109 protein-coding genes and 4 pseudogenes (2 of these 113 running past the window's edge) are annotated in these 115,343 nt (G+C 43.7%); 33 read left to right on the forward strand and 80 right to left on the reverse strand.

Going from position 1 to position 115,343, the window contains the following annotated elements:
- The 3 genes in view from ACZ43M_RS25110 to ACZ43M_RS25120 are tightly spaced (at most 51 nt apart) and all read left to right on the forward strand, a layout consistent with a single transcriptional unit that may run on beyond the window.
- Positions 1–544, forward strand: the final stretch of a protein-coding gene (locus ACZ43M_RS25110) for a 6-phospho-beta-glucosidase (RefSeq protein WP_464505243.1). Its footprint begins 794 nt before the window's first position; only the last 544 of its 1,338 coding nucleotides appear in the window; its start codon lies off the left edge, out of view; the stop codon is at positions 542–544.
- Positions 544–1,269, forward strand: coding sequence for a glucosamine-6-phosphate deaminase (locus ACZ43M_RS25115; protein WP_464505244.1), 726 nt, complete (start codon positions 544–546; stop codon positions 1,267–1,269). The genes ACZ43M_RS25110 and ACZ43M_RS25115 overlap by 1 nt, the downstream gene beginning before the upstream one ends.
- Before the next feature lie 51 nt (positions 1,270–1,320).
- Positions 1,321–2,586, forward strand: a complete 1,266-nt coding sequence (locus tag ACZ43M_RS25120) for a PTS sugar transporter subunit IIC (RefSeq protein WP_464505245.1) — start codon at positions 1,321–1,323, stop codon at positions 2,584–2,586.
- A 153-nt stretch (positions 2,587–2,739) separates the two neighbouring features.
- Here ACZ43M_RS25120 and ACZ43M_RS25125 read toward each other — a convergent pair whose 3' ends face one another.
- Positions 2,740–3,138: a hypothetical protein gene (locus ACZ43M_RS25125; RefSeq protein ID WP_464505246.1), complete on the reverse strand. Its 399-nt coding sequence runs from the start codon at positions 3,136–3,138 to the stop codon at positions 2,740–2,742.
- Complete coding sequence (locus ACZ43M_RS25130; RefSeq protein ID WP_464505247.1) at positions 3,110–3,364, reverse strand: hypothetical protein; 255 nt, start codon at positions 3,362–3,364, stop codon at positions 3,110–3,112. The genes ACZ43M_RS25125 and ACZ43M_RS25130 overlap by 29 nt, the downstream gene beginning before the upstream one ends.
- A 390-nt stretch (positions 3,365–3,754) precedes the next feature.
- On the opposite strand from ACZ43M_RS25130, the pseudogene ACZ43M_RS25135 reads away from it, so the two are divergent.
- Positions 3,755–4,251, forward strand: a pseudogene (locus tag ACZ43M_RS25135) (DUF6609 family protein).
- 104 nt (positions 4,252–4,355) lie between these two features.
- Here ACZ43M_RS25135 and ACZ43M_RS25140 read toward each other — a convergent pair.
- The 4 genes from ACZ43M_RS25140 to ACZ43M_RS25155 form a co-directional block, all read right to left on the reverse strand.
- On the reverse strand, positions 4,356–4,994 hold the full coding sequence (locus tag ACZ43M_RS25140) for a zinc-ribbon domain-containing protein (RefSeq protein ID WP_464505248.1): 639 nt from the start codon (positions 4,992–4,994) through the stop codon (positions 4,356–4,358).
- A 16-nt stretch (positions 4,995–5,010) separates the two neighbouring features.
- A complete protein-coding gene (locus ACZ43M_RS25145; RefSeq protein WP_464505249.1) occupies positions 5,011–5,868 on the reverse strand; it encodes a zinc ribbon domain-containing protein in 858 nt (285 codons plus the stop codon).
- Between the two features lie 616 nt (positions 5,869–6,484).
- Positions 6,485–7,723: an IS110 family RNA-guided transposase gene (locus tag ACZ43M_RS25150; RefSeq protein ID WP_464505250.1), complete on the reverse strand. Its 1,239-nt coding sequence runs from the start codon at positions 7,721–7,723 to the stop codon at positions 6,485–6,487.
- Positions 7,724–8,244: 521 nt separating this feature from the next.
- Positions 8,245–9,483 (reverse strand): IS110 family RNA-guided transposase, encoded by a 1,239-nt coding sequence (locus ACZ43M_RS25155; protein WP_464505251.1) that lies wholly within the window; start codon positions 9,481–9,483, stop codon positions 8,245–8,247.
- 892 nt (positions 9,484–10,375) lie between these two features.
- On the opposite strand from ACZ43M_RS25155, the gene ACZ43M_RS25160 reads away from it, so the two are divergent.
- The 7 genes and pseudogenes from ACZ43M_RS25160 to ACZ43M_RS25190 form a co-directional block, all read left to right on the forward strand.
- On the forward strand, positions 10,376–10,945 hold the full coding sequence (locus ACZ43M_RS25160; RefSeq protein WP_464505252.1) for a competence protein ComK: 570 nt from the start codon (positions 10,376–10,378) through the stop codon (positions 10,943–10,945).
- Positions 10,946–10,992: 47 nt separating this feature from the next.
- A complete protein-coding gene (locus tag ACZ43M_RS25165) occupies positions 10,993–11,214 on the forward strand; it encodes a helix-turn-helix domain-containing protein (RefSeq protein ID WP_464505253.1) in 222 nt (73 codons plus the stop codon).
- Positions 11,215–11,485: 271 nt separating this feature from the next.
- A complete protein-coding gene (locus ACZ43M_RS25170) occupies positions 11,486–12,298 on the forward strand; it encodes a conserved phage C-terminal domain-containing protein (RefSeq protein ID WP_464505254.1) in 813 nt (270 codons plus the stop codon).
- The gene (locus ACZ43M_RS25175; RefSeq protein WP_464505255.1) at positions 12,291–12,620 is read left to right on the forward strand and encodes a hypothetical protein; all 330 of its coding nucleotides are present in this window, start codon (positions 12,291–12,293) and stop codon (positions 12,618–12,620) included. Before ACZ43M_RS25170 ends, ACZ43M_RS25175 begins: the two co-directional genes overlap by 8 nt.
- A gap of 39 nt (positions 12,621–12,659) precedes the next feature.
- Positions 12,660–12,902, forward strand: coding sequence for a DnaB-like helicase N-terminal domain-containing protein (locus ACZ43M_RS25180; RefSeq protein ID WP_464505256.1), 243 nt, complete (start codon positions 12,660–12,662; stop codon positions 12,900–12,902).
- 17 nt (positions 12,903–12,919) lie between these two features.
- On the forward strand, positions 12,920–13,897 hold the full coding sequence (locus ACZ43M_RS25185; RefSeq protein WP_464505257.1) for a replicative DNA helicase: 978 nt from the start codon (positions 12,920–12,922) through the stop codon (positions 13,895–13,897).
- Between the two features lie 340 nt (positions 13,898–14,237).
- Positions 14,238–14,438: pseudogene (locus ACZ43M_RS25190) on the forward strand (helix-turn-helix domain-containing protein); the annotation flags it as partial.
- An 894-nt stretch (positions 14,439–15,332) separates the two neighbouring features.
- Here ACZ43M_RS25190 and ACZ43M_RS25195 read toward each other — a convergent pair.
- From ACZ43M_RS25195 to ACZ43M_RS25220, 6 genes are all read right to left on the reverse strand, one after another.
- Complete coding sequence (locus tag ACZ43M_RS25195; RefSeq protein WP_464505258.1) at positions 15,333–15,542, reverse strand: hypothetical protein; 210 nt, start codon at positions 15,540–15,542, stop codon at positions 15,333–15,335.
- 13 nt (positions 15,543–15,555) lie between these two features.
- Positions 15,556–16,518, reverse strand: a complete 963-nt coding sequence (locus ACZ43M_RS25200; RefSeq protein ID WP_464505259.1) for an MvdC/MvdD family ATP grasp protein — start codon at positions 16,516–16,518, stop codon at positions 15,556–15,558.
- A gap of 694 nt (positions 16,519–17,212) precedes the next feature.
- On the reverse strand, positions 17,213–18,622 hold the full coding sequence (locus ACZ43M_RS25205) for an IS110 family RNA-guided transposase (RefSeq protein ID WP_464508113.1): 1,410 nt from the start codon (positions 18,620–18,622) through the stop codon (positions 17,213–17,215).
- A gap of 149 nt (positions 18,623–18,771) precedes the next feature.
- The gene (locus ACZ43M_RS25210; RefSeq protein WP_464505260.1) at positions 18,772–19,326 is read right to left on the reverse strand and encodes a transposase; all 555 of its coding nucleotides are present in this window, start codon (positions 19,324–19,326) and stop codon (positions 18,772–18,774) included.
- Between the two features lie 13 nt (positions 19,327–19,339).
- Positions 19,340–20,884 (reverse strand): YifB family Mg chelatase-like AAA ATPase, encoded by a 1,545-nt coding sequence (locus tag ACZ43M_RS25215; protein ID WP_464505261.1) that lies wholly within the window; start codon positions 20,882–20,884, stop codon positions 19,340–19,342.
- 103 nt (positions 20,885–20,987) lie between these two features.
- The gene (locus tag ACZ43M_RS25220; protein ID WP_464505262.1) at positions 20,988–21,620 is read right to left on the reverse strand and encodes a magnesium chelatase domain-containing protein; all 633 of its coding nucleotides are present in this window, start codon (positions 21,618–21,620) and stop codon (positions 20,988–20,990) included.
- A gap of 125 nt (positions 21,621–21,745) precedes the next feature.
- Here ACZ43M_RS25220 and ACZ43M_RS25225 point away from each other — a divergent pair, with 125 nt between their 5' ends.
- Complete coding sequence (locus tag ACZ43M_RS25225; protein ID WP_464505263.1) at positions 21,746–22,324, forward strand: hypothetical protein; 579 nt, start codon at positions 21,746–21,748, stop codon at positions 22,322–22,324.
- A gap of 243 nt (positions 22,325–22,567) precedes the next feature.
- Here ACZ43M_RS25225 and rfbB read toward each other — a convergent pair whose 3' ends face one another.
- The 19 genes and pseudogenes from rfbB to ACZ43M_RS25320 all read right to left on the reverse strand — a co-directional run bounded on the left by rfbB (position 22,568) and on the right by ACZ43M_RS25320 (position 42,729).
- Positions 22,568–23,587, reverse strand: a complete 1,020-nt coding sequence (rfbB, locus tag ACZ43M_RS25230; RefSeq protein WP_464505264.1) for a dTDP-glucose 4,6-dehydratase — start codon at positions 23,585–23,587, stop codon at positions 22,568–22,570.
- Positions 23,588–24,442: a dTDP-4-dehydrorhamnose reductase gene (gene rfbD, locus ACZ43M_RS25235; protein ID WP_464505265.1), complete on the reverse strand. Its 855-nt coding sequence runs from the start codon at positions 24,440–24,442 to the stop codon at positions 23,588–23,590.
- Positions 24,443–24,446: 4 nt separating this feature from the next.
- On the reverse strand, positions 24,447–25,007 hold the full coding sequence (gene rfbC, locus ACZ43M_RS25240) for a dTDP-4-dehydrorhamnose 3,5-epimerase (protein WP_464505266.1): 561 nt from the start codon (positions 25,005–25,007) through the stop codon (positions 24,447–24,449).
- 15 nt (positions 25,008–25,022) lie between these two features.
- Complete coding sequence (gene rfbA, locus ACZ43M_RS25245; RefSeq protein WP_464505267.1) at positions 25,023–25,907, reverse strand: glucose-1-phosphate thymidylyltransferase RfbA; 885 nt, start codon at positions 25,905–25,907, stop codon at positions 25,023–25,025.
- A gap of 121 nt (positions 25,908–26,028) precedes the next feature.
- Complete coding sequence (locus ACZ43M_RS25250; RefSeq protein WP_464505268.1) at positions 26,029–27,447, reverse strand: oligosaccharide flippase family protein; 1,419 nt, start codon at positions 27,445–27,447, stop codon at positions 26,029–26,031.
- A gap of 171 nt (positions 27,448–27,618) precedes the next feature.
- A complete protein-coding gene (locus tag ACZ43M_RS25255) occupies positions 27,619–28,938 on the reverse strand; it encodes a nucleotide sugar dehydrogenase (RefSeq protein ID WP_464505269.1) in 1,320 nt (439 codons plus the stop codon).
- A 68-nt stretch (positions 28,939–29,006) separates the two neighbouring features.
- Positions 29,007–30,011 (reverse strand): glycosyltransferase family 2 protein, encoded by a 1,005-nt coding sequence (locus ACZ43M_RS25260; protein WP_464505270.1) that lies wholly within the window; start codon positions 30,009–30,011, stop codon positions 29,007–29,009.
- A complete protein-coding gene (locus tag ACZ43M_RS25265) occupies positions 29,998–31,170 on the reverse strand; it encodes a glycosyltransferase family 4 protein (protein ID WP_464505271.1) in 1,173 nt (390 codons plus the stop codon). The genes ACZ43M_RS25260 and ACZ43M_RS25265 overlap by 14 nt, the downstream gene beginning before the upstream one ends.
- 107 nt (positions 31,171–31,277) lie before the next feature.
- The gene (locus ACZ43M_RS25270) at positions 31,278–32,363 is read right to left on the reverse strand and encodes an EpsG family protein (RefSeq protein ID WP_464505272.1); all 1,086 of its coding nucleotides are present in this window, start codon (positions 32,361–32,363) and stop codon (positions 31,278–31,280) included.
- A 17-nt stretch (positions 32,364–32,380) separates the two neighbouring features.
- Positions 32,381–33,232 carry a glycosyltransferase family 2 protein gene (locus ACZ43M_RS25275; RefSeq protein WP_464505273.1) on the reverse strand — a complete coding sequence of 284 codons (852 nt, stop codon included), beginning with the start codon at positions 33,230–33,232 and terminating at the stop codon, positions 32,381–32,383.
- 86 nt (positions 33,233–33,318) lie between these two features.
- Positions 33,319–34,431, reverse strand: coding sequence for a glycosyltransferase (locus ACZ43M_RS25280; protein WP_464505274.1), 1,113 nt, complete (start codon positions 34,429–34,431; stop codon positions 33,319–33,321).
- 45 nt (positions 34,432–34,476) lie between these two features.
- Positions 34,477–35,358 (reverse strand): NAD-dependent epimerase/dehydratase family protein, encoded by an 882-nt coding sequence (locus ACZ43M_RS25285; RefSeq protein WP_464505275.1) that lies wholly within the window; start codon positions 35,356–35,358, stop codon positions 34,477–34,479.
- Positions 35,355–35,984: a sugar transferase gene (locus tag ACZ43M_RS25290; protein WP_464505276.1), complete on the reverse strand. Its 630-nt coding sequence runs from the start codon at positions 35,982–35,984 to the stop codon at positions 35,355–35,357. The genes ACZ43M_RS25285 and ACZ43M_RS25290 overlap by 4 nt, the downstream gene beginning before the upstream one ends.
- Before the next feature lie 915 nt (positions 35,985–36,899).
- Positions 36,900–37,259, reverse strand: coding sequence for a type II secretion system protein (locus ACZ43M_RS25295; protein WP_464505277.1), 360 nt, complete (start codon positions 37,257–37,259; stop codon positions 36,900–36,902).
- Between the two features lie 157 nt (positions 37,260–37,416).
- Positions 37,417–38,295: pseudogene (gene galU / locus ACZ43M_RS25300) on the reverse strand (UTP--glucose-1-phosphate uridylyltransferase GalU).
- 56 nt (positions 38,296–38,351) lie between these two features.
- Positions 38,352–40,178 (reverse strand): polysaccharide biosynthesis protein, encoded by a 1,827-nt coding sequence (locus ACZ43M_RS25305; protein WP_464505278.1) that lies wholly within the window; start codon positions 40,176–40,178, stop codon positions 38,352–38,354.
- 318 nt (positions 40,179–40,496) lie between these two features.
- Entirely contained in the window at positions 40,497–41,258 is a 762-nt protein-coding gene (locus ACZ43M_RS25310; protein WP_464505279.1) for a tyrosine-protein phosphatase, read from the reverse strand.
- 30 nt (positions 41,259–41,288) lie between these two features.
- Complete coding sequence (locus ACZ43M_RS25315; protein WP_464505280.1) at positions 41,289–41,990, reverse strand: CpsD/CapB family tyrosine-protein kinase; 702 nt, start codon at positions 41,988–41,990, stop codon at positions 41,289–41,291.
- Positions 41,980–42,729 (reverse strand): YveK family protein, encoded by a 750-nt coding sequence (locus ACZ43M_RS25320; protein ID WP_464505281.1) that lies wholly within the window; start codon positions 42,727–42,729, stop codon positions 41,980–41,982. Before ACZ43M_RS25320 ends, ACZ43M_RS25315 begins: the two co-directional genes overlap by 11 nt.
- Positions 42,730–42,940: 211 nt before the next feature.
- Between ACZ43M_RS25320 and ACZ43M_RS25325 the strand changes: the two genes are divergently transcribed.
- Positions 42,941–43,738 (forward strand): SGNH/GDSL hydrolase family protein, encoded by a 798-nt coding sequence (locus tag ACZ43M_RS25325; RefSeq protein ID WP_464505282.1) that lies wholly within the window; start codon positions 42,941–42,943, stop codon positions 43,736–43,738.
- A 71-nt stretch (positions 43,739–43,809) separates the two neighbouring features.
- Here ACZ43M_RS25325 and ACZ43M_RS25330 read toward each other — a convergent pair whose 3' ends face one another.
- Positions 43,810–43,962, reverse strand: coding sequence for a hypothetical protein (locus tag ACZ43M_RS25330; protein ID WP_464505283.1), 153 nt, complete (start codon positions 43,960–43,962; stop codon positions 43,810–43,812).
- A gap of 260 nt (positions 43,963–44,222) precedes the next feature.
- On the opposite strand from ACZ43M_RS25330, the gene ACZ43M_RS25335 reads away from it, so the two are divergent.
- Positions 44,223–45,296 (forward strand): C40 family peptidase, encoded by a 1,074-nt coding sequence (locus ACZ43M_RS25335; protein WP_464505284.1) that lies wholly within the window; start codon positions 44,223–44,225, stop codon positions 45,294–45,296.
- A 246-nt stretch (positions 45,297–45,542) separates the two neighbouring features.
- Here the strand turns inward: ACZ43M_RS25335 and ACZ43M_RS25340 are convergent, their stop codons facing one another.
- Together ACZ43M_RS25340 and ACZ43M_RS25345 are read right to left on the reverse strand one after the other, a co-directional pair.
- Complete coding sequence (locus ACZ43M_RS25340) at positions 45,543–46,073, reverse strand: hypothetical protein (protein ID WP_464505285.1); 531 nt, start codon at positions 46,071–46,073, stop codon at positions 45,543–45,545.
- Positions 46,074–46,703: 630 nt separating this feature from the next.
- The gene (locus ACZ43M_RS25345; protein ID WP_464505286.1) at positions 46,704–48,875 is read right to left on the reverse strand and encodes an EAL domain-containing protein; all 2,172 of its coding nucleotides are present in this window, start codon (positions 48,873–48,875) and stop codon (positions 46,704–46,706) included.
- Between the two features lie 755 nt (positions 48,876–49,630).
- On the opposite strand from ACZ43M_RS25345, the gene ACZ43M_RS25350 reads away from it, so the two are divergent.
- The 3 genes from ACZ43M_RS25350 (at position 49,631) to ACZ43M_RS25360 (ending at position 54,988) form a co-directional block, all read left to right on the forward strand.
- Positions 49,631–50,863 carry an SWIM zinc finger family protein gene (locus ACZ43M_RS25350; protein WP_464508128.1) on the forward strand — a complete coding sequence of 411 codons (1,233 nt, stop codon included), beginning with the start codon at positions 49,631–49,633 and terminating at the stop codon, positions 50,861–50,863.
- Positions 50,864–51,296: 433 nt separating this feature from the next.
- Complete coding sequence (locus tag ACZ43M_RS25355) at positions 51,297–54,536, forward strand: DEAD/DEAH box helicase (RefSeq protein WP_464505287.1); 3,240 nt, start codon at positions 51,297–51,299, stop codon at positions 54,534–54,536.
- A 269-nt stretch (positions 54,537–54,805) separates the two neighbouring features.
- Positions 54,806–54,988 (forward strand): hypothetical protein, encoded by a 183-nt coding sequence (locus ACZ43M_RS25360; RefSeq protein ID WP_464505288.1) that lies wholly within the window; start codon positions 54,806–54,808, stop codon positions 54,986–54,988.
- Between the two features lie 92 nt (positions 54,989–55,080).
- Here the strand turns inward: ACZ43M_RS25360 and ACZ43M_RS25365 are convergent, their stop codons facing one another.
- Positions 55,081–56,178 (reverse strand): 3D domain-containing protein, encoded by a 1,098-nt coding sequence (locus ACZ43M_RS25365; RefSeq protein WP_464505289.1) that lies wholly within the window; start codon positions 56,176–56,178, stop codon positions 55,081–55,083.
- 365 nt (positions 56,179–56,543) lie between these two features.
- Positions 56,544–56,993: a hypothetical protein gene (locus ACZ43M_RS25370; protein WP_464505290.1), complete on the reverse strand. Its 450-nt coding sequence runs from the start codon at positions 56,991–56,993 to the stop codon at positions 56,544–56,546.
- 215 nt (positions 56,994–57,208) lie between these two features.
- On the opposite strand from ACZ43M_RS25370, the gene ACZ43M_RS25375 reads away from it, so the two are divergent.
- The 4 genes from ACZ43M_RS25375 to ACZ43M_RS25390 all read left to right on the forward strand — a co-directional run bounded on the left by ACZ43M_RS25375 (position 57,209) and on the right by ACZ43M_RS25390 (position 59,984).
- Positions 57,209–57,613 carry a helix-turn-helix domain-containing protein gene (locus tag ACZ43M_RS25375; protein WP_464505291.1) on the forward strand — a complete coding sequence of 135 codons (405 nt, stop codon included), beginning with the start codon at positions 57,209–57,211 and terminating at the stop codon, positions 57,611–57,613.
- 134 nt (positions 57,614–57,747) lie between these two features.
- Complete coding sequence (locus tag ACZ43M_RS25380) at positions 57,748–58,533, forward strand: transporter substrate-binding domain-containing protein (protein ID WP_464505292.1); 786 nt, start codon at positions 57,748–57,750, stop codon at positions 58,531–58,533.
- Positions 58,534–58,592: 59 nt separating this feature from the next.
- The gene (locus ACZ43M_RS25385) at positions 58,593–59,240 is read left to right on the forward strand and encodes an amino acid ABC transporter permease (protein WP_464505293.1); all 648 of its coding nucleotides are present in this window, start codon (positions 58,593–58,595) and stop codon (positions 59,238–59,240) included.
- Between the two features lie 21 nt (positions 59,241–59,261).
- On the forward strand, positions 59,262–59,984 hold the full coding sequence (locus ACZ43M_RS25390) for an amino acid ABC transporter ATP-binding protein (RefSeq protein ID WP_464505294.1): 723 nt from the start codon (positions 59,262–59,264) through the stop codon (positions 59,982–59,984).
- 524 nt (positions 59,985–60,508) lie between these two features.
- On the opposite strand, the gene ACZ43M_RS25395 is transcribed toward ACZ43M_RS25390, so the two are convergent.
- Both ACZ43M_RS25395 and ssb read right to left on the reverse strand, forming a co-directional pair.
- On the reverse strand, positions 60,509–60,691 hold the full coding sequence (locus ACZ43M_RS25395) for a hypothetical protein (protein ID WP_464505295.1): 183 nt from the start codon (positions 60,689–60,691) through the stop codon (positions 60,509–60,511).
- 247 nt (positions 60,692–60,938) lie between these two features.
- A pseudogene (gene ssb / locus ACZ43M_RS25400) lies at positions 60,939–61,292 on the reverse strand (single-stranded DNA-binding protein); the annotation flags it as partial.
- A 378-nt stretch (positions 61,293–61,670) separates the two neighbouring features.
- On the opposite strand from ssb, the gene ACZ43M_RS25405 reads away from it, so the two are divergent.
- Both ACZ43M_RS25405 and ACZ43M_RS25410 read left to right on the forward strand, forming a co-directional pair.
- Entirely contained in the window at positions 61,671–62,102 is a 432-nt protein-coding gene (locus tag ACZ43M_RS25405; RefSeq protein ID WP_464505296.1) for a YwpF-like family protein, read from the forward strand.
- A 98-nt stretch (positions 62,103–62,200) separates the two neighbouring features.
- The gene (locus tag ACZ43M_RS25410) at positions 62,201–62,464 is read left to right on the forward strand and encodes a hypothetical protein (protein WP_464505297.1); all 264 of its coding nucleotides are present in this window, start codon (positions 62,201–62,203) and stop codon (positions 62,462–62,464) included.
- Between the two features lie 35 nt (positions 62,465–62,499).
- On the opposite strand, the gene ACZ43M_RS25415 is transcribed toward ACZ43M_RS25410, so the two are convergent.
- The 6 genes from ACZ43M_RS25415 to ACZ43M_RS25440 all read right to left on the reverse strand — a co-directional run bounded on the left by ACZ43M_RS25415 (position 62,500) and on the right by ACZ43M_RS25440 (position 67,176).
- Complete coding sequence (locus ACZ43M_RS25415; protein ID WP_464505298.1) at positions 62,500–62,841, reverse strand: hypothetical protein; 342 nt, start codon at positions 62,839–62,841, stop codon at positions 62,500–62,502.
- A gap of 133 nt (positions 62,842–62,974) precedes the next feature.
- Positions 62,975–63,409, reverse strand: a complete 435-nt coding sequence (gene fabZ, locus ACZ43M_RS25420) for a 3-hydroxyacyl-ACP dehydratase FabZ (protein ID WP_464505299.1) — start codon at positions 63,407–63,409, stop codon at positions 62,975–62,977.
- Positions 63,410–63,498: 89 nt separating this feature from the next.
- Positions 63,499–63,816 (reverse strand): DNA-directed RNA polymerase subunit beta, encoded by a 318-nt coding sequence (locus tag ACZ43M_RS25425; protein ID WP_464505300.1) that lies wholly within the window; start codon positions 63,814–63,816, stop codon positions 63,499–63,501.
- Between the two features lie 345 nt (positions 63,817–64,161).
- Positions 64,162–65,163 (reverse strand): rod shape-determining protein MreB, encoded by a 1,002-nt coding sequence (gene mreB, locus ACZ43M_RS25430; RefSeq protein WP_464505301.1) that lies wholly within the window; start codon positions 65,161–65,163, stop codon positions 64,162–64,164.
- Positions 65,164–65,626: 463 nt separating this feature from the next.
- The gene (gene spoIIID, locus ACZ43M_RS25435; RefSeq protein WP_066309827.1) at positions 65,627–65,902 is read right to left on the reverse strand and encodes a sporulation transcriptional regulator SpoIIID; all 276 of its coding nucleotides are present in this window, start codon (positions 65,900–65,902) and stop codon (positions 65,627–65,629) included.
- 662 nt (positions 65,903–66,564) lie between these two features.
- Positions 66,565–67,176: a pyroglutamyl-peptidase I gene (locus tag ACZ43M_RS25440; RefSeq protein ID WP_464505302.1), complete on the reverse strand. Its 612-nt coding sequence runs from the start codon at positions 67,174–67,176 to the stop codon at positions 66,565–66,567.
- An 89-nt stretch (positions 67,177–67,265) separates the two neighbouring features.
- Here ACZ43M_RS25440 and ACZ43M_RS25445 point away from each other — a divergent pair, with 89 nt between their 5' ends.
- Positions 67,266–67,604, forward strand: a complete 339-nt coding sequence (locus ACZ43M_RS25445) for an MGMT family protein (RefSeq protein WP_464505303.1) — start codon at positions 67,266–67,268, stop codon at positions 67,602–67,604.
- Positions 67,605–67,648: 44 nt separating this feature from the next.
- On the opposite strand, the gene ACZ43M_RS25450 is transcribed toward ACZ43M_RS25445, so the two are convergent.
- Together ACZ43M_RS25450 and ACZ43M_RS25455 are read right to left on the reverse strand one after the other, a co-directional pair.
- A complete protein-coding gene (locus tag ACZ43M_RS25450) occupies positions 67,649–69,709 on the reverse strand; it encodes a penicillin-binding transpeptidase domain-containing protein (protein ID WP_464505304.1) in 2,061 nt (686 codons plus the stop codon).
- 527 nt (positions 69,710–70,236) lie between these two features.
- Positions 70,237–71,103 carry a peptidoglycan DD-metalloendopeptidase family protein gene (locus ACZ43M_RS25455; protein WP_464508114.1) on the reverse strand — a complete coding sequence of 289 codons (867 nt, stop codon included), beginning with the start codon at positions 71,101–71,103 and terminating at the stop codon, positions 70,237–70,239.
- Positions 71,104–71,245: 142 nt separating this feature from the next.
- On the opposite strand from ACZ43M_RS25455, the gene ACZ43M_RS25460 reads away from it, so the two are divergent.
- Entirely contained in the window at positions 71,246–71,674 is a 429-nt protein-coding gene (locus ACZ43M_RS25460; protein WP_464505305.1) for a VanZ family protein, read from the forward strand.
- Between the two features lies 1 nt (position 71,675).
- Here ACZ43M_RS25460 and ACZ43M_RS25465 read toward each other — a convergent pair whose 3' ends face one another.
- The 7 genes from ACZ43M_RS25465 to ACZ43M_RS25495 form a co-directional block, all read right to left on the reverse strand.
- Positions 71,676–72,650, reverse strand: coding sequence for a nuclease-related domain-containing protein (locus tag ACZ43M_RS25465; RefSeq protein WP_464505306.1), 975 nt, complete (start codon positions 72,648–72,650; stop codon positions 71,676–71,678).
- A gap of 578 nt (positions 72,651–73,228) precedes the next feature.
- Positions 73,229–74,278: a stage II sporulation protein D gene (spoIID, locus tag ACZ43M_RS25470; protein ID WP_464505307.1), complete on the reverse strand. Its 1,050-nt coding sequence runs from the start codon at positions 74,276–74,278 to the stop codon at positions 73,229–73,231.
- Positions 74,279–74,641: 363 nt separating this feature from the next.
- Positions 74,642–75,955: a UDP-N-acetylglucosamine 1-carboxyvinyltransferase gene (gene murA, locus ACZ43M_RS25475; protein WP_464505308.1), complete on the reverse strand. Its 1,314-nt coding sequence runs from the start codon at positions 75,953–75,955 to the stop codon at positions 74,642–74,644.
- A 32-nt stretch (positions 75,956–75,987) separates the two neighbouring features.
- Positions 75,988–76,800 (reverse strand): YwmB family TATA-box binding protein, encoded by an 813-nt coding sequence (locus ACZ43M_RS25480; protein WP_464505309.1) that lies wholly within the window; start codon positions 76,798–76,800, stop codon positions 75,988–75,990.
- 209 nt (positions 76,801–77,009) lie between these two features.
- Entirely contained in the window at positions 77,010–77,243 is a 234-nt protein-coding gene (locus tag ACZ43M_RS25485; protein ID WP_464505310.1) for a DUF1146 family protein, read from the reverse strand.
- 164 nt (positions 77,244–77,407) lie between these two features.
- Positions 77,408–77,578, reverse strand: coding sequence for a hypothetical protein (locus tag ACZ43M_RS25490; RefSeq protein ID WP_464505311.1), 171 nt, complete (start codon positions 77,576–77,578; stop codon positions 77,408–77,410).
- A gap of 46 nt (positions 77,579–77,624) precedes the next feature.
- Positions 77,625–77,951 carry a YflT domain-containing protein gene (locus tag ACZ43M_RS25495; protein ID WP_464505312.1) on the reverse strand — a complete coding sequence of 109 codons (327 nt, stop codon included), beginning with the start codon at positions 77,949–77,951 and terminating at the stop codon, positions 77,625–77,627.
- Between the two features lie 204 nt (positions 77,952–78,155).
- Between ACZ43M_RS25495 and ACZ43M_RS25500 the strand changes: the two genes are divergently transcribed.
- On the forward strand, positions 78,156–78,410 hold the full coding sequence (locus tag ACZ43M_RS25500) for a GlsB/YeaQ/YmgE family stress response membrane protein (RefSeq protein ID WP_464505313.1): 255 nt from the start codon (positions 78,156–78,158) through the stop codon (positions 78,408–78,410).
- Positions 78,411–79,249: 839 nt separating this feature from the next.
- Here the strand turns inward: ACZ43M_RS25500 and ACZ43M_RS25505 are convergent.
- Both ACZ43M_RS25505 and ACZ43M_RS25510 read right to left on the reverse strand, forming a co-directional pair.
- A complete protein-coding gene (locus tag ACZ43M_RS25505; RefSeq protein ID WP_464508115.1) occupies positions 79,250–80,125 on the reverse strand; it encodes a CheR family methyltransferase in 876 nt (291 codons plus the stop codon).
- A gap of 56 nt (positions 80,126–80,181) precedes the next feature.
- Positions 80,182–83,010, reverse strand: coding sequence for a CHASE3 domain-containing protein (locus tag ACZ43M_RS25510; RefSeq protein WP_464505314.1), 2,829 nt, complete (start codon positions 83,008–83,010; stop codon positions 80,182–80,184).
- Positions 83,011–83,187: 177 nt separating this feature from the next.
- Between ACZ43M_RS25510 and ACZ43M_RS25515 the strand changes: the two genes are divergently transcribed.
- Positions 83,188–83,652 (forward strand): Dps family protein, encoded by a 465-nt coding sequence (locus ACZ43M_RS25515; RefSeq protein WP_464505315.1) that lies wholly within the window; start codon positions 83,188–83,190, stop codon positions 83,650–83,652.
- A gap of 425 nt (positions 83,653–84,077) precedes the next feature.
- Here the strand turns inward: ACZ43M_RS25515 and ACZ43M_RS25520 are convergent, their stop codons facing one another.
- From ACZ43M_RS25520 to ACZ43M_RS25540, 5 genes are all read right to left on the reverse strand, one after another.
- Positions 84,078–85,211 carry a PP2C family protein-serine/threonine phosphatase gene (locus tag ACZ43M_RS25520; protein WP_464505316.1) on the reverse strand — a complete coding sequence of 378 codons (1,134 nt, stop codon included), beginning with the start codon at positions 85,209–85,211 and terminating at the stop codon, positions 84,078–84,080.
- Positions 85,212–85,325: 114 nt separating this feature from the next.
- Positions 85,326–86,123, reverse strand: coding sequence for an RNA polymerase sigma factor SigB (gene sigB / locus ACZ43M_RS25525; RefSeq protein ID WP_464505317.1), 798 nt, complete (start codon positions 86,121–86,123; stop codon positions 85,326–85,328).
- A complete protein-coding gene (rsbW, locus tag ACZ43M_RS25530) occupies positions 86,089–86,559 on the reverse strand; it encodes an anti-sigma B factor RsbW (protein ID WP_464508116.1) in 471 nt (156 codons plus the stop codon). The genes sigB and rsbW overlap by 35 nt, the downstream gene beginning before the upstream one ends.
- 16 nt (positions 86,560–86,575) lie before the next feature.
- A complete protein-coding gene (locus ACZ43M_RS25535) occupies positions 86,576–86,887 on the reverse strand; it encodes an anti-sigma factor antagonist (RefSeq protein WP_464505318.1) in 312 nt (103 codons plus the stop codon).
- A gap of 153 nt (positions 86,888–87,040) precedes the next feature.
- A complete protein-coding gene (locus tag ACZ43M_RS25540; RefSeq protein ID WP_464505319.1) occupies positions 87,041–87,913 on the reverse strand; it encodes a magnesium transporter CorA family protein in 873 nt (290 codons plus the stop codon).
- A gap of 183 nt (positions 87,914–88,096) precedes the next feature.
- Here ACZ43M_RS25540 and ACZ43M_RS25545 point away from each other — a divergent pair, with 183 nt between their 5' ends.
- Both ACZ43M_RS25545 and ACZ43M_RS25550 read left to right on the forward strand, forming a co-directional pair.
- Entirely contained in the window at positions 88,097–88,366 is a 270-nt protein-coding gene (locus ACZ43M_RS25545; RefSeq protein WP_464505320.1) for a hypothetical protein, read from the forward strand.
- Positions 88,367–88,466: 100 nt separating this feature from the next.
- Positions 88,467–89,153 carry a TrkA C-terminal domain-containing protein gene (locus tag ACZ43M_RS25550; protein ID WP_464505321.1) on the forward strand — a complete coding sequence of 229 codons (687 nt, stop codon included), beginning with the start codon at positions 88,467–88,469 and terminating at the stop codon, positions 89,151–89,153.
- A gap of 122 nt (positions 89,154–89,275) precedes the next feature.
- Here the strand turns inward: ACZ43M_RS25550 and ACZ43M_RS25555 are convergent, their stop codons facing one another.
- Together ACZ43M_RS25555 and ACZ43M_RS25560 are read right to left on the reverse strand one after the other, a co-directional pair.
- Positions 89,276–90,574: a hemolysin family protein gene (locus tag ACZ43M_RS25555; protein WP_464505322.1), complete on the reverse strand. Its 1,299-nt coding sequence runs from the start codon at positions 90,572–90,574 to the stop codon at positions 89,276–89,278.
- A 73-nt stretch (positions 90,575–90,647) separates the two neighbouring features.
- Positions 90,648–92,144, reverse strand: a complete 1,497-nt coding sequence (locus tag ACZ43M_RS25560) for a mechanosensitive ion channel (RefSeq protein ID WP_464505323.1) — start codon at positions 92,142–92,144, stop codon at positions 90,648–90,650.
- A 518-nt stretch (positions 92,145–92,662) separates the two neighbouring features.
- Here ACZ43M_RS25560 and ACZ43M_RS25565 point away from each other — a divergent pair.
- From ACZ43M_RS25565 to ACZ43M_RS25575, 3 genes are read left to right on the forward strand one after another with little or no spacing between them, the layout of a single operon-like run.
- A complete protein-coding gene (locus ACZ43M_RS25565) occupies positions 92,663–92,911 on the forward strand; it encodes a hypothetical protein (RefSeq protein ID WP_464505324.1) in 249 nt (82 codons plus the stop codon).
- Between the two features lie 49 nt (positions 92,912–92,960).
- Positions 92,961–93,131, forward strand: a complete 171-nt coding sequence (locus ACZ43M_RS25570) for a CsbD family protein (protein WP_464505325.1) — start codon at positions 92,961–92,963, stop codon at positions 93,129–93,131.
- A 48-nt stretch (positions 93,132–93,179) separates the two neighbouring features.
- Complete coding sequence (locus ACZ43M_RS25575) at positions 93,180–94,223, forward strand: general stress protein (protein WP_464505326.1); 1,044 nt, start codon at positions 93,180–93,182, stop codon at positions 94,221–94,223.
- Between the two features lie 208 nt (positions 94,224–94,431).
- Here ACZ43M_RS25575 and ACZ43M_RS25580 read toward each other — a convergent pair whose 3' ends face one another.
- The 3 genes from ACZ43M_RS25580 to ACZ43M_RS25590 all read right to left on the reverse strand — a co-directional run bounded on the left by ACZ43M_RS25580 (position 94,432) and on the right by ACZ43M_RS25590 (position 97,133).
- The gene (locus tag ACZ43M_RS25580) at positions 94,432–96,021 is read right to left on the reverse strand and encodes an Mbeg1-like protein (protein ID WP_464505327.1); all 1,590 of its coding nucleotides are present in this window, start codon (positions 96,019–96,021) and stop codon (positions 94,432–94,434) included.
- Between the two features lie 12 nt (positions 96,022–96,033).
- Positions 96,034–96,798 (reverse strand): hypothetical protein, encoded by a 765-nt coding sequence (locus ACZ43M_RS25585; protein WP_464505328.1) that lies wholly within the window; start codon positions 96,796–96,798, stop codon positions 96,034–96,036.
- A gap of 140 nt (positions 96,799–96,938) precedes the next feature.
- Positions 96,939–97,133 carry a hypothetical protein gene (locus ACZ43M_RS25590; protein WP_464505329.1) on the reverse strand — a complete coding sequence of 65 codons (195 nt, stop codon included), beginning with the start codon at positions 97,131–97,133 and terminating at the stop codon, positions 96,939–96,941.
- 229 nt (positions 97,134–97,362) lie between these two features.
- On the opposite strand from ACZ43M_RS25590, the gene ACZ43M_RS25595 reads away from it, so the two are divergent.
- The gene (locus ACZ43M_RS25595; RefSeq protein ID WP_464505330.1) at positions 97,363–99,225 is read left to right on the forward strand and encodes a beta/alpha barrel domain-containing protein; all 1,863 of its coding nucleotides are present in this window, start codon (positions 97,363–97,365) and stop codon (positions 99,223–99,225) included.
- A gap of 247 nt (positions 99,226–99,472) precedes the next feature.
- Here the strand turns inward: ACZ43M_RS25595 and nuoN are convergent, their stop codons facing one another.
- The 15 genes from nuoN to atpA all read right to left on the reverse strand — a co-directional run.
- Positions 99,473–100,990: an NADH-quinone oxidoreductase subunit NuoN gene (gene nuoN, locus ACZ43M_RS25600; RefSeq protein WP_464505331.1), complete on the reverse strand. Its 1,518-nt coding sequence runs from the start codon at positions 100,988–100,990 to the stop codon at positions 99,473–99,475.
- Positions 100,991–100,996: 6 nt separating this feature from the next.
- Positions 100,997–102,502, reverse strand: a complete 1,506-nt coding sequence (locus ACZ43M_RS25605) for an NADH-quinone oxidoreductase subunit M (RefSeq protein ID WP_464505332.1) — start codon at positions 102,500–102,502, stop codon at positions 100,997–100,999.
- Positions 102,499–104,367, reverse strand: a complete 1,869-nt coding sequence (gene nuoL, locus ACZ43M_RS25610; protein ID WP_464505333.1) for an NADH-quinone oxidoreductase subunit L — start codon at positions 104,365–104,367, stop codon at positions 102,499–102,501. Before nuoL ends, ACZ43M_RS25605 begins: the two co-directional genes overlap by 4 nt.
- A gap of 67 nt (positions 104,368–104,434) precedes the next feature.
- Positions 104,435–104,749: an NADH-quinone oxidoreductase subunit NuoK gene (gene nuoK, locus ACZ43M_RS25615; RefSeq protein WP_464505334.1), complete on the reverse strand. Its 315-nt coding sequence runs from the start codon at positions 104,747–104,749 to the stop codon at positions 104,435–104,437.
- Positions 104,746–105,267 carry an NADH-quinone oxidoreductase subunit J gene (locus tag ACZ43M_RS25620; RefSeq protein WP_464505335.1) on the reverse strand — a complete coding sequence of 174 codons (522 nt, stop codon included), beginning with the start codon at positions 105,265–105,267 and terminating at the stop codon, positions 104,746–104,748. The genes nuoK and ACZ43M_RS25620 overlap by 4 nt, the downstream gene beginning before the upstream one ends.
- Positions 105,264–105,683: an NADH-quinone oxidoreductase subunit NuoI gene (nuoI, locus tag ACZ43M_RS25625; protein WP_213147983.1), complete on the reverse strand. Its 420-nt coding sequence runs from the start codon at positions 105,681–105,683 to the stop codon at positions 105,264–105,266. The genes ACZ43M_RS25620 and nuoI overlap by 4 nt, the downstream gene beginning before the upstream one ends.
- A 99-nt stretch (positions 105,684–105,782) precedes the next feature.
- Entirely contained in the window at positions 105,783–106,787 is a 1,005-nt protein-coding gene (gene nuoH, locus ACZ43M_RS25630; protein ID WP_464505336.1) for an NADH-quinone oxidoreductase subunit NuoH, read from the reverse strand.
- Positions 106,787–107,887, reverse strand: a complete 1,101-nt coding sequence (locus ACZ43M_RS25635; protein ID WP_464505337.1) for an NADH-quinone oxidoreductase subunit D — start codon at positions 107,885–107,887, stop codon at positions 106,787–106,789. The genes nuoH and ACZ43M_RS25635 overlap by 1 nt, the downstream gene beginning before the upstream one ends.
- A 3-nt stretch (positions 107,888–107,890) precedes the next feature.
- The gene (locus ACZ43M_RS25640) at positions 107,891–109,396 is read right to left on the reverse strand and encodes an NADH-quinone oxidoreductase subunit C (protein ID WP_464505338.1); all 1,506 of its coding nucleotides are present in this window, start codon (positions 109,394–109,396) and stop codon (positions 107,891–107,893) included.
- A gap of 3 nt (positions 109,397–109,399) precedes the next feature.
- Positions 109,400–109,912, reverse strand: a complete 513-nt coding sequence (locus ACZ43M_RS25645; RefSeq protein WP_464505339.1) for a NuoB/complex I 20 kDa subunit family protein — start codon at positions 109,910–109,912, stop codon at positions 109,400–109,402.
- A complete protein-coding gene (locus ACZ43M_RS25650) occupies positions 109,903–110,277 on the reverse strand; it encodes an NADH-quinone oxidoreductase subunit A (protein WP_464505340.1) in 375 nt (124 codons plus the stop codon). The genes ACZ43M_RS25645 and ACZ43M_RS25650 overlap by 10 nt, the downstream gene beginning before the upstream one ends.
- Positions 110,278–111,079: 802 nt before the next feature.
- Positions 111,080–111,484: a F0F1 ATP synthase subunit epsilon gene (locus ACZ43M_RS25655; RefSeq protein ID WP_464505341.1), complete on the reverse strand. Its 405-nt coding sequence runs from the start codon at positions 111,482–111,484 to the stop codon at positions 111,080–111,082.
- A 22-nt stretch (positions 111,485–111,506) separates the two neighbouring features.
- Positions 111,507–112,928 (reverse strand): F0F1 ATP synthase subunit beta, encoded by a 1,422-nt coding sequence (gene atpD, locus ACZ43M_RS25660; protein ID WP_464505342.1) that lies wholly within the window; start codon positions 112,926–112,928, stop codon positions 111,507–111,509.
- Positions 112,929–113,004: 76 nt separating this feature from the next.
- Entirely contained in the window at positions 113,005–113,862 is an 858-nt protein-coding gene (gene atpG, locus ACZ43M_RS25665; protein ID WP_464505343.1) for an ATP synthase F1 subunit gamma, read from the reverse strand.
- 96 nt (positions 113,863–113,958) lie between these two features.
- On the reverse strand, positions 113,959–115,343 hold the 3' portion of the coding sequence (atpA, locus tag ACZ43M_RS25670) for a F0F1 ATP synthase subunit alpha (RefSeq protein WP_464505344.1). It continues 124 nt past the right edge of the window; 1,385 of the gene's 1,509 nt are visible here — the last part of the coding sequence; the start codon falls outside the window, past its right edge; it ends in the stop codon at positions 113,959–113,961.

Genomic DNA, 115,343 nt, shown 5'->3' on the forward strand with positions numbered 1-115,343 from the left:
CAAAATGCTAGCTGAACAATTACTAGCAGCAGAAAAAGAAGGAACACGGGCACAAGTGGTTCAAAAAGTAGAAAAAGAATTATTTGAACTTTACAAAAATGAGGACTTGGATATAAAACCAAAGCAATTAGAACAACGCGGTGGTGCTTTTTACAGTGAAGCTGCCTGTAATTTAATTAGTTCCATTTACAATGATAAACGCGATATTCAAACCGTGAACACAAAGAATAACGGTGCCATTTTGGATATAGATCCGAATTCAGCAGTGGAAGTAAACTGCGTGATCACCAAACACGGCCCGATTCCGATTGTAACCGGGGAACTTCCGATGGAGATTAAAGGCCTCGTCCAGCAGATTAAATCCTTTGAAGTGATGGCCGCAAAAGCGGCTGTGACAGGCGATTACAATACGGCACTGGTTGCGATGACGATCAATCCATTGGTGTCTAGTGATACCGAAGCCAAGCAGATGCTCGACGAATTATTGGAAGCCCATAAAGCGTATTTACCGCAATTTTTTCAACATGAGGAAGTGAATGTTTAATGAAACAAATTCATTATAGCGTTTCTAAGAATTATGAAGAAATGAGTACTGCCGCGGCAGAGCTTATCATTGAACAATTCAAGAAGGCTCCGGAGGGACTGTACTGCTTCGCCGCAGGGGATACGCCAACCCGCACACTCCAATTAGTGGTCGCTGCCCACTTACGCGGTGAAATTGATGTAACCAAAGCCTATTACATCCAGTTAGATGAATGGGTTGGCTTGGATTCCACTAATGAAGGCAGCTGCCTTTCCTTTTTAAATCGGGAGCTTTTCCAGCCGGCCGCTATACCGGAAGAGCGCATTCATACATTCAATGCGCTTTCTGATGACTTGGCACAGGAGTGCAGGAAAGCAAATCAATTCATCCAACGGCATGGCGGTATTTCTTTAAGCCTACTTGGGGTCGGTGTGAATGGCCATCTCGGCTTCAATGAACCGGGAGTTGATTTTGAAAAAGAAGCACATGTCATTGATTTGCAAGCCATTACCCAAGAGGTCGGGAAAAAGTATTTTAAAGAAGATACAAACAGGAGCCAAGGAATCACACTTGGGATTAAACAATTATTGGCTTCAGAATTGCTGATCATTGAAGCAAATGGAACACGCAAAAATGAGGCCATTGCTAAAGTGTTGAATGGAAAAGTAGATCCCTCTTGGCCCGTCACGGCCATTTGGAAGCATAGTAACGCCTACCTGCTATTGGATGAAGCGGCCGTTAACTAATTTCATTTTTTAAAAATAATAGAAATTTATAAATCATATAGGGGGTTAACGATGGACAAATTTATGAATTTTATCCAGGACAAATTAGTACCGCCATTAGTAAAGCTAGGAAATCAACGACATCTTATGGCCGTAAGGAACGGCTTAGCGATTACGATTCCCTTTATCATCATCGGGAGTTTGTTTCTCATTATTGGGAATTTACCTTTTGAATGGTGGGGGAAATTTATTGGAGATTTCGGCCCCAAGCTGAATGCTCCTGTTAATGTTACCTTCGGTGCGTTGTCACTGATCGCCTCTGCCGGGATTGGCTATAGTTTAGCCAAGGAGTATAAATTGGATCCAATCAGCGGTGGAATCATCGCTCTTATCGGGTTCCTGCTCACTCAAGTGAATGATAAGTATGAATTAATGATTGATAACTTTGGATCAACAGGTTTGTTTACCGCTATTATCGTTTCCCTCATTGCAATTGAAATTTTAAAACTATTTGTAAAGAAAAACCTTGTGATCAAGTTACCAGATGGTGTGCCGCCGGCGATTGCCAATTCGTTTGCAGCCTTACTTCCAGGCGGGGCCGTTTTATTAGTGGTTTGGTTAATCAGGGTGGTACTCGGGTTTGATATTACGGCCTTTCTAGCTTTAGTCTTCAGCCCATTGGTATTTGCCTTGAATACGTTACCTGGTATGTTAATTTTAGTTCTCTTCATCTGTTTATTATGGACCGTCGGTGTCCATGGTGATGCTGTCCTTGGAAGTATCGCCGGACCGATATTCCTTCAATATTTAACAGCAAACACAGAAGCGTATATCAATCATCAACCCATCCCCTATATTACAGCAGAAGGTTTTAACACGATGTTTGTATGTATGGGTGGTACCGGGGTTACAATGGCATTAGTATTATTATGTCTCAGATCAAAAAGTAAAGTGTATAAATCCTTTGGAAAGCTGGCGTTTCCATCTTCCGTATTTGAAATAAGTGAGCCGGTTGTGTTTGGTTTTCCAATCGTATTCAACCCATTAATGTTTATCCCATTTATCGTGACGCCGCTCGTATTAACGACGATCACCTATTTCTTAATGTATTTTGATATTATCGGAAGACCCGTTGCCATGGTTCCGTGGACCATGCCCCCTATCATCGGCCCATTCTTATTAACTGGCGGAGACTGGAAAGCAGCCGTATGGTCCGTTTTGGCATTACTGATAGCAGTCGTCATCTACTATCCGTTCTTCAAAGCAGCCGAAAAACAACAACTGCAGCTCGAAAAAAAAGAAGAACTATCCGCAGGCAACCAAGAAATATCCATGTAAGAAAACCATGATCAAAGGGCGCCAGGGGGTCACATCATTCTGGTGGGGACAGCCCCCACCAGAACCGTCCCCCTGGTCCACTCTCTACCAGCTCCACTTCCAAATTCCGGGCGGTGACACATCAGATGAAGAATCACGAAAAAAAGCCCACTACTAAATAGTGAGTTTCTGTCTGCTTTGTTTCAAGGCCTTTCGTAATACACTATTTGCTTTGCTCTGTCCATTATCAATGAAAATAAGAGATGGAATAACATCATCCCCCTTGTATTCTTTTTTCTGTCCAATTTGTTTTGCCAAACCGAATTTCTTTAGAACAGAGAAGAACTTTGGTTCAAGAAGGGCTAATCCATGAACAGAGTGTTTTGTCTTTAAATACGAGAAGATTAAAACTAACATTCTATTTAGGTTATGTATGCTATGGTGTTCCGGGAAGATAGCCACCTTATCTATTTCAATGACATTTTTCCCCAATATTGATAGCTCCTGTTCATCAAAATAGTGAACCTTTGTTTTATCCTTATAGTCAAAGTAATTGACCTCCCAAGGTACCAATCTTGCCCCCTTCTGTGTTAAGTAGAAAATATTGATCTGCATCGGGTTTCAACTCTTCTTTTTCAAATCCCATCATCTTACATACATGATCCCATCTCTTTTTAAACTCCTCCTTTTGGAATCCCGTCATAACTTTTTCTCCAACTAAATTGATAAACTCATAGTAAGATGTTTGGGAATTACCCCATTCGGTTCCTGTTTCTTTTTCCTTCATTTGCTCGTTCACACTAAAGATCTCCTTTAAAATTAAGTAACGCAGTTATGCTAGAATAGAACCCGATATCCGGGGCACACGAAAGACTTCCCTTTTCAATATAAAAAGGGTAAATATAGTATAAAAAGACTATTATTATAGTACTATAAATATTTCGTATCTGGAATATATTCGATTCGAGGTAATTAGAACTACAAATGAGAAAACGTGGGATTACCGAATGCAGTATTTCGTAATCAGAAATTCACGGAGAACAAACAAATGCGATATAATCAAATGTAGTAAATAATTACCACATAAGGGGATGAATGCAATTTCTACTTTGCTTACGAAATTAGGATATGCAAAGGTCAGCCATTAACCTTCTTATCCAAGAGAGTTTGTGGAATCTGGCTGATCTGGATTTCAGCAGTCATACTGATCGGAACTATATTTGGGGGCAGCCAAAAGATTAACATGCCAATCTTTGATGTTGGGTATTTTCTCGGATTTGCCCTCATCTTACTGAACAAGCGGGTTTATAACAAACTTGCATTCGTTCTCAAAGTAAGTTTCAAAAAAATATGACCAATGTCTCCATTATTCTAATGTTTATTTTATTGGTCGGTTTCGGTGGTCCCTACTTTGCTACCCAAAATTATCGAATGATATGGCTGGGAGCCTTTTTAGCTGTTGGCCTTCACTTCTTTCCTTTTGCGGCTGTTCATGGAAAAATGATGCTGCCACTTGCTCTTTTAATCTCTGGAAACGCCATAATGGGGATGTTTTTCCAAACTATTCATTTTGCTTTGTTCGCTTATGTGGATGTAGGCATTAAAGTGTTATTCGGGATCATATTATTATCCTCCAAAAATCCGTTATCGCTGAACAATAGTGAATCCCGAACTCAATCGATTTAAAGATGATGCACTAATAATATATCAGGATGAGTTTTCAATACATCACAACCCAAACGTTATCGAAAAGCAGAGAGAATCCATACTATGGATTCTCTCTGCTTTTCTTAATTACTATACATTTTTGGTGCATTATCACCACGAGGGTCTTTTACGGTCCATTCGCCGTCCCTGTATTGAACATAATAAGAGAAACGTCTACTCTTTTTATCTATTCTAGGCGTATTTGCCCAAGTTAATTGATAATCTACATATCCCGTAACACTATAATACTTTTCTCCGTAAGCTGTTTCTTCGGCATTAGTATCCCTAAATGAAATGGACTTAACATATTTTTTACCATACTCGTCTTCAAGACTGTATGTAATTTGTTTTTTTACTTCTTCAATGGCAGATTTACTACTGCCTGATGAACTTAATGCACTCACTGAATTAGTTGAACTTGGACCGCCGACTAGTACTGATACCAAAATGGCTGTAATTGCAACAGTAACCAATATAGCAACAATCGGGTTTTTTCTGACCATTATCTTTAGTTTATTTATAGCATTCGATAAACCGCTACTACTGACTATTGGAGCACTATTAGTAGTATAGGATTCTACTTCTATACTATTTTTAGCTAAGGCTTTACCACAGTTAATACAAAAGTTAGCCTCGCTCACCAGTTTATGTCCACAATCAGAACAATAGTTTAATGTCACCTGAGAATAGCTCCTCTCTGATTTTCCCTTTTTATTTGTCATTTTGAGCAATTCTAAATTAATTCGCTGACTTAAGTACCATATTGGAACCATCATCCTTCAATATCGTTAAGTCATCACTGTTTCTAGTTAATCTCCAAATCTCATCGCTTTCGAACTTAATTTCAAGTTCACCAGTTTCAAAGTTATAATCGGTCACTTGAAAAGGGACATCTTTTGAAGTGCCTTGTGATGTAATTTTTATCGTACCATTGAAATCATCGATAAAGCTTATATCGTATACCTGATTCATATCTGAGTAGTTCCATACGCCTTCAATCGTACCTGAATCAGCATCACTTTCTGGTTCAGCAGCTTCTGAAAGAGTTTCATTGTTTTCTGTTTCATTTATATTTTCATTGTCTTGGATAGAAACATCTTCAAAGGTACTTTGTGCATTTTCCTCCTTAGCAAGCTCATCCTCATATCCGTTTTCCTTTATAAATTCCTGCGCTTGATTATATGCCTTATAATTTTCCAAAGCTTCCTTTTCCTTGGCACTCAACTTTGGCTTATGATGATTTACTATTAGGATGGAAGAGGATATACCTATTAATACCACCAGCACAAGACTGAATAAAAGGAGCTTTTTCCTTTTAAAAGTGTTCCCTTGTTTGAAAGGTTTTTGTGAGTTCTCCTTCTTAATCAAACTTGATTGAACTGTATTGTGTTTCTCTAGAGTCATTCTAACCGGGTCTGTAACTGCTTTCTTAATTCCTTCTTTTTTATTTGGAGGTGCATGATGCTGACCACCATTTGTATCCTCTATGCCGTCATTTTTTTGGTCTTCATCAATAACTGGCTTCTTAAATCCACAATGAGCACAAAATTTGGCCCCATTAACCCATTGGTTTCCGCATGACGGACAATATTTCATATTCCATAACCACCCCTATTAAAAATCAATCAACTAGCAGAACTATGTAATTAGTCAGAAAGTATGACACATAAGTAATATTTTACTATATTAAGAGAATTTGTCATCTAAAAATCTTTGCAAGAACCATGGGGACGGTTCTACTGGGGTCTCCCCACTGGAACCGTCCCCGTGGTTCCAATTTTCGAGGATTTACGATTAATAGTTGGTTGCGGGCAACCTAATCAAACAATTGATTAACAGGCTTCCACTCCTTGCCCCCGGAGGATTTCTATTTCTATTATCCTATAATAGCTTGTCAACTAGACAAACGTTTAAGTAAAGTCAGTAGAATCGCTGAAAAATGAATGTTCCTTGCATCGGTCCCGCAAAAACTTTGATAAATTCTGTCGAGTAATTGCAGGCCACCCCCATCATTCTTCATACTGACACCACTCTTCACCAAATTCCGGCACTACCCCCTACTGTATCACTCAATCAAAACCAGCTAATAGTTTGTCAACATTTTTCAGTAAAAAGTTAAAAATACACGTGTTATACTAAAAATAAGCATGCCAAATAACCTTCCCTCACTACTATACTGGAAGGTTTTGTTTTATTTAGTTATATATAGGATTTAATCCATATCATGGAAATTTGTTTTGCTTTTTAGTAAGGCATAAATCCAATGTAATAACTTATTAACACAGGCAATGACAGCTACTCTATAAGGTTTTCCTTCGTCTCGCTTTTTGTCATAAAAAGCTCTTAACCTTTTGTTACGTGGGATGATTTCTTCTGTTGTTTTCTTCCTACGAGAATCACGTATCCCACTTTGAACTGCCAGATATAAAGCATGTCTGAGCCTGATAGAACCTCGTTTAGTGATACGGTTTTTCGAGGCGGTAAATTTACCTGAGGAATAAACACTTGGATCGACTCCTGCGAATGCTATCAGCTTTTTTGCGTGATTAAACCGATCTATCTCTCCAATTTCGGAAATAATCGTGGCGGCGATTTTTTCTCCGATCCCAGGGATAGACTGGATAATCTTATATTCTTCAAATTCTTTAGCTAGGGCATCTATTTCTGCTTGTAACTTCGATAGATGCTCTTGGTATTGAAGAATTATATTTGCCAGTATTTCGATATTGATAATATGACTCTGATATAAGTTTTTTTGAAACGGGTTACGAAGGGCCGCATTTCTTAATGCTTGGGCCTTTTCTTTTGCCCATTTTTTCGAGCGACTATGGCACAGTGAGGTAATCTTAGCTGCTATTTCACACTCGCTTGCACTTAACACCGCTTCAGAAGTTGGAAAAGCTAGAAGAGTAAGCAATGAAACCTTTGAAAATAAACTCCCGAATACACCTTTAAACTCAGGAAAAACCTGATCCAAAATAGCGTGAAATTGTAACTTTGTTTGAGCTGCTACTTCAGCTAAAGACTCTTGTTGCCTTGTAAGATTTCGAAGGTTTAAAAGTTGTATTCCACGCTTTTTGTGGGGCTCTAATTCCTCTTTATAATACAATTCACATAAATGGTAAGCATCAATCGCATCCGTTTTTACCTTTCTAAGACTTGAACTTTTAGCTCTATGAGAAATAAGTGGGTTCACAATAATATAGACATAGTTCTGTTCCTCCAAAAAATGAACAACAGGAGTATGATAATGACCTGTCAATTCCAACACAACCGAAGGTTGATGACCACCTGTTATTTTTTCAAGTTCTTTAAGGAATCTCAATAACTTCCCCAGGCCATCAAGATTATGTTTAAAACTAAATCCCTTACGATACGGTTTCCCCTTATCTAAAAAGCCCTGAACTTGGCTTTCCCCATTTGCTACATCCAGACCTACGACTGGATTCATGACTTAATCTCCCCCTCCAAAATATAGTATTAGTCGGTAACCCCTAAAGCTCCTTGTAATGTCATAGGTTCGCTTGTTAAACGGGATCTGCGTCCCAACCAGCCCGAAACATGTTCATACAAGTAGGGGGTGAACAGTTTTGATTTCGGGATCAAGTCCCACGTTTGAGCCGTTCTACCCCGACTACCGCTATAATAAGACTAATAAGAAAAAGGTCAACCAGAAAAATCTGGCTAACCTTATATTACGAACGTTTGGATAGATAGCAGAAAGCCCTATATCATAACGTTTTTCGGTAAAGTCCTAAAAAGTTTGTCATTTACTGAAAAAAGGCATTACATGATTCTCTAAGACTAGGGAAATTTCGGGCAATTTTCATTAATCAAAACCAGCTAATAGTTTGTCAACATTTTTCAGTAAAAAGTTAAAAATACACGTGTTATACTAAAAATAAGCATGCCAAATAACCTTCCCTCACTACTATACTGGAAGGTTTTGTTTTATTTAGTTATATATAGGATTTAATCCATATCATGGAAATTTGTTTTGCTTTTTAGTAAGGCATAAATCCAATGTAATAACTTATTAACACAGGCAATGACAGCTACTCTATAAGGTTTTCCTTCGTCTCGCTTTTTGTCATAAAAAGCTCTTAACCTTTTGTTACGTGGGATGATTTCTTCTGTTGTTTTCTTCCTACGAGAATCACGTATCCCACTTTGAACTGCCAGATATAAAGCATGTCTGAGCCTGATAGAACCTCGTTTAGTGATACGGTTTTTCGAGGCGGTAAATTTACCTGAGGAATAAACACTTGGATCGACTCCTGCGAATGCTATCAGCTTTTTTGCGTGATTAAACCGATCTATCTCTCCAATTTCGGAAATAATCGTGGCGGCGATTTTTTCTCCGATCCCAGGGATAGACTGGATAATCTTATATTCTTCAAATTCTTTAGCTAGGGCATCTATTTCTGCTTGTAACTTCGATAGATGCTCTTGGTATTGAAGAATTATATTTGCCAGTATTTCGATATTGATAATATGACTCTGATATAAGTTTTTTTGAAACGGGTTACGAAGGGCCGCATTTCTTAATGCTTGGGCCTTTTCTTTTGCCCATTTTTTCGAGCGACTATGGCACAGTGAGGTAATCTTAGCTGCTATTTCACACTCGCTTGCACTTAACACCGCTTCAGAAGTTGGAAAAGCTAGAAGAGTAAGCAATGAAACCTTTGAAAATAAACTCCCGAATACACCTTTAAACTCAGGAAAAACCTGATCCAAAATAGCGTGAAATTGTAACTTTGTTTGAGCTGCTACTTCAGCTAAAGACTCTTGTTGCCTTGTAAGATTTCGAAGGTTTAAAAGTTGTATTCCACGCTTTTTGTGGGGCTCTAATTCCTCTTTATAATACAATTCACATAAATGGTAAGCATCAATCGCATCCGTTTTTACCTTTCTAAGACTTGAACTTTTAGCTCTATGAGAAATAAGTGGGTTCACAATAATATAGACATAGTTCTGTTCCTCCAAAAAATGAACAACAGGAGTATGATAATGACCTGTCGATTCCAACACAACCGAAGGTTGATGACCACCTGTTATTTTTTCAAGTTCTTTAAGGAATCTCAATAACTTCCCCAGGCCATCAAGATTATGTTTAAAACTAAATCCCTTACGATACGGTTTCCCCTTATCTAAAAAGCCCTGAACTTGGCTTTCCCCATTTGCTACATCCAGACCTACGACTGGATTCATGACTTAATCTCCCCCTCCAAAATATAGTATTAGTCGGTAACCCCTAAAGCTCCTTGTAATGTCATAGGTTCGCTTGTTAAACGGGATCTGCGTCCCAACCAGCCCGAAACATGTTCATACAAGTAGGGGGTGAACAGTTTTGATTTCGGGATCAAGTCCCACGTTTGAGCCGTTCTACCCCGACTAACGCTATAATAAGACTAATAAGAAAAAGGTCAACCAGAAAAATCTGGCTAACCTTATATTACGAACGTTTGAATAAAAACAGCAAAAATCTTGGTTTAGCGCTGTTTTTCAGGCAACAGTGGTAAAATCTTTGTCTTTCAACTAATCGTTTGTTTCACTTGATCCCAAACAGTACCTACAACTAGATCTACCGCTAAATTAGCAGCAGATATCTGTCGAAATTCTGTATCTAAGAAACATAGAACCTAATTCAATTGCTGCTTTTTCCTTCGTCGCGTGCACCAAACACAATCACCTATCAGCAGCCCTATAGCGTAAGATCCCCCCAATCCAGAACCGTCTTTCCCCTCCTTTCAGTTCCCCACTAGAAGCAGGAAATTTGACTATGGATGTCGAATTACTTGTACAAAAACTTTAAAACTTCCTGCTTACTCAGGCAATCAAAAATTTTGCGATAATTCCTTAGAAGTAATTCCTTTAGATTAAAATTCCGTTTACTTATAAAGTGCTTCGAAACTTGAGCAAAACTTCCGATTGCCTAAATTAGAACCGTCCCCTTGGTCCTCCTCTTCTTTCACAAATTTGTCGAATTTTGCTATATTTTGCCCACTGCGGCAGGTAGTCAATTAGTCCTATTTATTATTTAATGATGGTGGGTGGTGTGAACCCATAATATACGATTCACTTTTAAGGAGAGGATGACCACTTGCAGATTCGAAAGCGCTATATGATTGAGAAGAAGATGATTTTGATGATGGGAGAATATAACTCATTCGGGAAGCTTTGTACCCGGGTCGTGGCAGATGCCGCCACGTTTCTGGTAGACAAGACACCGCTACAGGTATTGGATGAAACGCTGACCTTCATTGGCTTTGATTTACGTGGCGCCAGGGCGGGGGCCATTTCGGTTATCCACAAGAAGTTCAAATGTCCCATTATCGTGAATCCCTATCTAGGCATATGCCTGTTTCCAACCAAGTCACCTAAACAGGCTGATTGCATTTGGTTTAACCCTGAACATATTGTGAAAACCCAAGCCCATGGCAACTCCACGATTGTAGAGTTAAGCAATGGCTTTTCGATTTCGATTGATGATAAATTATCCTTCTTTAATGACAAAATTCAAAAAGCACAGCAGCTCATGAGACTATCCTTTGAAAGAGGCAGCCATCCTAGTACAGCCTTTTTCCAGCTCGAACCGAAGGAACGGATTCAACTAACCAAAGAGAAATCCGGTAAATACAATTTTGATGCTTTGAAAAAAGATCATGACTAATCCCCTTCATGCGTTTACACGACAATTTCAGGAAAGAGGAATAGCTATTGGAAAATAAACATCAAATCCCCATCGGAGTTATCGTAAGAAGATCAAGACAGTTAAGGAATTGGTCCCAAAGAAAGCTGGCAGACGAATCAAACCTATCCCTCAACTGCATTGGGACACTGGAACGAAACGAGAAAAAGCCTACCTGTGAGACTGTTAAGGCACTGGCCGCTGCACTTGGAATAACGGTTTCGGAATTGTTTGGAGAAACAATAGATTAACAGGGAAATCGCCAATTCCCTTTCAATCATGAATAAAGCCCCTTAAACCATTATCCTGCACTACTATTTCTTTATTTTATTTTTACCTAAGGGGCTTACCCTTCAATAAGTTTGTATCATATCACCTAAAAGATTCCATCAAGATCATTACTACATAAACCTCTATTATGAAAAAAATGGCTTACTACTAACATGGATGAAAGAAGGCGGGCTTGTCCTCGATTGGACCAAGCCCTCTATTAAAAATGATTCTATTTTGGAGGAAAAAAGCATGAGTAAACTATTAATCAACGAAGCTCCTATCATGATCATCCCTTCCCTTGCCGTAAAAATCGGCCTGAACGAAACGATTGTGCTACAGCAAATTCATTACTGGCTTCAATCTAGTTCCCACGTGATTGAAGGACGAAAGTGGATTTACAATACTTATCAGGATTGGCAGGAGCAGATGCCGTTCTGGTCAAAGGACACCATTTGCCGCGCGATTCGTTCCCTTGAAAAACAAGGACTGCTACTAACAGGAAATTGGAATAAGAAGAAAAGTGACAATACAAAATGGTATTCCGTTAATTATCAAAATCTCGATGCCCTAGAAGCATTTGATTCTGAAGAACATGACCAACCATCACAGCATGTGGAGTCACATGGCAATTTGCCGTCATCCACTCAGCAAATTGCCATGTCCGACCTTGCAGATTGCCAGCTTGAGGACAGCAATTTGCCCCAACCATTACCAGAGATTACAACAGAGACTTCAACAGAGACTAACCCTATTGTCGACATCGTCGACTACCTGAACAGTAAAACCAACGCCCACTACAAACCTTCAACAAAGAAAACGAAAAAGCTGATACAAGCCAGATTAAAAGAAGGCTTTACCGTAGAAGACTTCAAGAAAGTCATCGACCTAAAGACAAAAGCATGGCTTCAAGACCCAAATATGAACCAGTTCCTAAGACCGGAGACCTTGTTCGGAACTAAGTTTGAATCGTATCACAATCAAAAAACCACAGGCGATTCATCTCGACGATTCCCTGTCTCCATCACAACCTACAACGAGGAGGATTTCGACCTCCATGTTTAAGCGTGAGACGTTCGAGTTATTAAAGAATATCAGCACGTTTTATGACCAATTTAGTGTCAGTCAGGAAAAAGTGAACCTATGGCATGAAGTACTGAAAGCCTATGCACCTGACGTAGTCCAAGGAAACCTATTATCGTTCGTCAAAGAATCACCATACCCGCCGAAAATTGCCGACCTGCTGCCAAAACCGTCCGGGGCCATGTCCGTCCCAAGTGCGGGAGAAACCAGATTCATCATCACCGCTCGACATAAACCTGCTTGTGAAGCCGTGATCCAAAAGGAACTGGCCAACATGAGGGCCATCCCAGGGATTAGGAGGTAGCTCAAATGACAAAGAAAGATAAAGCCGGAGGTGGCGCATTTGACTGAATTTGAACCCTATAACCAGGAAGCTGAGGAAGCCTTTATCGGGTCGTTCTTCTTGGACGGCGGATTGGTGAGAGAGTCTACGATTAAGCCAGAACAACTGTATTCACCCAAACTAAGGCTGATGTACACAGCGATTCGCAGCCTAGATGAAAAAGGCAAGCCGATTGACGTCATTTCCTTTATCGATGAGCTAGGCACCGACCGCCGCAATGGCTCGGCGGCCTCACCTACCTGAGTCAGCTATCCGGAAGCGTGCCATCCACTGCCAACTTTCACTTCTACGATCAAACCATCAAGGAATATGCGCAAAAACGGAAAACCATTCAAATTGCCGGCAAGCTGATCAAACAGGCAAAAGGAACAGACATCAAAAAAACGATCCACAACGGCATCCAGGAACTGATGGCGATTGAGGACCATCTGACCGACGAGGATACCGGCAGCATTACCCAGACACTGGTCGATTTGTTCCTTGACTGTGAAAAAGATCTGGGAGACATCGTCGGCATTCCTTCCGGTTTTCCCAACCTGGGCAAGACAGCCTTCGCCCTGAACCTAGCCCTGCAGGCAGCCAGGCAGGATATCAGCCTAATCTTTTCATTGGAGATGTCAAAAAAGCAGCTACTAAAGCGGATGGCTGGATTCACCGGCCTTATTGACAGCCGGAAACTGAAGAACCCGAAAAACGAATTTTATGACAAGGATTGGCAGCAGTTTACCGATACAATTGGGAGGCTATCGAAACTGAACCTGCATATCTTTGACAAAGCCGGGATGGATATCCCTTATATTTGGTCAAAGGTGCGCAAGGCCCGACGGGAATATGTCCAACAACGAAGACTGCTCGTCGTCATTGATTACCTCCAACTGATTGAAGGCGATCGAAGCTTCAAGCAAAACCGCCAGGCTGAAATCAATGAAATCTCAAGGTCTCTTAAAACCATGGCCAGAGAACTGAACGTAACGGTCATCGCCCTGTCCCAGCTAAGCCGTGGCGTCGAAAGCCGCCATGACAAGCATCCAATTCTCTCAGACTTAAGGGAAAGCGGACAAATCGAACAGGATGCCGACCTCATCGCTTTCCTGTATCGCGATGATTACTACACCAAAGATTCACACCATAAGAACAAAATCGAAGTCATCCTCGCCAAGCACAGAAATGGGCCGACCGGTACGATTGAGCTTGGGTTCCACAGGGAGTATGGGTTGTTTTCACATTTGGAAACATAGGGGTCAAGGAAGGTATTTTTTTAAAAGGATCTCAGGGTGGTGGCGGAACGATTATCGTCTGGTACGCTGATGACAGCATACGTTCAGGTTTTTCAGCGAAAAAATCAAGATAACGGAGCCAACAACGATTGAAAACTAAAATAGGGGATTCCATGTTACGCATCCCTTCGGGATTTCCCTCCATCATAAAATAAATTTCCCGATAATCCTGAAATGCTGTCTGTAGCCTGTAGAGCGTATTCTCAACTAATTATCTAATGGTATTAAAAAGGAGAATTTCCTTGACCATTTACATAGGTGAGGCACTAAAAAAGCAGCGCAAAGCTAAAAGTTAACACAGGAAGATCTCGGGTTTGAAGCCGGTTTGGATCGATCCTATATCGGGGAACTAGAACGAAATCTAAAAGCACCTTCTTTTGGGACTATTGTGAAACTGGCAGTAGCCCTGGAAATGGAGCCGCATGAATTTGTGAAGGTGATTTGTGAATCAATGGAGGATTATAAAGTATCCAAGGATGATGAAGACGAATCAACTACATAAGACAGGAGAGGGCTTACTGCTTCTTATCATCAAGCCCTCTCTATGGACGTACAACAGCTGTTTATTCGATGCTTTGCGACAAATTGTTGCGCGCAGGCAACCTAACCAAACGATTAGTTAACTGCCCTTAAAGCCTTGCCATAATCAGCTTTATATTTCCCACATTACACAAATCCTTGTCGACCAGACAAACGTTTAAGTGAGATCATTGGAAATCTTGGAAAATAAACGTTTTATATTTATTTAACTCAAGAAATTTGGTGAATCTTGCCTGATGATGTGAACTCATTTCTGGCAATCCCCATTCGAACACAATTCTTCGTCAATTTCCGGCACCATCCTACTACTGCTTTATCAATCAAACGTTTGGATAAAAGCAGTATGAATCTTGGATTAGCCGCATTCTACAGCCTATCGAGGCAAAAATATTGTCATTAAACTAAACGTTTGTTTAATATGTGCCTGAACTATACCTTCAACTAGATTTAGTTCATATAATGCACTCCAAACTCGCTCCTTCGATTCCTTCACCGAAGCACCAGGAAAGCCCACATTAAAAACGATTCCTTTTCCGTTCGTGCATTTGCTTCAACCTTTAACCTGTAACCCTCCATGCCATTCAAACAAACCATCATCACAGAGGACGCCAAACCCCTAACCTTCTTCTAAACCCTAAATCTATTGAAAATCACATATATTTTTCCCCACAAAACCCAGACCACAAAGAATTAAGCAAAGCCATTAAAAAGCAATCAGGAGACTGGAAAATCCCAGTATGATGTCTGTTACCCATTGTTTTTAACTGATGAAACAATGATTTCTCGGTTACATTACTTACTGAAAAAGAGTCTTTGAAACACTTATTCAAAGACTCTTTTTCCACCAATTTATTGTTTATGCAACTATCATTCCCTCGTTAGGTCTGTCAGAATCGGAACGATTATCTTTTTCAGCTGCATATGTAGATTCTCTCGAAGAAGTAGAATTACCTGAGGCATAGATTCTGTACACATCTTTACTATATGGTTCCCAATTCCACTCTTTTGAGGTTGCAACTTCATCTTGAGTTGGTAACTCTAAAAATCTGGATGCAAAAACTTTCATTTAATCACCTCCTTTAAAGGGAATTACTAATAAGCCATTTACCTATTGATTCTGAAATTTGAAGGCCTGTGAGATCTTCAATCCATAGCCATTGCCCCATTGAGTTGACCTCCAAGAAATACCAATCCCCATTTTCGGAAACTATAAAGTCTAAAGCCCCATATTCAAGATTCATTTCTTGCATAAATTGATGTACCATTTCCTTTATATAACTTGGGGCCTCAATTGCAAAATGTGGGGTATTTGCAATATCATACCTTCTCCAATCAACATTTGAAACTTTTGATTTTTGAGAATCTATTTTACAAACAAAATGCTTATCCCCAACTACTGTATACCTTACTTCATAATTTTTTTGTATATATTGTTGTAAAACTATTGGATTTTCTGATATTTCCTCAAATTCTAGTAAATCCTTATAAGATATTTTGTTTACGTATATTCCTTTAAAGGAATTTTCATCTGTTTGATAAAAATCTTGTGACATTAATTTTAAAACAACAGGGTTATTTATTTCAAAAAACTGCATAAGTTTTTCCTTTTCATTTGAAACTATCATCTTTGGAATATTGAACCCAATCTTTTGTGCTACCCGTGTTTGAAGATATTTATTTTCTGCCTTATGACTTTTTCTTATTGGATTTAACCACGGAACATTTACAAGGTATAAATAGAAACCAAGTAATGTTTTATTCCACTCATTTTTCCATATTTTAAAATCTGAAGAGTTATCAACTTGCTCTTCTAGAGTCATTTCCACAAATGATCGCCTATGCCATACACAAGAAACTTCATCAGAAGAAATAGCCTTTTCTTCTGTTTTGATACACCATTTTTCCCCATCGAAACTAGCAAATGTACTTTTTAATGAATTAACATCTAAGTTTAATCGAAAAAACTCTGCATTATTTACAATTAAGTAATTTATAACAGCATCAGCATGTTTATCATATTGGTCCGTTAATATAAGTATCAAAGTCTCACCTACTATTAAATTAATTATGAAAATTATGTAATTACGAGTATAATATACCATAATAGTTAGATATTTTGTACTAACCTAAGGAAAGTTCCTTTATAAACGACTTATTTGGGAGTGATAAATTTTATTGATAAAGTTATTGGCACTACCCAGTAAGGTTCTAGTGAATAAAGGCTACACATGTTATTCCTTCGCAACGAACCAGAGGGTGACAGCGTATAATGGCTAATAAGTCAAACATAATTTTTTATAAAAAAAGACCGACCTAAACTAGAACTCCCAATATCCATTTTTTTGAAGAGTCGACTATCACAGAATTATAATAGGGCCCCTCTAGAACGTGAAGGGATCTTGAATTTTCATCCTACAGAGGATACCGCCTAGTAAATCTAAACTTAGATTTCACGTATTATTCGTACTTGTAGGACAAGATCCATAACGCTGTCACTCGAGGTCTGGAGCCTCAGGCACGAAGTTCAATGTGATCTAACGTCCTAGAGGAGCCCCATTTGTAAAGGAATAATATTTCTAAGAGATTGTTCTTTCCACTTTGTTTTTAAAGCTTAATTAACAGTTAAAAAGGGTTTAGGTTATGCACAATTGTAAAGAAAAACTTAGGAACATAGCTGATTAAATGACAATATAATTTATGCAGAGCTATCCACATGTTAAAAATCTTGTTTCTGGTTTACGCTGATTTATTAACAGCTGATACGACAAACTTTTCATAAAAGCATCTTACATTTGGGCTATGAATCTTTTTTGTTATTTCATCAATTAAGACATAGTTTGGTTGATTTGTTTGATAGAGCGATTGATGCTTAATCATTGAAAAGGCTAAACGGATCATTCGGTTTCCTAAAGCAATATATGCTTGCCCCGGGTGCTTTCCACGCTCTTTAAAGGCCAAATATTTCTGTTTCATCTCAGGGTTATTAACAGCTAGGGATCTTCCAACTTGATAAGTAACGTTCCTGAAAGTTCTTCTTCCCTGTTTAGAAACGCCATAGTATGAAGGTCTTTTACCCCCTGACTGCTTCACAATTGGATTTGTCCCCGCCATTTTAATTAATTGCCCTGCATGGTCGAAATCAGATATATCGCCCATTTCCGCGTATAATTCAGCCCCCGTTACAACTCCTATTCCTGGAACGCTAAGAATGACTGCTCCTTCAGTTTGAACAAATATATCTTCGATTTTCCTCTCTAGCAATTGAATCTGCTTATCTAAAAGCTCTAATTGGTCAAGTTTTTGAATCAAAAGAAATTGTTCCATTTCCAAAAGCTCTTTAGGTTGCGAGATTGAATTCTGTGCAAATTCAAGCAGTATTTGAATCGATTTATCCCTGAGCTTCAGGTTTTCCCGTATGGAAAGTTCACGTAATCCCTTCTCTCCAAGGGTAAGGATATCACTTGGATGAAGGCAATGGCGCATAAAATATCGTGGTGCTTTTCCAAATAACTTCGAGAAAGGTTCGACATGTTCGCGCTTCCCATTTATCCACATACTTTTCCCCTGGAACTCCCGAAAAATATGGTCAATATATACCCGAATCAGGTTTTCGGTCGATGTCCTTTCCCCCACAAGCGCCCGACGGGCACGCGTTAATTTCTGCAAGTTGTGTACGGATCCTGTGGACAACTCACTGGATGTCCCTCGGCCATTAATAATAGATTGTACAATTGCCATCAGATCTAGATTATCCGTTTTGGACCAATTCAAAAGAGCTTGCCTTTCCTGTGCAGTAGTAGCTGCATTCAAGATGCGAACATGATAGCCTTCAGAATGACAACGTCGAACTAAATCCTCATAATAATGCCCTGTGGTTTCAACCCCCACCACAACCTCCTTCATCCCAAGCCGATTCTTTTCTGTTTGAATATGTTCTTTAACCTTTTCAAGTCCCGTCAGGGAAGCATCAAACTCAAATGGTTTCACCAAAACGTCCCCATAAAACGTACATATCATTGCCTTGTGAGTAAACTTCGCTGCATCAATCGCTACTATCAACATACGATCTGTTCCTGTTTCCCGTACAAATTGTGCCCATCGACTTCCGTTTTTTCCTTGAATGTGGTTCAATAATGAATAAGCCATCATTTTCATCTCCTTGGTAGGGTGAGTAATTGGAAGTTCTGTGATAGGTACTTCCATTTTACAATGAAAATGGTGGCCTTTCTTATTATTTGAACCTATTTACTATACTAGGCACTCTCCAGAAATATTCCATTTTCTGTTTGATAATATTATTCCTCCTCCACAAATCCGCAATAATGCTCAATGGTTTTCTGGGTTTGCAGGATAAAACTTTCTGGCAGGTCGTGACGGTTTAGAAACGGAAAAGGTGTCAAGTTGGCATACTTGTAAAATCTATAGCTGCTATATGGATAATCTTCCATGTGAGCTACCATTGGCTGTTTGGTACTGATTGGATTACGGTGAATGTACTTACTTACCTGAAGCAGATCCTGTGGGTAAGGAACAGGGGAGCTGTTAAATCGTTGCTGAAATACATGTCCGACATGCCGGTATCTTCCATTAAAATAGTCGGTATATCGTTTATTAAAGATTCCCATAATTTTAGAAATGGACACTTCCTCCGTTTTCAAAAGTAGGTGGTAGTGATTTGTCATGAAACAAAAAGCACAAATGGAAATGGGGGTTTCATTGTGAATCATGGTTAATAATCTGTAAGCTTCCATCATATCGGTACCATCGCAAAAGATGTTTTGCCGGTTGTTTCCCCTTGAGTAGATGTGATGATAAGCATACGGTAGCCACTCCCGTCTTTTTCTTCCCATGGCGTTCTCCTATTCAAACGCCTACCGGCTGTATCGGTTCGTTTTGGGATTGCAATTTCCATTCCACTGCTTCTTTTAGAGATCGCACAGATATTTCGCGTTCAAGTTGAAGGTCACTTATTGTGCGTGCCACACGGACAATTTTGACCTGTGTACGATTACTCCACTTATTTTCCCAGCAAACTTGATGTAAATAGTCCAATTGTTCACTCGTGAGAGGACTTTTACTCTGGATTAATTGAAACGGAACACGGTTGTTTAAGATCCTACCTCCATAACGCTCGTATTGGCTTTCCCGCGCCTTTGTTACCCTCTGTTTGATTGTATATGAGCTCTCTTCCGCTCCATGTTCATGTTTAAACGATACATTCCGTAATGTCAGACAAAAATCAAACCGATCCATAATTGGTCCTGAGATTCTCTGTTTGTAAGCCGCAATCTGTTTAGGCGTACATATACAGTAATGGTGTGAGGAGCCCTGATAACCGCATGGGCATGGGTTAGTTGCGGCAATTAAAACAAATTCTGCTGGATAGGTGACTGACTGCCTGGCCCGGTTGATCGTTATACGACCGCTTTCCATTGGCTGCCGCAACATATCGATCGTCTTCTTTGAGAACTCCCCCATCTCATCCAAAAATAAAATGCCATAATGAGCCAACGAAACTTCACCAGGTTTTGGATACGTTCCACCCCCAAGTAACGAAACGGAAGAAGCGGAATGGTGCGGATGTCTAATTGGCGGCTGTGTAACAGATGGGAGGTCCTCTCTACCTAATTGATAAATCCCATACAAATCTAATATTTCCTCAGGCGATAAGTCTGGAAATATGGTCGGAAACGCCTCTGCCAACATACTCTTGCCACAGCCCGGCGGTCCACTTAATAACACATGATGTCCACCTGCGGCAGCAATTTCCAATGCCCGTTTTGCTTGGGCATGACCAATAACCGCTTGAAAATCAATTTGCGGTTCTTCATGTATTTCAGAAGAAGGTACTTTCACAGTATTTGTATTTGGAAAAGTAAATAAATGCTCTGCCGTCGTTTGCCCACGCAAATGAGAAATGAGTCCGGATATCGAGGAAGCGGGAATTAATTCTATTCCTGGTGTTTGAGGAAATATGCGGGTATTAATGGGTGGAATAAAAACTTTCTTAAACCCAAGCTTTATAGCATTGGTAACCACTGGGATAATCCCTTCAAATGGTTCAATATCACATTCTAAAGATATAGCTCCAATGATACATATATCATCCAAGACCACACCATCCAGTTCACCAACTGCCTTTAATACAGCAATTACCATTGCGGCATCATAGCCCGGTCCAGTCTTTTTAAATTCTGGTGGAGATAAATTCACGGTAATCTTCTTCGTATGTATATCCGCATTCTGTTCATACAAAGCACTCCAGACTCGCTCCTTCGATTCCTTCACCGAAGCATCAGGCAAGCCCACAATGACAAACGACTCCTTATCCGTCCGCGCATTGGCTTCAACCTTCACCCTGTAACCGTCCATGCCATTCAAACCAACCGTCATTACAGAAGATGCCAAACTCCTAACCTCCTTCAATCTATCATTCTATTAAAAACACAACTATATTATACTCCAGATAACCCAGACCACAAAGAAATAGCCAAAGCCATTTACTATCGATCTAGGAACTGGAAAATCTCTGGATGGTGCCTGTCACCCATTGTTCTTGTTCTTCATGTATTTCGGGAGATGGTACTATCTCAGTATTTGTAATTGGAAAAGTAAATAAATGCTCTGCCGTCATTTGTCCACTCAAATGAGAAATGAGTCCGGATATCGAGGAAACTGGAATTAATTCTATTCCTGCTGTTTGAGGAAATATGTGGGTATTAATGGGAGGGATAAATATTTTCTTAAACCCGAGCTTTATCGCATTGGTCACAACCGGGATAAGCCCTTCAAATGCTTCAATATCACATTCTAAGGATATAGCTCCAATGATACATGTATCATCCAAAACCACACCATCCAGTTCGCCAACTGCCTTTAATACAGCAATTACCATCGCAGCATCATAGCCGGGACCTGTCTTTTTAAATTCCGGTGGAGATAAATTCACTGTAATCTTCTTCGTATGTATATCTGCATTCTGTTCATACAATGCACTCCAGACTCGCTCCTTCGATTCCTTCACCGAAGCATCAGGCAAACCGACAATGACAAACGACTCCTTATCCGTCCGCGCATTGGCTTCCACCTTCACCCTGTAACCGTCCATGCCATTCAAACCAACCGTCATTACAGAAGATGCCAAACTCCTAACCTCCTTCAATCTATCATTCTATTAAAAACACAACTATATTATACTCCAGATAACCCAGACCACAAAGAAATAACCAAAGCCATTTACTATCGATCTAGGAACTGGAAAATCTCTGGATGGTGCCTGTCACCCATTGTTTTATATCAAAATTTGCAGCAAAAGCTCATAATGAAGTTACATATCAAGATCTTATGGTTGCTGCAGGTCATTTAGCTCGAAAAGATGATTCAGATGGAAATAGAGAAAGCGTAGTAGATAGTGACTCTCCGATGAACTTCAGAAGTCAAATGGATGATTTGGAAAAGAAATTTATTCAGGTCATATTAGCAGACTTATATGAAAGCCCATTAAAATGGAGTGTAGAAAAGGCTGAAGACAGATTTCGATTCCCTGATATGACTATTAATATCGAGGATGAAGAGTATAACAGATGGTATTTAGAACTCAGGCCAAGCATTCCTGGTCGTCGTCATCCTTCAATCATACATGTATTTCATCTCTACGGTCGAATTGCAATGCAGGAGTTGTTAGAAACCGACAAATTAACTATTGTAGTTAATGATGAAAAGGATTTTAATATGATAATGAAGAGGCCTCCATTATCTCTTCGAGCCAATTTATATGTAATGCTTATTGATCTTGAGTGGGGAAAAATATTAAAAGAAGAAATGCTGTGCAAATATAGGAAGGATTGAATATGGAGGATTATGTTAAGACTTGCATGGTCCTCTTTGTGGTGAGAAAAGATAAAAAGTACGACAAATAAGCCCGCCGAGCCATTTGGCCCAGCGGGTAATTTACTAAATCACACTATTCCTTATAATTCTTCTCAAACCGCTAAGAATCACGGCACATTGCAATAAGATCTTGTTTTGCTGTCCAACCTAGTTCTTGCTTTGCTATTGTTGTATCGGCATGGTTCGAGGTACTAAAAGTCTTTATATCGTATACTGCTTCTCAAAGTACTTTTGATATTCCCCACTGATTATTTGCTCCCACCACTCTTTGTTATCAAGATACCATTGAATAGTCTGAGCAATTCCAGTTTCAAATGTATATGTTGGCTTCCAACCTAATTGTTCCAATTTGGTAGGATCAATCGCATAGCGTTTATCATGACCAAGACGATCTTTAACAAACTCAATTAAATCCTCTGATTTCCCTAACGTACTAATAATGGTTTTAACAACTTCTAAATTAGTACGTTCATTATGCCCACCAACATTATATACTTCTCCATCTACACCTTCATGTAATACTAAATCAATAGCAGCACAATGATCAATAACATGTAACCAATCCCGTATATTCTTTCCGTCGCCATATACAGGTACTTTCTGCTCATTTAATACTCGTGAAATTGTTAATGGAATTAACTTTTCAGGGAAATGATATGGCCCATAGTTATTTGAACAACGTGTGATATTTACTGGCAAACCATAAGTTTCGTGATATGAACGAACTAATAAATCGGACGATGCTTTACTGGCACTATATGGACTGTTGGGCTGTAATGGAGTATCTTCAGTAAAAAATGTTGTCGGATCAAAATCTAGTTCCCCATATACTTCATCAGTTGATACATGTACAAATTTTTTAATCCCTATTTGTTTTGCTGCATCTAATAATACTTGTGTTCCTAAAACATTTGTACGAACAAATACACCAGGGTCTGTTATTGAACGATCTACATGGCTCTCTGCTGCAAAATGTACAACACAATCGAATTTCTCTTTCTCAAAAAGAGTATCTATCTCTTGGCGATCTGCAATATCCGCCTTCACAAAATGGTAATTTTCCTTAGCTTCAAAATCTCGATGTTTAGTTAAATCTCCCGCATAGGTCAACAGGTCTAAATTATAAATATCATAATCAGGATACTTATTAACCAAGTACTGCACAAAGTTCCCTCCAATGAAACCTGCACCACCAGTCACAAGTACTTTCATCTTTGTCATTTATTTCACCTCTTGTGTTAATTCCTTTAAATATCTCTTAACAGCATCTTGCCAGTCTGGTAATGGGCTAAATCCGTTGTCAACTAGTTTCTGTTTTGACATACGGGAGTTTTTAGGACGTACTGCACGGGTTGGATATTCTTCTGTTTTAATTGAATTTACAATTACATCCTTATCAGCATGTCTAAATATTTCCTTAGCAAATTCGGCCCAGCTGCAGAAACCTTCATTAGAAGCATGATAAATTCCATATTTATCACTTTTAACCATATCAATTAATAAACGTGCCAAATCAAATGTATAGGTAGGAGATCCATATTGATCACCCACTACGTTTAATTCATTTTTCGTTTCAGACAATCTAAGCATCGTCTTAACAAAATTTTTCCCATTAATCCCAAAAACCCATGAAATACGAATAATAAAGAATGCATCTAATATAGACTGTACAATTTGCTCACCTTGACATTTTGTTTCTCCATAATACCCAATCGGATCTGGGGTCGAATACTCTAAAAATGGGATATCACCTTGTCCATCAAAAACATAGTCTGTACTAATATAGACAAATTTTGCATTTACTTCTTTAGCAGATGTTGCTAGATACTTTGTCCCATTGACATTCACATCATAACAGTTCTTTTTATCATCTTCAGCCTGATCAACTGCAGTATAGGCAGCACAATGAATAATCGCATCTGGTTTTAATTGATGAATATATTCCGAAACCCTATTTTCATCTGTAATATTTAAATCCCTAGAAGTTGTACCGATCATCTTTAGTCCACACTTTGTACCTTCCTTAACTACATCAAATCCAAGTTGCCCACCATATCCAGTTACTAATACTTTCATTTGTTTATTCACCACTCACGAAATTATTATCAGCGTTTTTTAATAGTGGGGCAGTCTCATCCTTTTCAGACAATACAGGTTTAACATCAATCGGCCATTTTATACCAATTTCTGGGTCGTTCCATAATATACTTCTTTCATTATCTGGAGAGTATACTTCATCTACTTTATACTGTACTTCTACATCATCCGTTAAAGTCATAAATGCATGAGCAAAGCCTTTTGGCACAAGCAATTGTTTTTTGTTTTCAGCACTTAATTCAATTCCAAACCATTCCCCGTAAGTAGGGCTTCCTTTACGAATATCCACTGCCACATCATAAATAACGCCCCTTGTACATCTTACAAGCTTCGCTTGTGCTTTTGGATTCATTTGATAATGCAATCCACGTAAAGTACCCTTCGTTGCTGAAAACGATTGATTGTCTTGAAGAAAATCTATGTCGATTCCATACTCAGCAAGAACTGATTTGCTATAGGTTTCCGTAAACCATCCACGGTGATCCCCAAATACTTTTGGTTCAATTACAACAACTTCTTTAAATTTCGTTTTAATAATATCCATGACTTTTTCACCTACTTATTTTTTTTCAATTAGTACTTGATTTGCGAGACGTAACAAATATTGACCATAACCATTTTTCTTCAATGGCTCTGCTAATTCTTTTAGTTGCGACCTTGTTATATATCCCTTCCGGTAAGCGATTTCTTCCAAGCAAGCAACTTTTAAACTTTGACGCTTCTCAATCGTTTCAATAAATGTTGAAGCTTCTAATAAAGACTCATGAGTTCCTGTATCTAACCAAGCAAAACCACGACCTAATAACTCAACATGAAGCTCGTCCAATTTTAAATATTCTTCATTCACAGCTGTAATTTCAAGTTCTCCACGCTTAGATGGCTCTATATTTTTAGCAATGTCAACGACACGATTATCATAAAAGTAAAGCCCTGTTACTGCATATGAAGACTTTGGGACATTTGGTTTTTCTTCAACTGAAATAGCTTTTCCAGCCTCATTAAACTCAACCACACCAAATCGTTCAGGATCCTTTACATTATAGCCAAAGACAGTTGCTCCCTGTGTCCTTGAAGCCACCTTTTCTAATAATCTCGTAAACCCATGGCCATAAAAAATATTGTCACCTAAGATTAGTGCAACATTGTCATCACCAATAAAGTCCTCTCCTATTATAAAAGCCTGTGCCAATCCATCCGGTGAAGGTTGAACAGCATAGCTTAAGTTTATCCCTAATTCTGAACCATCTCCTAGTAACTGTTCAAAGCGTGGAGTATCACTTGGTGTTGAAATTATTAGTATCTCTCTAATCCCTGCTAACATTAAAATGGATAATGGGTAATAAATCATTGGTTTATCATAAATGGGGATTAATTGTTTTGAAATGGATCTTGTAATTGGATAAAGCCTAGTACCGCTTCCTCCAGCTAAAATAATTCCTTTCATTTTAACACCTCTAAAAAGATTTATTTTTAAAACTAGTTAAACTCTGAGTAAATACTTCAAAATTATTGATAGCTAATTACAGTATTTATCATAGTATTAAATATACAAATTTATGGTAGTCTTAACCTTTTATTAAATATTTTATATTAATAACTGTTTCTTTAATTTCTCTTCTCTTAATTAGCAAATAAAATCCATAACCGACTAGATAGAGTGCTATACCTATCCATGAGGATATATACCAACCGGTTAAAATAAACAATATTATCATTGCCGATTCAAGAAAGATATCTTTATATACGGATACATTAAGTAACTTTGAAAGAAGAATTTCTGCCAATACACATCGGAAAGCCAAAAGCACAACAATCGTTGCAACAGCCAATGATAAATTTTCATAAACCACTGTAAAAAGAAGTGTAAGAATAATGCTTAAAATAACTGATGAAAGGTTTATAGTAAGCATTAGTTTCTCTTTTCTCAATGTTTTTAAATAAGTATTAATTAACAAAGCCATTTTACCCTCATAAACACACATTGGAAAAAGAAGTGCCATATACAATAGACTCTCTGCATATTGTGGTAACCAAGCTGTTAAAGCAATCTTCAAAGGATAGTAAGATACAAGTAACCCCAGCAGAGGTACCACTAAAAAACTTCTCATGACTTTATAAATCTTAGGAAGGTTTTCCTTATTCGTCCTTCTTAAGACTGGAAACATAATGATTCCGACTGAATTGATAAATACCATCATTAGATTAGACACACTCAATGTTAGTGATACCTTACCGAACGTGGAAACATCCCATGTACGCTCAATCCCAAACCGAACAATTCCTATAACCAGTATGCTCGCTATATTAGCAAACATTAGCTTTATTCCGACACTAATATTTTCGAATGTTTCTTTTATATCAAAATAAAGATTGCTGACTTTTTTGAATACAATTTCTCTACAACAATAAGTTGCATATATTAAAGATAAAAGTTTTCCTAATATATCAGCAAATATCAACAATTCAAATTGCCTTACGCCAACTAATAAAAATAAAATAATTAAACAGCAGTAAAGCACCTTTTCCATCATTGTTATTTGTGCAAACTCTTTAATTCTATTTGTACCTTGCAATATATAAATTAACATATATCTGACATTTACTAAAAACATACAGAATGCAGTCATGTTAAGGATAAATACACGATTATCATTTGCATTAAGTGCAGTCGAAAGTACAATAATAATAGCCCCTAACACGAGCTGAAGGACTACTAACATCCAAAACTGCGAAAAGAATAGTTTTTTATTTAATTCCTTATATTCTTTGCCACCATATCTGAGATACACCCCATCATTCCATCCAAAATGTAAAAATCCTACATAAGAAGAATAAAAAAGATATAGCTGCCAATATCCATATTCTTCTACTCCTATTAATTTTGGAACTAATAGTATGACTATTGTAGAAATCAACATTGATATTAGGTTTGAAGATAGAGTGTATGAAAAGTTTTTAATAAAAGTAATTGCCTTATTATTCAATAAGCATCCCTCAATCATAATACCTATATTTAATTGTTAGAATAGCAATATAATCCTAAATTGGTATTTAAATAAGTTCTTGTTTTCTCATCTTTGGAATATTCTACAAGTTATTACGAAAATCTCATATATAATTTAACAGCTTTTATTATTACAGGAATGCTCAGAGAATTATAATCTCCAATAACTATATCCTTTCTCTTCAATCTCATATCTATTAAAAATACTTTTTACATCAATAAAAACCTTGTCCTTATTATCAAAGTCACCGTACAATGAATCAATTTCATCCCAACTCATTTGCTTAAATACATCATGAGCAACCGCAAGCACAAGACAATCAGCATCTTTAACATCTTCCAAGTCTTTCAGATCAATTCCGTATTGGTGTTTAGCTTCACCGGCATCCGCTTCTGGATCAACCACAACTGGTTCAATACCATATTCTCTTAAGCTGTCAATAATATCTATAACTTTAGAGTTTCGTGTATCTGGTGTATTCTCTTTAAAAGTAATGCCTAGAATTACAATTTTTGATTGTGCTACTACCTTGTTGGCTAATATTAATTTTTTTATAATTGCATCAGCTACAAATTTGCCCATGTTATCATTGATTTTTCTACCTGATAAAATTATCTGGCTATGATATCCTAGCTTTTCAGCTTCATACACGAAGTAGTAAGGGTCTACACCTATACAGTGTCCTCCTACAAGTCCAGGATAGAACTTAAGTGCATTCCATTTTGTGTTCATGGCATCAATGACTTCTTTTGTGTCTATTCCCATTCGGTCAAACACCATTGCAAGCTCATTCATAAAAGCTATGTTAATGTCTCGTTGGCTATTTTCTACAACCTTAGCAGCTTCAGCTACTTTAATTGACCCTGCTCTATAAACCCCAACTTCAATTATTAATTCATATATTTTTGCTATTACTTCAAGACTCTCAGAATCCATGCCAGATACAATTTTAGTAATATTTTCTAGTTTATGGATCTTATCTCCAGGATTAATTCTTTCCGGTGAATACCCAATTTTGAAATCAATTCCACATTTAAGGCCAGACTCTTTTTCTAGAATTGGAACACATATATCTTCAGTGACACCAGGATAAACTGTTGATTCATACACCACAATGGATCCTTTAGTGAGATTCCTCCCTATTATCCTACTTGCTCCTTCAACCGGATAGAGGTCGGGTGTTTTATCTGAGTTAATGGGAGTAGGTACAGCTACGATGTGGAACTTTGCCTCTTTAAGTTTTGTTTCATCAGATGTAAATTCAACTGTAGTATTTTTAATTTCTTCATTACCAACTTCATTTGTAGGGTCAACCCCTGATTTGTATAACTCAACTTTTTGCTTATTTAGATCAAACCCTATTACATCAGCTTTTTTTGCAAAAGCAACAGCTATTGGCATTCCCACATAACCAAGCCCTATTACTGCAATTTTTTCTTGATAGTTTCGAATTTTTTCATATAAATTCACCTTTAAATTACCTCTCTTCTTTTCAATATGGCTAAAATAGATCTTCCTGTCGATTTAGGCTTAAGCGATTATGCACATATTTTTAATAGTGATTTATAAAAGGTATGCGAATACAACCAAATCACTAGAGCCCTTTTAGGCCGATAAACTAGCCCTTTTAGAAACAAAGAAAAGGAGTACGTGCAAACAAACCTTTCAAAAATACCGATTCCCTTTAAGTACTCAATTTTCTCTAGTCTTGTCATTTCATCAATATGATTTAATGTATAAGAAACCTGTATAATATAACTACTTATACTTTCTATCATCAGTTCAGGATCCCTATTTACCTTTAATTCGGTAATTAACTCATTTTCCTTTTTTGCATTTAATAAAAAAGGATTTAGTTTTTCAATAGAAAATTTACATACTGTACTATGATTGAATCTTTTAAAATGCGTGTAGTATTCATCAGGATTTATAACAAGTTTTTTTATATATTTAAATATTGATAAATTAAAATCAATATCTTCTCCACCTAATTTAAAGGCATTATCAAAGAATAAATTATTATCTAATATTATGTCTTTTCTAATAAGCGAATCCCAAACATAAACAAAGATATTATTCCTTTTTAATGTTAAATAGTCTTTTGATATTCCATTCTTGTCTAGTACCTGGAACGGAAGATCCCTAATTGGAATTTTTCGCTTTGACTTATTAGAGATTTCATAATACGAAACCCCATATTTAACTATATCCGCATCGTATTGCTTAGCAATTTTGAAATTATCTTCTAATAAATTTGCAGAAAAAATATCATCATTATCTGAAAATGCTATATACTCCCCTTTTGCTACTCTTAAACCTGCATTCCTTGCATCTGAAATCCCACCATTATCCTTATGAATAACGATTACCCTAGCATCCCTTTGGGCAAATTCGTCACAAATACTACCTGAATTATCCTTTGAGCCATCATTAATTAAAATCAATTCGAAATTTTTATAACTTTGATTAAGAATACTTTCTATTGCATCAGATAAGTATTCTTCTGAATTATATACTGGCATTATAATACTAATATCCATCATTGAGCCCCCTTTCCCTATTATTTTTCACATTTACAGTTTTATAAGCATCAATTACTTTTGCTGCTGTTTCTGTAATCGAAAATTTAGTTGTTGCAGTTGAATAAGCATTCTCAACAATCTGTTTACTTAGTTTTTTATTTTGTATAACATAAATAATTTTTCCCACTAAATCCATAAAGTCCCCTTGTTTATATAAAAAACCATTAACACCATCTTCAATAAGTTCCAACGTTCCACCGATGTTAGACCCAATCACAATTTGCTTATTAAACATAGCTTCAATGGTAACTCTTCCAAATGCTTCACTTTTTGAACATACCAAGGCGATGTCGCAACTTTTCCTAATATCTGTTACATCAGACTGATATCCGCAAAACTCAATAATATTACGAATAGAATGCACATCTATAAAATCTTCTATTTCCTCCATGTACTGGTTGTCGACAACTTGTCCTACTACTTTGAGATTTATATTATCCATTCCATGATTATATAAGTATTCAACAGCACGTACTGCCTCAAGCTGACCCTTTCCCGGATAAATTGCTCCTACAATGACAAGCGTTATCTTTTCAGGGAACGAGAAATTTCTTTCATTATTTAGGTGACTACTTGGGAATGTAAGGCCGTTATATATTACTTTTAATCTGGCTTCGTCAAATACTTTTGAGTAAACATTATAAGTTGCATTAGAAATACCAAACATTAAAGTTGAATTCCCAACAACATCATAAACCAATCTTTTATTATAAAACTTTAAATTAAGTTCTTCTGGAAACTCACGCAAATGCCATACATATGGTTTCCCATTTTTCTTCAACAATCTAGCACCAACACCATACACAATAGAATTGTAGTGTACAATATCAAAATTTTCATTTACTATATACTTATAAAACTTGTATTCTGCAAAATAATTGATCATCCGCTTATATAATTTCTTCCACTTTTTCTCCTGCCCAATCAAACCAGCCCAAGTTCCGGAATATATAACTTTATAACTAACACCATTTTGAATTAAAGCATTTTCCAATTCACCATGCCTTGGTATCACTACCGTAACACTTTGCCCCTGTCTTATTAATGCGACTGCTAAATCCAAAAGTGACCTGTTTGCACCAGATAAATCATTTAAATGTGCAACTAAACATATTTTCATTTTTAGTGATACCCCCCCTTTAAGTTTTTAAAAATTATGACCTTAATATCTATCAATTAGAAAGTAATAATTATTGGTAATTAACTCCATTTAGTAGGAGAGCGGTACTATTTAAATAGATCAAAAATGAGATTATTTTGAAAAACTGGCAACAATACACTTTCAAATGAAAATAAAATTAGAAAGAAAAACACCAAACATAAAATGAAAATCGAAACATAAATGAGTATTACTAATTTTCTTTTTGTTGTTACAAATTCAGTGTTAAAATATGTTATATTAGTTGCCATTACATAGAACATTAATAATAAATTTCGTGCCAATCTGTAAAAATCGACATCAAACAAGATTATAGGATAAAACAAAACTGTTAAAGGCATAACCTTATATACGAGTTCAGAGTACTTTGCATACTTTGGTATAGTACTTAATTTTTTTACCTCTATATCCTTAAGTGTTAATTTATACAACTTCCTAGTGATATAAATAATAATTGCAAAATAAAAAACAAATAATACTTTTGTATAAAGTTGTGTACCGCTAAAACCACTTTCTAAGTAAACAGCTGTCTTAGGAATCACTTTCGGGAGAATCGATACTAAGGTATTTGACAATACTAATACTAATTCAACCGTCAGCACTATAATTGCGATAAAGTTAATTTTTCTTTTGTCCAATTTTCCCAAGAATAATAATAAATATATAAATGCACTCGTATGAAACATCGTAGCACAAAGTATAGATAGGAAGAATTTAATGTTCCCCCTAAAATTATCATTAACTAAATACTGAGTTCCCCAAAAGGTTATTGCCATTGCCATAAAATTCCTCAAGGCACTTACCTCGTGTGCAAATGGAAACATAAAAAATAGGAATAGCACCGCTAGTGGTCTTTTTGCAACTCTTTTAAGCGTGATTGCAATCAATAATAAACCAATAAACGAATATATCATTAGAAATTGTTGATAACTCAAACCCATTCTTGCAGTTATACTCATGAACAGCGCAAAGCCATATTCAACTCCAGTAAACCATCCTCCAGAAACAAATACGTTATAAAATGCCTGATAAGAAACTGAATCGACAGTCCAAGTATTTAATCCATAAAATATCCATAAGATAAAGAAGAAAATCCAATAAAAGGACATATATGTGACTGAAAAATTTCCCCCTTGAATTTTCTTATTTATCATAATTACACCGCCATTTTTTACATAATTTGAAATTTAACACCATGTCTTATTCCCTTAAAAAAGTTTTTGAATTTCTCTATTTTATTTGTTTCAAAAAATACAATAATGAGCAAAACTTTGATTAAGCGCAAGCATTCTTTAAATAAAATTTTGTTAGTTCTGTATCGTTTAATATAAATGATAATATTCCTCGCAATATAGTATTTTCTGAATGCAGTATGATTACTAACACGAATTTTAAACGGCCATAATTTTACTATTTCGGAATCACCTAATTGGTGATTCAGTACAACACTGTTGATACGGATTATTTTATAACCAGCTGTGATTGCTTTAGCACAATAATCAAAGTCGACATAATCGATAAATAGCTCATCTCGAAAACCGCCAATTTTTTTCCATATTTCTAAGCTAGTAAATGCCGCAGAAGTAATACATCTATTAACATACTCTATCTCACTATTATCATCTGTAGCTTTTGTAAGTTGCATTCCTATATTTTCATCTATAATATTAGGGCACAGTAGTGCAACACAAAAATCATTAGTATATTTCATATATTTATCAATAATATTATCAGGACAAATAGAATCCTGATCTAAGGTTAGAACCCACTGTTCCCCTGAATCTATTGCTTCTTGGCAGATCTGATTTAAAGCTTTAGCAATTCCTAAGTTTTTTTTGTTTTGTATCCATTTTATTTTCTTTTTAAAGCCTAATTTATTAACAGCCATAAGTATTTCATTGTGATTTTTAGAGTAATTATCAACGAGGATTACTCTATCAACCTGATTAATTATTGATAAAATATTTTCCTTTAAACGATTAACATCAGGATTGTATAAAACTATCCCTGCCGAAGCCTTCATACTATCATTTCACCTCTATACTGTGTCTTAGACATTACTGGCTTGAATTAACCGTTATAATCATTTTAATAACATAACTTTTTAATTCAAAACACTGAACGTATTACACTTTCTATTGAATTATTAAAACTTTCCTCCGATAAGTAACATTCAAAGAAATTTCTAGCAGCTTTTCTTTGCTGATAATTTTGTGTTAATTTGTCAATGAAAGTTCCTTCCGTATTTATTCCAACTCCATATTTATCAATTATTTCCCATGTGTCCCCTTTTATATTATTAATTATGGGGAGCCCTCCTTCAAAGTAATCTATGCTTTTCATTGTTAAACCAACATATACACTGTCTTTCATAATATTAAGGCCATAGTGACATTGGTTGAATATCTGCTGTTTCTCATTGGGATTATACACTTTCCCGTGATAAATTACTTTTGCTCCAGCTTTTTTAGTAGCAGTAATAAGTTCTTCTCTTCTCTCACCATCACCAATAATGTGGAGTGTTATATCTGTCTTCCCTTTAATATTCTTAATGATTTTTTCAATCACCGGTATATCAATAATGTTGTTAATTGAACCTAAATAACACAATGATATTGAATTATTAGGCAGATTTAGGTTCTCATGGAATGGTTTAATCTCTTTTGCCAAATAAATAGTTTTCATTTTTTCCAAAGGCAGTCTGTTTACGAGCTTTTCTTGATAAAGATCGCACTCCGTAACCACGAAATCAGACTTATCAATATATTTATCTCGAAGGTTGCGCCAGAAGGTAAAAGGTGGTGAGCTTTTAAATTTAGAAATTGGCATAGTTTCAGGCCATAGGTCAATAACATCTAATATTAATTTTGTATTAGGATACTTACTCTTATATTTTGTAGCGGCCTTGACAATTGAATTTGGCGGTAGTAGCACCCATAACAAATCCCATTCTTCCCCAGAACTATTTTGTTCAATCTCTTTAAATATATCTTTTGCCAATTTCGCATGTGAATAAAGGCGACCAACAGAAAGATTTTTATAATAAGGTCTCGCTTTAACAAAAGTATAATTTTCCTTAATATCAGTTCTTTGAGTTTTTTCAAAGTGCTTGAAACTAGATTCAAATACTTGAACATAATCACACTTACTAGAAAAATATCGATACAACAAATCTACTCGATGCTCGTAGGTATCAAAACAATTAATAATTGCCACATTCATAACATGTCTCCATTCCAATCAATTCAGATTAAACTAAACTAGTATTCATTTACCATTCTTTCTACTTTCTATATGTTCAGTAAATTCTATTGATTTCCGAAAGTCCCTAATTCGATAATCCTCTTTATAAGTACTCATGCTTTTCTCATATACTAAATTACCAAATACTTTATTTATAATTCCTAACCTCAACCCCACAATCTCCAGTATGGGATTAAACATTTTTGTCAATGTAATCTTCTTTCCATAAACATTAGCAATCAATTTAACCATTTCACTTGTTTTAACATACTCGCTATTTTGTGGAAAGAACATTCCACTCTCTTCATTATCAATCATAAGTTTTAGGAACTCGCAAAGATTATCAATGTGAAGCATACTTCTTTGATTTTCTATATCAGGAAAAATCGGTAACTTTTGAGCAGCCTTTGCAAGCTTAGGATAATTCCCTTTAGACCCTCTCCCATAAATCATAGGTGGTCTAATAATAGCGACTTTAAAATTACTGTTTTCTAATGGTCTGATACCCTCTTCAGCTTGCAATTTGCTATTTCCATAAAAGTTACTCGGTGTAGGTATAGTATTTTTATTGATGACTCTTCTATTGCCACTACTTTCCCCATATACAATTATGCTGCTCATAAAAATAAACTGCTTAACACCTTCTGCTTTGGCTTTTTTAGCAGCCTCTATTGTAAGATCACGATTAACTTTATAGTAAATTTCCTCCATCTTAGGATCCGATGAGACATGTGCTATCCCAGCTACATGAAGCACAACATTATACCTTGAGAAGTCTTTTTCTTTCCAATCTTCACTTCTTAAACTAATAGAATCTATTGAATACTTATCAGGATAATTTCCAAGCCACTTCACCATGCTTGTACCTACATAGCTATTTTTACCAGTTATCAATATCTTTTTCATTTTGAACCGCTCTCCTTGCTACTAGCAACTTCCTTCTTTGCTCCAGTCCCACCTTCAACAACCCCGTCGCTTTTTACAACACTAACGATGGTACCGAAGAAGCACTTAACATCCATACCAAGACTAATCTTTTCAACATACTCCCCATCTAACTTAGCCTTAGCTTCAATAGGAAGTTCATCACGTCCGTTAATCTGTGCCCAACCAGTAAGCCCAGGCGGGACATCATTAGCACGATACTTATCCCGTTCAGCAATCAGATCATACTGATTCCACAATGCTGGCCTAGGCCCAATTATACTCATCTGTCCCACAAAAATATTCCAAATCTGCGGAAGCTCATCAAGAGAGGTTTTTCTCAGGAATTTACCCATCTTTGTGATATACTGTTCTGGATTACCTAATAAATGAGTTGGAGTGTCCTTAGGCGTATCTATTCTCATAGTACGGAACTTCAAGATATTAAAATGTGTCTTGTTGATTCCTACTCGCTTTTGCTTAAACAGAACTGGGCCTCTTGAATCTATCTTAATAGCAATGATTAGAATGAAAAAAATGGGCGATAAGATAATAAGACCTATTAAAGAAAGAATGATATCTATTAATCTTTTAACCTTCATATACATCCAGCTACACTCCTTAAAATTTGTTCTTTAGTAGATTAGTACTTAATTGGAAGTCACTTATTCCAACCAACTACTAAACCACTAAAATTGTTATCTACTACCGATAGCCACCTCGGATATTATATTCAATATGAGAAATAGATGAAAAAATCAATATATAGTATGCTCCGTCGTTATAAAACGAATTTTAACACTACATATTGCGTATTGTTATCATATTACGATACTCACCTCGGATATTATATTCAATATGAGAAATAGATGAAAAAATCAATATATAGTATGCTCCGTCGTTATAAAACGAATTTTAACACTACATATTGCGTATTGTTATCATATTACGATACTCACCTCGCATATTATATTCAATATGAGAAATAGATGAAAAAATCAACATATAGTATGTTTTGTTGTTGAAAATCGAATTTCAACACTACATATTGCGTTTTCTTATCAAATCCCGATACTCACCTCGTAATATCTATTCAATCTACCAAGCAACTACGAAATAGATATTCACTAGAAAACCACTCTAAATCGAGTTTCTTCCTATTATATATACCATTCAATCAATCTATAACTCTCACTAAAAACGCCCAAAACCCTTATCCCGTAAGGTTTCTAGCACTCAATCTAACTACAATACTCAGTTCCCATTTAATATTCATTCATTTTCCTAATTCTCAAAATGCCGCAAGGCCTAAAAAATCCTAAAGTAGAGATCCCTTAATTCATCATTCTATCTTCAATAAACTAACAAAAAAAACGCTCTGCTATATAGAAAATACCCATAAATCGCAACAACAACAGAAACCCGAAAGGGTTTCAACACACCATACGTAAGGATTCCCACTCTCCAAAAACGAACCAACCATTTAACAAGTCTATGAGTAATAAGGAACCCATCCTCAACACCTACAAATACGGAACATTCCCATCACCAGGCTCAGCATCGGTATCCTTATCGTCATGATCCCCAGGATGCAAACTACACTCAACCCGCCCATTCACATTCCGAATTTCCCCATCAAGCGGACAAATCTCCTGCCCGTACTCGTTTAAAAACTGCACAAAAGCAACATCGGAATGATCCATTCCTTCATACTCCAGCTGCCACTCATACAAACGTTCCAATTCCAAACGATTCACCTGACAAACATCCTCACGTGCTGTTTCGATCATCCCGGTAATCGACACAACGGCGATCCCGGCAAGGATCCCTAAGATGACAATTACTGCAAGAACCTCTACCAATATATACCCTTTAGAATTCATCGTCCTGCTCCTTTAAAAGATTTTTTTGCAACCTTTTCGGTGGACCAAAAACTTCTAAGGTGTATATCTCTTGGTTACGATAAAACTTCCTATATCTCAATGAAAAACTATCAATCAATCGGCCCATGCCAAAAATATCAAAGCAGGGTGATCAAAATTATTTTACTTTCATCCCATCCAACATCTCTTCAAGATAAGGAAGCAGTTCCGAGCGCAACTGACGATCCTGCATCGCAAACTCAATAGTAGTCTTCACAAACCCAATCTTCTCCCCAACATCATATCGCTTGCCCTGAAAATCATAGGCAAACACTCTCTGAATCTGATTCAACTTCTGAATCGCATCCGTTCATTGAATCTCCCCGCCAGCACCCGTTTCCTGCTGTTCTAGGAACATAAAAATTTCAGGCGTTAAAATATACCGTCCCATAATCGCCAAGTTAGAAGGTGCAGTTCCGGGCGCAGGTTTCTCAATAAAATTTGACACTTGGTACTGTCTTCCTTCCTGAACCGAAGGTTCAACAATCCCAAAACGATGTGTTTCATGATCAGGGACGGTCTGAACGCCAATAACAGAAGAAAGAGTTTCATCATATATATTCATAAGCTGTCTCAAACAAGGTGTATCACTATGAACGATATCATCACCAAGCAACACTGCAAACGGCTCATCCCCAATAAAATTCCGCGCACACCATACCACATGCCCTAATCCCTTCGGCTCTTTCTGCCTAATATAATGAATATCCGCTAAGTTGGTAGGATATTGGACCTTTTCAAGTAAATCAAATTTCCCTTTAGCCTTTAAATTCTGCTCAAGCTCTGGAGCAAAATCGAAGTGATCTTCGATCGATCGCTTTCCTTTACCGGTTACGATAATAATGTCTTCAATTCCAGATGCTACCGCTTCTTCAATAATATAATGAATCGTTGGCTAATCAACGATTGGCAGCATCTCTTTCGGCATTGCCTTAGTAGCCGGCAGGAAACGGGTTCCTAAACCCGCCGCAATAATCGCTTTTCTTACTTTTTTCATCAAATTTCATTCCTATCAAAAACAATAAATAGATAACCGCAAGGTTATCCTACACCTTACCTGGCAGCCGACACCAACGCTCTAGCATCAAACTTATTATTAGCCACCGCAATCAAAGTATCATGCATCTCCATCTCCGACATATGCAGCAACTTATTAATTAGCTGACTTAGTACGTCTGCATGCACCACATTCGCCTTCCCAATATGAATCTTAGGAAATATCTGCTCTGGATGAACCTCATTCGCATTTAGCAGTTCTTCATACATCTTCTCCCCAGGTCGAAGTCCGGTAAAATGAATCCCGATTTCTTCTATAGAATATCCTGACAGTTTAATAAGATTCTTCGCCAAATCAACGATTTTCACCGGTTCACCCATATCTAAGACGAAGATCTCGCCACCCTTGGCCAATGACCCAGCCTGGATAACAAGTCGTGACGCTTCCGGGATCGTCATAAAGAAACGTGTCATTTCTGGATCTGTAACCGTCACCGGTCCGCCAGCTTGTATCTGCTTTTTAAACAACGGAATCACGCTGCCGCGGCTGCCAAGGACATTACCAAACCGAACAGCTACGAACTTCGTCTGACTCTGCGCAGCCAAACTCTGAATAATCAACTCTGCAAACCTCTTTGTAGCACCCATTACGTTAGGTGGATTAACAGCTTTATCAGAAGAAATCATCACAAAAGTATTCACACCAAAGGTGTCAGCGGCTTCAGCGACATTTTTCGTACCAAAAATATTGTTTTTTACAGCTTCACGAGGATTATATTCCATTAAAGGCACATGCTTATGCGCCGCCGCATGATATACCACAAACGGTCTGTGCTGCTCCATCACTTCAAAGATCCGCTCCCGGTCTTGAATATCCCCAATCACCGGGACAATCTCAATCTGCCCTTGATACTGCCTGCGCAGCTCCATATCAATTGTATAAATGCTGTTTTCACCATGTCCCAAAAGGACAATTTTACGAGGACCAAACTTACATATCTGCCGGCAAATCTCCGAGCCGATTGAACCGCCAGCACCGGTAACCATAACGGGTTTTCCGGAAACATACTCCGAAATACTGGCAATATCCAACTCAACAGGTTCACGTCCCAGTAAGTCCTCAACCTGTACATCGGGAAATTCATTGACGGATACCTTGCCAGTCATCAAATCCTCCAGCATCGGGATAATCTGTGTTTTCGCCTTTGTCTTCGAGCATTCATCATAAATACGGTTGATTTCTTTTTTACTTAAGGAAGGAATCGCAATGATGATATTGTCGATTTTGTATTTCTCTACCATCTTAACAATATGACTGGAATTCCCCACTACAGGAATCCCCAGTACATCTAATCTGTACTTCCTTGGATCATCATCAATAAACGCGACTGGCTTTAAATCAATCTCATGATTGTGCAGCAGCTGCCGAACAACCATCGTTCCGCCTGCTCCAGCACCGATGATGAGTGTCTTCTTGATATTTTTCTGCCGGTTCATGATGTTGTCGCGGAACATCCGCCACGAAAACCGCGATCCGCCAATCAATAACACATGTAGCATCCACGTGATCATCAACGCCCTAACATAAATATTGTCGAAAATCACCGTCTGCATGATTGCAGCAGAGGCAATCGTAAATGTTACAGCCTTCACAATCGCCATCAACTCGCCGACACTCGCGTATTGCCATGCTTTGTTATATAGCTTGTAATTATAGGCAAATACATGATGGCAAGTGAAAATCGTTAGCGCTGTTACTAGGATCATCGGATTCTTGACGATGTCGATTCCCGGATTCAACGTCTCATAGCTTAAGTAAATGGCCGTGAACACAATAATCGAATCCAAAAGCGCTAGTGTAGTCAACCTCTTTCCGTATGTCACCCTTTTCTTTCCCCCGTTTCCTTTTCTCTTTCGTTTTTCTAAATAAATATTAGGACAAAAAAATAAATATCTAATGGAAAAATAAGTGTCAATGCACTCGTACTTTCATTAGATATTTATTATTTTTTGTATATTTTTAAATCGGGCATCTAACCCGTCCTCACATCATACTCCTGACGACTTGCGTCTAAGGTCTTATTTTTTCTCGAAGAAAAACCCACAGCATGACCGAGTGCCACCATGGATAACGGACAGGGTAGCCTCGCCGCAGGGAAAAATCCTGAAAACATATTTGAAAGTCCACCTAACACTTTAAAATTAAAAGAAAATAAATCTCTTTTTCTTTTTGACAGGCATCGGAATTTCTTTCATTACGTTTTTCCCATTGATTAAAAGCTCGGCATTTTCGTTGAATAGATAGATATAATCCATTCCAAATTCCATATCCACTCGTTCTAATGCCTCGTCCATCTTAAAAGTACGAGTGCTGACATTATGAGCATCGGATGCAATGAAATGCGTTAAATTTGCTTGAATTAACTGCATTGAAAATGTTTGAATCTTTTTTCCAAAATACCCGCACAGACTTGAGGCTGTAACTTGCGTTAACGCACCTTTCTCGACAAAATGGTACAACTTGTCCGGGCGTTCAATTAATTCCGAATTTCGTTCAGGATGAACGATGACAGGGATTAGCCCCTTCAGCTGGATATCGAATAGAAGCTGCTCCGTATATCTCGGAACATGACCTGAAGGGAATTCGATAAAGACATAATTCGTGCCATTTAACGTTTGAATTTCATCCTTTTCATAGTCATCCAACAGTTCTCCGTAAATCCGTGGTTCCTGCCCCGGAAGAATCGTTACATCAATATCTTCCTCTTTTATGGCTTTGTTCAGTATCTCTACTTTTTGTAAGATTAGTGGCTTTCGATTATCGTATTGTTGATTTAAATGAGGAGTGGCAATGATGGTATGGATTCCTTGCTGGGCTGCTTCCTTGACCATTAGTAAACTATCATTTATGTTTTTTGCACCGTCATCAATACCAGGCAATATATGACAATGGATATCAATCACATTTTCCACTCCTCTATGTTCATCAACTATTTATTTTGTTCCATAATAATAATAGTGATTGTTATTCTCTATTTTCTTGTTATTTAATACAACACCCAATAATTTACTTTGTGCTGAATCCAGCAGCTCTTTCGCCTTGACGATGTGGTCTTTTTCTGTTTTCTCGCTAGAAACGACTAATATTGAACCATCGCACTTATTCGACAAAACTTGTGCATCAGTTACTGCCAGGAGAGGAGGAGTGTCGAAAAGCACCATATCAAATGATTCCAATACCTCTGTAAACAATTGCTTCATTGTATACGAACCAAGCAGTTCTGCAGGATTAGGAGGAATCGGGCCGCTTGTCAACACGAACAGATTTTTTTGACTTGTCTCCGCCACTGCTTTTTCTAACGTTTCTCGTTTACTTAACACACTTGTTAAGCCAATGGTATTGGTTTGATTAAATGTATAATGAGCCGTTGGTTTTCTTAAGTCTGCATCGATCAGCAATACTTTTTTCCCTTGTTGGGCAAAGACAACCGCCAAATTAGCTGCTGTTGTTGATTTTCCGTCACCAGGTCCCGCTGAGGTGACCATTAATGTTCGCAATTCTTGATCTACGGAAGAAAATTGGATATTTGTTCTAATGGTACGAAATTGCTCAGCAATCGGTGATTTTGGATCCAACATCGTAATTAAGCTTCTCCGATTATTCAAGACGTTTTTCTTCCCTTTTTTAAGAGCCAATTGTCTCACCTCTCAATCTAGAATTTCGCTCCGCTTTTTTAATGTTGCTGCCTTTTACTTGACCATCTTCAATGGTGGCAATCGCACCAAGGACCGGAACACCAATCAGTTTTTCAATTTCCTGCTCATTTTTTATCGTTGTGTCGAGGTATTCCTGTAAGAAGGCCATACCAATACCTGCCATCAAGCCGACAACCATGGCAATAGCAATATTAAGCAAAGGTCTTGGTTTGATTGGGGATGGGTGTTCGGACACTTCCGCTTTCGCCAAGACGTTTACATTATCCACATTCATGATGTTGACAATTTCCTTCTTGAACACTTCCGCAGTCTTGTTCGCAATCTTCGCCGCCTGGGCAGCACTTGTGTCCTGAACAGATAAATTCACCACTTGAGAATTTGTTTCGTTTGCAACTGTAATTTTTTCTGTCAGTTCATTTGCTGTCATATCCAAATCCAGTTCTTTGATGACTAACTCAAGGATGGCCGGACTTTTGATGATCACATTATAGGTATTAATTAATTGAAGGTTCGTCTGCACTTCGTTATATTGATACGCAGTTTGTTCATTTTTTGCTTGATTGACTAGCAATTGTGTGGACGCCTGGTAAACAGGTGTTAAGAAGAAGTAGCTGATTATGCCACTGATTAAAATTGCGATAAAAGTTATGCTCAATATGAAACGCATATGTTTGCGCAATGTATCAAACAGTTCCTTTAATGAGATTGTCTCTTCCATGTGTTCCTCCCCATATATATCCAAAAATTAAAACATAGAATAGTATATCATAAAAACAGGTCTTTCGACATATTTCCTAATTTTTTCCCTTTTACTTAATCTATTTTACACCCTTTTGTAGTTTTTTGTAGACTAAAGTTAAAATTGGAAGTAATTTTCAAGTTTTTTTTGTTATAATGGAGGTGCACATTATATTGGAGGAATTATTTTTATGAGGTCTTTTTTTACTGTTTTATTGGGAATTGCTACTATTATCGTCCTTATCATCGGTAATATGTATTGGAATGACCGCACTAAGGCATCATCCCAAGAGGATACTGTTCCTTTAATTAAGAAGATTGCCACAAAGGATGCAGGGAAAAAGGAAGAAGTCAATCTACCTGAATCCGATTTTCTTGCTTATACAGCGAATTGGCCAGAACAAGCTGTTGAGACATTTAAGCAGGCACGTAAAGAGAAAAAACCCTTCCATATTCTTTTTCTAGGTTCTCCGGCAATCGGAACGGAATCGGAGGGTGGCTACCCGCTCGTAAAGGAGAAACTTGTCGATACCTTTGGAGAGAAGGTCGTAAAAGTGGAATTGCAAACCTTTAATAACACTTCTACTAAGTTTATTGAAGAAGGACATCTTGAGAAACTTGGGACTGAACCAGATATGGTTATTTTCGAGCCTTTTATTTTAAAAAATAATGGATTGGTTTTGGTTGAGGATACGTTAGCTGACGTGTCCAAGATCATGGATACCATCCAATCAGCAAATCCGGATGCAACTATTATCTTGCAGCCATCCTATCCTCTGTATAACGCGAAAATTTATCCGCAGCAGGTTTCTGCCTTAAAAACCTATGCGGAAGTCCAAAAAATTCCCTATCTTGACCATTGGTCAGCTTGGCCTGATTCACACTCAGAGGCCATCAAGGAATTCTTGACCCCCAACGGCAGCGGACCTAGCAAGAAGGGATATCAAGTGTGGTGTGATTACTTACTTGATTACCTTATCAGTAAGTAAGTTATCAGCATTAATAGGACATATAAAAGGCTGCCATTACATCGTATTGGCAGCTTCATTTTTATATATTTTCAGATCATCATTTTTTTTAGATCTGCTTTAAGATCATTCATTAGTTGATCGATTGTCAAATCGTCTTTTGTTAGTCCTTTTTCATAGGCTTTTTTGATAATCTCACTAATTTCGACATTGCCCGCATTTGCCTTGTTTCCCTTCAGCTCCACTTCGCACTAATGACCTCCCCGTACACATTTTTAACTATAATAATAGAAAAAGAGTGAAATGTAAATGGATTTCCAATCGAATATTGTAACAAATATGTGAAATTTGTGTATTTAGATATTCAGAACCCAAGTTTGCGACAATTTATTTGAACTTTGGCCCTTATTTTCGTTATTACTGCAAAATTTACCAATTCGTACCCCAAAATATTAGCAATCTATGGTAATATAAATAGAAAAATAGAGATATAGGGGGAACGAAATTGGATAATAAAACCGTAGTGCGCGTTTTATCGACAACCGCATTCCTGTCGCTTGCTTATGCCGGCGCAGCGCATGCCAGTACATACACTGTTCAAAAAGGCGATACCCTGTCAAAAATCGCTCTGGACTACAAGACGACTGTCAATGAGTTAAAAAGCTTGAACGGTCTTACTTCCGACTTAATCTACATCGACCAGACCCTTAAAGTTTCCGCCGATCCGGTTGCTGTTAAACAGCCGCAACAGCCAGCTGCCCAGGCACCACAGGCTGCAGCCACTTACACCGTTGTGAAAGGTGATGCTTTAATTAAGATTGCCAACCGCTTTAACGTTACGGTTGCTGAATTAAAAGAGTGGAACAACATCTCCGGCACGATTATTTATATCGGTCAACAGTTAAAGGTTTCTGCACCCGGACAAGCTGCGCCTGCCCCGGCACCAGCTCCAAGCCCTGCGCCTGCTCCAACACCGGCTCCTGCGCCAGCGAAGGCACCACCAAGCTGGCAGTCGAGTATTGAATACACGATCCAAAGCGGCGACAGCTTAAGCAAAATTGCCGTCAAATTCGGCACAACCGTCGGCGAGTTAAAGACACTCAATAACTTATCGTCAGACTTAATTTATGCAGGACGCAAGCTGTTGGTACCTGGCCCATCCGGCTCCGCAGCCCCAGCTCCGGCACCAAGCACAACACCGGCGCCAGCAGCCGACTTTGCCAGCAAAACCATTGAAGTGGCGAAAAGTTTAATGGGCATCCCATACGTCTGGGGCGGCAGCAGCCTATCCGGCTTCGACTGCAGCGGCTTCATCTATTACGTCGCCAACCAGTCCGGCAAAAAAATCGGCCGCTACTCCGCCGCCGGCTACTACGACCGTTCCTATTACGTCGACCAGCCGCAAATAGGCGACCTGGTGTTCTTCGCCAACACCTACCAAAAAGGCATCTCACACGTAGGCTTCTACATCGGCAACAACCAATTCATCCACGCCAACTCATCAAACGGCGTCATGATCTCAAGCCTGTCGAGCACCTACTACAAACAACACTTCGAAGCCTTCAAGCGCTTCTATTAAGGGTAAGGCACCATGGGGACGGTTCTACTGGTTCCGTAACATAGCCTAAGACCAGCCTGTCGGCTGGTCTTTTGTTTTGGAGGAAATCGCAAGATTTCCCTTGTTTCTATTTTTTCGTGGCTGTTCCTTTGAAGCAAAGATGCGGCTTGTTCGTCCGGGCTAGGCCCGTCTATGCGCCGGATGGGGATCAACAACGCTCCCGAAGTCAAAACGACTGGCCAAGGTTCATTTTTCCATAAGCTTCTATTATTCCTGCATCGTTTGCGGCCGTTTATTTTTTCGGTATAGGTTTTTTTCAAGGAAATGGCCGAGACAGGCGATCAGCAGGCCGAATAGGAGTCCGTTGAAGACGGGATAGTCCATGAGCGGGAAGATGCCCGCCACCCGGCTGTCATGCCAGAAGAGGCCGAAGTCCATCCCGATGGCGAGGCCCAGGAAGAATCCCGACAGATAGGTTCTGACCGCGCCGCCATCCCCCAGCTGCTGCTTATTGAAATTGATGGCGTAGTTTAATGCCTGCCACATGGCAAAGCAATAGAAGGATGGGTAGAATAGTCCCCAGCGGAGGTCGCCTATCTCATGGGCTTCGATCAGTTTGCCTCTGAAGGAATATAATAGGGCCAGATTTAAATCCGCCTTTACGTTGATTATTACTTCTAATATGATCAATGCAAATCCTGTGACAAAATCCCGGTTGTACAGCTGCCCAAAGCCCGGCAGCATAAGCGACCACAGCATGGCGGCACACGGGGAACGATATTTGCGTTTCTGCCTCATCGGGTTCTCTCCCTCACACAATATATCTCTATAATTTCAAGTCATTGCCTAAAAACTCCTTGTTATTCACAAATTTTGGTAAATTGTGCATAGCATTGATTCCTACAACATGGGTAGTAGTACCTAAGGGGTAGATGGGTTATTGATTCAGAGCAGAGAATTGGCGGGATTTTTGGTTCGCAATTAAATGGGGGATTTTCCGGGCTAAAGCAGGATGTCTCTGGGCTAAAAGCAGGATGTTACAGGTTTAAAACAAGGGCAAGGACGGCTTGAAACAAGTGTTGATCGTATTGAAACAAAAGTTGAGAGGCACACAACTGAACTTCGGAGTAATGTTAAATTTACTAACGATAAGTTGGATGAACATCGACAGGTCTTTGATGTTGTTTCTGATGGGCTTAAGGGGTTGAAAATCGATGTTGGATTTCTAAGCTCTAAATCAGGTGTACATGATATGGAAATAAACAATCTTAAGAACAAATTAAAATAATATTACCTAAGCCAGGCTGGACGCCTGGCTTTTTTATGAAAATTGAGAGTCACAAATAAAATGGTGAATTAGCGCAAATAAAAGGTTGGAAATCGCAAAAATAAACCTCCGTTTTCCGCAAATAAAGCTTTAAGAACCTCTTAGAAAGAGTTTCCCAGCAGTTTTCTCAATTCCTCCGCCGGCAGCGGCGGGCTGAACAGGTAGCCTTGAGCGCTGTCGCATTTGTAGTTGCGGAGGAGGTCCAGTTGTTCGTTGGTTTCAACACCTTCGGCGATGACGCTTAAGCCAAGGTTGTGGGCCATCAGCAGGATGGCGGTGGCGATGTTTTGGCCGCTCTTGCTATGGGCCATGTCGCTGATAAACGATTTGTCGATTTTTAACGAATCAATCGGGAAGGTTCGCAAATAGCTAAGCGAGCTGTAGCCGGTCCCGAAATCGTCGATTGAAATATTGACGCCAAGGGCTTTCAGTTCCCTGAGGACTTTGGTAGCCGCTTCGACGTCCATTGTCATACTTTCGGTAATTTCAATTGTCAGGCGCGCGGGATCGATACCCGTTTCGTTTAAGGCATCAGCAATCTTGAAGGCTAGGTTCGGCTGGTAAAACTGGCGAATCGAGATGTTGACCGCCACCGAGAGCGGTCCGAGTCCTTCCTTTTCCCACGCCTTCAGCTGGCGGCAGGCGGTATTCAGGACCCATTCGCCAATTGGGACGATCAGGCCGCTTTCCTCGGCAAGCGGGATGAACTTGTCCGGAGGCACGTTACCAAGCTTATGGTTGTTCCAGCGCAGGAGTGATTCGACGCCGATAATTTTGTTGCTGCAAAGGTTGATAATCGGCTGGTAATAAAGTTGAAATTCCCCTTTTTCCAATGCTTTACGCAGTTCCGTTTCAATTTCGTGACGGTCGTACAACTCTTTGTCGAGGACGGCGTCATAAAATTGAAAATTGTTGCGCCCCTTTCGTTTCGCCTTATACATGGCGATGTCAGCTTTCCGCAACAGGTCGATGACGGTTTCACCGTCAGTTGGGAACATCGTGATGCCGACGCTTGGGGTGACGAACAGCTCATTGCCGTTTATGATAAGCGGTTTTTCCAGCGCATCGATAATCCGCTGGGCAATGCTTGCCGCCTTCTGCTTGCTCACATTTTTCAATAACAGGGCAAACTCATCGCCCCCCTGCCTTGAAGCTAGGTCTTGCTCACGGACGATGGACTGCAATCGCTGGGCGACGTGTTTGAGCACAAGGTCGCCGATGTTGTGGCCAAGCATGTCGTTAATGATTTTAAACCTGTCCAGGTCAAGGTACATCATGGCAATCGCTTGATGAGGTTGTCCGTTGTGGCCTTCTATGGCCTCTTTGGCTCTTTCGTTAAACATCCTCCTGTTCGGCAGGTTGGTCAATTCGTCATGAAACGCCATAAAGTTTATTCTTTCCTCTGCCCGGTAACGATGGACTGCCAAGCTCGTCAAGTAGACTGCTTTTTCAATAACCTGGATTTCAGCATCGGTTGGCTCACTCGGCTTGTCATAATAGATCGAAAAAACCGCAATTACCCCCTGTTGGTTGTCAAAAACCGGTGTCGACCAGCTCGCCATGAGCTTGTTTTCGACCGCGATATCCCGGTGTTTTTTCCATAAAGGATCATTGGCGATGTCATTCACGATGATCGGATGTTTATGGTACGCGGCCGCGGATGCTGGGCTGGTATCCGGACCGATGGGAAGCTGTTTGATTACGGTTGAATAGGCAGCCGGAATCGATGGCGACGAGGCATGAACCAGGCTATTTGTGGTTTCGTCTGTTAGATAAATCGAACACACGCCATTGGAGACGCATTCAATAAGCTGGATAATTTGATCCAGCACCTCGATGTGCGCTGCCCCTTTGGCAATCAATTCGAGGATATGGTTTTGCCCGTTCAATAAGGTTTCCAGTTTGTTTTTTTCGGTGATATCGCGCACCATTCCGACGATTCCCTCGATCTTGCCGTCGACCCAAATGGGGACTGCGGTTATGTATAGATCCAGTTTTCTCCCGTTCTTGTCCTGAATCGAGACGTTAAAACGCTCGCTGCTGCCTTCGAGGACACGGGAAAAATAGTAATTGACCTGTGCTAGTTCGTTTTCGGCGATTAGCTGCGGAAACGTCATTTGGAGCATTTCCTGCTTCTCGTACCCGACGAGAGCGACTGCCGCGTCATTAATAAGCACAAACCGCCCCTCCCGGTCCACGGCATAACAGGCGTCATGATTGTAGTCAAACAGCGACTTATAGATGTCCGATCTAGGGCCAATGATAGAATTCATCTACGACTAATCCCCTCTTGTTGCATTTTTTCCTATTCTACTAAAGTTTAAAGTTGATATCAATTTGATGGATAAAGGAGGAGATTCTATTGTAGAGAACCTTCCCCTGCTTCATTCCGGGAGATTTTGGGGTATAATAGAGGAATATGGATTTTTGCGTGGAAAAGGGGCGGAGCGGCGCACATATGTATCTGTTGCTGTTAGTTTAGTGGCAGGTATCATTTTTATGGCGTTGAATTAAGCTAGCTTAGCTCTGCTCACACCACCTTTATTGGCAAGGTCTGATTGTTTGTATTAAATTATCGAACATACAGGGTACAGATACACTAGTTTATTTTTGAGTAAAGGAGGGACTTGCGATGGAGTCGTTTCCTGGGAGTGAGCAGATTCGGGAGCTGGCGGAAGAGTTGAAGTTGGATATCCTGAGTGCGATGTCGCCTGAGGATGTGCGCATGGTGCAGAGCGGGTTAATGCTGTACCGGCAGGGGCTGGTGTCGCAGCTGCGGTATGATGGCGGTGAGTTTGTCGCGACTGTGCAGGACGTGACACCAGCGAAGGTACGGCTGGACCCGGCGTTTTTGGGAATGAGTGAGTGCTCATGTCCTTCTGTTGGGCTGTGCCGGCATCAGCTGGCGGTGTTTTTTGCAGCATATTCGAAGGTCGGGAGTGTCGGCGATTGGATGTCGGAATGGCGCGAGCCGGCGCGGGAAAAGAAGTCCGCGGCAGGTTGGGGACTGCAGACGGCAAAAGACATGATGAAGGCTGGCCGGCTTCCGCAGCCGGATTATGACCGCTGGCTGCAGCTGTTTGAGGCAAGTTTTGATACGCTCGTTGGCGGCAAAAAGCATTCCAACCCGTATGTGATTCAGGAGCTGTTCGGGATTTACCAGCGCCGGGTGGCCGCGAGTGCGCCGGTTGAGCAGGAATGGCGGATGGTGTATGAGCTCGTGGCGGCGGTGGTGTCGTTTCGCAAGCTTGCGGTGTTGAGTGAAGAGCTTGGCTTTGGCGAGGAAGCGGTGCGCCGTTCGTACCTTCATTGTTTTCAAAATTTATTGGACGATGCCGATGATTTAGCCCGTCGGATTAGTGTTCAGACTTTGCCATTTGCCTTTGATACATTTATCGAGCGGTTAAAGGATGAGGTGTTTGCGGCGCTGACGTGCTGTTCCGGATTTGTTCCAGAGCGTGCGCATCTGCACCGGGTGTTATGGACGGAAGTTTTTCGAAAAAAAGAATGGCGCCAGGAAGAGGCATTGCGAATTGGGGCTGTGCTTAAGGCTTTGGACGAGTCCGAGGAGCCGCTGCCGTTTGAGGTGACGATGATTCATTTGTATTTCCTACTTGAGAATGATGAGCTGGCGTTAAAGCTGGCCGGGCGGGTTGAGGATGAATCGTTTGTGACGTATATGGTGTTTTGGATTGAATTTTTCACAGCAGCAAAGGCGTGGCGCCGGGTTGGACCGGTGATTGAGCTGTTCTTGAGTCGATTGAAGGGATACCTGGGGGCGCTCGGGTCATACCATAGCCGCTCGGCATTTGTCCGGACGGCGTTGCGGGCGATTTCGACGTATTGCACCGAAAACGGGCGGTTCGATTTGTTTGAGCGGGCGCTGCTGGCCGGGCTGCCATATAGTTATGGTGAGTATGAATTTTTGTTGTTTGAGCGCGGCGATTACGATCGGTGGGCGGAGCTTCAGGCGTTTGTTGGGATGGAGTATAGCGACTTGCCGAAGGAACGGGTGAAATTGGTCGAGAAAGAGCGGCCTGAATTGCTGCTAGGGTTGCTGCATCAAACAGCGCAGAAGGAAATTGACTTGAAAAATCGAGCCAGCTACCGGATGGCGGTACGGCACTTGAAGAAGCTGCGGACACTGTACAAAAAGCTTCGCAGAGTCGACGACTGGGAATACTTCCTGGACGGACTGATGGAGCGGACCAAACGGCTGAGAGCATTCCATGAGGAGTGCCAACGGAGTAAATTAATCTAGAGATGGTGTTTAGATTAGTTATGGTGTCAGGCACCGCCCGTGGACATTTTAGCCATTTTGTCCACGTGAGGTGGACAGTTGGGGTTTTCGGGCTGTGGTTTGGTTTGGGTTTGGCGCGCGGGCGGTGCCTGAAGTGAGGTATAACTGGGTATTAAAGGTATATTGATGGGCCCTCGTTTTGTCTGCGAGGGGACGTGCCGGTAATGTGGTTAAATTCGCCGGTAAAAAGGGAAAAGCGCTGGTAAAGTGGTTAAATTCGCCGGTAAAGTACTGCAATGTGCCGGTAAAATGCTGGGCGTAATACGGAAAAATAGAATGTGCCGGTAAAGCCGCTAAAAGCGTCGGTAAAATTCAAAATTCGCCGGTAAATCACCAGAAAACGCCGGTAAAGATAGTATGTCAACGTGGATAGAAAGAAAAGGAGCACGACGCCATGCTGAATAGCAGGTTTTTGAAACTGATCACAACTAAATTAGAGGGCGGCCGCTTTTTTCTGTCTGCTGAGGATGAGCACGGGCGCACAATGGCGCCGGTTCGCTGGAAGAATCTTGTCCTAAGCAGCCACGAAGAAAGTTTTTTCGGAACAATGCTGGAAGAGGCCACGGTAGATGATGTTGAGGGCGTCATCCTGAACGGCTGGCAGCTCGTGTCGCTTTTTGCCAAAGAGTCATTCAACCGCTTCCTTGAGTGGGACTGGAATGAAGAGTCCGAAATTTGTCTCGCAGCGGCCCTGCCGCTTTATGAAGGCATTGTCGAAAAAGATTGGCTCCCGGACTTTTCGGTGTGGGGGCCGGATGGCGAGTTTCGCTGGAAACTCCCCGAGCGGGTGAAAGATGAGTTTGGGCCTGATTTCTGGGAACAGGATGTTGAGGATTCAGTGCACCCAGGCGAGTCTGATTCAGATGCGCTGGACTCCCCTGCCCCGACCGCTCGCGAGTACATTTCTGACCTGTACAACAATGCCCTGGATTCTTTTTTAACAAGAAATTCAGCAATGAAAGAGCTGTTCGGTCCAAAGCTTGATCTGTTGAAAAAACAAAACATCTCGGGCATCGAGCTTGCGCGGTATTTTGATGAGGAAAGCTGGCTTGAGTGGGTCGGAATTAAGGAGAGCGATGCGCCGTTTACGATCGGACTACGGTTGGATGAGCCAGTGGACGGTGAAGGAGACTGGACCCTCGATGTGTTTTTGCGCGGAAAGAAAAATGATGACCAAGTGGTCGATGTCGAGGATGTGAAGCGGGTTCCAGCGAAATGGCGGCCATTTTTGGATAAGGTCGACCGTGAACAAATGCGCTGGGTGCGGTTGATTCCGTGGCTTGGTGATGCTGGTGCCGATGTGGATGAAGATGGTATTGCCCCGTTAAAAACTGAGCTGACTGAGGAAGAAGCGTGGATGTTTTTGACTGAGGCAAGTGAAACCTTGTTGGCGCTTGATGTCGAAATTCTGCTTCCTTCGTGGTGGCAGGCGATGAAAAATGCCAATTTGAAAGTGAAGGCGGCTGTGAAGGGTTCGTCGAGCCACCGGCCGTCATTTGTCGGTTTGCAGCAGATGTTGGATTTTAACTGGCGCTTTTCGATGAATGGTGTCGACCTGTCTGAAGATGAGTTCAATCAGCTTGTCGAGGAAAAGCGGCGGCTTGTCTATATTCGCGGGCGCTGGGTCAAGCTCGATCCGCAGTTTATTCGACAAATTCAGGATTTGATGAAACGGGCTGAAAAGGAAGGCTTGCATGTCCGTGATTTGTTGGAGCAGGAGTTGGTAGCGGCCGATGAGGGCGAAGAAGATGCCGAGAATCCGAAGGCGTTCGCGAAGATTCAGATTGAGCTGAACCGGCAGTGGAAGCAGATGATGAAGCAGCTGTCAGAGACGAATGAAGTGCCGCTCGTGGAGGTGCCTGAGGGTCTGAACGGCGAATTGCGGCCGTACCAACAGCTTGGCATGAGCTGGCTCTGGTTCCTGAGGCAGTACGGATTCGGCGCCGTTTTGGCCGACGACATGGGCCTTGGAAAAACCATTCAGCTTATCTCGTATTTGCTTAAGGTTAAAGAGGAAGTTGGGGGGCAGCTTGGTGCTGCGACGCGTGGCCTTGGAGATGGAAAAGACAATCGCGGTCGCAGGATAAGTACCGTTAACAGTGTGGAAAGTCAGCAAATGGTGCCTGACACCGATGGTGGTGTTGGCACTGTTTCCAAGGTGGAAAGTCATGAATTGGTGCCGGATACCGATAGCGGGGCTGGCACTGTTTCCAAGGTGGAAAGTCATACATTGTTGCCTGACACCGACAGCACTATTACTAATGTGGAAAGCGGTGAATTGATGGCAACCGAAGTGGCAGCTGGCTCAAAGGCTGAAGCTGTTTCCCCTCGCAAGAAGGCTGGCCCGCCTACCTCGGAAAAGGTACCAACAAAGTCGGCATTGATTATCTGCCCTACTTCGGTTCTCGGAAACTGGCAGAAGGAATTAGATCGGTTTGCTCCGGAAATGAAGGTGTACCTGCATTATGGGTCGAACCGTCTGAAGGAAGAAGCCTTCTCGGAAAAGGCTCAAGATGCAGATGTGGTCCTCACCTCTTACGGTTTGAGCCACCTTGACTCCACTGAGTTCGAGTCATTGCTATGGAGCTCGATTGCGATTGATGAGGCACAAAACATTAAGAATGCTCAGACGAAGCAATCCAAAGCAGTGCGCCGGCTGCGCGGCCGTCATCAAATCGCGCTCACCGGAACCCCAATGGAAAACCGCCTATCCGAGCTGTGGTCGATTTTTGATTTTACCAACCACGGCTATCTTGGCAGCTTGGGACAGTTCCAGAAACGTTTCATCGTCCCAATTGAAAAGGATGATAAAAAGGACAAAATTCAGCAGCTGCAATCATTAATCAAGCCTTTCTTATTGCGGCGTACGAAAAAGGATGAAGAGGTTGCACTCAACTTACCGGATAAACTCGAGCAAAAAGAGTATTGCCCGCTGACGACCGAGCAGGCGTCGCTATATGAACAGCTAATTCACGATACATTTGAACAGATTGAAAAGCTGACCGGCTTTGAGCGCAAGGGGCTAGTATTACAAATGCTCAGCCGATTGAAACAGCTGTGCAATCACCCTGCTCTCTATTTAAAGGAAAAGTCGGCTGGACGGCAGCTGTTGGATCGTTCGAATAAATTGGAGAAGCTTGTCGAGCTGGTTGATGCAGTTTTGGATCAGGGCGAGAGCTGTCTGATTTTTACGCAATATATCGAAATGGGCGAAATGATTCGGAGTGCGATCAAGAAGAAATTCGGCGTGGACGTTCCATTTTTGAATGGAAGTGTGGCGAAGACGCAGCGTGATAGTATGATTGAACGGTTCCAGAATGGGGAATTTCCGGTGTTCCTGCTGTCATTGAAGGCGGGTGGAACCGGCTTGAACCTGACGGCTGCCAATCACGTCATCCATTATGACCGCTGGTGGAATCCAGCTGTTGAGAATCAGGCGACCGACCGGGCCTATCGGATTGGGCAATCACGTTTCGTTCATGTCCACAAGCTCATCTGTACTGGCACGCTCGAGGAAAAAATTGACGCCATGCTTGAGAAAAAACAATTCCTCAACGACCAGATTATTCAGAGCGAAAACTGGATTACTGAGCTTTCGACAGATGAATTAAAGGATTTAGTGTATTTGGGTTAGGTGGTTGCAAGACGTTGTTGGAACTATGTCCACGATGGGAATGATGGCAATGGTAGCATTGGTGTCAGGCACCATCCGTGGACATTTGTCTTTGTAGAGAGGACAGTGGTTGTAGACCACTGCCCTTTTTTAATTTGCGTTTGTCAACGTTTAGTCTGTAATGGCTAATGAATTTACTCCAATAATCTTAATATTGAAACTTATCAGAGGTTATATCGTATTAAAGAGAGGATAAGCCATGCAAATAAAGAGTTGGGGGTATTGTCACGATGGAGAATAAAAAATGCGTTAAGTGTGGAGGCACCGATTTTGCAGAAGGTACAGATTTTATGCCCATCAAACCGAGCAAAATGGCGATGAGTGGTAGTAATAAAATTTATACATTTTGTTTAAAATGTGGAGAAGTTGATTCCATCCGCATTGAAAATACAACTATTTTCAAAAGTAAATAGAGATATTTTTATAAGCTTTGCCTCTGTCGAAATAGCAATCAAAAAAAACCCGGCAGGTAAGATCTGCCGGGTCTTTCATATTTAATAGTGAATTAGTCTAATATCACAACTTTAACTGTTTTTCTGCCCCATTTGATGGCTGCAGCGTAGTTTGGCACGAGCACGTCGATTTTGTGACCTTTGATGGCGCCGCCTGTGTCACCGGCGATGGCCACTCCGTAGCCCTCCACCCAGACTTTTTTTCCAAGCGGGATCACTCTAGGATCAACTGCAATTAGCTTCATATTAGGATTGGCATCAATATTATAGCCTAATGCTGTAATTGAACCGGACTCATCCGGACTGTAAGCGGTTGCGGTAACGTATAGCTCTTTCCCCGAAATCGCAGTTCCAGACCCACTGTTATCTGGTGCTGCTGCCGCAACCTTAGGAGCTTGTTCCGCTGCAATGGCTGCCTGGATATTGGCAATCTGTGATGACACAGCCGACTTTTCTTTTTCAGCAAGTGCGACTTGCTGCGAAATCTGATTGTATTTTTCCTGAGCTGACGCTAGCGTTTGCTGCTGTTGCTGCATGTTTTTGTCAAGCTCGTCCTGCTGGCTGGCAAGGGTCTGTTGATGCTCTTGTAGAACCTGCTCTTGTCTATCAATCTCTTTTTTATCTTCTTCAATTTGCTTCAAGTCTTGCTTTTGCGCTGTTAAAATGTCTTTGTCCGCATCCATCAGCGCTGATGCCGCACTGGCACGCTTCAAGAATTCCGTAATGCTGTCGGATTCAAAGAAAATATTGATAATCAAGTTGACATTGTCATTTTGCTGGAGCGCCACAGCCCGCTTTTTCATAATTTCGGAACGGCCGAGGATTTTATCCTCCAGTATGACAATTTCTTCTCTTTTTTGTTGAATCAGCTTGTTGACCTCGTCAATTTGTGCTTGCGTTTTGGCCATTTCTTCTTTGTTTTTCGAAATGGTATTATATAAAGATTCAAGTTGTTCCTGGATTTGCTTAATTTCTTGATTAACAGCCTGCTGTTCTGATTTTTGCTCTTCTAGCAATCTTTGTTTCTCTTGAAGCTGCCTATTAGCATTTTGCAAGGCTTCGTTATTTGTTTGTGCGTATGTAACTGTTCCAGATCCACATAACACAAGTGTAAGTACCACGAGAATAATGCGCTTAAAATGATGCTGCATATACTTCTCCCTCCTTATATTACAGTTATAACAGAATAACGCGCCTGTTATGTTACAAAGAGATTAAAATAACATCACAAATTGACGTGAAGTCTCAAAAAACTACCAAAAAATGGCGAAAATGTGGCGATTCGGGTTGATTATGGGAATATTTAGGGGATATTGCTGTCGTGTTGTATGATTGTCGCATTGATACAGTGGTAATGTCGCTTATGGTGTCAGGCACCACTCGTGGACAATTGTCCGTGTGGGGCGGACAATTATTCTGCCATTTAACAAGACGGTATAAAAAATGCCAAAGGGTGCCTGTCTATGATCGGCACCCTTTGGCGTTTGGTAATTTCTAACATGTGTAATTTAAGTACTCAACATCTCGATATTCTGCACCTAATTTTACCATATAACTTCCTGTCTTTGCTTTCTCTAATCCGCTTTGATGCTGACAGAGTGCGAAGTATGATTCCTTTTTGATGGGACATGATCTGCACGGGGAACTTTGCCAAATTCAGTACCCGCCTGCCTTGCAGGATCGCAAAATGACCCAATACTTCATAAACTTCTTCCTGCAAAACCTGGCCTTCTAATTCGATTTGTACTGAATGTTGGTAAAAAATAATCTGGATATTTTCATCACTAAAATAGATAGGATTTTTTTCAATGTCCCTGAGGGGGATAAATTGATAAGGAGAATCCTTCGATAATGGGGATGAATGATGTGAAAGAATGATGAAATCAGAAAAATTGGGCTTTCTTTGTACCCTCCACTCCTTATTCCTTGAAATGGTTCCGATAAATACTAGAAAAGTATCTTCCATTTAACACCTCCATTTATGACATTAACCTACAACAAATTTTATTATTCGACAATATTTTCTCTTTTCCTTTCCAACAAACATGACATTTTCATGTCATTTATTTCTATGTGTGCACAACATTCACACATCCAACCGTGAAAGTTGCGCACACAAAGTCCTCTGCGCTTATTTTCCCGTTAAGTTAAAATCAGGAAATGTTTATGGCGGTGATTTGTATGTCTATCGGGGAAAAATTGAAGAAGCTTCGTGATGATCAGGTTTGGTCGCAAGAAACCGTAGCCAAGCTGATGAACTTGCACCGTTCGACCATTAGCAAGTATGAAAATGACAAAGCAAAACCCAACAGGCAAACACTAATTCAGTTTGCGAAAATTTTTAAAATAGATAAAAGCTATCTAGTCGACGACTTCGGTGGGGAGGAGGACGCCACAACCCCCGAGACCGGCTTCGTCACAAAGGAAAACTTGGACGACCCCGAGCTGTCTCTGATTAATGAGCTGCTCCAACTGGAACCCGAGTTAAAGAAGGCCCTTGTCGAACTACGTTTAATGGCTCCCAAAGACAGGGCCTGGTATACCGCGCTTACTGTCAATCTATTAAGGACAAAAAAGCCGAATTAATTGAAAAAGTGTTGCACGCTGCACCGCTCCCTGGAACAACTGTCCCGGGGTATATTTTTTTTGTCATTTTTCAAAAGTGGCCGACATAGGGATACAAGGAGAGGATGTCCAAATTTTAAGGGGGAATTTTTCATATGAAGTATGTGATAAAAGGATTGCTGGTTGTTGTCTTGATGTTCACGCTTGCGGCCTGCGGCGGCGGAGGCAGCTCATCAGGTGGAATGAAACTGGTCGAAGACGGCAAGTTCACCTACGCTGCCTCCGGTGAGTTCAAGCCGTTCAGCTATGTGGCCAGCGATGGCACGATGTCCGGGTTTGACATTGATGTCGCCGAAGCTGTCGCCAAAGAGCTGGGCCTTGAGCCGGTTCAGAAAAAATTTAAGTTCGGCGGGATTGTCGAAGGCGTAAAGTCAGGCCGCTTCGATGCCGCTGTTGCCAGCCACACCATCACGGAGGAACGCTTAAAAGCGGTAAACTTCTCGATTCCCTACTACTACTCCGGTCCGCAAATTTTCGTACGTCCGGACAGCACCGTTCAAACCCTCGATGACCTGAAAGGCAAGGAAATTGCCGTTTCGAAAGGTTCCACTTATGCCGAAATGGCCCAGAAAGTCACCGATAAAATTATTTTGCTCGACAGTGACGTCGTCGCTCTTGAGGCCCTAAGCAAAGGCAAGCACGACGCGGTCATCACCGATTTTGTCACCGGTAAGGAAGCGATCGGCGCCGGCATGCAGATTGTCGGTAAGGATATGCTTGGCCGCAGTGAGCAGGCAATTGCCGTCGCTAAGGGCAACGACAAGCTGCTCGAGGAGATTAACAAAGCGATCGAAAAGCTTCGCAATAACGGCACCTTGGCCGTCATCAGCAAACGCCATATCGGCGACGACATCACCACTGACCCGGACAAGAAGGAGTAAATTATTTGTAGGGCGGATCCTGGCATTCGCTCTTTTTTTCAAAATGAAAGGAGTATGCCATGAACTGGTTACAGAAGTTTATTGATTCGTACCCTGTGTTTTTGAAGGGGATGCTGCTGACGTTCGAGCTGACAGTGGTGGCAATTTTCTTCGGAATTTTTGTAGGGTTGTTTTTTGCCTTTTTAAAAATTTCCAAGGTCAAGGCGCTTGAGTGGATTGCCGACACTTATATCTTCCTCGTCCGCGGCACGCCGCTGATTGTGCAGATTTTCGTGTTCTATTACGGCTTGACGTCGTTGAATATGTCACAGTTTCTTGCGGTTGTTTTAGGACTGGCCTTCCACAACGGAGCTTACATCGCCGAGATTTTCCGCGGGGCGATTCAATCAATTGACCCGGGGCAGATGGAGGCCGGACGCTCGCTCGGGATGAGCGTCAAGCTCACCTATCGAAGGATTGTTTTGCCGCAGGCGTTCCGGAGGGCGATGCCGCCGCTTGGGAATCAATTTATCATCGCCTTGAAGGATTCGTCACTGGCCGCATTCATCGGAATGTACGAGCTGTTCAATGTCGCGACCACCTTCGGCTCGAACACCTTTGACTATATGACCTACCTGCTCATCGTCGCCGTGTATTACCTCATCCTTGTATTTATTGTTTCGGTGTTGTCGAGCAGGGTTGAAAAACGGCTTGCGGTGAGTGAATAGAGAGGGAGTTGGGTTAGCACTATGATAAAGGTAGAAAAGTTAAATAAATCGTTTGGTGAGCTACATGTATTGCGTGACATTGATTTGAGTGTTGGTGAACGGGAAGTCGTCTGTTTGATTGGCGCGAGCGGTTCCGGAAAAAGCACGCTGCTCCGCTGCCTCAATTTTCTTGAGGTTAAGGACAGCGGCACGATTTCGATTGGCGGCGAGGTGATTGAGCCCGCCACCCATGACCTGAATGGAGTCCGCTCCCGGGTCGGGATGGTGTTCCAGCACTTTCACCTGTTTCCGCACATGACCGTGATTGAAAATATTATCGAAGCGCCGATCCATGTTAAAAAGGTGCCGCGGGATCAAGCTTTGGTCGAGGGTCGGGAACTTTTGGCGAAAGTTGGCTTGAGCGACAAGGAAAACGTCTATCCAAGCAAGCTGTCCGGCGGGCAAAAGCAGCGGGTCGCTATTGCCCGCGCGCTGGCGATGAGACCTGAGGTCATGCTGTTTGACGAACCAACCTCAGCCCTCGACCCGGAGCTTGTCGGCGAGGTACTAGCTACTATGAAAAAACTAGCCTTGGAGGGCATGACGATGATCGTCGTCACCCACGAGATGGGCTTCGCCCGCGAGGTCGCCGACAGTGTCATCTACATGCACGACGGCCGAATTGTTGAAACCGGGCCGCCGGAGAAACTGTTCGGCAGCCCGTCGGAGCAGCGGACGAAGGAGTTTTTGGATTCGATACTGTAGATGTAAATAAATGTGGGAAAGTTGTAAATAAATCCGGAAAAGTCGTAAATAAAAGCAAAAAGTTGTAAATAAGTGAGAAAGACTTGTAAATATCCCCTATATAAACACAAAGAAACCGCTGACTACTCGATCAGCGGCTTCTTTTATAAAAAAACAGGGGGGTTTTACTAGTAGTTTGTCCCCCCAGGAGGGTATTTATACCATATTTCTTTTAAAAAAGTCTCCCTCGTTGAATTTATTTGCGCGTTTTTGGTTGTTATTTGCGAATGCAGATAGTTTATTTGCGAATTTTATACAGTTATTTGCGAATATCCCCCTTTAATTTGCGAATTCATTTTTTCCCAAAAAAAAACCCGGCCGCCAAACCGGGTATTCAATGAGCTGGGGCTCAGGAGGAGAACGTTGTTTATCTTTCTCTCAACGGAGGCAGTTGCGGGGTATTGATTGTAAATGATTTGATTTGGCATTACCGAAGGCGGGGCCGCCCCACTCTATCCTTCCAGTGAGGCGGCTCCCCTAATTACCTATGAATAAATCCGGACCCGCCCGGTTTCTCTGCACTCCAAATGTTGTTCACGCAAGACCCATTCGAGCTGGGCAACCCGTTTTTGCAGATTTTCCACATTGTTATTGGCCTTTCCGACCATTTTTATTAGACTTTCTAGCAGCTGCTCAAGGTTGCCCATGTCCTTCTCATCAAAATGCATATTCAACCTCTCCCCTCTTCTCGGATGGAGCCTGCGTGGTTGAGGAGCCCGATCCCGCTTGCGATGCAGCTTGGCCAGCACTTGGTGGAGTGGCACCCTGTGCTGGCGCAGCTTGGGCCATAAATTGCCCACCAACAGCCTGCCCTCCTTGTGGTGGAGGTACGGTCACACCACCTGTATGCATAGCCGCAGCCTGATCTGCAATCGCTGCTGCTTGCGCTGTCACGGCCTGCGCGGCTGTCTGAGGCTGCTGTGTTTCTGTCGCATGAGCCGACTCCGGCACCCGGCCGCTTAAGAACCGCACTGATTCTGCAACGACTTCCGTCACATACACCTTTTTTCCGTCCCTGCCTTCATAATTCCGCGTCTGCAGCCGGCCGGTGATCCCGATAACTGCTCCTTTTCGACAATAATGATGCGTGTTTTCCGCCGCTTTTCGCCATAATGTGCACTGCACAAAATCCGTGTCAATCTCCCCATTGTGATTGCGAAAATTGCGATTCACAGCCAATGTAATGTGAGCCACATATGTTCCGTCTGTCGTCGTTCTAAGCTCCGGATCCTTCGTTAACCTGCCAACAAGTGTAACCTGATTAATCATAGCGACAACTCCCTTACCATTTGATGCCTCCATCATAATCCCTGGCCAGAATGGAAGTAAAATCGAGAAAAACCTCTTTTCGAAGCTGTTTTTTCTCGAAAAAGACTTTTTCTAGGGGGTTTTTGTCATTTACTGTGGATAATTCACGTAGAAAAAGTCTTTTTCCCCATTTCGACAATTATTTTTCGACATTTGTACATGGCGTCATCATGTCTCCACTAGAACCGTCCCCATGGTCCCTCGACCATCATGTCCCCAACGGAACCGTCCCCATGGTCCCTCGATCGTCATGTCCCCACCAGAACCGTCCCCTTGGCGCCCATTTGCTTCTCGCGTCTGTATGTTATAATAAGGAAAAACGTGAACAGGAGGCTCGGGATGAAGACGTTTAAGTTGATTTCTTTGGATGTTGTGGAAAATGGGAATAGTATTGAGGTTCCGTTGGAGGATGGTCTTATTCTTAATAAAGAGGACGAACATTCTACCTGGCTGATTGAGGCCTATACCGACCTTTCCAAGTATGAGTTTTTTCAAAAAATCTTAGAGGAAGACCGCGAGATTATTGTTGAAGCGGTCATCTCAAAGAAAGACAATGCCCCTGCTTATTTTCAGACAAAAATCAGCTCGCTTCAGAAGTTCGATCAGCATATCAGCGTGTTATTTCAAGGTCAGATGCGTCGGAATAAAAGTGACTATTCGGAGCTGCTCCTCGACAATTTGCTGCAGAAAGGCTTAGAAGGCGAAGCTCTGCTCACGGAATTTAAGGAAAAAATGAAAAGCAAACCAAAACTCAAGGTGAAAAATTCCTAACCAGCACACAGAGCTGGTTTTTTCATCTAAAAAAGGATTGCTTTTTCAACCATTCCTCGAGATACTTAAGAAATAGAGAGATAAAGGGGGACTAAGAAATGGAAGCTTCTCTTAGTTTGATTTTGAATATCATTGTTTGTGTCTATTTAGCGATAGATGCACCAAAACACGGGAAACGGCCGGTGCTTTGGGCCGTGTTGGGATTCTTTTTCGGGGCCATCGCCTTGGGGATTTATTTAATCCAAACGGACCGAAAAGTGCTCGGCTGGATCATCTTAATTGTTTCAATCATTTGGTTTATCTTTCTGGCTTTTATTATTCTAGCCTTAATTGCATTCGTTTTTGGCATGGGTGCAGCATAGGGAACAGGGACAAGCGCTCAGCTTGTCCCTGTTGTTTATTCGTCTTTGTTGTCGCGGTCGTTGCGGTCGATATCATCCTCGATGATTTCTTCCTGCTTCGTGTTGCTGTCTTTTACTGGGTCTTTATCGGTATCGGTGTTTTTATCCTCTGCCGGGCTGTAGTGGTTGTCGTTTAAATCCATGTCATTGTCATCCAAATCGTTATCACGATTCAAATTTCGGTTGTTGTCATTGTCATTCCAATCCACGTCATCGTTCAGGTTTGTATCAACGTTTGGTGGCGGTGGATTTTGATCATCGTTATCATTGTTACAGCCAACTAGCAGAACAGCCGAAAGCAAGGACCCGGTAAGCAGCGTAAAAAGCTTTTTCTTCAAACCAAAAACTCCCTTCACGTTTCAAATTGGCCTAACACACTTAGCTTTTCCGATTGTCCCGAAAATATTTTTAGAAAAAACTACCGAACGCGAAAAACGGCCGGCACCATATGGCACCAGCCGTTTCGGGAACTTATTCCTTCTTTTCTCCCAATGCAAACGTGATTTCCGCTTCACAGGCGATTTCGCCGTCAACCGTTGCGACTGCTCTGCCCCGGCCAATTGGCCCACGGAGCCTTGTCATTTCAACTTCGAGGCGAAGCTGGTCGCCCGGCTTAACCTGCTTTTTAAAGCGGCAATTGTCAATTCCTGCAAAAAATGCCAGCCGGCCGCGGTTTTCCTCTTTTTTTAGCATAGCGACTGCCCCGACCTGCGCGAGCGCTTCCACAATCAGGACCCCAGGCATAACCGGGTAATCGGGAAAATGTCCATTGAAAAATTCTTCGTTGGCGGACACATTTTTAATGCCAACCGCGCGTTTGCCTTCTTCCACCTCTAAAATCCGGTCTACCAGTAAAAATGGATAGCGGTGTGGGATAATGTCTTTAATTTCATTAATATCGAGCATTTGTTAGTACCTCCTACTAGTAATTACTCATTATTCTACTATTAAAGGTACACAAAAGGGAAGGGCTGCACTAGAACCCTTCCCGCTTTTTACTCTTTCTTGTTGACTAAATCGCGAATGTGCGTCCATGTGGACTCCTTCAATACATCTGCAGGCTTGCCGTCTCCGATGACTCCATAGCCGACTGCAGCTCCTGCCACCAAACTGACGAACGTAAACACCACTAATAAAACCAGCCGAAGCCATATCGGTATCAGCCGGATCCGAATCCGTTTGTTTGGGATGGCTGCAGCTTGGGTCTCCTGTTTTTCTGTGGCGACCGCACTGTCTCCCTTTTCTATTTGCAGCGCTTTTTTATATTCTTCGCGTGTCTGTACCCGCTGTTGGTTTAAATTATTAACATTCATGTTCATTTCCCCTTTAGCCGTATCCGCAATTCCCGCCCAACGGTCTTAGAGTTATACATATTATAACCAGTTTTAGTTTTATGCTTGAAAAATTTCATTTCCATTTATTCTATTATACAAGAATTATTCTTTTCCACATCACTTTTTTACACAAAATCGACAACTCTCTCACAAAAATTGTAAAAATTTAATAAAAAAAGTCCAATGATTAGGGCTTGACCAGCCGATTCATTAGACTTTTTTGGAAATATTGGTAAGATGTCATACCACTTGGTACATATTATTTTTATAAAATTTACTGACCGAGATCGGGTCGGAGCTAAATCCTCCAATCTGGTCGAGGGTCTAACCTAGCTTCCTGCCTGGTAAGCGATCAATGTTATCTAACATAATCCCTGTGCCGATAGCGACACAATCCATTGGATTTTCTGCCACTAATACCGGTACCTTTAATTCTTCCGCAAGCAGCATGTCAATACCGTGCAGCAAGGCGCCGCCGCCAGTTAAAATTACGCCGCGGTCGATGATGTCTGCAGAAAGCTCTGGCGGAGTCCGCTCTAGCACACTTTTAGCCGCCTGCACGATAACAGATACAGATTCCCGAAGTGAACCTTCGATTTCTTCGGAACGGACAGTAATTGTACGCGGCAATCCGCTGACCATGTCGCGCCCGCGAATTTCCATTTCTTCCGAACGTGATCCTGGAAATACGGTACCAATGTTAATCTTAATATTTTCAGCTGTACGCTCACCGATTAGTAACTTATACTCACGCTTGATGTAGTTGAGGATTTCCATGTCGAACTTGTCACCGGCCATTTTGATGGATGATGAAGTGACGATATCGCCCATGGATAGCACGGCCACATCCGTTGTTCCTCCACCGATGTCAACGACCATGTTACCGCTTGGCTGGAAAATGTCCATGCCGGCACCAATAGCCGCTACTTTTGGTTCCTCTTCAAGATAGATCTTCTTACCGCCGCTTTTTTCCGCCGCTTCACGAATCGCTTTTTGCTCGACGCTTGTAATGTTCGTCGGGCAGCAAATCAGGATGCGCGGCTTCGATAAAAAGCCCTTTACGTTTAATTTATTGATGAAATGCTTCAGCATCGCCTCGGTCACATCAAAGTCAGCAATAACGCCGTCTTTTAACGGGCGAATCGCAACAATGTTCCCAGGTGTTCGTCCCACCATGCGGCGAGCTTCCTCGCCGACCGCCAGCACTTTATTTGAATTCTTGTCAATCGCTACGACAGAAGGCTCATTCAACACAATTCCGCGGCCCTTCACGTGAATCAGCACGTTGGCCGTTCCTAAGTCAATTCCAATATCCCTTGCAAACATCTCTCTATCCTTTCCTCCTATAGACGGATTCCACATACTTTTCCTAATTGTTTATTGTATCACATTCATTAAAATAACCATAACAATTTAAAACAAACATTGTAAAAATTTGCAGAATCGTGTAGGTGGAACCATGGGGACGGTTCTAATATAGGCAATCGGAAGTTTTGCTCAAGTTTCGAAGCACTTTATAAGTAAACGGAATTTTAATCTAAAGGAATTACTTCTAAGGAATTATCGCAAAATTTTTGATTGCCTGAGTAAGCAGGAAGTTTTAAAGTTTTTGTACAAGTAATTCGACATCCATAGTCAAATTTCCTGCTTCTACTGGTTCCCACTGCAGCGGCACCACGGGGGCACCACGGGGACGTTTCCACTGGCTCCCACTGTCTCACTTGTGCCGTTTTTTAAAAAGTTGTACAAAAAAAGGCTATGGTGCCTGACACCATTCGCCCGTTTTTGGCTATTTTTGAACAGCCTCTCCTTCTTTTTCTTCTTTTTGGTACTTCATTTTTGTCGCCTCGCCGCCCCGTAAATGGCGTATGGATTTATGGTAATCTAATATCTCTTTCACTTCGTTTGCAAGTTCAGGATTAATTTCAGGAAGTCTCTCTGTTAAATCCTTATGGACTGTAGATTTGGATACGCCAAACTCCTTCGCAATGACGCGAACCGTTTTTCTCGTCTCCACGATATACTTTCCAATCTTGATAGTCCTCTCTTTGATGTAATCGTGCACACTCTCGCCCTCCCTAATATGGATGTGAGTAGTGTGAAATGAGACTCGCTTATCACTTCGACCAATTCTGCTATCCGCGTGTGTTCCAACCCGAGCTTCCGGACTGGAGAAGCCTCTGCTTCTGTGTTCTGGCATTAATAAGGACGTGCACCAGCGATTCACGCGGCAGAAAGTAATTACTTTCTGGATCATACAATGAATAAATCATATCCCCGGCTAAGTTCCCGTTAACCTCAAACGACTCCTCACCTCAAACACTCTCTTTGTAAAGGTTTGTAACCATTCTATTAGCTTGGATACGGGTTTATGCACAAAATAGCCAAACAGGACAAAGTATTTGTTTATTTTCAGATAAGTCAGATAATAGTGGTTTATTCGACAATTGGGCCTAAATCCCCAAACCCTTGCACCGCTTGAGGTTGGCAAGGAAATACTGGGGCAGACTGGAATATTTCCCGAGAAATTTGTCGGAGGAAAGTTTTGCACAGTGTTGGGGGTAAAAGTGGTGTTAGGCACCATTTGCTGTCTTTTAATAGTGGTTCCGTGGGGATTGGCGCCTGACACCATTTTCCATCTAACGACGGTGGTTAGCTATGTATTGGTGTCAGGCACCATCCGTGGACATTTGTCCTCCCCACATGGACACACACCCACAGCACTATTTACATCGTAGCAATCATGATTTTTACGGCTTCGGTCAGGTCGCGCTGGGACCAGGATGGGATTTCTTTTTTGCTTGCGGCAGCGAGTTCGTGTGATGCAGGGATGTGAACGAATCCGGCCGGGATGTCTTGGCGGTCCCCTGTCGCAGCACCCAGTCCATGCAGCACCACGTACATGACGTTGTTGCATAAATATGTACCTGCAGTGTTTGAGATGCTGGCAGGATATCCCTGTGCCGCAAGAGCCTCCACAAATTTTCGTATTGGCAGCTTTGAGAAGTAGCCTGCCGGGCCGTCCTCCACAATTGGCGCATCTTCCAGGATGACGCCATTGTTATCAGGAGCCCCGTCGCGGCAGTTGATGGCAATCCGCTCAGGGGTAATGGACGCCCGACCAGCGGCCAATCCAAGCGAAAGAACAGCATCGGGCTGCAGTTCCTTGATTGCCTTTAAAATTCTTTTCCCGGCCGCTTCATATTTCACCGGCAGCAGCAGTCCTTTTATGGTAAAATCGCCGACAATAGTCCCATCCAGTTCCGAAACAATTTTTTCAGTCGGATTGATCGGAAATTCTAAAAACGGTTCAAATCCGGTTAATAGCAGTGTTTTCATTTTTGCCAAATCCTCTCTTGTCTTTTTAAAAAATATTATATAATAAGTTGATTGGCTTGTTCAGAATTTTTAAAGAAGAGGATCTGACCATGACACCCTTTACTGAAACTGTTATCGGAATAATAAAGATCATTCCCGCTGGCAAAGTCGCTACCTATGGCCAAATTGCCGGCTTGGCTGGCAGTCCCCGAGCTGCCCGCCAAGTTGTGCGCATCCTGCACTCAATGAGCAAAAAGCACCGCCTTCCGTGGCATCGGGTCATCAATGCCAAGGGGCAGATCGCCCTGCAGGACGATGAATCCTTCAACGATCAATGGATGTCGCTCGAAGCCGAAGGTGTTGAGATCGGGCTAAATGGCCTAATCGATTTGGACAAATACCAATGGCAGCCGGCGGCAAAAGAAAAAAGCCTGGATGCCCCTTTTTAATAGCATCCAGACTTTTTCATAGGGATTTCCAAAGCTGCCACAACCTACTTCAGCTTCATATAGATATTTTTCACCAAGGTAACCGGCACCTTCGACATTCCGCGGTCCTGGACACCCTCAACCATCATCCCAATCATCAAGTTCGGGGACTCCACGGCATTCCAGCCGACAAACCATCCATTCTCCGTTCCGGTCTCGCCCTGTTTTTGCTTGATTTCCGCTGTTCCGGTTTTTCCTGCCAGCGGAAGATCGGCCATTTCCGCGGCATGAGCTGTTCCGTCCGGATCACCTACTACCTTCCGCAAATCACTGGCGATCAGCCCAGCATTCTCAGCAGAAACAACGGTTTCCTTCCACACCTGCCCCTGTTTCTCATCTGTGAGCAGAACTGGTTTGATCATATTGCCACCATTGACAAATGGCGTATAGGCAGAAAGCAGGTGAACAATACTCATTTCCACCTGACCCTGGCCGTAACCGGAGTCAGCCAGTGCTATTTCACTGCCCAGATTGCCGATGTGGGACGTCTCCAGCGGGTAGGCGTAGTCCAGCTTTTCCTCAAAGCCAAACCCCTTCAAGCCCGCCGCAAACTTCTCTTTCCCAATCTTCAATGCAGCTTGGGCAAAATAAATGTTGTCGGAGTACACTAACGCTTTTTCAAGATTGACCGGGCTGCTCTCGTGAACCCGCGTCACAAAATAGCCGCCCCACGATGGGTCCTTTTGCCACTGAGGCCCTTGAATGTCAACAGCATCCTCCGGCTTAATTGCGCCGTTTCCAAGCGCCACAGCCGCCGTCAGCGGCTTCATTACCGACCCCGGTGCATAGGTCATCTTAAACCGCGTCAGCATCGGCTGGCGTCCGTCATCTTGCATTGCCTTCCGCTCATCTGCAGAATAGCCCAGCATCGCTTGGTTCGGGTCAAATGACGGGCTGCTGACGAGGGCCAGCGTTTCCCCGGTCACCGGGTTCATTGCCGCGGCCGTGCCAACCTCGCCGGCTGTCGCTACCACACCATCAGACCCGGCTGCTGAGCCACCACTCATTTCTTTAAAAATAACACTCTGCAAATCAGCGTCAATCGTCAGCTTAACGTCTTTGCCATCGGCCACAGGTTTTTCCGCGATGACCTTCTCTCCGCCGGTCTTCTTTTTTATAAAAATCTTCACACCGCTTTCGCCCTTCAGCTGTTGGTCGAGCACCTGCTCCAAGCCGCGCTTTCCAATTACATCCCGGCTGGTGTAGCCCTTGTCCTTCAGTTTCTCCAGCTCATCGGCCGTGATCGCCCCAACATAGCCGATCAGGTGCGCCGCAGCCTCCCGATACGGATAAACCCGCGCATCGACCTTGCGCGTCTTCACGCCTTCTAGCGCTATCAGCTGCGCAATCCGGCCCTGGTCGTCCATTGGCACCTTTTTAAGCGGTACAAACATGCCAGGCTGCACCCAGCTTGCGGACAGTGCCTTTTCAATCGATTCCCGAGGCATCTTCAACAGCGCTGCCAATGGCTCCATTACTGGCGCCGCCAACGTCGAACCGGCGTCCGGGGCAGACACGCCCACTTCATACACCTGGCCATTCACAGCCAGCCCCGACCCGTTTCGATCAAGAATCTCTCCCCGTTTCGCCGGGACTGTGCTCAAACTAATTTTGTCACCCTCCTGCATTTCCGGAAAAATGAACTCAGGGTTCCAGTCGAGAAACCAGTTCGACTTATCGTCTTTTTCTTGCTTTTTCAATGTGGCTTCGTGGGTGAATTTTATCGTTCCCGCAATGCTGTTCATGTTCGCGGTAAAAGAATACTGTGCTTGTTCTTTATTAGCCTGTTTATCTTCTTTTGGCTTTTTGAAGTCAATCTTGAGGTCAGTAATCTGCAGATCTTCGTAAATTTTTTCATAGCGGCTGGTGAAATCTTCTTTGGAGATCGTCTTCTTCGCATCATTCGAAAGGTAATCATACATCTTATCAAATTTTTGCTTGTTCCATAGAGATATGTACTGTGCAAACCGCTCCTGCGGCGTTGGCTCCTTACTGCATCCAGAAGCGACACCCACCGCCGTCAGCAAAACCAAAAGCAGCAACCACAACCGTCCTCTCCTACTCATACCAAAAATCCCTCCTTTAATTCCCATTTTAACACTAAAAAGGAAGCGGGGTGCGATCCTTTGCTTCCATCCCAGGAACTTTGAGTCCCATATAAGTAGGTGTCGGGCACCCTTTCCACTATCTTTAAGCATGCAACAGTGGCAACCCATCTAATGGTGTCAGGCACCAGCCGTGGACATTTGTCCTCCCCACGTGGACAACCTTCATTTATAAACACTAATCCCCATTTTATTAATTGTTTCATGATTTATTCATAGTTTGTTCATACTTAAGGGGTAATATAGAGACATGAAAAGGACAATCTCTTTCATCTTTTTCATTAACCCCCCTTTATAATTACTTTTTATAATCCGGCCTTGTGTGCCGGATATTTTTTTGCCATTAAATGTCCAGGAAGCACGTTTTTCCTTTAGGAACCAGTAAGGGACCAGTAGAACCGTCCCCGTGGCCCGCCGTGGTCCCCCACTCCCCATAAAACAAAAAAAAGAGGAAAGCATTCCCCTTCCCCTTTGGTACAAAATCCATATTAAGAATTTTTCTTTTGTGTTGTGTTTGTTGATTGGTCGTCGCTGTCAGTGGAGTTGTCGCCGTCTGATTTTTTGTCATCAGAAGGTTTGTCGTCTGACTTCTTGTCATCGGCAGGCTGCTCGGAATCATCTTCAAACAGTTCTTCCTGCTTCTTTAATTGCTGCTCTTCCACTTTTGCTTCTTGCAACGTGCTTAACGATTTGTCAAAATACTTTGTAGGATTAACCGCGACGCCATCTTTGCGAATTTCAAAATGGACGTGTGTTCCAGCTTTTTGATTCAACATGCTTTGTCCAGCCTTGGCAAGCACATCGCCTTGCTTCACTTTTTGGCCAACTTCGACTTTAATATCTTTCACAGACTGATATTGTGTTACAATACCTTTGTCGTGTTCAACTTCAACGACGTTTCCAAGGACAGAATCTTCATCGACCCGAGTGACGGTACCGCTTAATGATGCTGTAACATCAAAGCTTTCGCCGTTTTTCATTGTTATGTCGATACCAGTACTTGGTGAGTACGTATTGTTGTAGAATACCAATGCTGCTTCTTGCTCTTCGGCTTTTGCGTCAAAATCATAGAACTTTGTCTTAATGACAGCGTCTGCGCTCTTCGCCACCGGCATTTTGAAGTTTTCTAAAGCTGTGTTAACCTCGACTGCTGGTGTGTCGTTCTTTTTACCAGTAATATCAGTAGACTTGTAGTCATATTTATCTGAGTCACTGCTGCTTGACTGATACCAAAGAACTCCTGTTAAAATGATTGCTGCACTTGCAATATAAATGGCTGGAAATACCCAACGCTTTTTGAAAAAGCGTTTTACGCTGGAACCTTGAGAAGATCGTTTGTTTTCTTCCTCTCTCATTTTCATCACCTCAGCAATCATTCTGAACAGATAACTAGAATTATATACACGAGGCAAGAAAATTTTTTGAAAAAACTTATTTTTCGTTTATGTCCGCAATTTTATGCATTATTTTTTGAAAAAATATTTGGAGGTACTCATCATGAAATGGATATTGCGCCTTTTGCCGCTCCTTTACATGGCCGCGATCTGGATCCAATCCAGCCTGCCATCGGATCATTTCGTCGAGCTGCCCGACTCGCAACTCGACCATACTATTAAAGAATCACTGCATTTAATAGAATTCGCGATTTTATATGTATTGCTAGTGCTAGCCTTGTTAACCTGGCGCGGCCGCAACTTCTCATCAGGCTGGAACCTCGCCTGCGCTCTGTTTGCCGCCTTCTACGGCATCAGCGACGAAATCCACCAATCGTTCTATCCCTACCGCTCCGCGTCGCTCTTCGATCTTGTTAAGGATTTTACCGGGATATTGGTCTGTTACTACTTTATCAGCGGGGCGCTGTTCCGGGGTAAGTTTGGCGGGCTGGCGCGGGTACTGGGACGTGTGAGTTCACATGGAGCTAGTTAAATTATTTTGGTGGGTCGGGTTGATGATAAACCCGGCCTTTTAATTTGCCGGTATGCGGAATTTTCATTGAGGTTAAAAGATAACTCGCCACACGAGGAGATCCAATATGAAGGAATTCCCGAAGTTCAGAATTGGTAATCGTTGGTTTAATGAGTAAAAAATAAACATCGATGGCCGGGATATGAGCCGTTTTAGATTTACATTGACAGTTTGGATAATACCAAACCCCATAATTATAATTCATCGGTAAATAACGACATGGGGGGCATTTTACTCCGCTGAGGATTTCGGTAGGTGACAGATTGAATTGTTTTAAAATATCAGGATTTTCCGGGGTGTGCTTTGCAAGCAGCAGTCGTCTCAGTTTTTTTAACTCTTTGGAATCTAGTTTTTCTACCTTATTCATGCTTGCAATTTGCTCTATCTTATCTACTAAAGCTTCACCATTGCAGCAAACCTGTAATACCTGCTCATTTCCTCCTTCTGTGGTGATGATCGTTTTTTCATTACTATTTACAAAAAGATAATGTACTGGAATATCCGTAATATGATGCTGCCTCAGCCACATTTTAAGCTTTCGTGCCTGGAGTCTGGTCTGCAGGACAGGATTCTTAATCCTTTCGACTTCGCCGTTCTTTTTCCAAAAAGCTTGATTCAGAGCTTTTTTAAAAATAATCTCACCGCTCATATTTTTCACTTCAAGGGCAATCGCAAATGCGGAACAGAGGATGAGAAAATCAATCTGGAAGTAGTACCGTCCTAATTTCAGCCGGATATTATGAAAAATATGATACTTTTGATCCGGAAGCATGCTTAAATGGAACTCCAACGCCTTCTCCCCACGGTAACCTGCCAGTCTCCGTTTATATTCTCCTGTTATTTCAGGTAACGCAGGGTGAAATGGTGGGAGCCGTCCGTCTAAAATAGCCTCCAGTTTCAAAATTCTTAAAGGAATTGAACAAGGTTTATCATACAAAAGGCATCATTCCTTTCTTTTTTGGTTCAATTCCTTTTTTGCTCCTCTTTTCCCTGCAAATATCGACATATATTGTGAATTTTTCATGTCATTTTTATTAAAATGTTAGTCGTTATTTTTTTTAGTTGATTTATTTACAAGTTTGATCAAATTATTTACATCTTTTTGATTTTATTTACATCTTTTCATGATTTATTTACGACTTTCCTAGTTTTATTTACATCTCACCATTCGGCCTGCTAAAACAACCAAAAACCGTAACAAAATCTCTCAATTACCATTTCCTAAGTCACTTTTCCATAGAAGAATGCCCTTATTTTTGAGATTGATATTCCATTTTTTGATTTATTTACAACTTAAATGGATTTATTTACAATTTTTGAATTATATCTACGTCTTTACGAATTTATTTACGACTTTTACTAACTTATTTACAACTTTACCTCTTTTATTTACAACAGCCCTAGTTACCTGCACAAACCAACCCAAAAAGCCAGGCATCCATGCCTGGCTCAGGTAACTTTTTCCACACCTATTCATGCTCTAAATAGGGCTAACCACAACCCCAAGCCCACACTCTATTTCTTCGCGGTAATCGTCGCCAGCATGCTATCCGCCGACGTAACCTGGACGCCCTTGTAGTAGTACTGCACGATGTCCTTGTAGGTCTTGCCTTCCTCCGCCATGCCGTTGGCACCGTACTGGCTCATCCCGACGCCATGCCCGAAGCCGCGTGTCGTAATCACGATATTGCTTCCCTTGCGCTCCCAGGAAAAATCCGACGAACGTAAATCGAGCTTCTCGCGAATCTGCTTGCCGGTCAACTTCTTGCCGTTAAAATCGACCTTGGCTACGCGTTTACCCTCAGTTCGGGCCACAATTTTTCCAATCGTACCGCTCGAGCCTACCTTCACGCCAAGTGCCGACTCAAAACTCTTAACCGACATCACCTTCTGACTGTTGAATTTCGGAGACTCCTTATCCCACGGGCTCGAAACACTTCTCAAATAAGGGATATTGCCGGACCAGTAGTCCTCCGAATTCTCGGTAAATCCATTGCTTGTTGAGAAAAACATGGCATCAATCGGTTTTCCATCATAGGTTAAAATCTGGCCGCTCGTCGTGCGTACGGCCTCAATGATCTTCTTCTTTTTCCACTCATAATCAGCGCCCCACTTCTTGCGCTGCTCATCATCACTCATGTACACCTGATGGTTTTGCGTATCGGTCACCAACGCCCCTTCGGCTAACGCACTTTTAGGAACGCCCATGGTATTTTTCGTAATCATCCGGTTCAAAATATACGTTCTCGCTGTCAGCGCCTGGGCCTTCAACGCCTCTGGATTGAATTCGGCGGGCATCTCAGCTGCGACGACACCAATCAGATAGTCCTCCATCGCCATTGTTTCAGTTGAAGACTTTGCCGAACGAAACACAGCAACCTCCACGGCCGAATCCGCTGTCGGCTCAGTAGCTTGCCCTGACCCCGGTTTCGGTTTCGCCAGGGCCTCTCCCAACTTGCCGCCCGCCTTCTCACCAGAAAAGGGCAGAACCACAACGGCTGGGATAATCAACGTCAAGGCAATGAGAATCGATACTAGTACGAAGAGTGGTTTGATCTTATTCATGAATGTGCCTCCAGAATGTAAAATTCACAGCCCACCTTATCTCGGGATGCGTTCAATAAAACATATGGAAGCGGACAAGCAATTATTACAGTTTTTTTCAATTGGCCGCAGGGGCCCCACCATCCACGGCGGCTGCACTATTTTCACGGTGGAAAGTCACATATTGGTGTCAGGCACCAATGTGGATAAGTCGAATAACACTGAATATGTGGATAACTTTTCCACAAAATAAAAACAGGACCCGTTTACCAGGCCCCGTTGCTTTGGTTTTGTTCATAGTTATTTAGTTGATGCCGAATGGCCGAATGGCGGCAGGCCCGGGCTATTATAAAATCACGCCCCTGCCCTAATACCCACATCACCTTAGGCATTCAAATCGGAAATATAATTCCCCAGTTCGATGAAGTTTTCCTCGTCTGCTTCGTTCACGCGTTCGATATCCGCTCCAAGCGACGCTAATTTATGATGGAAACCAACATAACCACGGTCCAAATGCTTCAATTCGGTTACGCGTGTTACGCCATCGGCCACAAGCCCCGTCAAAATCAACGCTGCCGCAGCGCGAAGGTCAGTCGCAGCCACTTCCGCTCCCTGTAAATTCGAAGGACCTTGCAGAATCACTGAACGGCCTTCAATCTTGATATCAGCATTCATGCGGCGGAATTCCTCCACATGCATGAAGCGGTTCTCAAATACCGTTTCCGTAATCATCGAGGTGCCTTCCGCACAAAGCAATAAGGCCATCATTTGCGATTGCATATCCGTTGGGAATCCTGGGTGCGGCATTGTCTTAATATCTACCGCCTTCAAATGATCAGGACCGATGACACGAACGCCATCTTCTTCCTCAAGGATCGTTACGCCCATTTCCTCCATTTTTGCAATTAATGAAGATAAATGTTCCGGAACAGCGCCGCGTACCAACACATTACCGCCCGTAATCGCCGCAGCCGTCATAAACGTACCTGCCTCGATTCGGTCCGGAATAATATTATGGTCCGCTCCAAACAGTACATCGACACCTTCGATACGAATCGTACCAGTGCCGGCACCTTTGACGCGTGCTCCCATTTTATTCAAGAAATTCGCCAAATCTACAATTTCCGGTTCTTTCGCCACGTTTTCGATGATTGTCGTACCCTGAGCCAGAGTCGCAGCCATCATAATATTTTCAGTGGCTCCAACACTTGGGAAATCCAAATAAATCTTTGCTCCATGCAAGCGGCCGTTTACCTCCGCCTCGATGAAGCCATTGCCCACCTTCACCGTTGCACCCATGGCTTCAAAGCCCTTTAGATGCTGGTCAATCGGGCGAGATCCAATCGCACAGCCGCCAGGTAAAGCTACCCGAGCACGGCCATTGCGCGCCAATAACGATCCCATTACAAGCACAGACGCACGCATTTTTCGAACGTATTCGAACGGCGCCTCCTCTTTCAACACTCTGGATGCATCAACAACAACAGTATTATTGTCAAAACGAACCTCCGCATTTAAAAAGCGAAGAACTTCATTAATTGTGTATACATCGGAGAGCGTAGGTACATCACGTATCACACTTTTTCCATCACTTGCTAATAATGTTGCAGCGATAACAGGCAGGACGGCGTTCTTTGCACCTTCCACTTTAACCGTTCCATACAGCCTTTGTCCGCCGCGGACGATAATCTTTTCCAAGAGTATTCCCCTCCGCGTCCATTTTCTCTATATTAATATTCAATCGTAATGATAGGGGTTCCTACTACAATGGTAGTCTGAGCGCCCAATCCTTCGGAGCGTAATCCAATTTGTAAATTCATGTGATCTTTCTTCGTAGCTAAGCTGTCTGAAAACACCGGCGACGCGGCAGAAACAGACATGAAATTCTCCTCTTTTAACGCTTCGAGCTCTTTAGCATCAAAGCCGGACAATACCTGGTCCATTTTCAATCCTAAAGCCGTATCAATCTTATCACTGTAAACGCCTTTCATACAAGAAAAAACTGTAGGATTTCCTCGAAATATGTCATTCAGCCTATTTTTAAACTTTGACCCCGAGAAAAACCGCTCCGAGGACTCGTTCCACTGCTTACCCCTGACACTATATACTATATACGCAGCCTGAGGTTGGTTTGTGCGGGTTGCCAAGAATTGAAGCACTTCTGTGTGGTGTGTAGATGCTGGAGATACTGCTGTCCATTCCCACTTCTCGCTGGTTTCGGTCACCGTCCACTCCCAGCCGGGGAATTTCTGCTTTAGCTCGTCTGCGTATTCCTTCACGTCTTTCTCACCTTCGAAACCGGTCACCTGCTCACGTGCATAAAACGACCATTCCTCGAGCAAAATATCTTCGGCTTGCAAAATCTCGCCGATTTTCCCCAAGTCACTTTTTTCTTTTTGGAAAAATATCTGGCGAACGCCGTCCCCGCTAGCACTTCCGGACATAGCCGGACCAACGCCAAACGCAGTCAAGCCGCCAAACACAACAAAAAACAAACCTGTTGCCGTAATCAGACTTATATAAAGCTTACCAATTGGTTTCATCTCTCTCATCTCTCCCTTACTACCATTGTCTCCAATGGGGAAGAGAGCATACTTGGGAATTGTCGTCACTTTCTGACAAACTTATTGGTATTACGTCTGACAATATTATGTTATAGGATTCACATATTCCCACACATAAATTAGATTGTACTCAAAATATCGCAATAAGGGAACACGTACGAAGACCTAAAATTTTTCCAAATTCCGATTTACTGCAGCAAAAGTGGCAATTGCCGGGACCATTGCAGGTAGTCTAGGAAGAAATTACTAACTGTCGAACCTAATAAAATCGCCAATAATATGTACAACAAGCGTGCTTGAAACACGTGATTGGCTTTTAGCACCTTTTCAAGCCGGATCGCCTGCAGCGCCCACCACGAAAGCGCGATAAACACAATATGAGATAGTATGCTGACTAACGCAATTTGCCCAAAATCCTCCACGCTTTGCCCTCCTTTTATACACTAATGATTATTCTATCATGGAGGCGTAAAAAGTTCGATCTTTTTCCTAATTTTGGATTATCTTTTGAATATTCCTGGGAATAGGCAATAACTGCCTAAACAACGTTCAGCGCATTAACGATGTTTAGGCAGTTATTCCGTCCTTATACCTCATTCCATACTCGTTCTAAATTAAGCGGCACAAACACCCTGTCACCCTGGATTTCACGGTGGATGATCGGATCTGCAAAACTTTCCGCAGCCAAGCCCATTTTATGCCTTACCCGTTGTCTTACCCCGATTAATTTTTCAAAACTAACCGATGAATATTTCATTTTCATTCTCCTCCCCGCCGGAGCCCAAGGGCCCCAGCTACTTTATTTATGCTAATTTCTTTGCCACAACAATGACTTTGCCGAGATCGAGGTCTTGTTCATAAAGCTCTGCATCCCTCGACTCGAACACCAACGCCTCCAGCTTGGCGCGAACTTCGTCACCCCGCGTTCGAAACACATTGGCAACCGACTCGAACACCCCCTGCTCCGAGACGCCAATGTCGTTAATATCGAGGGAATCCGTTAAATTCTCAGACCGCGAGTTGTCGTGAGCCAATAAATAGATCTCTTCTTTTGTATATCCCTGCATGATCAATTGCTCTATTTCCCGTTTCGCTTGTACACCATTTTCCACTACTTTTACTGTGTCCATGTTCATTCCTCCTTTGTATGTTGTACTGGGTGTATAACCGCTATTTTAAAAACAAAACCTTTTTTTAAAAAATTTTTTTGTCATATGCGCGGGCATATATAAAGAAGGAAATCATGTCATAAATCGTTTCGTAACAGTTTAGAGGTTTCATTTTTTCAACCAGCGGGTACGTAATCAATATCACGTTGAAAGGGGATGACATTCATGGGATTACTTTGGTCATTAATTATTGGAGGAATCATCGGCTGGCTGGCCGGACTTATTTTGGATCGTGACGTGCCTGGTGGAATTATCGGAAATATTATCGCTGGATTTATCGGTGCGTGGCTCGGCTCACTGCTGTTGGGCGGCTGGGGCCCGGTCATCGGGGGCTTCTATTTCATTCCCGCCCTCATCGGCGCCATCGCCCTCGTCTTCATCCTCAGCCTCGTCCTCCGCAGCGCCAAACGAACCAGCTAATGGAAGCAAGAGCCCGACTCTCTGCTTCAAATATAGAAAAGACTGCTATCGATGGCAGTCTTTTTTCATGACTTTTTTTAAAATTGTCACTTCGGGTTTGGGTTTCGGGGGTGGACCTGCCCTCAATGAGTATTGGCGTAGTCGGATGCTTAATTTTTTGCATTTGCTACTCCAATCAAGCCTATTGGCTTAGTCGAGGGAGGATTTTCCTGCAGTTACTGCGTCAATCAAGCCTATTGGCGTAGTCGAGGGCCATTTTTCCTGCGGTTACTGCGCCAATCAGGCCAATTGGCGTAGTCGAAGACTATTTTTCTCATGTTCACTACTCCAATAGAAGACATTGGAGAAATAGGCTCCAATCAATTTCTTGAAGACACATTTTGACTTTATTCAAGGGATTCTATCCTCAACAAGCCTCATTGAGGACACTTCCCTCCTTTTTTCAATGAGTTCTGTCCTCTATAAGCCTCATTGAGGACACTTCCCTCCTTTTTTCAACGGGTTCCGTCCTCTATAAGCCCCATTGAGGACACTTTGCTCCTTTTTTCAACGGGTTCCGTCCTCTATAAGCCTCATTGAGGACACTTCCCTCCTTTTTTCAATGAGTTCTGTCCTCTATAAGCCTCATTGAGGACACTTCCCTCCTTTTTTCAACGGGTTCCGTCCTCTATAAGCCCCATTGAGGACACTTTGCTCCTTTTTTCAACGGGTTCCGTCCTCTATAAGCCCCATTGAGGACACTTTGCTCTCTACTTCAACACATTCTGTCCTTAACAACGTCTATTGAAGTTGCTTTGCCCAGTTTTCCTGGCGGTCCGTCCTCTATCCCTTCAAAGAAATTAACGTCCCGCTCCGACACCTTTCCGGTAAATCCGTTCCTGTGCGTTGAATTCTTCATATTGAAGTTCTGTTGGCAAAAAGATAATCGATTCTTTACTCCCAAGACCAAGGAACCCGCCCACGGCCAGGCTGTCGTAGAACAGGCGGTGAACCTGCTGCTGCAGGCCGTTGGCAAAATAGATCATGACGTTGCGGCAAAGGATCACGTGGAACTCGTTAAACGAGCCGTCGGTGACCAGATTGTGCTGGGCGAAAATCAGGTTGTCGTCCAGCAGCGGCTTAAAATACGCACATTGGTGATCGGTCACGTAGTACTCGGAAAAGGCCTTTGTTCCACCGGCCTTCAAGTAATTTTTTGTGTATTGCTGCATTTTTTTGAGCGGGAACGCGCCCTTTTGCGCGGCAGACAGGGCCTTTTCGTTCATATCGGTGGCGTAAATTTTTGTCTTCTCGGCCAGCCCCTCTTCATGCATGAGAATGGCCATCGAATAGACTTCCTCACCGGTCGCACAGCCCGCATGCCAGATGCGAATCTCTGGAAGATCATTCAAGAGCGGTACCACCTCGGTGCGAAACGATGCAAAGAAACTGGGGTCGCGGTACATCTCTGTCATTCGAATCGACAGATCGTTCAACAATCGCTCCAAAACCCCGGGCTCGTGCAGCACTTTTTCCAATAACGCGGTGATCGTCGGGAGACGCTCGCTCTTCATCCGATTCAAAATCCTTCGTGTCAACGAGGTCCGGACATAGCCGCGAAAGTCGTAGCCGTACATTTGATACAGGGCCTCTAGCAGCAAATTGATTTCAATCTCCTGAACCTCGGTAAGCGCAAATGGCTCCGGCTCATTTGTAAAGTCAGCTGCAGGCGACAGCTGAGGCACCTCGGCCTCAGCAATATTCCTTATTTTTGGTTGGCTCGTTAAACTTTTCACTCCGGCTTCACCTGCTCTGTCAGCCATACCCGCATCAACGAGAAGAGCTGGTCGATATTCAAGGGCTTCGTGATGTAATCGGAGGCCCCCGCCTCCATGCATTTGTCGCGTTCGCCCTTCATTGCCTTGGCCGTCAGCGCGATAATTGGCAGATCCAAGAGCCCGAGCTCGCCGCGGATAACCGTCATCGCCTCATAGCCACCCATGACCGGCATCATGATGTCCATAAAAATCAGGTCAAAATCGGATCCTCCGTCTCGTAAAATTTCGATCGCCCGACGTCCGTTACTCGCGACCTGGACTGTGACACTCTTGCGCTCCAGCGCCGTGACCAGCGCGAACACGTTGCGGCTGTCATCCTCGACAAGCAGCACTTTCTTTCCATTAAATAACTCATCATCGGAGGTGTATTCCGCTTCAGTAACCTCTGTGGCAACCAATTCTTCTGCGAGCAATTCCTCAGTCTCTGCCTCCACCTCAACGGAACCACCGACAGCCACTTCATCGAATGCTGAAAAAATATCGTTCTCGGTATCGAGCATGCTCGGGAGATATAACGTAAACGTGCTACCCTTGCCGACCTCGCTCTCGACTTCGAGGGCACCACCCAGCAAGCGGGTGAATTCGCGGCAAATCGAAAGCCCGAGCCCTGTCCCGCCGTACTGCCGGTTCGTCGTCCCGTCGACCTGCTGAAACGCCTCAAAAATAATTTGCTGTTTTTCTTGCGGGATGCCTATGCCGGTATCTGTTACCGAAATCGCTAGTACTGGCCAAGTGTTCCGCATTTTTGCTGTTTTCTCGATCTCGTCACTCTGATACTGTTCGATTCCCCCAGCCGCTTCGACCCCTCCATCCTGACCAATTTCCCCAGCTCCCGCCATCCCAATCCGTACCGTCACCGATCCCTGTTCGGTAAACTTGAACGCGTTGGACAACAAATTTTTCAATATTTGCTGGAGGCGCTGGCCGTCCGTTGAAATCACCGGCGGCACATCATGCTCGGTAACGATCTCAAACGTTAAATTCTTCTTCGCCGCAACCGGGTCGAACAAGCTTTTCAGTGTTTGCGGCAGCTCGGTGACATTCACTTCATCTGTTAAAATTTCAATTTTTCCTGCCTCAATTTTCGATAAATCAAGAATATCGTCAATCAACCTCAGTAAGTCAGCGCCGGATGTGTGGATGACGCGGGCGTATTCGCCGACTTCTTCCTCGTCCAAATCCGTTCCGGTTTCCATCAGCATTTGCGACAAGATTAAAATACTGTTCAACGGCGTCCGCAGCTCATGCGACATATTCGCGAGAAAATCAGTCTTGTACTGCGAGCTCACCTGGAGCTTGCGCGAATAATCCTCGAGCTCATCCTTCGCTTTTTTCAGCTCGTACGCTCGCTGTTCGGCAAACTGCTTCTGTTCCTCCAAATACTCATTGGCTATTTTCAGCTGCTCCTGCTGCATTTGCAATTCCTCGGACTGGGCTTGAAGCTCTTCGGATTGTGCCTGGAGTTCCTCAGTCATGACCTGCGACTCGCCAAGCAGCCGCTCGACCTCCATCCGCCCGAGCACACTGGTAATTGACGAGCCGAACTTATCCTGCAGCAGGTCGAGCAATGTCAGGTGCTGCGACAGGAACGGCTGCATCGCCGCGAACTCGACAACTGCCTCCACCCGGCCCTCATATAAGATTGGCGCCACTAATAAATTCCGCGGTGACGACGCTCCTAAGCCGCTTGTCACTTTCATGTGCTCCTCCGGCAATGTGTCAATGAGGAAAATCCGCTGATCAAGCGCGGCCTGGCCGACCAAGCCTTCCCCGAACTGAAAACTGGCCTTAATGTCCACCTCATCAGCCGCAGCGTAACCGGCAACCTTGACGAAGTGTACCTCACCGCCATGTGTCCGGCGCAGATAGACGACCCCGTAACAGGCCTCAAGCAGCGGCGCGAGCCAGGTGATGAACTTTTGCGCCAGCTCGTTGATGTCAGTAATCCCCTGATACATCACGGATATTTCCGTCATACTTTTTTGCACCCATTGCTGTTTTTCAAGACTGCCAAGCAGGCTGTTCATTGCCTCAGCGAGCTCGCGCGTCTCATCGTTACTCTTCACGCTAATCCTCGTCGTCAAGTCCACCTTTGAATCGGTAATATTTTTAATCGTCTTCACGACCTGTTTAATCGTTTTGACAATCGAATTCGACAGGAACAACGCAGTTGCCATCGTCATCACCGTGACCAAGATGATAATCGCATATAAGATAATTTTTAAATTGGTATTGTTTTGACTAAGCTCACTTGTGCGGTCCTCGGTGAGTTTCTTCTCATTTTCCAAAAAAGAAGTCAGCTGGGTGCGGAGCTGGTCGGTTACCTTCTTGCCAGTCTGCTCCTGGAAATGCTTGGCCAGCGCTGTATCATTGCCTGCCCGCTTTTGATTGATATAATATTCCCCGGTACTCGCTACCCAGTTTTGAATAAGCGGCTTTATCTCCTCCAGATTGCGCTGCTGGCTGCTGTTATCAGCCAACAAAGAATGGAGCTTGTTGTAGTTGTCAAGCCAGCTGCGGTTGCCCTGGTGGTACGGCTCGAGATACTCCTCCTGCCCGGTCAGCACATAGCCGCGCATCCCGGTTTCCATCTCGAGGACATTTTTTTGAATCTGATTTACTAGGTCGTGAACTTCCATATCGTGCTGCGAAATGAATTCAACCTCACTCTGCAGTGCCGTCATCCTGTTAATGACAATGAGCAGCGACAACACGAGGCAAATCAGGATTGTCAAATAGGCGGTAATGATTTTGGCATGAATGCTGAAGTTGATGCCCTTCATCACGGCCACCCCCTTCTGTTTTTTCAAAAATTATCTATATCTATCATATCGTTTCTATTAAATCCACCCAATGGGGCATCTGTCCTGGGCCATTTTCCTTTTAAAAAAATTCCTTGTTTCAACTAGGGTGCGGGCGGGTATGCACTAGGTATCACCATTAAATGGAGGTTTTGAAAAATGGCTAGAACAAGTACAAAGGAAAAATCTATTTTACTATCAGAGACGCTGAACAAGCAGGTCGCAAATTTGTCAGTCCTGTATATGAAACTGCATCATTACCACTGGTATATAAAAGGAGACAACTTTTTCACCCTGCATGTAAAATTTGAAGAGTTGTACTCCGAGGCGGCCCTGCATGTTGATACGATTGCCGAGCGGCTGTTAGTCCTGGGCGGGACGCCGATTTCCACATTACAAGGCGCTTTAGAGCTGACTACAATTGAAGAAGCAACCGGCGACGAAACTTCGCAGGATATGGTTCAAACGCTGACTGATGACATCCATACCATTTGCACCGAGCTTACCGAAGGAATCACGTCGGCCGAGGACAACGATGACCAGCCGACCGCCGATCTCTTCACGTCGATTCGGGCCTCGCTTGAAAAACACCGCTGGATGCTGAAAGCATATCTCGCGGAATAATCACGGGCAACACGGGCTAGGTGCTGGCTCTTCGCTGGCACCTGTTTTTTTAATAGGATCTTCTGTTCTATTGAACACCGTTTATTTGGATCGATTTGTTTTTAAAGGTGACATTTTTCGTCGACCCCTTTTTGATTTGCCCTCATTGTGGTGAAAGACCAGAATAAGTTGAAAAATGACCAGATTATCGGAAAAATTGACCAGATTATCAAAAAAACTGACCAGATTACCTAATGAAATGACCAGATTAATTGAATTTCCGACCAGAAAACATGAAAAGGAAAGTGCATTTTACAAAAAGAGGAAATTTAAAGACGTTTATGCGGATACTTCTCACCCGTTCCATGTCATTACTAATCTCATAACCCCTTTATGAGTCACTTTGTCACTATGACCTAAACCACAGTAACCATTTTCAAAAAAAATCACCTCGTCGAAACCATCACCAAGCACATATCATCCTTCTGTGCCTGGATGGGTTCGGTGCTTGGCAGCAGTGTCTCCAGCAATGCCTCAGGATCATCCGCCGCCCGCAGGCCATCAATCAGCTTCAGCGTCGCGTCCTCGTATTCCTCCTCCAGCCACTCTGACAGCCCGTCGGTAAACAGCAGAATCCTTGCCTCTTCCTGATACGGAATCACACCTTTGGTTACTTCTATTTTTTCAAAAAAGCCAAGCGCGCAGCAGCCTTGGTCCAGCAGCTGCAATTGTCCATCGACAAGCGCGAGCCCCGCCGGGTGGCCGGCATTGACGTACTCAATTGTCTTGTTCTCGGTGTCCAAAACAAAGTAAATCGCCGTAAAATAGTAGTTTATTAGACTTTCCGGCATATGAAGCTGGTTCATGCGCCTGTTCAGCTCCTGCATTACCGCTTCCGGATCACCCAGTCCGGTAATACTATCCTTCAACGCCGAATAGATGTACATGCACACGAGTGACGATGAAATCCCGTGGCCCATCATATCAAGCAAAATAACCCCGTAAGTGTTGGGGCTGATTTGGTACCAGGTGTACAAGTCGCCGGCGAGCTCGAATGATGGCTTGTACACCGCAGAAATATTGACGTCGTTGTTCGCAAGCGGTTTGCCGAGGACACTGCGCTGGACCTGCTTGGCTAAATCCAGCTCAAATTGAATTCGTTTATCGCGCTCTTTGCGCAAATTTTTCTCGTGCTTCAGTCGCAGCACCGAGCGCATCCGGGCCAGCAGCTCGACCTTATTAATCGGTTTCATCACATAATCCAGGGCGCCGGCGTCCATCGCCTCGGCCATCTTATAAGAATCGCCCATTGCTGTGACAAAAATAATCGGCAGGTCATGAAACCGCTCGGTGGCGAGAATCGTCCGGCATGCCTCAATTCCATCGATTTCCGGCATCATTAGGTCCATTAAAATCAGGTCAACCGGTACCTCACGCGGTGTGGCCTCATCAAGCTGCAAATAGTCATACAGCTCCCGGGCTGAAGACAGTGACACAAGCTTATCGTAACCCGCCTTCTGCAGGATTTTTTCAATTATCATCAAATTCGTCAAATTATCATCCACAATTACAATATTCATAGCTGCCCCCAATCTTCTAGAAATGGTGAGATGAGTTGTTTATTGCGTTGACGCAGTGGGGGGTGAAAGCCCCATCTATTAACCAAATAGCATCCAGAAGGTGCCTCCATCTTTTCACCGCAGTACCGCATCAACTGTCTGCCCCCCGTTCCCGAGTGCCTGCTGCAATTTTTCCAGCGCTTTCTTCTGCAGCCGCGACACGTGCATTTGCGAGATTCCCAGATACTCTCCGGTCTCCCGCTGGCTTTTATTCGCAATAAACGTGCAATGAATAATCATTTTTTCCCGTTCCGACAGCACATCCAGTGCATCCTGGAGCAATAGTTTCTGCTCGACTTTTTCAAATCCGTCATCAGGAGTGCCGACAACATCGAGCACCGTGACCGCGCTGCCTTCCGAGCCCGCCTCAATCGTCTGATCAACGGAGGTTGCCTGGTAGCTCTTCCCCATCTCCATCGCTTCTAAAACTTCCTCCTCGGAAAGCTCCATATAGGCAGCGATTTCGTGAATCTTCGGTGAGCGTTGATACTGATTCGTCAGCTCGTCCACCACATTTTTCAGCTTTGGCCACACATCCTTGATTCGCCGCGGCACATGGACACTCCAGGTTTTGTCCCGTAAGAATCGCTTGATTTCGCCAATCACCGTCGGTATCATAAACGACTCAAACGGCCGGCCGACGCTGGCATCAAACCTTCGGATCGCCGACAATAGCCCAATCATCGCCACCTGTACGATATCCTCGTGGAGATTTTTCCCTTTGGAATATTTCCTGGCCAGGCTCCCGACCAAGGCTGCGTATTGCTCCACGAGCGCAGTTTGCGCCTCCGGACTTTCACTCTTCTGAAACTCCTGAATCAGCGCCTCAATTTCTTCCTTACTTCGTCCCCTGGTTTGCGATGGTTGTGTCATGAATATCACGCTCCCCACTCAGGTACTTCGCCATGAAGACCGTCACTCCGGAATTGTTCAATACTCGGACTTCATCCATCAGCGTTTCTATCAAAAATAGCCCTAACCCTCCCTCTGAAAGCTGTTCCACTGTACTATTTTCCGAATAAGGGCCAAGTTCATTTTTCTTCTCGATAAAATTAAAGCTCTTGCCGCTGTCAGCCACCGCCATTTCCAGCTTGTCTTCGTAAATTCCAAAGCCGACAATCACCTCGCCGCCCTCTTCCTTACCATACGCGTGCTGAACGGCATTGGTAATTGCCTCGCTTAAAGCAATTTTGATGTCCTCAATTTCCTCATATGTAAAGCCCATTCGGCTGGCAATTCCCGACAGTGTCAAGCGCATCACACCAACATACTCCGGCTTGGCCGGAATCTTCATTTCAATATAATCCATCACGTCGCCGATTCCCCTATCCTTTTATTTGCATCACGTGGCTTAATCCAGTTATTTCAAAAAGCCGCTGGAGCCTATCCGACAGATTCGTCAGCCTCAGCTCGCCGCCATTATTCTTCAGCTGTTTAAACAATCCAACAAACACACCAAGTCCGGTACTGTCCAAATACGTTACGTCCTGCAGGTTGACGGTTATCGTTTTATGATTCCCGTCAGCCAACGCCACCAATTCCTCCCGCAGTGTTGGCGCCGTAAACGCATCAATCTCCCCGGCTACTTTTACGGCAACATCCTTATCATTTTGGTTTTTGTCTATTGTTATATTCATCCATCCTCACCTCAACATGATTTATAGGTTACATACCCACTTTGTTAATATCCAAAACCTACTTTTTTAAAAAATTTTCTATTATTATACCAAAATATGCTAATTGATCGAATGAACCAGTTGACCTAGCACAATAGTAGGAACTTTGGGCTTCTATTGAAAAAAAGTCCCCTTCTTTTTCCCTTTTAGCAGGTCGCCGGTCCAGCCTTTCATTTTTAAATAGCCATACAGTACGCCCGTCGAGACCCCGATTAACAAGAGCGCCACCCCATACCCAAGCGGCCACTGCAGCTCCGGCATATGCTTGAAATTCATGCCCCACAAAGCACCGAATGCCATCACCGGGGTGAAAATCGTCGTCATGACTGTCAAGGTCTTCATAATTTCGTTTCCGCGATGTGACGAGATAACCTCCTCAAGGTTGATCATCGAATCAAGTGTCTGCTCATATTCCCGCAGCAAAGCCATCGCCCGCTTGATCCGTTTGCAGGTCGCGGTGAACACCCTGCTGCTGGAGTGCAAATCAAGCTCATCGATGACCATCCGCAGCTCATTCAGCGGAATCAACAGCCCCTTCGCTACCATCAATTCATGGCGCCGTTTATAGACAAGTTCGAGAATCCCCGTCTCATTCCGATTGCGCACGCACCAGACCAGCGTTTTCAGCTCCGCCTCAAACCGGTCTATCTCCACGAGCAGGTCATTTACTAACTCCCCTAGGAAAAATAAAAACCCGTCCACTGCATTTTCCATCCAATCGAGTTGTCGGTAAAACAAATCTCGATTTTGTGCCTCCCACTCCAAATCAACTGTGACCAACTCCTCCTTTGTCAAATAAAAATGGAAAATTTGATTATCGTTCTCCTTCGAAAAATTTTGCCGATAAACAAGCGAGCCCCTGACCACCTTTTCACCATTATCCAAAACGCTAACCCGCACACAATTCGTGTCATTCAAGGGCACCTCCGCCTCCTCCGGCCTCGCCTGCACCCACTTCCACTTGCCCTTCCCGAAAATCCTCTTCACTTAAACTCCCCCTCTTGGGACCATGGGGACGGTTCTCCTGGTCCCACGGCTTTAGCTGGGACCACAGGGACGGTTCTCTTGGTCCCGCGGTTTAAGCTATTACATTCCCGGAACCCTCCTCCGCAAAACATCGGTTTGACTTTTTTAAAATCGGGTATGTCTTGAGAAAAGGAGGTAATGACAATGGCAAAAGCATTAAAAATGGGAACTTTGTTGGCTGTGGGTGCTGGCGCGTCGGCTGCGTGGTGGTTATCGAATAAACCGAATCGGGTAAAAGCGGAGGTTCTGCTGCGGGACTGGAAACGAAAAATAAAGCCGAATGCATTCCAAAAATCAGAGCAGCTGCCGATAGAAAAAGGCGGCAACCCGCACCCGCATGACATCGAAGACAATAAAATGGTCGACGAAGGCGCCATGTACTCCGTGCAGTTCTATAACGAAAAAATCCAATAATAGCGGGACCACGGGGACGGTTCTACTGGTTCCGGCCATAGGGAATTGCTATGGGCAGGGCCACTGGCATCGTCCCCTGCTCTATGTGAGGTGACCCGAGATGGTAATTTTCCTACTTATCTACTTTATTATCATTTTGACGGTGATCGAAGTTTTTGTAGTATTGTTTCGGCTCACTAGGCTAAAGGTCGAGGTGTCACGGTTCCAGGTGATTTCGATGATGACGGGCACAGGCTTCACGACGGAGGAATCAGAGCTGATTTCCGGTCATCCAATCCGCCGCAGGCTGGCCACATTCCTTATCCTGTTCGGCGTCTTTTCCATGGCCGTCATCATCTCCTCGATTAGCGAATTCCTGTCAAACGGGCTGCGGCTGATGGAAATCGTCACCGTGGCGGCCGTCGTCCTCCTCATATTGGCTATTCTTAAGCTAAGCAGTGTTCAAAGGCTATTATTCTATTTGTTCAATCGAAAAATGGCACGGACTATCGAGCTCGCCGATTTTCCAATCCGGGAGATTTTTTTAAAAAATAACCAGGATACGTTGATTGGGCTTACAGTTTATCAAGATTCCCAGCTTGCTAACCAGAGTATCCGTGAGGTCGTCCCTCACATTGATGAGCTGGACCTCAGCATCTTGTTCATCCAACGCGGCAGCATCACCATCCGCAAAAACATCAACCATACCCGCCTCCAGGAAGGCGACCAACTCCTGTTGTACGGCATTAAAAAAGTGGTGTTAGGAACATTCCAGCACGACATTAAGGTGATGAAGAAACATTCCTGACCTCGTTTACCCACCCATACAAAAAAGACTGGCAGCTCTCCACTCACTGCCAGTCTTTTTTTGGGGGGATGAAGTTTCTACTCTTGCTTTTTTGGAACCAGTAGAACCGTCCCCCTGGCTCCTCATGTCTTTTGAATCTCCAGATATAAGATGTGGTAGCCGCTTGCTTCATGTATTTTGAACATCCAGCTCTCTGCTTCGACACATGCACGGGCGTCGAGTTGCGGTGCATTGTATTGCGTGAGGAACCAGCCGCCGATTGTGTCGACGTCTTCAGCGGTCAGGTTGATGTTGAGCAGCCCGTTGACGGCAGCGATTGGCACTTTGGCATCGACAATATAGTGATTTTCCTTAACCGTGCGGATTTCTGCAATTTCATCGGTATCAAATTCATCGCGCACTTCGCCAACGATTTCCTCGATGATGTCCTCGACCGTTACCAGGCCTGAGGTGCCGCCATATTCATCTAGCAATATCGCCATGTGAATCCGCTCCATCTGCATCCTTACCAGCAAATCGTGAATCGGAATAGTTTCAATTACCCGAATCACCGGCTGGATATACGATTTGATTTTCCAATTTTCATAACGCCCCTTATTCATCAATCTCGCCGTAAAAAACCTTTTTACGTTCATCACGCCAATAATATGATCCTTATCGCCTTCCACAACCGGATAGCGGGTATATCCCTCACACTTTAGCTTTTGCATGACATCACGAACCGGGTCATCAACACAGATGCAGCTCATTTCCAGCCGCGGCACCATAATTTCCTTGGCGGTGCGTTCATCGAATTCAAAAATATTGGTCACATACTGGTACTCGTACTGATTAATTTCTCCCTGCTCTAGGCTTGCCGCCAGCAGCAAGCGCAGCTCTTCCTCGGAGTGAGCCAGCTCCTGCTCCGTGGCCGATTTCAAGCCGAAGACGCCGGCAAGCGCCCGTGCCGAGTTGTTCAGCGCCCAAATAAATGGGTGCATGATTCTGTTAAACAGGATGATTGGCTTCGCGAACAGCAGCGTAATTTCCTCCGCTTTCTGAATGGCGACACTCTTTGGCGCCAATTCACCGACAACGACATGCAGATACGTGACAGAAATAAAGGCAAGAACAAAGGAACATAGCTCGGTCAGCGATTCGTTTAGATGTAAAGCCGCGAACAACGGGTGCAGCAACTTTTCCACCGTCGGTTCCCCGAGCCAGCCGAGCCCGAGCGCTGTCACTGTAATGCCCAGTTGGCAAGCAGACAGGTATTCATCGAGGTGGGTAACCACTCGCTTCGCATCACCCGCCCCCTTCTTCTTCGCCAGAATCAATTCATCAATCCGCGACGGCCGCACCTTCACAATCGCAAACTCCACCGCCACAAAAAAACCAGTAAGTAGGATGAGCAGCGCGATTAACAACAATTTCACCATCATCCGGCATCCCTCCCCTCTTTTTTAAAAAATAACAATCCGAAATCGGCTGCCGATTCGGATTGTTATTTTCTGTTTACGGTCTCATATTCTCATCGAGCTTGTTATCCAGCTTACGTAAATATTTCGCGGTGAAGTCCTTACCCCCTAGACCAAATGACAGTCCGAACGCCAAGGCCAATCCTCCCAATAAAAGAATAAATGCTGCATTGACGATGGAATGAGCGACACCCAGCTGATCAAGCGCCATAAAGACAGTAACGGTGAAAATGGCGTATTTGGCTACCACTGCAAGTGTGCGGGCATAGCTCTTCTTAACCACATTTCTGACAATCCGATCTGCCAGATTTCCGACATACAAACCGATACCCAAGATGACTAGTGCGGCAAACAGCATTGGCAGGTAGGCCAGTATGGCTGACGCCAGTGTTACCAAGAAATCCAATCGTACAATTTGCAAGGCTTCCACGGTGAACAACAGGACAATCACTATTTTAACGAGGAGCCCGACAAGCTGTGACAGGCTGTACTTCGATTGCTGGGGCGTTAATGAACCAATCCCCATGTGGTGAAATAAGTTGTCAAACCGCAGACGCCACAGCATTTGCACTACTACTTTTTCGACCCATTTCCCGAGCCAGATTCCGGCCAAAATCAGGATCACGGCGACCACAATGTTCGGAATCAGCGCGACCACTTTATGCAGCATCGCAATGGCCGGCGCGGACACACCGTCTAAGTCCAATTTTTCCAAGGCGGTGATGATGGTTGGAATCAGAATTAAGATAAACGCAATATTACCCACAATACCAGCGAGGTCAAGCTTGCCCGTGACTCCAAACCGTTCGCTCAATTTCTCCGAGCCAATGCTTTTTAAAAAATTCGTCAAGATATCGCGGACCAACTTCGCGATTAGCCAGCCGATAAACAAAATGATGGCTGCGGCAAACAGCTTCGGGATAAAGGACAGGAAGCTTGTCAGAATGCCTTCAACCGGTTCTGAAACACCGTCGATTTGTAGTGCACCCAGGACCCCTGGTAAGAACAGCAGCAGGATGAAGTAGAACTGGGCTTTGGCAATTCTGGACACTTTCTCGTGGCCATCACTTTCGGTCTTCGCCATGTTCCATTTTTTTAATTTTGTTGGCAAATGGACTGCGGCTGCGCCCTTTTCAAAAACTTTGCGCAGGAAGGTGGCAACTACCCAGGCAAATAGCAGGATTAGCGCAGCTTTTAATACGTTTGGAATCGCGCCGGTGATTGCCGATAGCATTCGCACTAGCGGTGAGGCAATAAAACTAAGGTTCAGCATATTAAAGAAGATAATTAACACAAACACCAGTAATAAGTAGTAAACCAGTTTTCCGATGATTTTTTCTGAGGAGTACCGTTTGGTGCCAAAGTTTGAAAAGAGCCGGTCGTCAAAGCTCGTTTTTCTTAGGGCAGCTTCGACCAGCTTGCCTAGCTTTTTGGCAACCAGCCAGCCGACTACTACTAGAAGAAGTGCGAAAATTAGGTTCGGCAGCCGGTCGGTGTATATGTACCATCCGGCCATCATATCTTGCAGATTCATAAAAACCTCTCCTTTTCTCTGTTTATTTGGGTTTGGTTTGTCATGCTCTGATAGGTATATAACCACGTTTTGAAAAAATGAAACTTGTTTTTCTCTCGACTACTAACGAAAAATTGGGTATTGGCGTAGTCGGCGGCCTTTTTTCGCGCCTCTACTGCTCCAATAACGCTCATTGGCGTAGTCCAAGACCTTTTTTCGTGCTTCCACTGCTCCAATAACGCTCATTGGCGTAGTCTGCGGCCTTTTTTCACCCCTCCACTACTCCAATAACACTTATTGCCGTAGCCAAAGACCTTTTTTCGTACTTCCACTACTCCAATAACTAGCATAGGCCTAGTAGTAGGAATTCCCCCTCCTTTCTATTGCTCAAATTACCTCTTTCAAAATCAATATTAGCCAGGATCCTTCAAAAAAATGTTTCAACCATTTTTCCGCTGGGAATATAAATGGTGCACGGCAAACGAGTTGGAAGCCAAATAGCTTTTGATTCTTCAAAAAATACTTGGGAGGGAAATCGAATGGATTTGAATCGCAAGAATTTAGTCGTTGCCGGTATGGCTGCGTTATTGACCTTTGGCGGGTTGGCCGGTTGCGGTGATGGCGTTGACCAGGATAATGGCCTGAGTGACGGCAAGCAAAAAGACCAACTTGACCAAGAAACAAAGGAAGAGGCCAAGGGTTCGCTGAATGAAGCAAAAGAAAATATTAAAGAAGCGATGAAAGACGTCGAAAAGGAACTTAATGAAAAGAGCAAGGAACAGCAGTAAATTTTTTCAAAAATATAAGGTTTTCACTAAAGAAAAGGAGGCAGTAACCATGAATAAGGATAAAGTAAAAGGCAGTGTTGATCAGGTAAAAGGTGAGCTGAAGGAGCAATATGGCCGGTTAACCGATGACCAGTCCAAGGTCGCCGAGGGGAAGATTGACAAGGCGAAGGGGAAATTAAAAGAAGGTTACGGCGAGGTCAAAGATAAACTAACAGATTAATAACTAGATTATTTAATAAAAATCTACTATATAAGAGGAGGAACGAAAATGGACAAGCATGAAAAGAACGTTGTTGGTGTTTTTGATAGTGAGCAGGAAGCAATTGCGGCGATTGATGAGTTGTTGGAAAGAGGCTACAGCAAAAATGAAATCTCGGTAATTGGGAAACACGTGGACCATGTTACGGGAGAAACGGGAGCAGCTGTTGAAGAATCGGCGGCGACCGGTGCGATTGCCGGCGGAGCGCTCGGCGGGGTTACCGGGTTGTTGGCCGGCGCCGGGGCATTGGCAATCCCGGGGATTGGCCCGTTAATCGCCGCCGGTCCAATTGCGGCCAGTATTGTCGGTGCTGTCACCGGTGCTGGCTTGGGCGGATTGACCGGAGCACTTGTCGGAATGGGCATTCCCGATGATGAAGCGGAGTACTATGAAAACTCAATTAAGGAAGGAAAAATCCTTGTGCTAGTGGAAAAACGGCCGGCCGATCACCCAAATGACCGGAACTATTTACATGATCATATGGAAGATCGCTCCGCTACACTAGTGGCAGGTCACCCTCAAGAGGTGCGGGACCAGGAAGATGATGAGTTTATTCCTGAAGGCCATCCGCAGCAGATTTCTGGTGATGCAATGCTGGGGATTGAGGATGAGCTTCCCCCTTCAAACCGGATAAGGTCAGATGAAGCTGGAATACAAAGGGAAGACGAGTTTATTCCGGAGCAAAGGTCATTTCCAGGTACAGACTATCATTCTCGTACAATGGGGTCGACGATTGATGAGGATATAGATATGGAGAGGGGATCTGCTTTGGACGAGGTCCCGGCTGGAAGGGAGAGCGGGGCTGCTTTGGACGAGGTGGAATCTACTCGAGAAAATACTTCACGTAACAAAAAGTTGTCCTTGAAGGATGACCCAGCTTCAGACAAAGACGGCTCCTCCTTGAAAGGCGGGTCAACCCCAATTGACAAAGCCAATAACAGCTCGATGGTCCGAGACTATGAGGAAGTTAAGCGACTGGGCAATGAAATGGAAGAAAACAAAACCGCAAAGGAACTCCGGGAGGAACACCTCAGATCCGACCCCATTCAATAGGAAACTTGGAACCTGCCTCACTAACCCGACCATGACCCTAAAATAAAACAATAGCAAAAAGGAGAGGCCCCCCTGCCTCTTCTTTTTGTATTAATACCAGAACTTTGACTGTACAAGTCGGGTGTCCACCCCACGCGGACAAATCCCCTCATTTGTCCACGCGTGGTGCCTGACACCACTTACCATTTATTTACATATTTAAATCCAACTAAAACGCGTTCGCCGCGGCAAAAATCTGCCGCTCACACTGCTCTAGCTCGTCGGCAGCCCGGTTTAGATATTGAATGCATCCCATCAGGTCGTAGTCATAGCCGACCTTATACTGCATCAGCAGCATCGGAAGTTTATCCTCCAGATCAACCAACCCAGTCAGCGCAGTTATACTGCGGTCGACACTGGTAATGCGCTGCTGCACACGTGACAGTCTGTCTGCCAGCTCCCGCAGCCTTACGATATTAACGCTAATTTCCGAATGGACGTAGCCGCCTTTTCCAGCGTTCCACCACTTTTTCATAGAATCTCCAAGAGAGCTGAAGAAGCCCTTGACCTCAGCGATGAGTTGATTTTTAAAGTCGCGGAAGCCATCTGCCATTTTACTGTAAAGTTTGCCGAGATCCAGCGTCGTTTTTACAATGAACGTCATAACCTGTGCCTGCAGTTTATCAATGAACTCTTGAACATTCTCAATGACGATATCTGCAATCGTGGCGACCAAGGTAACCGCGAGCATGACCACCACCGCCTGAATCAGCAGTTTGACCGTAACCACGGCGCCGACCGGATTGAGCAGCGCCAGGGCCGCTGCGGCTATTATCAAGTTCTTCGGCTTGATTGCACCGCTCCATACCGCAAACACAGTTTCGACAAAGCCCTTCAGCAAAGGATTCGGCAGTTTCTGCAGGCCGCGCGTCAATTTTTCAATAAACCGGCAGGAAAAATTCTTGTCCTGGGATGATGAGCGTTTCAACACGCCGTCCTCTTGTGCAAAATGGTGGAGAGCGTGGGCATCCATTAACTTGGTGAACGGATCAAGTATCCCCTTTAAGCCCCCGGAATGAACGGATGAGGTTTCGATGATAATCGGTGTGGTCAGATTGTAAAGCAGCGATGACACGAGGTCGTCTTCGTTTTGAAACTCCTTAATTCTCGGGGCCATCTCTTTGATGGCTGCTTCGTTGGTGTCCAGAAATTCCTTATTAACGCCCGGAGCGTTATATGTAAATACCCCAGTAATCCGATTGCGAATCTCTTGCTCGGCTAGTACTGAGCTGGCCAGGGTCACGTTGCCGCCCAGAGAATGACCGGTAATGGATATGGCGCCGTATTTTTCACCGTATGTGTTGACGTATTCCACCGCTTCCCGCTGCTGCCAGGTCAATTTTTCATACACGGAGGAGCCGTTGTTTTTCCAGTCATTGAGGTTGGCAGGATCAGACATGTCTTCACTGCCGCGAAAAGCGATGACAGCCTGGCCCTGTTCGGGTTCAAAGGTGTAGCCGACAAATCCGGAATTCTCATTGTGATCCACCACATTCGTGATTTTCCAATCTTGGTACTTGGATTTTCCACTACTTAGTTCATACATACTTTGCTTATAGACTTCGAACTCAGCAGGTGTTCTGAACCTTTCCCTCATTCCGTCAAAATCTTCGAGGTCGGTTTTATATTCATTGATCAGATCCCCGACAGTCAATGGCCGTTCCATACTTATATCTGCCAAATTGGCGTTGTTGGCAATATCAAAATAGACTAAATCAGAAAGGATTTTGTGATCAATCTCAGTGACTTTAGCTGACATCCCCATCCCTCCCTATGATTTAAAATGATTTATGACTTCCCCAATACTCTGCTGCTTCTTTCCATCTTTGATCTCCATCCGGGCGTTCAACACGCTGTTTTCCTGATCAGAGTAATACTTGTACATTTCCAGCAGATTGTTAAACTCGTTATATTTTTCATTTAATTCAGCAAAGGCTTCAGGCTTTAAGTAAAACACGTGGATATTCGTTTTCTTAATTCCTTCCGTAATGATCTTGTCAGCTAATTGATCGACCTTCGCTGCCTCTGCGGCCGGATCAACACCAGCACTTGCCCTAACAAAGATATCAATATTGACCGTATTTTTTGGATATTGCTCCAAATATTGTGCAACTCCCATTTTCTTATCATTTAGCTTTCGATCGGGAAAGGCTAAACCTGGTGAGGACATTTGTGTTTTCACATTTAGCTCAGATGAAAATATTGGCTTTGCGAGCTTCGAAGCTGCATCGTCCAATTTATGTGCCATCACCGCATTCATGTAGCTATCCCAAATTTCCTTGTGATCCTTTGTGATTTCCGCTTTAAATTTCAAATCTGGCTTATCTTTGGGCTGCACATTTGCCTTTAACGTGTTGGTTGTCCGGGTTCCATACCCACCGCCAATCCCTGTCACCTCAAAATCCTCACCGTACTTCTGCTCCAGATAACTTTCAATCTTAGCAACCGCCTCCTCCTTCGAAGAATTGCAGGCCGCTAAAGATAATAAAGGGAAAATCGCCATAACTGCAAACACCGCCCTCTTGAAATAATTCATTTCGTCTCTCCTCTGTCCGATCGGAACCACGGGGACGGTTCTACTGGTGCTTTCTGCCTCTCCCCTGGCCGATTCTATTTTTCTATATTGCAGAACCATGGCAGAACCATGGGGACGGTTCTACTGGTCCCAGGCTGTTTCTATTTTCCAATAGAGTATAGTTGGTTTTTGATGTTTTTATACTTGTCCGAGATTTCATGAAGCCGCTTGGTACACAGTTCGGCGCCAATTCCCTTGAACGCCGTCAATTCGCCGGCGACGCCCTCAAGCTCCCTGCTGATCACTGCCAAATCATTGATAATCTCATATTTTTCCTGCTTTGCCCGCTGTTCCATCGTTGGGGACCTCCCACCATCTTTTTTCTCTTAACATATTTTAACAATAGTTCAGGAACTCCGTGAGAGACTTTTATCCTTTTTGATGCTTTGTTTATCCGACTATTTTCTTATAAAGTTTTTAGAGAATAACTAATTTGAGTTTTCCCTCCAAACTTAGTGCACCGGATCGCCATAATATATAGTAAAATAATGGTAATGCATAACGACAAAGGAGGCGGAATCTGCAATGCCTGACTGGTCCTATCATCCCCTGTTTAAGCCGATACTCCAGAAGCTGCCTCCCACATTTAGCCGGGAGTTCATTCACAGTGGAATGAGCCTGTTAGCCTGCAATTCTGTCGGAGTGGGCTTGATTGAATTTCTTGGTCATTTGGCCCCTTCGAGCAAACTGGAGAAACAAGTTTTCGGTGTTGTCGTTCCCTCTCCCGTTGGATTGAGTGGCAAGATTGACCCACACTTATCCGGACTGACCGCCTTTCAAAATCTTGGCTTCGGTTTTATCGAACTTGGTCCAGTCAGCCTGAAGGGGTCCACGCATGAGGAAGAACTTCGTATCGACCCCGCCAGGGAACTAATATGGCAAGAACACGCCATTTCCATTAGGCTTTCTACCATTAAGGAACGGCTCCACTCTATTAAAAACAAGAAACTTCCATTTTTTATAAGAGCAGAGGGAACGTTTGAAGAAATTACCAGGATTTGCGACGAGCTGCTTCCATATAGTGATGGGTTTATCGTCAACAGCGAAGTATTTAAATCACCTACTCAATATGCTCATTTTCTTCAAAAAATGAATAAGCCTGTTATTTTGGCCTATTCGGTAGGGAATTTCAATGAGCTCGGAAACTATCATCCTAGCGGAATACTTCTTGAAGGTGAGTTGATCGATTACCTCAGCGCTATTCGGGATGTCGTTGGGGCCGACGTACCGATTATCACATCAGGCGGGATACGCGAGCCGGCAGATGGTGTGAAACTGTTGGAGGACGGGGCTTCCCTTGTTTTGTTGGACTATGAATACGTATTTGCCGGACCCGGGCTGCCAAAGCGGATTAATGAGGCCTATAGCCACCGGCACCCGGAGGAATCTGTCCCGCTGGCAGGCTGGCTTTCAGATGTGCCTGTGCCTTCGACGCCTTGGCTATCGGATGAACCTGTGCTTTCGGCAGGCTGGCTTTGGTATTGGCTGTTTGGCTTGGCGATTACGATTGCTGGATTCATTGCACTATTTTTTAGCATGACCGCCATCATCCTGCCATACGATGAATCCTTTTTAGAGATTTTGAGGGGCGATATTCTCGCATTTAATCCGGCGATTTTGTATTTTATGGCACATGACCGAATGACGCTGTCCGGCACGATGATATCGGGTGGGATTATCTATATGCAGCTTGCGAAGCATGGGGTCCGGAACGGCCTGCACTGGGCAAGGAGAGCCATTAACATCGCTGGTATTCTTGGTTTTGTTGGTATTTTACTTTTTATTGGCTACGGCTATTTTGATTGGCTTCATGGCCTGTTTTGGCTGATTCTATTACCGTTGTTTATTTTCGGATATACGAAATCCAAAAATGTGGTTGCAGCACCATCGAGCACCAACCTTTTCAATCATCGCTTCTGGAAGTGGAGCTTGATTGGCCAGTTATCGTTCGTCGTGTTAGGGTGTGCCTTAACGGTCGGAGGCGGTGTTATCTCGGTTATTGGCGCAACCGGGGTGTTTGTGCCAACGGATCTTACATACTTATGCCTGACGCCGGAAATGTTGAATGAGTTTAATGAGCGGTTAATCCCTGTCATTGCCCATGACAGGGCCGGGTTTGGCAGTGCGCTGCTCAGTGTCGGCCTGCTTGTCCTGACGCTTGCCTTATGGGGAATTCGTGAAGGGGAACGCTGGGTCTGGTGGACGCTTGCGGTTGGGGCGATTCCAGCCTTTGCAGCCGGGATCATCACTCATTTCATCATCGGTTATACCGATTTTGTCCATTTATTACCTGCTTATATTGCTTTCGGTCTCTATCTGATTGGGGTCATTTTCACTGCGCCATTTTTATTTTTGAAAAATGGCGGTAGAGATTACGATGGAGTCTAATCTTGTTTGAAAACCCCCTAAACAACCCAACTCGACAAAAAAGAAGAGGTCCCCCAACCTCTTCTTTTCCTTATAAACCCCTTTATTGACCGTTCAATCTAGTAGTGTCCACCCCACGCGGACAAATCCCCCAATTTGTCCACGGATGGTGCCTGACACCATTAACACCACTGACACCACTAACACCACTAACAACATTAACAGCATTTACAACATTAGTATCAGCGAAACTCTTACCTACCCTTACCTACTGACTAAAGAAATCAGTCAGCACGTCGAGATGGTTGTTCATGAAGTCTAACGCCAGGTTTGGCATTACTCCGAACAGTACGCTGCCAACGACAGCAATGATCAACACAACTAGGATGCCAAACGGAATGTTGAATTTGCTTTCGTCAGACGCCGGACGGAAGAACATTTGTGCCATGACGCCAAAATAGTAGAAGTAGGATACTACCGTTGCCGCAATCATGATCGATGCCAGCACGTAGTGTGGCTGCTGCACCGCGAATGTTCCCATAAAGATGTTCAGTTTGCCGATGAAGCCTGCTGTGCCCGGGAAGCCCGCCAACGAAACGAGCAGAATGCCCATCGCCACGGCCAAGACTGGAGCACGGCGGTACAGGCCGGCAAAGTCGGTGATATTTTCCGATCCGGTCTTCGCTGTTACCACCTGAATCACCGCGAACGCGCCGAGGTTCATGAATAGGTAGGCAAGCAGGTAGAACCACATTGTATAGAAAATATTCGGTGTCATCGTCGTTAACGCCACCAGCAAGTAGCCGGCGTGGGCGATCGAAGAGTAAGCAAACATCCGCTTGATGTTTGTCTGCTTCAATGCCACCACGTTACCGATGATCATCGTTGCACCCGCCAACACGGCGATGTAGTTTTGCATATCGTACATGATTGGCGCAGAACCAGGGCCATCTGTGGCCGCTGAATAGAATACAGTTAATAATATCCGTAACACAATCACGAAACCGGCTGTTTTGGAGACAACGCTCAAGAACGCGGTAACTGGTGTCGGCGCGCCTTGGTAGACGTCCGGTGCCCACATGTGGAACGGAGCGGCTGCCAGCTTAAATGCCAAGCCGACTAACACCATCAGGAACGACAATCCAAGCAGGTACGCCTGCTGGCCGTCCATCAACTGTGACAGCTGGCCGGCAATCTGCAACAGATTAGTCGTGCCGGTCAAGCCGTACACGTAGCTTAGTCCGAACAATACTACCGCGGAAGAAATACTGCCGTTGATGACATATTTCAACGCCGATTCGTTGGACTGCAGATTATTTTTACGAATACCCGCCAAGATATAAGAAGAAATCGATAATAATTCAAGACCGACGTACAGCGTAATTAAATCGCCACTCGAGGTCATAATCATTCCGCCAAGCAAGGCAGTCAGGAACAGGTAATAGAACTCGCCTTTATAAAGCTCCAGCCCTTCCTTCGCCTCGTAGCTGACAGCGAGAAACAGTACCAGACCAGCGCCGCCAAGCAAGAGCAGCTTAAACGCAATCGCAAAGCTGTCCAAGCGGAACGTATCGTCGAGAATCGACTCCACCTTACCGCCGGCAAGAGGCACCAACGACACCATCGCCGCGAACACGGCAGCAATGCCGATCCAGCCGAGGATTTTCCGGTCCAACGTTTTTGGCATAAATAAATCAAAGATTGTTAACAGAGCAATCACGCCAAGGATGATGAACTCCGGGACCATGACGCTCCAGTTGTATGATAATAATGTATCAAGACTCATCCTTCATCACCCTCCTAACCCAAGCATGAGCGTCTCAAGTGTGGCTTGAAGCGGCGAGCTAAGGACACTTGGGTAAACACCAATTAACACAATTAATAGCATTAACACGACAACCGGCACGAATTCGACGCCTTTCAAGTCGGTTACCCCAACGAACTCGCGGTGCGCTTTGCCATAGGTCATGCCGAGCACAGCCCGCAGCAGGTATGCAGCGGTCATGATGATGCCGAGTGTTCCGACAGCGGCAACCCATGGAAGCTCCTTGAACAATCCGAGGAAGGCCATGAATTCGCTGACGAATCCGGACATGCCCGGCAACCCCAGTGATGCCATCGCTCCAGCCAATAAGAAGCCTGCGGCAATCGGCATGCCCTTGGCCAGTCCGCCAAGATTGCCGATGAGCGATGTATCGGTACGCTCGTACAAGACACCGACAAGGAAGAATAATAATGCCGAAATTAAACCGTGTGAGATGACTTGAAAAATCGCTCCCTGGATTCCGGCTTCATTCATTGCCGCAAGTCCGATTAACACGATACCCATATGGGAAATTGACGAATACGCCAATACCATTTTGAAATCTGTTTGAATGAACGCCAGGAACGCCCCGTACAGCAGGTTAATCACGCCAAGAATCGCAACGGCAACGGCCAATTTTTCAAACTGCTCTGGAAAAATTCCCATCCCGAAACGGATTAAACCGTACGCACCGATTTTTAATAGAATCCCAGAGTGGATCATAACGACAGAAGGCGGTGCTTGCACGTGCACGCGCAGCATCCAGCTATGTAATGGGAAAATCGGCAGCTTGACACCGAAAGCAATTAATAATGAAATTAACAGCCCCAGCTTCAATGCACCGGACAGCGGTGCGCTTTCATCGGTCATGATATTTGCCAGCAGGTCGATGTTAGTCGTGCCTGTTTTGGCAAATAGAATCATAATCACGATTAGTAGTACCGCAGAGCCCAACCCGTTGTAGATTAAGAAGCTGTAAGCGGCTTTTTCTTTTTCAAAATAACCCCATTTTCCGATCAGGAAGAACGTTGGGATTAAGGTAATCTCAAAAAATACGAAGAATAGAATCAGGTTCTCTGCCGTGAACACGCCGAGCATGCCGATTTCAAGCAGCAGGAACAGCATGAAATAGCCTTTCCATTCCTTCTTCACGTATATAGCCGCGATGGAAGCAAGCGTCGCTACAATCGCAGTCAACACGACGAGCAGCAATTGGAAGCCGCTTAAGCCTAGCTCGTAGTATACCGAGTAAATCGGTTCGCTGACGTTCATGCCGCGGAACTGAATCCAATCGTGCGATACCGCAAAGGCTGATAATTTTTTCCCGGCAAGGAAGTGAAAATACGCGGCAAGCGCCAATGCCAATGGCGGCAGCGTTGCCAGGAACCCGATGATCTTAATTAATTTTTCCTGTGTTTTTGGTAAAAACGCCAGGACGGCAATCCCTGCTAATGGGGAGAATACGAGTGTTGTCAGTACCCATGATAGATTCATCGTAAATACCCCCCTGTTAGTGCAAAGATGACTGCGAGCAGTGCAAGTGAGACAAACGCCACCAAACCATAAGTTTGCGTTTGGCCAGTCTGCATTTTCGAACCTGTTGCCCCAAGGCCATGAACAATCCCGACTACGCCTTTGACGATGCCCTCAACAATCACCACGTCAATGAAGCGCAGGAAGTAACTGAAGCCTTTTGTAAAAGCAACCACCGTCATCCCATAGAATTCGTCGATGTAGTATTTGTTGTATAAAAGTGTGTACAGCATGCCGCCTTCGCCGCTGAGCCAGTCGCGGGCAACGGAGCGTTTGCCGTAAATGAGCCATGCCAAGTAAATTCCCGCCAAGGAAACGACTGTGGCAGCAATCATGATCCAGAATGGGCCTTCCATATGGCCGTGGCCGAGGGCTTCGTTACCGTCAACGAGCCAGTCACCAAGGAAGGAACCGAACCATGGTGTATTGACATAACCGGCGATGACTGCGAGCACGCCAAGCACGAGCATTGGCAAGGTCATCACGGATGGTGATTCGTGTACATTACTTTGCTGACTCCGCGATTCTCCGGTAAATACCATGAAGAACAAGCGGAACATATAGAATGCGGTCATAAATGCTGCAATGAGCGCTAATAGGAACAGTACCGGATGGCCGCCTTCCCATGCTGCGACTAAAATTTCGTCTTTTGAGAAGAAACCAGATAATCCAGGTACGCCGCTAATCGCCAGTGTTCCAATCAGGAACAACGGACCTGTCAGCTTTAATTTTTTCCAAAGGCCGCCCATTTCCTCGATATTCTGCGTGTGAACCGCGTGAATCACGGAACCCGCTGCTAGGAACAGTAATGCTTTGAAAAACGCATGTGTCATTAGGTGGAATACCCCGGCAACGTATCCGGCGGAACCTAATGCCAGCATCATGTAGCCAAGCTGTGAAACGGTTGAATACGCAAGGACGCGTTTAATGTCACTTTGTACTAAGCCGATGCTGGCTGCAAAAATCGCAGTAATGGCACCGACTGTCGCCACTGTCAGTAGCGCAGTTGGACTCGCGGTAAACAGCGGGAACAGGGACGCTACCAAGTATACCCCGGCGGCAACCATTGTGGCGGCGTGGATTAACGCCGAAACTGGTGTCGGACCTTCCATCGCATCTGGAAGCCAGGTGTGCAGCGGGAACTGACCCGATTTACCAACTGCCCCGATGAAGATTAGGATCGCAGTCAATGTCAGCATCGTATTGGACACAGCGCCGGCCTCAACAGCACGGAAAATTTCGCTGTATTCGAAGCTTTTCGTTTGCCAGAACAGCAGGATCATCCCAATGAACAGGCCAACGTCGCCAATCCGGGTCATGATGAAGGCCTTTTTTGCAGCAGCCTTCGCTTCTTCTTTGTAAAAATAAAATCCAATCAACAGGAACGAACCGACGCCGACAAGTTCCCAGAAGATATAGGTTTGCAGCAGGTTTGGTGAAATCACCAAGCCGAGCATCGCAAACGTAAATAGTCCTAAATAGGCATAGAATACTGGCATCCGCTCATCGCCGTGCATGTACCCTTTCGAGTAAGTATGTACTAGGAAACTGACAAGCGATACGATAAACAGCATCAATGCATTCAATTGATTCACTTCAAAACCCGCTGTTAGATGCAGATCTCCTATCGTGAGCCAGTCAAACTTCGTGATAAAGGTTGGCTCTGAAAAGCGCTCGAACAACACGAGAATCGAGAAGACCAGCGACGCCAGCGTGAAGAGAATCCCCACATACGCACTCGCCTCCTTCAGCCGCTTACCGATCAGAAGAAGGATCAAAAACGATAATAGCGGGAAAAGCGGTATAAGCCATGCATTTTCCATCATTATCAAATCCCCTTAATTTTGAGTGGCAGCATTCACCACCCCAAATTTGTAGAAAAATTACTTTATGTTAGTTTTTCATCGAATCCATTTCGTCGATGTGGACGGTTTTCTTGTTACGGTAGAGCGCCATCAAGATCGCAAGGCCGACTGCTGCTTCTGCGGCGGCTACAGCCATCGCGAAGAGGGCGAAGACCTGTCCGTTAATGTTTGGATTCAGCCCGTATTTGCTGAAAGTGACGAGATTGATATTAGCGGCGTTCAGCATTAATTCGATCGAAATTAATACGATGACCGTATTTTTCTTTGTTAACGCACCGTACAAGCCGATGCAAAATAAAATAAGTGCTAATGCCAAAAAGGCTGAAGCGGGGACTGAACTCATTCCTTATCCGCCTCCTTATCCTCACGTTTTGCCAAGACGATGGCTCCGACCAATGCGGCCAACAGCAGCACGGAAACTAATTCAAATGGAATAATAAACTTCGAGTAAAGCGCCTTACCAATTTCCATCGTATTGTTCACATGCAGCTCGCTTGGGGTCTGATCGATTGGGAAATTGTAAATGCCGATATACACGGCAAAAGCAAAGCCGAGAACCCCCAGGAACAGCAAGATTTTTTTCAGCTTGCCGCCTTTTGACTCACTTTCATCATCGTACGGCTTCGTCAACATGATGCCGAACAGCATGATGATCGTGATCGCCCCGGAATAAATCAGCACCTGGACCGCAGCGACAAATTCCGCTGACAGCAGGACATAGATTCCAGCAATACTTACAAATGTAAAAATTAAGGCCACAACCATGTGGACGACTTTGTTCAGGTTGAGTAGAAGCACGCCGCCGATAATTGCCACAAGCGCTAAGGCCATAAATGCGAAAAATTCGCCTGTTAAGGTCATGCTTTATTCACCTGCCGTACGTTTTCGTCGTTTTCATCTAAATATTCAAGGTTTTTAAATAGCATGTCACGGCTGTACTCAGCAAGCTCAAAGTTATTCGTCATAACGATGGCTTCTGTCGGGCACACCTCCGTGCACAGGTCACAAAGGATACAGATTTCGAAATTGATATCATACGTATCAATGATTTTCCCTTTTTTCGTTGGGTCCGGATGCTTTTTGCCGGTCAGCTGAATGCAATCCGTCGGACAAATATTCGCACACTGGTTACATACAATACACTTCTCCGGATAGAACTTCTGAATCCCGCGGAACCGGTCCGGCAGCGGCAGCGGCTCATTCGGATAATCATACGTAACCTTCTCGCGTGATAACTGCTTCAGGGTATACTTCAAGCCTTTTGCTAATCCAAGCACGTCTTTCACCCCTTTTAAAAATTTTTAATCCCATTTTAGCGTCATTGATGTCCGCCCCACGTGGACACTGTCCACGGCTGGTGCCTGACACCATTTATTTTAAAAGAACAATGATTTAATTACTGCAGTTAAGAAGATGTTTCCTAGTGCGATTGGCAATAGGATTTTCCATGCGAATTCCATGAGTTTGTCAGCGCGCATCCGCGGTAACGTGGCGCGGAACCACAGGAAGATAAATAGGATAACGCTGAATTTCAAGGCGAACCAGACGGATCCCGGGATAAAGCTGAGGAATCCAATCGGTGCCAGCCAGCCTCCGAAGAACAGCACGACGATTAACGATGTCATTGCAAATAAATACACATACTCGGCAAGCATGAAGAACGCCCAGCGGAATCCGGTGTACTCGGTATGGTAACCGGCAACAAGCTCAGACTCCGATTCCGGAAGGTCAAACGGCACCCGGCTTAATTCTGCCGTCGCAGCGATCAGGAACACAATAAACCCAATTGGCTGCAGTAAGATAAACCAGCCCTGTCTTTGCGCATGAACGATATCATTCAAGTTCAAGCTGCCTGATAATAAAATAACACCCAGCACTGACATAACCAGCGGGATTTCATAGGAAATCATCTGTGCCGTTGCCCGTGCGCCCCCTAACAGCGAGTATTTGTTGTTGGACGCCCAGCCGCCAAGCAGCATGCCAAACACAGTCAGGCCGGAAACAGCCACATAGTACAGGAGCCCGACACCAATGTCAGCAAACTGCAAATGATCCGTGAATGGAATCGTCGCCACAACCATGAACGACGGTGCAAAAGCAATGACCGGTGCCAAAATGAATAACGGACGGTCAGCCAGCTTCGGGATAATATCTTCTTTTAGTAAAAGCTTTAATACGTCCGCGACTGTCTGCAGCAAACCAAAGCGGCCGCCAAGCTGATTTGGGCCGTGCCGGAGCTGCATATACCCCAAAACCTTCCGCTCCGCCAAAATGCCGTAGGTTACGAACCCTAAAATGACCAATAACAGGACAAGTCCTAAAATAAAGAACATCAAAAAGTTAAATAATCCGGGACTCGACTGCAGCATATCTTGTATCATCAGCCGTCCACCTCTCCAAGAACAATATCAATCGCTCCTAAAATCGCAATCATATTTGCGATGTTTTCTCCCTTCAACAGCTTCGGAAGAATTTGCAGATTGTAGAACGATGGTCTTCTAAACTTCATGCGGTACGGTTCTTTTTTCCCATCGCTGTAAATATAGCAGCCAATTTCGCCGCGCGGTGATTCGATGCGGACGTAGGCTTCCCCTTTTGGCGCCTTGATAATTTTTGGCACCTTAGCAAGAATCTCGCCCTCAGCAGGAAATTGCTCGCAAGCCTGCTCGAGGATTTTCAACGACTCTTCGATTTCGGCCAGACGGCATTGGTAGCGCGCCCAGGCGTCGCCGCCCTCACGAGTTGGCACTTCAAAGTCAAAACGGTCGTAAATCGAATACGGCTCATCTTTGCGGAGATCCCATTTCACACCGGTACAGCGAAGGTTCACGCCACTCAACGAGTATTGAAGTGCGTCCTCTTTCGTGTACTTGCCGATGCCTTTTACCCGGTTTAAAAAGATCTCGTTCCCGGTAACCAGACTGTGGTAGCCCGCAAGCTGCTCACGCATGTATGGAATAAATTCTTTTACTTTTTCAATCCAGCCTTCCGGAGCATCCCACTTGACGCCGCCAACGCGCATATAGTTGAAGGTCAACCGGCCGCCGGACAGCTCGTTCAGCATATTGATAATCATTTCACGTTCACGGAACGCATAAATGAACGGACTTGTCGCCCCAAGGTCCAATAGGTATGTACCCCACCAAACGAGATGGCTCGCCACCCGTCCCAGTTCCATCGCGATGACGCGCAGATATTCGGCCCGCTCCGGTATTTTAATGCCCATCATCGTTTCGACGGCATGGCAAAGAATATAGTTGTTGGTCATTGCCGACAGGTAGTCCATCCGGTCTGTATACGGGATGATTTGCGTATATTGAAGGTCCTCGGCCAATTTTTCCGTTCCGCGGTGCAAATAGCCGATCACAGGCTGGGCGTCAGTAATGATCTCCCCGTCCAGTTTGACCACAAGCCGGAACACCCCGTGAGTACTTGGATGCTGAGGGCCGACGTTAAGCATCATTTCTTCTGTTTTGATCATTGGCTATACCTCCACATCATAAGGCTTATAGTCTTTTCTTAGTGGATGGCCAACCCAATCTTCTCCAAGGAATATCCGATGCAAGTTCGGATGTCCGGTAAATTTAATGCCAAGTAAATCGTACGCTTCACATTCAGGCCAGTCTGCACCTGCCCAGATTGGCTGTAAGGATTCGATTGTCGGGTCATCACGGTCAATCTTCACTTTGACAGCAACCGATTGATGGTTTCGGTATGAGTATAAGTGAACATAAATTTCCATATGTGTTTCAAAGTCAGTGCCATGCAGCTCTGACAAGTAATCAAACCCCAACAGCTCATTATATTTCAAAAATTGAGCCAGTTTGAAGTACTGGTCACGCTTGACGTGCAACGTCGGAACATCCTTTGAAAGTTTATTAATATAAGAGTCTTCTAAAACATCCGGCCCCATATTTTCTTCAATCACCTTTAGATATTTATCTAAGTATGGCTGGTTTGGAGAAGGTTGGGCTTCAGCTGTTTCGGTTGCATCCGCGGCTCCCGCAGTGCCGCCTTTTGCCGCTGCCGCTGCTTTTGCCTTCGCTGCTGCGGCCGCTTTCGCTTTGGCTTTTGCCGCGGCGATGGCTTTTGCTTTTTCATCGTCTCCGGCCGGTTCGTCGGCTCCACCTTCACGGGATGCCTTCGCTTTGGCCGCTGCCGCTGCTTTCGCCTTCGCCACTGCGGCTGCCTTGGCTTTCGCTGCTGCTGCCGCTTTTGCCTTGGCGTCGTCGCCTGCTGGTGCGTCTGCTTCGGTGCTGTCACCAGCATCCGCTCCGCCGGCAAGCTCCATTGCTTTGCGTTTTGCCGCTGCCGCCGCTTTTGCTTTCGCTACGGCCGCTGCTTTCTTTTTCGCCAAGTCATCGCCATCATCGGAGACCGCACTGCCAACCTCAGCTGCTGGTGCTGATGGCTCCTCGTCCGCGATCCCTTCACGCTTCTTCTTCGCTAATGCCGCAGCCTTTGCTTTCGCCGCTGCCGCTGCTTTTTTCTTGGCAAGGTCGTCAGAGTCTGCTCCTGCTTCGGCAACCGGTGCTTCCGGTGCTGCTGGCTCCTCTTCTACGATCCCCTCACGCTTTTTCTTCGCTAATGCTGCGGCTTTTGCCTTTGCTGCTGCCGCTGCTTTTTTCTTGGCAAGGTCGTCAGAGTCTGCTCCTGCTTCGGCAACCGGTACTTCCGATGCTTCCGGTGCTGCTGGCTCCTCTTCTACGATCCCTTCACGCTTTTTCTTCGCTAATGCCGCGGCTTTTGCTTTTGCTGCTGCCGCTGCTTTTTTCTTGGCAAGGTCGTCGGCATCCCCAGCAGATGCTGCAGGTGCTTCCGGTGCCTTCGGTGGTTCAGGTTTTACCTCAGCCTTAGGAGTCTCAGCCGGCTGCTCGCCGCCAGAGCCCTTAGCCGCCGCTTCCCGGGCTGCCCGTTTCGCTGCTGCCTCGGCCTTTGCCTTCGCCACGGCCTCCCGCTTTAATTGTTCGAGATCTTTTTCCCCGCTCATTTATCAGGTCACCTTCTTCCCAGTCTTCGCCTCATAGCGAATCTTTTCCTTTAACTTATTAATGCCATAAATTAAAGCCGCCGGGTTTGGAGGACACCCTGGGATATACACGTCAACCGGAACAATCTGGTCAACGCCCTTTACTACAGAATACGATTTGACATACGGACCGCCAGCCGTCGCACATGAACCCATCGCGATCACCCATTTCGGCTCCGGCATTTGGTCATACAAGCGGCGCAGGATTGGCGCCATCTTCTTCGTCACCGTACCGGACACAATCATACAGTCAGACTGACGCGGTGATGGACGGAAGAACGAACCAAATCGGTCAAGGTCATAGTGAGCCGCACCGACGCCCATCATTTCAATCGCACAACAAGCCAGACCAAATGTCACCGGGTACAGCGAACTGCTTCGCGCCCAGGCCTTCACTTGCTCCAGCGAAGTCATAAATACGTTCTGTTTTAACTCTTCCATTTCCAGATCGGTAATGCCATCCAGTCTTAAATCCATCGTAGCACCTTCTTTTTCCACGCATATACTAGGCCGATTAACAGCATAATCACGAAAATTAACATTTCGATCAATGCAAACACGCCCAGCTTGTCATAGGCAACCGCCCATGGATATAAAAATACCGTTTCTACATCAAAAATAACAAACATCAGGGCAAAAATATAATAGCGGACATTGAACTGTACACGTGAATCGTGAAAAGGCTCAACACCGCTCTCATATGTGGTCATCTTCGCATCGCTGGGCTTAGACGGACGCAGAAGCTTACCCAAATATAATGCCACCACTGGCAGCAATACCCCCAGACATAGAAACACAAATACTATCAGATAATTATTCTGATATACATTTAAAAGTTCCATGTCTATCCCCTCCAATGTTGTAAATTTTCATACTAATGAATATTGTAACCGAATTCATTATAGCATTGTTACAAACCTGTGTCGACAAGCCAAATCAGTTAAAATTTGAATTCTATTCCCCGCAAAATTTGCCAATTTTCACCCCTTGTGAGTTCGCTCACAAAAGGGATCCAAATTGGCGGATATTGCAAGCCGAAACGGCAGCGGAGGCGCAATGTGCGCCAGCACATGACGATAGAATTCAAAATTTCACTATACTTGTCAGGAGACACACGTCCCCCACCCTGAGCACTTGCTGAAAGCAAATGCGAATTGTCACCTTATGTAAATGTCAATGAACCGATTACTTACTACTATAATAACAAACCGTCAACCATGTCAGTGAGATTTGTCAATAATTGTTCAAACCTTCACGTTTCTTTTTGAAAAACAAAACCAAAACGTCGGGAAAAGCCGCCGTACCCCTTTTCCCCAGCAACAAGGTTTCACACGCCCCCTACAATCATATTCAGCAGAGCCCATTTCATTCAAAATAACCTAAAACTAGTCCAAAACTCACACAACTTGACCGCACGGCCGTCCCTATTTCATTTTTCTGGTCAAATTTCGAATTAATCTGGTCGTTTTCTATATTAATCTGGTCGGTTTAACATTATTCTGGTCACTTTCCGTGTTTTTCTGGTCATTTACACCATTTTTCTGGTCTACGGCCCAAATTGTACAATAAAAAACCCCTCCAGCCGGCACCAAGACCAGCTAAAGGGGTTTGCTTCAACTCGGTTACCCGAGTGGACTATCAAAATTATCGTCGTTCCGCTACCGTTAAGCGATTGATGGCGCGGCGCAAGGCTAACTCGGCACGCTTGAAATCGATATGCTCGAGTTTCGCGTCCTTCATTCGCTGCTCGGCACGCTCCTTCGCTTTCTGGGCACGTTCCACGTCAATATCAGATGCCTTTTCGGCAGCCTGTGCCAACACGGTTACCTGATCGGGACGAACCTCCAGAAATCCGCCGCTGACTGCAATAAAATCGGTTTTACCTTCCTTTTTCAGGCGGACAGCACCGATTTCGAGCGGAGCCACCATCGGAATGTGGCCAGGCAAAATTCCCAATTCACCCGTAAGTGCTTTGGTGCTTACCATTTCCACATCTGAATCATAAACCGGCCCATCGGGAGTTACAACACTGACTTTCATCGTCTTCATTTTTAACCCTCCCTGGATCAGATTATGCTTCTACGCCCATGCTTTTGGCTTTCTCAACCACTTCTTCAATACGGCCGACAAGACGGAACGCATCTTCAGGAAGATGGTCATACTTACCATCAAGGATTTCTTTAAATCCGCGAACAGTTTCCTTAACAGGTACATATGAACCCTTTTGACCAGTAAACTGCTCAGCAACGTGGAAGTTTTGTGATAAGAAGTTTTGCAGACGGCGGGCACGAAGTACGACCATCTTATCTTCATCAGCAAGTTCATCCATACCAAGGATTGCGATAATATCCTGTAATTCACGGTAACGCTGCAGTGTTTGCTGTACTTTACGAGCTACCTCGTAGTGCTCCTCACCAACAACCTCAGGTGTTAACGCACGAGAAGTTGATGCTAACGGATCCACCGCTGGGTAGATACCCATTTCGGAAAGCTTACGCTCAAGGTTTGTTGTTGCATCTAAGTGAGCGAAAGTTGTAGCCGGAGCCGGGTCAGTATAGTCATCGGCTGGTACATAAATCGCTTGAATGGATGTAACAGAACCTTTATTAGTTGAAGTAATACGTTCCTGTAATCGACCCATTTCAGTTGCAAGTGTCGGCTGGTAACCTACCGCAGATGGCATACGGCCAAGCAACGCGGAAACCTCGGAACCTGCTTGTGTGAATCGGAAAATGTTATCGATGAAGAACAACACGTCTTGTCCTTGCTCATCACGGAAATATTCAGCCATTGTCAAACCAGTCAGGGCTACGCGCATACGTGCTCCCGGCGGCTCGTTCATCTGTCCGAATACCATCGCTGTTTTGCTGATAACGCCTGAGTCAGTCATTTCATGGTATAAGTCGTTTCCTTCACGAGTACGCTCACCAACGCCGGCGAATACGGAAATACCGCCGTGCTCTTGAGCGATGTTGTTAATTAACTCCTGAATTAATACGGTTTTACCTACACCGGCACCACCGAACAGACCAATCTTACCACCCTTGATATACGGAGCAAGCAAGTCTACTACTTTAATCCCTGTTTCAAGAATTTCTACCTCTGTAGAAAGATTTTCAAATGTTGGCGCTTCGCGGTGAATCGAATCACGGCGCTCGCTTGCCGGAATTTCTTCCTTAAGGTCGATTACATCACCTAATACGTTAAATACACGGCCTAATGTAGGATTACCAACCGGTACCGAAATCGGTCTGCCGGTGTCCTCTACCTCCACTCCGCGAGTTAACCCGTCGGTAGTTGACATGGCGATTGCACGAACCGTGTCATCACCAAGATGAAGAGCGACTTCAAGGGTTAAATCGATATCAACCTCTGATGCATTTTGTGCTTTTTTGACAATTCTTAATGCATTATAGATCTCAGGCAGGTGACCATTGTCGAACTTAACGTCAACAACCGGACCCATAATCTGAAGAACGCGTCCATTGCTCATCGTTTTCCCTCCTAACTTACTCTGTTAAAACCAAACCTTTTATAAAAAAACGAACATTTATTTTTTCAAAAATGTACTATTCAAGCGCTGCTGCGCCGCCGACGATTTCGGTGATTTCCTGTGTGATTGCCGCTTGACGGGCACGGTTGTAGCTTAGTGTATAGCTGCGAATGAGTTCGCTTGCGTTGTCGGTTGCGTTGCGCATCGCAGTCATTCGGGCAGCATGCTCACTGGCTTTGCTGTCAAGAAGGGCACCGTAAATCAAGCTCTCTGCGTATTGCGGCAGGAGAACTTCGAGAATCTCTTCGGCATTTGGCTCAAATTCATAGGAAGTGAGCTTGTGAGAAGTTGAAAGATCCGTTAACGGAAGCAGCTTCTTCTCGGTAACTTCCTGTGAAATCGCGCTGATATAGTGACTGTAATAGATATATAGTTCATCGAATGTGCCGTCCTCAAACATGCCAACGGTGGAACTTGTCAGGTCTTTAATGTCCTGGAAGCTTGGCTGGTCTGAAATCCCGATGATTTCAAGTACCACGTTATAACCGCGCTTGATAAAAAAGTCACGGGCTACCCGGCCGATGGCGATAATTGCGAACTCATCATTCGATTTATGACGACTTTGGATTGTTTGATGGACTTTGCGGATGACGTTACTATTGAACGCACCAGCCAGCCCACGGTCGGATGTCATGACGATATAGCCGGTCTTTTTTACCGGGCGGGACGTGAGCATTGGATGAACAACGCCGCCTGATCCGATTGCGATCGATGCCGTAACTTCCTGGATTTTTTCCATGTAAGGCACGAACGATTTCGCATTGAGGACACCGCGGTTCCACTTTGCTGCTGAAGTCATTTCCATCGCTTTGGTAATCTGACTCGTCTTTTTCGTCGAATTAATCCGATTTTTAATATCGCGTAATGATGCCATTGGTTCTCACCACCCTCATTTAAAGAATGTTGGGCTCGGGGTGAAGCTGCTTGTGCGCAAGTGTCACCCCAAAGCCTTTCTAAAAATTAGACTCTATTATTCAGAAGCGGCAAATGTCTTTTTGAAGGCATTGATTGCTTCAGCCATATCCTCGTCAGACGGAAGGTTCTTCGTTTTGGTGATATGGTCTAACAGGTCTTTGCGGTTGTGGTCTAACCAATTATAGTATTCAGACTCAAAACGACGAATGTCCTGCAATGGAATATCATCAAGGAATCCACGTGTTAACGCATAAAGGATCGCAACCTGCTTCTCAACTGGAAGCGGCTTGTTCAAATCCTGCTTCAGAACCTCAACGGTACGGGCACCACGGGCAAGCTTTGCTTGAGTGGCTTTATCAAGGTCAGAACCGAACTGGGCAAACGCCTCAAGTTCACGGTAAGAAGCAAGGTCCAAACGGAGTGTACCGGCAACTGCCTTCATCGCCTTGATTTGCGCTGAACCACCTACACGGGATACGGAAAGACCTGCGTTGATCGCTGGACGTACACCGGAGAAGAATAGGTCGGATTGCAAGAAAATCTGTCCATCAGTGATGGAGATAACGTTTGTTGGGATATAAGCAGAAACGTCACCTGCTTGTGTTTCGATAAATGGTAACGCTGTGATCGAACCAGCACCAAGTGAATCATTTAATTTTGCAGCCCGCTCAAGTAAACGGCTGTGCAGATAGAATACATCCCCTGGATAGGCTTCACGGCCTGGAGGACGGCGAAGTAACAAGGAAAGCTCACGGTAAGCAGATGCTTGTTTTGTTAAGTCATCATATACGATTAATACGTGCTTGCCGTTGAACATGAATTCTTCGGCCATGGCAACCCCTGCATATGGTGCCAAGAATAGCATTGGGGCAGGCTGTGATGCAGATGCAGACACAACGATGGAGTATTCCAACGCACCATTTTTACGAAGAGTTTCAACCGCGTTACGTACAGTTGATTCTTTTTGTCCGATCGCTACATAGATACAAATCATGTTTTGACCTTTTTGGTTGATGATTGTATCGATTGCTACGGATGTTTTACCAGTTTGACGGTCACCGATGATTAACTCACGCTGGCCGCGTCCGATTGGCACAAGGGCGTCAATCGCTTTAATACCAGTTTGCAGCGGCTCATGAACCGATTTACGAGCCATAACGCCTGTTGCCACTTGCTCAACAGGGCGGGTTTTTGATGCATTGATTGGACCCATGCCATCGATTGGTTGTCCTAATGAGTTAACAACACGTCCAATTAGTTCCTCACCAACTGGAACCTCCATGATGCGTCCTGTACGGCGAACCTCGTCACCTTCTTTAATTTCAGTAAAAGGTCCAAGAATGATGATACCGACGTTATTTTCTTCAAGGTTTTGTGCCATACCCATAACGCCGTTTGCGAATTCAACAAGTTCTCCAGCCATGACGTTGTCAAGGCCAT

The sequence above is a fragment of the Neobacillus sp. B24 genome, from assembly GCF_055381825.1.

Excerpts from the sequence above, each read along its gene's own strand:
- ACZ43M_RS25115 (WP_464505244.1), top strand. The coding sequence starts at position 544 with ATGAAACAAATTCATTATAGCGTTTCTAAGAATTATGAAGAAATGAGT.
- ACZ43M_RS25120 (WP_464505245.1), top strand. The coding sequence starts at position 1,321 with ATGGACAAATTTATGAATTTTATCCAGGACAAATTAGTACCGCCATTA.
- ACZ43M_RS25140 (WP_464505248.1), bottom strand. The coding sequence starts at position 4,994 with ATGACAAATAAAAAGGGAAAATCAGAGAGGAGCTATTCTCAGGTGACA.
- ACZ43M_RS25145 (WP_464505249.1), bottom strand. The coding sequence starts at position 5,868 with ATGAAATATTGTCCGTCATGCGGAAACCAATGGGTTAATGGGGCCAAA.
- ACZ43M_RS25150 (WP_464505250.1), bottom strand. The coding sequence starts at position 7,723 with ATGAATCCAGTCGTAGGTCTGGATGTAGCAAATGGGGAAAGCCAAGTT.
- ACZ43M_RS25155 (WP_464505251.1), bottom strand. The coding sequence starts at position 9,483 with ATGAATCCAGTCGTAGGTCTGGATGTAGCAAATGGGGAAAGCCAAGTT.
- ACZ43M_RS25170 (WP_464505254.1), top strand. The coding sequence starts at position 11,486 with ATGAGTAAACTATTAATCAACGAAGCTCCTATCATGATCATCCCTTCC.
- ACZ43M_RS25175 (WP_464505255.1), top strand. The coding sequence starts at position 12,291 with ATGTTTAAGCGTGAGACGTTCGAGTTATTAAAGAATATCAGCACGTTT.
- ACZ43M_RS25195 (WP_464505258.1), bottom strand. The coding sequence starts at position 15,542 with ATGAAAGTTTTTGCATCCAGATTTTTAGAGTTACCAACTCAAGATGAA.
- ACZ43M_RS25205 (WP_464508113.1), bottom strand. The coding sequence starts at position 18,622 with ATGGCTTATTCATTATTGAACCACATTCAAGGAAAAAACGGAAGTCGA.
- ACZ43M_RS25210 (WP_464505260.1), bottom strand. The coding sequence starts at position 19,326 with ATGGGAAGAAAAAGACGGGAGTGGCTACCGTATGCTTATCATCACATC.
- ACZ43M_RS25225 (WP_464505263.1), top strand. The coding sequence starts at position 21,746 with ATGGTGCCTGTCACCCATTGTTTTATATCAAAATTTGCAGCAAAAGCT.
- rfbB (WP_464505264.1), bottom strand. The coding sequence starts at position 23,587 with ATGACAAAGATGAAAGTACTTGTGACTGGTGGTGCAGGTTTCATTGGA.
- rfbD (WP_464505265.1), bottom strand. The coding sequence starts at position 24,442 with ATGAAAGTATTAGTAACTGGATATGGTGGGCAACTTGGATTTGATGTA.
- rfbC (WP_464505266.1), bottom strand. The coding sequence starts at position 25,007 with ATGGATATTATTAAAACGAAATTTAAAGAAGTTGTTGTAATTGAACCA.
- rfbA (WP_464505267.1), bottom strand. The coding sequence starts at position 25,907 with ATGAAAGGAATTATTTTAGCTGGAGGAAGCGGTACTAGGCTTTATCCA.
- ACZ43M_RS25260 (WP_464505270.1), bottom strand. The coding sequence starts at position 30,011 with ATGATGGATATTAGTATTATAATGCCAGTATATAATTCAGAAGAATAC.
- ACZ43M_RS25265 (WP_464505271.1), bottom strand. The coding sequence starts at position 31,170 with ATGAAAATATGTTTAGTTGCACATTTAAATGATTTATCTGGTGCAAAC.
- ACZ43M_RS25270 (WP_464505272.1), bottom strand. The coding sequence starts at position 32,363 with ATGATAAATAAGAAAATTCAAGGGGGAAATTTTTCAGTCACATATATG.
- ACZ43M_RS25275 (WP_464505273.1), bottom strand. The coding sequence starts at position 33,232 with ATGAAGGCTTCGGCAGGGATAGTTTTATACAATCCTGATGTTAATCGT.
- ACZ43M_RS25280 (WP_464505274.1), bottom strand. The coding sequence starts at position 34,431 with ATGAATGTGGCAATTATTAATTGTTTTGATACCTACGAGCATCGAGTA.
- ACZ43M_RS25285 (WP_464505275.1), bottom strand. The coding sequence starts at position 35,358 with ATGAAAAAGATATTGATAACTGGTAAAAATAGCTATGTAGGTACAAGC.
- ACZ43M_RS25290 (WP_464505276.1), bottom strand. The coding sequence starts at position 35,984 with ATGTATATGAAGGTTAAAAGATTAATAGATATCATTCTTTCTTTAATA.
- ACZ43M_RS25295 (WP_464505277.1), bottom strand. The coding sequence starts at position 37,259 with ATGAATTCTAAAGGGTATATATTGGTAGAGGTTCTTGCAGTAATTGTC.
- ACZ43M_RS25320 (WP_464505281.1), bottom strand. The coding sequence starts at position 42,729 with ATGGAAGAGACAATCTCATTAAAGGAACTGTTTGATACATTGCGCAAA.
- ACZ43M_RS25325 (WP_464505282.1), top strand. The coding sequence starts at position 42,941 with ATGAGGTCTTTTTTTACTGTTTTATTGGGAATTGCTACTATTATCGTC.
- ACZ43M_RS25340 (WP_464505285.1), bottom strand. The coding sequence starts at position 46,073 with ATGAGGCAGAAACGCAAATATCGTTCCCCGTGTGCCGCCATGCTGTGG.
- ACZ43M_RS25345 (WP_464505286.1), bottom strand. The coding sequence starts at position 48,875 with ATGAATTCTATCATTGGCCCTAGATCGGACATCTATAAGTCGCTGTTT.
- ACZ43M_RS25350 (WP_464508128.1), top strand. The coding sequence starts at position 49,631 with ATGAAGGCTGGCCGGCTTCCGCAGCCGGATTATGACCGCTGGCTGCAG.
- ACZ43M_RS25355 (WP_464505287.1), top strand. The coding sequence starts at position 51,297 with ATGCTGAATAGCAGGTTTTTGAAACTGATCACAACTAAATTAGAGGGC.
- ACZ43M_RS25360 (WP_464505288.1), top strand. The coding sequence starts at position 54,806 with ATGGAGAATAAAAAATGCGTTAAGTGTGGAGGCACCGATTTTGCAGAA.
- ACZ43M_RS25365 (WP_464505289.1), bottom strand. The coding sequence starts at position 56,178 with ATGCAGCATCATTTTAAGCGCATTATTCTCGTGGTACTTACACTTGTG.
- ACZ43M_RS25370 (WP_464505290.1), bottom strand. The coding sequence starts at position 56,993 with ATGGAAGATACTTTTCTAGTATTTATCGGAACCATTTCAAGGAATAAG.
- ACZ43M_RS25375 (WP_464505291.1), top strand. The coding sequence starts at position 57,209 with ATGTCTATCGGGGAAAAATTGAAGAAGCTTCGTGATGATCAGGTTTGG.
- ACZ43M_RS25380 (WP_464505292.1), top strand. The coding sequence starts at position 57,748 with ATGAAGTATGTGATAAAAGGATTGCTGGTTGTTGTCTTGATGTTCACG.
- ACZ43M_RS25385 (WP_464505293.1), top strand. The coding sequence starts at position 58,593 with ATGAACTGGTTACAGAAGTTTATTGATTCGTACCCTGTGTTTTTGAAG.
- ACZ43M_RS25390 (WP_464505294.1), top strand. The coding sequence starts at position 59,262 with ATGATAAAGGTAGAAAAGTTAAATAAATCGTTTGGTGAGCTACATGTA.
- ACZ43M_RS25395 (WP_464505295.1), bottom strand. The coding sequence starts at position 60,691 with ATGCATTTTGATGAGAAGGACATGGGCAACCTTGAGCAGCTGCTAGAA.
- ACZ43M_RS25405 (WP_464505296.1), top strand. The coding sequence starts at position 61,671 with ATGAAGACGTTTAAGTTGATTTCTTTGGATGTTGTGGAAAATGGGAAT.
- ACZ43M_RS25410 (WP_464505297.1), top strand. The coding sequence starts at position 62,201 with ATGGAAGCTTCTCTTAGTTTGATTTTGAATATCATTGTTTGTGTCTAT.
- fabZ (WP_464505299.1), bottom strand. The coding sequence starts at position 63,409 with ATGCTCGATATTAATGAAATTAAAGACATTATCCCACACCGCTATCCA.
- ACZ43M_RS25425 (WP_464505300.1), bottom strand. The coding sequence starts at position 63,816 with ATGAATGTTAATAATTTAAACCAACAGCGGGTACAGACACGCGAAGAA.
- mreB (WP_464505301.1), bottom strand. The coding sequence starts at position 65,163 with ATGTTTGCAAGGGATATTGGAATTGACTTAGGAACGGCCAACGTGCTG.
- ACZ43M_RS25440 (WP_464505302.1), bottom strand. The coding sequence starts at position 67,176 with ATGAAAACACTGCTATTAACCGGATTTGAACCGTTTTTAGAATTTCCG.
- ACZ43M_RS25445 (WP_464505303.1), top strand. The coding sequence starts at position 67,266 with ATGACACCCTTTACTGAAACTGTTATCGGAATAATAAAGATCATTCCC.
- ACZ43M_RS25450 (WP_464505304.1), bottom strand. The coding sequence starts at position 69,709 with ATGAGTAGGAGAGGACGGTTGTGGTTGCTGCTTTTGGTTTTGCTGACG.
- ACZ43M_RS25455 (WP_464508114.1), bottom strand. The coding sequence starts at position 71,103 with ATGAGAGAGGAAGAAAACAAACGATCTTCTCAAGGTTCCAGCGTAAAA.
- ACZ43M_RS25460 (WP_464505305.1), top strand. The coding sequence starts at position 71,246 with ATGAAATGGATATTGCGCCTTTTGCCGCTCCTTTACATGGCCGCGATC.
- spoIID (WP_464505307.1), bottom strand. The coding sequence starts at position 74,278 with ATGAATAAGATCAAACCACTCTTCGTACTAGTATCGATTCTCATTGCC.
- ACZ43M_RS25480 (WP_464505309.1), bottom strand. The coding sequence starts at position 76,800 with ATGAAACCAATTGGTAAGCTTTATATAAGTCTGATTACGGCAACAGGT.
- ACZ43M_RS25490 (WP_464505311.1), bottom strand. The coding sequence starts at position 77,578 with ATGAAATATTCATCGGTTAGTTTTGAAAAATTAATCGGGGTAAGACAA.
- ACZ43M_RS25495 (WP_464505312.1), bottom strand. The coding sequence starts at position 77,951 with ATGGACACAGTAAAAGTAGTGGAAAATGGTGTACAAGCGAAACGGGAA.
- ACZ43M_RS25500 (WP_464505313.1), top strand. The coding sequence starts at position 78,156 with ATGGGATTACTTTGGTCATTAATTATTGGAGGAATCATCGGCTGGCTG.
- ACZ43M_RS25510 (WP_464505314.1), bottom strand. The coding sequence starts at position 83,010 with ATGAAGGGCATCAACTTCAGCATTCATGCCAAAATCATTACCGCCTAT.
- ACZ43M_RS25515 (WP_464505315.1), top strand. The coding sequence starts at position 83,188 with ATGGCTAGAACAAGTACAAAGGAAAAATCTATTTTACTATCAGAGACG.
- ACZ43M_RS25520 (WP_464505316.1), bottom strand. The coding sequence starts at position 85,211 with ATGAATATTGTAATTGTGGATGATAATTTGACGAATTTGATGATAATT.
- sigB (WP_464505317.1), bottom strand. The coding sequence starts at position 86,123 with ATGACACAACCATCGCAAACCAGGGGACGAAGTAAGGAAGAAATTGAG.
- rsbW (WP_464508116.1), bottom strand. The coding sequence starts at position 86,559 with ATGGATTATATTGAAATGAAGATTCCGGCCAAGCCGGAGTATGTTGGT.
- ACZ43M_RS25535 (WP_464505318.1), bottom strand. The coding sequence starts at position 86,887 with ATGAATATAACAATAGACAAAAACCAAAATGATAAGGATGTTGCCGTA.
- ACZ43M_RS25545 (WP_464505320.1), top strand. The coding sequence starts at position 88,097 with ATGGCAAAAGCATTAAAAATGGGAACTTTGTTGGCTGTGGGTGCTGGC.
- ACZ43M_RS25550 (WP_464505321.1), top strand. The coding sequence starts at position 88,467 with ATGGTAATTTTCCTACTTATCTACTTTATTATCATTTTGACGGTGATC.
- ACZ43M_RS25555 (WP_464505322.1), bottom strand. The coding sequence starts at position 90,574 with ATGATGGTGAAATTGTTGTTAATCGCGCTGCTCATCCTACTTACTGGT.
- ACZ43M_RS25560 (WP_464505323.1), bottom strand. The coding sequence starts at position 92,144 with ATGAATCTGCAAGATATGATGGCCGGATGGTACATATACACCGACCGG.
- ACZ43M_RS25565 (WP_464505324.1), top strand. The coding sequence starts at position 92,663 with ATGGATTTGAATCGCAAGAATTTAGTCGTTGCCGGTATGGCTGCGTTA.
- ACZ43M_RS25570 (WP_464505325.1), top strand. The coding sequence starts at position 92,961 with ATGAATAAGGATAAAGTAAAAGGCAGTGTTGATCAGGTAAAAGGTGAG.
- ACZ43M_RS25575 (WP_464505326.1), top strand. The coding sequence starts at position 93,180 with ATGGACAAGCATGAAAAGAACGTTGTTGGTGTTTTTGATAGTGAGCAG.
- ACZ43M_RS25580 (WP_464505327.1), bottom strand. The coding sequence starts at position 96,021 with ATGTCAGCTAAAGTCACTGAGATTGATCACAAAATCCTTTCTGATTTA.
- ACZ43M_RS25585 (WP_464505328.1), bottom strand. The coding sequence starts at position 96,798 with ATGAATTATTTCAAGAGGGCGGTGTTTGCAGTTATGGCGATTTTCCCT.
- ACZ43M_RS25590 (WP_464505329.1), bottom strand. The coding sequence starts at position 97,133 with ATGGAACAGCGGGCAAAGCAGGAAAAATATGAGATTATCAATGATTTG.
- ACZ43M_RS25595 (WP_464505330.1), top strand. The coding sequence starts at position 97,363 with ATGCCTGACTGGTCCTATCATCCCCTGTTTAAGCCGATACTCCAGAAG.
- nuoN (WP_464505331.1), bottom strand. The coding sequence starts at position 100,990 with ATGAGTCTTGATACATTATTATCATACAACTGGAGCGTCATGGTCCCG.
- ACZ43M_RS25605 (WP_464505332.1), bottom strand. The coding sequence starts at position 102,502 with ATGAATCTATCATGGGTACTGACAACACTCGTATTCTCCCCATTAGCA.
- nuoL (WP_464505333.1), bottom strand. The coding sequence starts at position 104,367 with ATGATGGAAAATGCATGGCTTATACCGCTTTTCCCGCTATTATCGTTT.
- nuoK (WP_464505334.1), bottom strand. The coding sequence starts at position 104,749 with ATGAGTTCAGTCCCCGCTTCAGCCTTTTTGGCATTAGCACTTATTTTA.
- ACZ43M_RS25620 (WP_464505335.1), bottom strand. The coding sequence starts at position 105,267 with ATGACCTTAACAGGCGAATTTTTCGCATTTATGGCCTTAGCGCTTGTG.
- nuoH (WP_464505336.1), bottom strand. The coding sequence starts at position 106,787 with ATGATACAAGATATGCTGCAGTCGAGTCCCGGATTATTTAACTTTTTG.
- ACZ43M_RS25635 (WP_464505337.1), bottom strand. The coding sequence starts at position 107,887 with ATGATCAAAACAGAAGAAATGATGCTTAACGTCGGCCCTCAGCATCCA.
- ACZ43M_RS25640 (WP_464505338.1), bottom strand. The coding sequence starts at position 109,396 with ATGAGCGGGGAAAAAGATCTCGAACAATTAAAGCGGGAGGCCGTGGCG.
- ACZ43M_RS25645 (WP_464505339.1), bottom strand. The coding sequence starts at position 109,912 with ATGGATTTAAGACTGGATGGCATTACCGATCTGGAAATGGAAGAGTTA.
- ACZ43M_RS25650 (WP_464505340.1), bottom strand. The coding sequence starts at position 110,277 with ATGGAACTTTTAAATGTATATCAGAATAATTATCTGATAGTATTTGTG.
- ACZ43M_RS25655 (WP_464505341.1), bottom strand. The coding sequence starts at position 111,484 with ATGAAGACGATGAAAGTCAGTGTTGTAACTCCCGATGGGCCGGTTTAT.
- atpD (WP_464505342.1), bottom strand. The coding sequence starts at position 112,928 with ATGAGCAATGGACGCGTTCTTCAGATTATGGGTCCGGTTGTTGACGTT.
- atpG (WP_464505343.1), bottom strand. The coding sequence starts at position 113,862 with ATGGCATCATTACGCGATATTAAAAATCGGATTAATTCGACGAAAAAG.